Here is a 115343-nt window from a genome sequence, read left to right on the forward strand (position 1 = left end):
GTCCAGTAGTTATTATTCAAATCTGGCTGACCGGGTTGGCCCCTATCAAAAACTTCAACATTCAATGTTCGGTGGCCTGTCTTGCTGCTTTGGTTGCCGCTTGATTGTGCTGTACTCGAACAACCAGCCAAAGCCAAAACAAGTACAAGCGTAATGAAAGTAGCAAACAAAGATCTCAGTGATTTCACCTTCATAAAACCCTCTCCTTTTATAAATAAATTTCAATTTTTATATAAATTTGCGAACCAGGCGAAACTAATCCTATTTCACAAACCCATATTAGCCTTTAATTGAACCAATTGTAATACCGCTTACAAAGTATTTCTGGAGCCATGGGTATACTATAAGAATCGGAATTGTACCAAAAATAATACTTGCTGCTTTAAGTGCCTCTGAAGGAAGATTTATGACGACATTTTCTCCCGACATTTGTTGTGAAATATTGATCACATTGTACAGCTTAAGCTGAATGGTATACAGCTTTTCGTTTGTGATATAGAAAAGAGCATCTTGGAAATAATTCCATCTGAATACGGCGTATAGCAAAGCGATGGTGGCAAGTGCTGGCTTGGAAAGAGGCAAAATGATCTTGAGAAGAATTTGCAAGTCCGAGCACCCATCCAGGTATGCCGCTTCCTCAAGGCTTTCTGGCAAGTTCTGAAAAAATGATTTCAATATAATCATATTAAATACGCTCATCATACTTGGAAGAATCAATGCGAATGGTGTGTTTAATAGATGCAGGTTCTTTACAAGCATATAGTCCGGTACCAAACCGCCGCTAAAATACATGGTAAACACCATAAGTAACAATATAATATTTCTGCCCTTGAGCCTTTTTCTACTTAGCGTGTACGCTGCCAATACGGTAACCGTCAATGCTAGGAGCACATATACAAGGACAAGAATCACAGTGTAAAACATCGAGTACAACATACCGGCGTCAGTAAAAACAACTTTGTAGGCTTCTATATTAAAGCCTATAGGAAATATGGTAACCAAATGAGAGATAATTGCCCTATTGGAACTAAGTGATTCTGAAAGAATATAAAGAAAAGGAATCAGGCATATAAAAACGGCTATTAAAACAATAAATACGGCTGAATAGTCAAAAATCCTATTTTTTAATTTTTGAGACATTTCATATACCTCCTTACCATATTCCTTGCTCGCCTAATTTCTTAGTTATATAATTTGAAGTTAACAGAAAGACTAAGCAAATAATGGATTGGAATAGCCCTACTGCCGCACCAATTGAAAAATTGGCAGATTGAATACCTATACGGTAAACAAAGGTACTTATAACATCACCAAAGTCCATAACAAGATTGTTTTGCAAGTTGAATGGACGGTCAAAACCAATTGCCATAATATTACCAAGTTGCAAGATCAGAAGGATCGCAATGGTAGGTCTTATACCTGGCAGTGTAACATGCCATATTTTTCTTAGCCTTCCTGCGCCATCCACTTCAGCCGCTTCATATAACTCTTTGTTAATTCCCGTCATAGCAGCAAGATACAAAATGGTTCCCCAACCTGCACTCTGCCAGGCTCCAACTAAAGTATAAGTACCAACCCACGCAAATTTTTTCGTTAGAAACGGTAGTGCATGCCCTCCCATATTGGTAATTAATGAGTTGATCATGCCTGTTGGTGAAAGCAGCTGAGCAACAATTCCGCCGATAATAACCCAGGAAAGGAAATGCGGTAAATACAATATGGTTTGACTAATTCTCTTAAACTTTTTAAATACCAACTCGTTTATTAAGATAGCTAAAATGATTGGTGCCGGAAATCCCACTATTAAATCCAAGCCATTAAGTACCAACGTGTTTCTAACAACCTGATAGAATTGCGGTGTCGCAAATATTTGCTTGAATGTTGCGAAATTATTCCATGGACTTCTATTCATCCCCTGAAATATGTTGTAATCCTTAAAGGCTATTTCTATACCATACATGGAGCCATATTTAAATAACAATATATAGGCCACAGGGATAACTAGCATGAGATAGAGTATAATATCACGCTTTATATAAAATAATAATCCTTTACTCTTTTTCAGTGACCTATCAATGCTATTCTTTTTATTCACAGTAGTACTACCATCCATTCCTTTCATAAACTACGACCTCCTTTTTAATAATTGAATCGTTTCCTTTTATTTGCCCGATCCCAAGCCACTTATAAGAACGAAACGAGTTGACTGACAGAAGAAATCCCCAGGAATTCACGATGGTTTGATTTAGATCTCCACGAAGGAAGAAAGCATGGATTCATAAGTATGAGTCTAAGAGTTGATTTTGTTTTTGTAACCCTTTTCATTTTTGTTTTGCCTTGTAAGAAGTTTATGAGGCTATTAGTCTATTTCCATTACTAAGCGCTTTGTTTTTACTTTTTTATAACTACTGTTGTATAAGATTATGTAGTTTATTATCTGGCTGGTTTCTAAGTCTTCAAAAGGATTCTCTGAGATTCATGAGTGGCACATCAAAAAGAAACAGCCTGTTCATTAAGAGACGCACCACCGATTAGAAAATTTGTTGTTGCTCCTCTTGAACAGACGCCTTTTCTTTCAACTTATCCAAGCTATCCCAAATCCCTAAAATATACATACATCCGAGTCCCCTATCGTATAAACCATAGCCTGGGCGCGCGACTTCCTCCCATATCATTCGTCCATGGTCCGGTCGAATATAACCGTTAAAATGAGTATCATGCAAGGCTTTAAGAATTTCATAAAGATCCAATGAACCGTCACAACTGCGATGTGAGGCTTCGACAAAATCACCATTTTCATAGACTTTTACGTTTCGAATATGGGCAAAAGCTATTCTGTTAATACTTGAAAAGTACCTCATCATCTCGGGAATATTATTATTGATATTTGCTCCTAATGCTCCCGAACATAATGTGAGACAATTGGAGGGGCTATTAACCAAATTGACAATACGCTCAAGATTTTGCCGATTCGTTACAATTCGTGGCAGCCCAAAAACCGTCCATGGCGGATCATCAGGATGAATGGCCATTTTAATATCTGTTTCCTCACAAACCGGAATAATTTGTTCTAAGAAGTACTTTAAGTGATCAAACAGATCTTCTTCAGTTACATTCTCATATTTTTTGAATAGTTGTTTGAGTTCTTTTAACCGATCTTGTTCCCAGCCTGGCAATTCATATCCATTTGAATCCTCTTTCATCTTTTCAACTAATTTCATCGGGGCAATATTCTCAAATTTCGTCTTCTCATAAGCAAGAACAGTTGAACCATCGTTCATGCGCTTTGCAAGGTCTGAACGGGTCCAATCAAACACAGGCATAAAGTTATAACAAATAACTCTTACACCGACACTCGCCAAATTTCTAATGGTATCTTTATAGTTTTCAATGTACCGGTCACGCGTACTTAATCCTAATTTTATGTCTTCATGAACATTGACGCTTTCTACAACCTCAAATTTTAAGCCATGTGCTTCAATCTCTTCTTTAAGAGCGACAATCTTTTCAAGCGGCCAAACCTCTCCAACCGGAACGTCATATAAAGCTCCGACAATCCCATCCATTCCAGGAATTTGTCTAATAAATTCTAGAGGAATAGTATCGTCCTTACTCCCGAACCATCTAAAACTCAGCTTCACGCCACATCCTCCTCTACTTACCCATTCAGCTTTTTTAACAGCACCTCGGAATTAAAGAAAAGCATATTATTTAAAAAAATTGGGATGTCTTTCTTTTAAAACTTCCTTTTCAATTAAAGCTAATCTCAAGTGATCAGACATTGCTGCTTCTGCTTTCTCGGGCTGTTTTTCTTTAATAAATTTAAAAATTTCTTTATGCTTCGAAATGATATCCGTCCAATCTAGTGACGAATAGACTCTTAAAAGCCGCAAACGGTTAAGATGATTGTTGGATTGATGGAGAAATTCCCATGTTCTCTGCTTCTGGCAACCTTCAAAAAGGAGTCTGTGAAACTGTTCATCTAAGTCAAACAGTCTTGAAAAGTCTTTTTTCTCAACGCAGAGATCTTGCATGATCAAATTTGATTCCATCGCTATTTCTTCTGAAAATGCTTCACAGGCCAGCCGAACGACGGACCGTTCAATACTTTCACGAATAAATCGGTCTTCTTCAACATGATTCAGATCAATTAATGAAACAATCGTTCCGCTTTGTGGATAGATCTCCAAAAGTTCCTCTTGAGCTAGTTTTAGAAAAGACTCCCGTACAGGTGTTCGGCTTACTTCCAGAGCTGCTGCCACCTCTTTTTCCGAAATTTTAGTACCTGGCTTCAACTCTAAGCTTAATATTTGCTGTTTAATTGTTTGATAGATAATCTCTCTCGTTGTGCCTCTTCCACGTATCGTTGGTGATGTTAACAACATAGCCCCCCCTTTTTTTGCCTTATTTTAGTACAATGACTAATTATACTAGTATAACAACTTGTTAAAAAAATAATGACTGACCTATGGTTATCTTGATTCTTTTTAGCTTCTTCTCTTCATTCATTAAAGCTAATTCCACTTTCAACCATACTAGTATGAAAGCTGTGTGTTAAGCTCATTATAAAGCGCTTTCATTATACTTGCAATTGTTTTTTTTAGAAAATTTTTAAAAATATAAAAGGTGAGAAGTTATTCCCCCTCATTACTTCATTAACTTGCTTTTTTTAGTTGGATCACAAATTCCAGAAACGCGTTTTTTCCCATGGTAAGTACATTCATCGGAGGGACATTTATGACAGTTGTTGGCTTCAATAACGACAATCAGATCAATTCATAATCAAATAGCCCTTCGTCACAAAGCATCATTCCGACCAAAATATAGAAGAGCTGGGACAAAACTAGACGAACTGACTTAAATTCCGAACAAATTATTATAAGTACAGAAACAAATAGGAAACGCAGTCAAAATACGGAGACTCCTGCGGGAACAGCACGTGTCCGAAGACCCCGCAAGCAGGCGTTTTCCTTGCTGAGGAGGCTGTGGCCTTGCCCGCGGGAAGCGACGTATTTTGACGGAACACTTCATAAATGACTTAACTTATAAATGGAAAACCGAACCCATCACTTTAAAAAGTGAGAATAAGTTCGGTTTTTTCTATTCGTCAACTACTTCTGTCCCAGCCTCTTTAAAAAAATTACAATCGGTAATTTGGGTTTACGAGACGCTCGGATGAGGTACTTGCCTTAACTTGTTTCAGGTCCCGGAAAATTGAAATCCCTCTACTTTAACTAAGGGAATACAAGTTAGCTTCATAAAACACCAAAAGCGTCATCGACAGACCCACATGATATAACACCTTTGTTCAATTCAATTGTTCCTTTTTTCAATTGACTTTTGTAATTTCATCAGCCGATTCAATTTTGATCGCTTGATTTTCAGCCACAATGCAAAGCTCCGCTGCCTTAAAAGCATGCTCTTGTGTCATCGCATTTTCAGTCCCATTCAAGCAGTCTAAAATAAACTTGCCAAAGAATGGATAACCTGCTTTTCCAGTTACTTCAAAATGCTTTTCACCCTGTTGATTAACGAGATACAGTTGATTTCCTTCTTTATCACGGGCAATATCAATGTATTTCCTCACCTCTATATAACCGTCTGTTCCCAGGATAAATACTCGCCCATCTCCCCACGTACCAAGACCATCCGGTGTAAACCAATCTACACGGAAATAAAAGGTTGCTCCATTATCAGCGACGAGTGTGGCGTCCCCAAAATCCTCAAAATCAGGATATTGTTTATTGTTAAAATTGGCCACTTTACTATGTAGAACCTTCGCATCCTTTGCCCCTGCAAACGTAAGAAATTGCTCAATCTGATGGCTCCCAATGTCACATAGGATGCCTCCAAATTTCTCTTTTTCAAAAAACCATTTTGGACGCATATTCGCGCTCATACGATGTGGCCCCATGCCAATAACTTGAACGACGCGGCCAATCGCCCCTTCTTCAATTAATTGGCCCGCAAAAACGGAGCCTTCATTATGAAGACGTTCCCCGTAATAAATGCCCCACTTTAACCCGGTCTCTTTTGTTTTCTCGCGTGCTTGCTCGAGTTGCTCCAATGTTGTAAAGGCGGGTTTATCTGCAAAATAATGCTTGCCATGATTCATCGCCCGAAGTCCAATAGGACCGCGTTCTGATGGAATGGCGGCGCTTGCTATAAGGTGAATCGTTGGATCCTCTAATATTTCTTCTTCTGATGCTACAACCTTTGCTTCGGGATAAGCTTTACAAAAACCTTCCACTTTTTTTGGGTCCGGATCATAAACAGCGACAACTTCGCCACCGGCTTCAACTAAACCGTTACACATTCCATAGATATGACCATGATCTAAACCAATTGCTGCAAAACGAAACTCGCCTTTTTCAACGACAGGGCTCGCCTTTCCTTTTGGTGCATAGTTCATTCCATTACTTTTATCCATATAAAGAACATCCTTTCCTCTTTTAGGAATCCATTTTTCTGCCCAATGTAATCTCGCTATTAGAAAAATTCTCGATACTGGTCGTTTTTTCATAGAAATGAGTCGCATTTTGCAAGATGCCCTCTCGTGTATAGAATGGGCTTGACTCATCTAATGGAAGATTTACCGTTTGCTTAAGGCTTGCTGATTGGAAGATCGCAGTAATGAGTTCAAGTGTTTCTCTGCCTTCCTTTCCATCAACTAAAATCTGTTTATCACCACGAATCGCAGATAGGACATCTTGAATTTGTCCTGCATGTCCCTGAAATTCAAGATCTGGTTGACTCTCGTAAACTTTTTGAAGCTCTTCCTCTAGCTCCGGATTAGGTTTAGGGAATCCGTTTTCTTGTGAAGTTGAGGCCTTCACTTTCCATGGCACTGAGACACGCGCCTTCTTCCCTTGAAAAATAAGCTGTTGTTCTTCACCATGGTGAACAACCGAACTGGTCACTTGAGCTAAGGCACCATTTTCATATCGGCCAATAGCAATAGAAATATCTTCAACCTCTGCATTATCATGACTCGTATTACTCATAACCGCAGTAATTTCCGATGGCATTCCATTCATCCAACGGAAAATGTCCAAATGATGGACAGCATGATTAAGGGTACATCCGCCGCCTTCCTTCTCCCAAGTTCCGCGCCACCAAAGATCATAATAACTGTGGCCTCTCCACCAATAAGAATCTACTTGGGTATGAACGATGTCACCCATCAGACCCGTTTCTAACACACTTTTCAGCTTCATCATCGGATTCGTAAAACGATTTTGAGCCACGACAGAGAGGATTTTCCCGCTTTTTTCTGCCGCTTCATTCATGGCATCACATTCTTCAAGAGAGGATGCCATCGGTTTTTCAACTAGCACATGCTTCCCCGCATTTAATCCTGCAATTGCGATTTCAGCATGTGTGTAGGGAGGTGTACAAACCGAAATAAGGTCAATATCGTTTCGTTCTAAAAGCTTATTGTAGTCACTATAAACCTCTGCATTAAGCTCATGCTGAAGAACTTGCTGCTTCGATTTCTCTGGATAAATATCACTTAAAGCTACAATTTGGCAATCATTCGGAAATTGCTGATAAGCCCTTATATGTGCATTTGAAATGGAGCCAGATCCAATAATTCCAACTTTTATCATGATTAGTCCTCCTGCTCATTTTTTTTGTAACGATTCTGTTCACTTTTTGTATGCCCTTACATTTTTAAAAAAGGGATTTTAGGATTTGATGAAAAAAAGAATGTAAGAGCTTCGATTTCACAAAGGGATTTACCTTCTTGAAAATCAACTTAAAAAGGAATGATTACAATAAATTTCTTATGGGATCCAATAAAAGTTAGATAGCTATCCATAGCCCCTCCTTTCCTAGATTCCGATAATTGTATTTTAAATTTTCCCTCTTTTCTGCGGTGTATATTAGTATAGTAAAACAATTGTTGCTCAATGTCATTGGAATTATTGCTTTTTATATTGCAAATGTTGTTATTCTATCTAAACATAAAGTCCAAGATAAATTTCTAAAAGTTCATTGAAGACTCACCGCTAATTAAACAATTCGAGCGTTGGATAGGATTCATTTTGTCGAAGCCATTGATGGGAATCCGTTTACCCCAATCTCATAGATGGTTTTCAGCAGACCATTATCCATCGTGAATGAAACGCGAGAACCGTCCCCTGAATCCCATGTGAGCCCTCCCGATCCAAGTCCGTTAATTGAACAAACTTCCCCGTATCTAAATCCATGCTGTACAGATTGGTACAATTATTCCGATCGGAACCAAATATTAATTTTGATCGGTCATACCACCCAGAATTAGTAAAATACAAATGGAAATTATGGGCGTTCCCATTGGTCAGTTGTTTGATTGTGACACCTGAAATGGGATCTGTAAACGTTAAAAGTTCGCTCGCAAATTCTCTGCCTTTTGTCAATGAACTCGCTCCCTTTCTATCGGTCTCATTACCTTCTTCTTTTTCACCTATCGCTCTCTTAAGCGATATAATCCCCAAGTGAATGTTGTTGGCAATGTCATTTTATTTAATTGTATATAATATATCGCACATTGTATATCTATCGATTCAAAAAATAGACCTTGACCATAAAAAAATGTTCAAGTTGTTCGCAAACAATTACTCAGGACGATTCAAGGGCTAGAACGACCACTATTCTTGCCCCGCCTATAAATAAGAAGCCCTTTTACATTAAATTAAATCAACTTGAGTGCCGCCTTTAACCTCCACAATTTGACCATCAACGTTCAGCCAAACCGATTGAACGGAAGGATTATAGACAAAACGACTCGAAGCAGAAAAACGCAAATTTTGAAAGGCTTTGAGATAATCCACGATCTCGATATTCGTTGCATACCAAATATCGCCTCGATTCCCTATAAACTCACAAAACGTTTCGATGAGATCCCAATTTTGGTCCTGATCAAATTCATAACTATGCCCCCAGACGTACATCATGTATAAATATTGGGACTTATACAAACCAACAAATTCCTCTGCCAGTTTCATCAAATCTTTATTGTGATGGCAGGTCGGGTTCCATTCCATCCAGTCATCTGGCATCGCAAAACTTTTTGTACTGTGAACCGTTCTTGCGTAGTCTATCCCTAAAAAAGGCAGCATTTCTTTGATTTGCCTATTAAATGAGCCGTTAGGATACGAAAGTCCGCGAACAGGATAGTGTACGATATCTTCCAACTGCTTGCGATCCTCAACAAATTCTTCAACCAATTGCTCTTTCGGTGACCTGGCAATGGTAGGATGCGTGAAGGTATGGGCCGATACTTCATGCCCTTGATAAAGACTACCTGTTTCGGATTGACTCAACCGCCCCGGTGTATCAAACAATCCCCCATTAAGATGGAAAGTTCCTTTTATGCCGTATTGATTGAAAATCCCCACCAATTGACGGTCTGCTTCCCTCCCATCGTCGTAACTCATTGTCAAAACCTTAAACTTCCCCTCTGGAAATGTCACAACAACTCTCGGCATTAATGGGTTCACCTCTAATACAGATTTAGTTGACTATTCTTTTATCCTATCACAATCAAATTATTAAACTGAGTAGAATGACTTTTTCATTTGTTATGCTGATTATTGTTGTACGGGCTAATTACTAGGTTTATTCGTAGACTAGCTGCTAAGTAGATTTTTTACTAAAGAAGGTAATGGGTAACCTTTTTGAGTAATCAAAAATAAACGGAGATTTTTCCGTTAAACAGAAGAATAGATCTTGGTTCAGGAATATAAGCGGAGTTTTTCCGGTTAAGCAGAGCAAAATGACTCCTACCTGTACTTTCTGGAGTCAATAACCGGAATTTCTCCTTCTATTTAAGCTATTTTTAGTGCGATTTCCTAATTAAGAGAAATTTCTCCGCTTATTTATCAACTCCGCGGCAGCGTCAAAATAACCTTTTATAAGAGCCCCCCAAGTTTTCACGTTTTCGAAAACTTCTTAGTTATATGTACCTGTTCTTTTATGTGTACCTATATCCCTATTTCAATCTTGTTACCCGTCTTGGCACTTTCAACGGCTCCTAATACCATGGCGATGCTTTTGATGTTATCGGTGCAGTCTGTCTCGGCCAAACGATCGTGTTCAAGGGCGTCAAACATGTCGTCCAAACAGCCGGAATGGCCTTCACGTCCTTCCCAGGTGTCCGGAATCTCCATTCGATGATAACTTCGCATGAATCCATCTTGGTTGGATTCATCAACGGTTTCTACAATAGGATGATGGATCCCGTCCCATTTGGCCGTGCCTTTACTGCCCGTGACACGCCATTCCGATTCCCAGGAAGTAGGCAGGCCCTCGGCACACCAAGACCCGTTATAACTAAATACAGAGCCATCAGACATTTCAAAGATACAAATGGCAGACGCATTCCCCTTATACCAGGATCCTGGAGGATTATATTCATGACAATAAACGGACACTGGATCTGCTCTTGTTAAGAACCTCGCCTGATCAAATGTATGAATGGCCATATCTAAAATAAGGACATGATCCATGAGGTCCCGAAAACCGCCAAAATGAGGTCCAAGGAAAAAGTTTGCATGGATGGATCCGACTGTTCCAATGACATCCGTCTTTAAAGTTTGACGAAGCGCTCGGATCTTCTTTAAAAAACGGCGGTTTTGCATCACACTATAGCGCTTACCCGTCTGTTCGGTAAGTTTGATCATTTCCAAGGCATCCTCCAGCGATTCCGCCATGGGTTTCTCACCAAACACGTTGCATCCAGCCTGTAATGCGGTTGTTACAATTTGTTTGTGACTGGACGGAATGGTGACGTCGAAAACCAAATTGGCCCCTGTTTCCTCAATAGCTGCCGATAAATCAGTGAAGATCGGCACATTTAAGCCATGTTCCTTCGCCCTTTTCACTGCCTGCTTTTCATAAAGATCCACTAGCCCCACAATGTCAGCATTTTCGCGTTCTGCTGCGTACTTTAACCACTCATTGGACATTCCGCCACAGCCAGCTAAAATAATTTTATGTGTCATGATCCCATCACCCCCATGTTCTTTCAATCTAATTAACCTGAGACGATCATTCAAACCGTGAACGAATCCTCTCTTGCATTGAATCCGCTTTCTATCTTTCATCCTACCACAACCCAACCGTTTTGGCAGAAAATAACGTCTTTTAGGCGGTATCATTATTACTGCATTTGAAACGGTTTTTTAGAAATCACACGCTTTGAGAAACTCTCTCTATACGTGTTAATCTCCCTTTTAATTGAGTCTAACTTTCTACTTTGTGACAAGATACTGCAATGTTTGTCATCTGTTTTTAACTCATCCTTAAGTTTAAGAGGACCTTGAATACGTGTATATAATAATAAGCAATGAATTAAGAGGCTTTTTCATGAAGGAAATTTTATCTGCTAACATAAAATTTAATCGAGAGCTTTCCCTGTTTGACCTGTTTACCTTCCATCAATTCGCACAGTCGTACGCAGGATCGCTCTTTATCTTGAGCGGTGACAACCTGATCCATCCCAAGCACTTTACACAACTGGTCTCTTTCTTTTTGCTCAACAAACGTGAACTGACGATTGTCATTGAGGGGCATCAAGTACATCAAACGCTTCAGCACATACAAGCCTGGTTCAGGCATCTTCACAACCGACTTTTGTCGAAAAGCTCTCTCAAGTATCTATCCATTTGATATCGCCTCTATTTCCTTCGTGATCTTGATTTAAGGCTATAAACTATGAGAAGGAAGTGAACAACCTATGAGTTCCCATTTCTCATCTATTGTATTAGCTTATGACGGATCGGAGAACAGCTATAAGGCTCTAATTGAGGCCGAAAAACTTGCCAAACTAAGTCAGGCGCGTTTAATGGTCCTTTATGTCAAAGATCCAACCCCCACTTATAACCAGCCCATGTTGTCCGGTATGATCGTTTTCAATCAACCATTAACAGTCGCAAGTCCTGTTCTTGCGTCCAATGATGACACTGATGATCAGACTAAAGATCCTTCCGAGACGATCCTGTCAGAGGCCAAACTTAAGCTATCATCGGCCTTGAAAAATTTGGATTTTGAAAAACGGACGGGAAAGCCCGCTGAAGAAATTTGTGACTACGCCAAACATAATCAAGCTGATTTGATTGTCATTGGAAGCCGTGGTTTAAGCGGCTTTCAGAAGCTGATCATGGGCAGTGTAAGCTCACAAGTGACTCATAATGCTGAGTGTCCCGTTTTAGTGGTTAAGTAATCTAGAAAGCTAAACAAGTCGAGTCCTGTTCACTAGGACCCGGCTTTTTATCCGTTTGGAACGATCCAATACGTCGAATGCCCTCCCTTTACCAAGCTCCGATAAAATTTTTGAAGGAAGTATTATTCTTCCTTCAAAAGTCGTACAATGTAAAAAACTGCCTAAACCATAAGAAACGTAAATGCCACCACTACATCGTATTATTTTGTAAGCGCTTCCTAAAGATGTGCGGCGGCATTTGATGCAGGTCTATGAAGTTTGGCGGAGATTTTTTTATTAGGAAGCTTGTCCTGCTATTCTGCAACGATCAAACTGTTATTGAAGAAATGAGGCGATCACATGTTAAAAGGAATTAACCAATGGTGCTATCCTGATGGCACCCCGCTTGAAAAGGTTTTTGAATACAGCCAACGGGCGGGCTTTGACGCGGTGGAATTAAACATGAACCCGAATGGCGGCGTCGGTTTGACAATGGAAACCACCCTCAGTGAAGCTGAGTCCATTGCGGCAATGGCCAAGCGCTATGATCTTAAACTGCGAAGCCTTTCCACCGCCTTATTTTGGGAGTTCCCTCTCTCAGATCCTGATAAAGCGGTTCGTAAAAAGGGCCAGGAAGTACTCAGGAAGCAGATCGAACTCGCAGAAGCGATGGGGATGGATACCGTGCTTGTTGTCCCTGGTATCGTGAATTCAAGAACCCCTTACGAAACCTGCTACGCAAACAGTCGCGTGTCGATCGAGACTATCCTCCCACAGGCAGAACAAGCTCATGTTAGAATTGGCCTCGAAAACGTCGGGAATAAGTTTTTATTATCCCCCATGGAATTTGTGAGCTATATCGATTCCTTTCAATCCCCCGCACTTGGCGCTTATTTCGACATTGGTAATGCGCTGCACTATGGCTATCCGGAGCATTGGATTAAGAGTCTTGGCGAGCGAATTTTTAAAGTACATGCCAAGGATTTCAGTGAATCCAATCAATCAGTTCCGCTTCTTGCCGGAGATGTGAATTGGAAAGACGTGATGACAGCCCTTTATGAGATTGGCTATAACGATACGGTCACCGCTGAATTAACGCCTTATAAGACCGGTCCCGAACTGTTAGCTTATGACACCGCACGTCACTTAGAAACTCTATTTAATTGGGCGAAACCGGTTTAGGAAATTCGCTTCATCAACTCATCCTTACCGCGAACCTCTCTTAACACGTTTTTGGCTATGAATTTATAGAGGAGTCGCTTGTGATTCACGGTCCCTATTTCGGACGTGAACGAGCCTCTTCCCCACAAAACTAAATCGGTTAAGAGAGGTTTGATTCCCTTGATTTATAAGGTTTTTTGATAACCTTATAGGATCTCGGTTTAAGGGGATCCTCCTAGTTAGGCTACCACTTTTTTTTAAAAAAAAATAGCCGTTCTTCCCAACGCCTTAGCTCCTACGCTATAAAATAGCCTTCCTTTTCCAGTTCTATTAATCGATCAACCCTAATAATCGTCTAAAGTTGAAAAAAAGATTGTTTCCGAAAATAAGTTGTGATATTATTTCTTTCGTAGGTTAGTTCGTCCGATAAACAAACAAAGATGAATACGCTTCAAATTTTTTTAGCATTGCGTGTAGACGTTTTCAAACCAACTTCATCCAAAACGTAAGGACACTCGGACGAATGACATTACCACACGCGATTTCCAAAAACCTATTTCTGCTGATACACCCTGTGATGTGCGACAGGATCAAAAATGAGAACCACTTTAACTACGATGAGTTCTTCATACCTGTTGTCACTCGGCTTTCAAGCTTTTGACCGATCCCATGAGCTTGCTGGATGACTTTTTAAATCCTTGCAGTCGGAGTTACAGAAACCGTTAGTGAGAATCTGGCCGTCTCCTCTTCGGTGACGGCACTACATGTGACCTTCAGGAAAGCGTCTACATAGGTATATACCTTTATAGACTCGAATCCGGCTATTAATCTAGCTAAGTCGATCCGATACACGTCCTCATTTTTTGATGGTTTGGATCTTTTGCGGAGACTTACTAAACCGCTTTCGATATTATAAAAATTCAATAAAGGAGATTCATTCACATGAGAGAAAACACTCAAAAAATTCAAAATGAAGAATATCGTAAACTCAATCTTTCTGAGCGTCTCGGTTACGGTCTCGGGGACTTTGCCCAGAACCTCGTATTCGGTACAGTCGGAGGATTCTTGGCGCTCTATCTGACAACCGTTAATGCGATTGGTACGGCGGTTGCAGGTTTTATCTTCTTGTTTGTCCGAATCATTAATGTATTCTGGGATCCAATGGTTGGAACCTTCGTTGATAAACGTACCCTGAGGAGCGGTAAATATCGTCCATGGCTTCTGATCGCCGGTATCCCCCTTGTTATCTTGGGAGCGTTACTCTTTGTTCCAATTCCAGCGATTCGTGGTTCAGTGCCAATAGCCTTTATCACTTATTTCTTGCTCGACTTGATTTATTCCGTCGTCAACATTCCATACGGTTCACTTAATGCGTCACTTACACGTGATTCTGAATCAGTTGCCAAAATCACAACGACTCGTATGATGCTAGCGAACATTGCGAACCTCTTGGTGTATACCCTGTTCCCAATGTTTGTCCAAATGGCAGCACCAAAAGACCGCTCACTCAAAGACACTGGTTTCTTCGGTCTTAAGCTCAACATGGGGACGTATACGGATCCTTCTGCAGGTCACGCTTGGTTTGGCGTTTACATGATTTACATGATACTTGGTGCTATCGCTTTGTTCTTATGCTACCGTTTCACAAAGGAACGCGTTGTCGCAACACCAGAACAATCTGCACAAGTAAAAGCGTACGACCTCTTCACTGAATTGAAGAATAATAAACCACTCATTATTCTTGGTCTTTTCTTCATGCTTGCTTTCACCTTCATGTTCTTCATGAACACCGTGAATGGCTTCTTTAACCAATATACGGTCAATCACTCAGACTGGATGGGTGCTGTCGGCCTCATCGCCTCCATTCCTGGTATCGCTTTCCCAGTCTTTTGGCCAAAATTGAGAAAAATCTTTGGAAAAAAAGGATTCTTCTATTTCTTCCTTGGTATGTTTGTTGTTGGTGAAATCTTGACTTGGATCTGGTCATTAAAAGGCATGCACGATCTCCTCTTCCTTGCTTATATTTCAACCTTCATTAAACAATGGGGACTCACCTCCGCAACTGGTTTCATGTGGGCACTCGTTCCAGAAGTCGTTTCTTATGGGGAAATGAAGTCTGGTAAACGTAATGCTGCGATCATCAATGCGATCATGGGTCTTTTCTATAAGATCGGCTTTACTCTTGGTGGTGCCATTCCGCTTTGGGTCCTTGCTGCCTATGGCTTCAACGGAAATGCCGTGAAGCAAAGTGCAGGCGCTCTTGCCGGTATCAATCTAACAGCGATCTGGATTCCATCCGCACTTGCGATCGTTTCAATGATTATTATGGCTCTATACCCTCTGACCGATAGAGATGTCGATAACATCAATAAACAACTTGACGATTCGCGTGCCAAAGCAAAAGCCAGCTAACTCTATTCATTTTTTAACACAACAATAGGAATTCTAACTCAGAATAAAGCAGAAATACCTAGCGAGATAATAAACTTTTTATCCCTTGGCTTCTCCAATAGGAGTTGTCTAGGGATTTTTTAATAGGACTCTGGACGATAGTAAAACCTTCTCTTGAAGGGGACGTATTCCGCCTCCATTTCGATCGTTCATCCATTCCAAAAAGAAAACGGCACCCATTAGATGCTCTTTTTCATACATTTACACTTGGCCCTGTTCGTTCAGATATGTTTATTTCACTGTGTCAAAAAAATTAAACGGAGGAATTCCGTTTAATTTGGGAAATAACCCTATTTCCTTAAAAATAAGGGGAGTTTTTCCGTTTATGTGTATCCAATGTCTAAGATTTTGTCTTAGTTCAAGTCATTAAGCGGAAATTCTCCGCTTATATCTGTTTCTGAAGCTTCCTTTTTAATCATTAGCCGGAAATTCTCCGCCTATTAACTCTCTCCCTACACGAAAACCATCAATGTGAGAAACGCCACCATTTTTAAATAAACATTGGATAGAATAAGATAAAGGAACTTCCTCTTGAGATGTCCCTTTATCTTTGGGTTCCTATTTTTTCAGTGCTCTTTTAAGCTTCCGGTGTTTGTTCTACACCCCTTTTCCTTGTTCTAAAACGCCAGGTACCCAGGAAAGACATAGATCATGCCATGGTATCGTAAATGTTTTACAGCAACCACCGCTTCCACCGGACTCTCGTTCTTTTTTGAGTTAAATTTTCATGACTCATTTCAGCACTCTTTCATTTGTAAACGCATTCATTTTTATGTTTTTTATTTAACTTCTGTCCAGTTCTACTAAGATTGAATATATATCGACACATTGATCCCATCATTTATTCAAACCATTTTGATATGATTTAGACTTTCATAAACCATATAACATTTTACTTAAGTTATGAAATGCCTGCTCTCACAAACAATCACACTGGAATGTTTTTTCTTAAAACTAATCCATACATAACAGCAGAGATTAAAGCAAGAATACCTGTTACGATTAAGGCAAGGGTAAAACCACCTTGAGAAGAAATTAAGAAGCCTGTTATGATTGGTGCAAAGGCACCTCCTAAAAATCCCCCAAAGTTTTGAATACTTCCGATTGAAGCAATAAATTTAGGTGTTTCAACTACGTCCGTTGCAAGTGCCCAGATCGGGGCAGAGCAAAGGCTATACGTAAACATTCCAATTGTTAACAACGTAACAGCAAGTCCAGGACTGTGTGCAAATGCTGTAATAAGAAGAGCAATTGCCGTAAGAAAAGCACCTAGAGCGATTGTTAAACGACGTCCATCAAGACGGCTTCTACCACCTTTAATAATCAAATCTGAAATTTTCCCGCCCAAAAGAACACCTAACGCACCGGCGATAAAAGGTAGAGACGCATAAATCCCTGTCTTTGAAATCGATAATCCTTGGGCTTTGACAAGATAAGTAGGCAGCCAAGTAATATAAAACCAGAACAAATATTGTAAGGCAAAGTTACCAATCATCATTGCCCAAATTGGATAATGCCCAAATAATTTAAACCATTGTGCCCAAGTAACAGATGTTTTCTTTGCGGTTTCCTTCTCAGCTTTATCTTCATCGCTGTCTTTCTTAATGTAAGCTAATTCTACTTCGGAAACCCATTTATGTTTTTCAGGATCGTTATATAGAATAACCCAGCCAATTAAAGCAAGAAAACCAATTGAACCGATGATAAAGAACATTGGAACCCAACCGAAAGCTAGCATGAGAGCAGTACATAGAAGAGGAGAAATGGCTAAACCAATCTGCGTACCGCAAATAAAGATACTTGTTGCTGTTCCCTTTTCATTCTTTGGAAACCAAGCGTTTGTTGCTTTTATAGCAGCGGGGAACATTACGGACTCGCCCACACCTAAGACGACGCGAAAAAGAATAAAAGCGGTGATAGCCCTAGCAAAACCGGTAAGAACAGATACAATCGACCAAATAGCGACCGAAATAGTCATTAAAATTTTTGTCCCAAAGCGGTCAACTGCCCATCCCGATGGAAGATTCATAACTGCATATGGCCAAACAAAGGAAGAAAGAATAAACCCCATTTTAGCAGTACTAATATGCAAATCTTTCATGATAAGTGGTGCAGCAACAGATAAGTTGCCACGATCTAGATAGTTTACAATAGAAAGCAGTGTTAATACGGCAACAATCGTCCATCTTATGTTCTTCCCACGTGGCCTAATAATAGACTTCAAATTGTTCGTCTTTGCATTAGCTGATTGTGTATTCATAAGATTTCACCTCATATAGTTTTTTCGAACCATACAAAAAGGAAGAGCGCAACCAATTCTTCACCTGTCTTATGAAAAATTAAGTTGCGCTTGGAAATCATTCTTAATTATTCAAAATTAACAGCGCACGTTTTTACTTGTGTGTAAAATTGAAGTGCAGCAGTGCCCTGTTCTCGTGTATGGGAACTTGACATTTTGGAGCCACCGAAAGGAGCTTGATATTCCACTCCGGCAGTTTCTAGATTTACCCTTACCATTCCGGCATCGGCTTCATCTAAGAAGCGAAGACCCTTTTGTAAATTACTTGTAAATATAGATGCTGTAAGCCCATAGATAGTGTTGTTACATACTTGTATAGCTTCCTCAAAAGACTTTACACGAATTAAAACTGCAATTGGACCAAATATTTCTTCTTGAATCAAAGGATGATCAATCTCAAACCCGTCTACCACAAGAGGCGTAATAAAGTTCCCCTGATTCAGATCTGAGATACAAATTCCTTCGGCGATGATATTCCCCCGTTTCGCAATATCCGCATATTTCGTTACGATTTCGTATTGGTCTCGAGAGGCAACAGGACCTAAATAAATAGCTGGATCAGTTGCTTCTCCTACTTTTAATTTAGACACAGCTCTATTCAATTCTCGTTTGACATCTTCATAGATAGTTTCTTCTACTATAATTCTGCTAGTTGCGGTACATTTCTGTCCTGCCGAACTAAATGCTCCCGAAATAATTGCCGGAATGGTATTAGATAGATTAGCATCTGCGAGAATGACAGCTGCATTTTTCCCTCCCATTTCCGTCTGAAATTTAATATTTCGTTTCGCACAGGCACTTGCAATCCATTGACCAGTTTCGGTTGATCCCGTGAAGCTAACTGCTTCCAATTTAACTTCTTCTAATAGGGTGTTGCCGATTACACTACCCTTTCCAATTACAAGATTCAGTACACCAGCTGGTAATCCTGCCTCAACAAATAATTCCGTTACACGAGTTGCAGTTAGCGAAGCCATTTCTGCTGGCTTCCAGATAATTGTATTTCCACATATTAACGCTGGCGCAATCTTCCAAATAGGGATTGCAACTGGGAAATTCCACGGAGTAATCACCCCGACCACGCCTAGTGGTACTCGTTTGCTAAATTGAAGGACATTTTTTTGCGAGGCAGGGATCACATCACCACACTCTCTCATACCTTCTCCTGCATAAAACCTTAAAATGTTAATGGCTCGTGTTACCTCACCCAGCATTTCATTCATGGGTTTTCCCATCTCAGTGCTCGCGAGCAGCGCCAACTCCTCACGATGTTCTTCAAATTGTGAAGAAACTTTGTATAATAAGTCTGCCCGCTGAGCTCCTGTCCTCTTGCTCCAATCCTTAAAAGCTAACTGTGCAGCTTCTCCAGCATGCTTGACATGGGCAGAGTTGGAATAGTGGAGAATACCCACTTTATCACCTATATTTGAAGGATTATAGACATCCTTTGTATCTTCTTCAGGAATGACCCATTCTCCATTAATCAAGTTTTTTGAATCCATCGAAACACTCCTCATAACGTTTACTAGATTTTAGAAAAAAACTCACATTTTGCCCTACTTAGTAGAGTACATGTATCGGCGAAGCGTAAAGAAGTTGATATAGCTCCGCCTTTTTTCTCTAAAATTAAACACGCATTATTGGTTTAAACATGATAAAATAAATTGAGGTTTTTCTATAGCGTTTTTGCCTAGAGTAGACTCTTGCAAAAACGTTTTTTTGTTTTTTTTAAACAGTTAAAATGATGCCGGCTTCCACTAGACGCTGCTGAATTTTAGCTTTTTTCTCTTCAGATGGTCCGAGAATCGGGCTTCTAGCTGGGCCTACCTTACGACCCATTAGTTCAATTGCTGTTTTTGCAAGAAACGGCATATTTGGGCCTTCAATTTCTCTCCATAATGGAAGTAATCGATTATGAAGTTCTAATGCTCCTTTGTGATCACCGTTTTGAACCATGTTCCATAATTTAAGGCATAATTCAGGAACAACTGCCAACATACAAGTAATCGCACCTTCTACACCAAGAGCAAAAGCAGGATATAATAGATCATCTATTCCCGTTATGATCGTTACGTCTTTTTGAAGAACATAAAGCATATCTGCAATCTTATGCATATCCCCTCCACTTTGTTTTACACCAGCCATCCAAGGAACATTATCAATGATTTGTTTCATTGCATGAACGTTGATATCTACCCATGGAACAACATTGTAGATTAAGATTGGCAGTTTTGCTTTTTCTCCAATCGTACTGAAATGTTGTACCAAACCTTCTGTGCTTGGAGTCCATAAATAATGAGGAGGTGTGACCTGTAATGAAGATACACCGGCTTCTTTTGCAGCTAACGATTTACGTACAGCCTCCGCTGTTGAGTCGGCAATGATTCCGCCAATTACGGGAACACGGTCTTTTGCTTGGTCAACAACGGCTTTGTTAAGTGTATAAACTTCCTTCTCAGACAAGCCTGCACCTTCACCAGTGCTGCCCCCGACACAAATTCCATGAACCCCCGCTTGGATTAAATATTCTACTTCTTCATAAATTGCTTTTACATCTATTTCCTCTGTACCCGATTTAAATGGAGTAACCATTGGCGGGATAATTCCTCGAACATCTAGTTTCATTTTTGAAAACCACCTTTTTAGTAAGTTTAAATTTTTTTTGCTAGTTATAGATTGCTCATTCATTGTCTAATTTCAGTTCTTCACCTCTTGTCAGTTTTTAAAAAAATGATGAAAAATGATCACCGAAAGAAGAATGATAATTTTATATTTTAAAAAAACTCATTATAAAAATGTTCTAATTTCCCCTTAAAGGACATTAGCCTTTTTTAACATTTGAGCAATATATTCCTTTTCATCTGCAGTTGGTGCTTGGATTGGACTTCTAGTAATACCAGCTGTTCTTCCTAGTTGACGAATCGCTTCTTTGATCTTCCCTTGGAAGTTTGGCCCTTGAATAGCTAAGTAAACTGGCAGCAATTGTTGATGGACGGCTTCGGCAGTAGCAAAGTCTCCCTTTTTAAATGCTTGCCATTGTTTTACTATGAGTTCAGGTACAATGGCCGATGGAGCAACAATGGAACCTCTTGCCCCAATGGCATAGGTTGGATACAATAAATCGTCGACAGCACTGCTTACCAAAATACGATCACCGCATTCACTAATCATTTGAGCAAGAGCATGAATATCTCCGCCGCTTTGTTTTATGGCAACGACCTGCGGGATCTCAACTAGTTGTTTCAGCAAACCTGGTGAAACTGAGTTGTGAGGGACTACGTTATAGATTACAATTGGCAAATCAAGTTTTTCTCCAATTCGTTGGTAGAATTCAAAATTACCCGCATCGGAGGGGCGATTAACAAAATAAATAACGGGTGTAACCATCAACGCATCGACACCGGCAGCTTTTGCAACTTCTGCCGTCCGAATGGCTTCCCTTGTCGAGTTCCGAATAACTCCAGCTACTACTGGGATTCTACCATCTACTTCCTTAACAGCAAGTTGGCAAAGACATCCAAGTTCTTCATCTGTTAAAACAGAGCCTTCACCTGTGGAACCACCAACACTGATCCCATCGACGCCTGTACTTACAAGGTAGCGAACTTGCTCCACAAATGCTTGTTCATCAATGTTTTCGTTTGGATCGAATGGTGTTATTGTTGTTGCGATGATTCCTTCTAAATTAACAGTTTTCAATGGAATACCCCCTGATTAGCCTAGTAGGCTAGTTATGTTGAAACATATAATCACTTTTGTGCCTGTAACACATCATTAATAACCTTATAAATTTTATAGCAAAGCCAGGCGCCACCATCCACTGTTCCAACTACCCTTTCACCAACCCAGCTTGCTCTTCCTGTTTTCGGAACCATTTCTTGTGTTTTAATTGCTCCTTCCTCAGCAGCTACAACCGCTTTATGAAGCGCTTCCATCGAATGCGTGCCATCTGCTATTGCGTTGGAATAGGCTTGGAACGCCGGAATAAATGCATCCAAAATGGTACGATCCCCCAAATCTGCTTCTCCGCGCTTTTTGATCTCCTCAATCATAACTCGCTGTAACTCAATAAAAGTCTCGGAAGTCATTTCCTGATCCTCTTTCATTGACCTAGCAGCTGCAGATAGTGCAAATGCTGTTAATACACCAATAGTCGATGGTGCCTGTTTCCTTACTGTTGTTCCTGAAAGAGACAACCATTCCTTTAACGACTCGGCGTTTAAGGCAATTTCATAAATGGAGTTCCCCATCAACTCTACGGTAACACCTAGATCACCGTCCCCTTGCAACCCATCAATATGATTAAACTCTTCTTTAGAGTTAACACAGAATTCTCTAAGCTTTTCCGTAATAAGTAAGAGCTCCAATAATCGTCATTCCTTTCTAAACATGTGAAAAAGTTATCTGAAAAGGCAATCGTTTTATGACTTTCAGATTGAAATGAACGGTGAACGTGCAGGTTCATCTAAAAACGTCTTCAATTCATCATCTAATTTCAGGATAGATAGTGAAAAACCACCCATTTCCAGCGAGGTTCCATACTCCCCGATAAAAGGTCGATATATTTTAATTTGTTTTTCGTCAAGCCATCGGTAGACTTCTCGGTATCCTATGTAGAGCTCTTCCAAAGACGAACTACCCAGGCCATTTACAAGAACTGCTACTTCATCCCTTGCTGACAGTCCCAAGTCTTTTGAAATTTTTCCCATCAGCTCATTGACATACTCTTTCGCTCCGGCCGCTTTTTGGCGAAAAATCCCCGGTTCTCCATGTATTCCGATTCCAATTTCAACTTCGTCTTCGTCTATTTCAAATGATGGGTTACCAGAAGCCGGAATCGTGGCTGGGGTAAACCCAATTCCCATGCTGCGAATATTCTCCACTGTCTTTTCAGCTACACATTTGACTTCTTCAAGGGACGCCCCTGATTCAGCACACGCACCAGCTATTTTGTAGGCAAAGAAAATGCCAGCGACACCGCGGCGTTTTTGTTTTTGTTCGAAAGGTGCGGATGTAACGTCATCGGTCACCCGAACGGCTTCAACTTGTATCCCTTCCTCTTCAGCAAGCTCTTGTGCAAGCTCGAAGTTCATCTTATCCCCAAAATAATTTCCATAAAGAAAAAGCACTCCAGATCCGCTGTTAATTTCCTTTGCAACAGCCAACATGCTATCGGCACTCGGTGAGGTAAATACATTTCCTACACATACGCCATCTGCTAGTCCTTTACCAACATACCCAAGGAAAACGGGTAAATGCCCGTATCCCCCACCAGTCGCAATGGCTACCTTTCCTGCAACCGGAGCATCTGCTCTAACAACGGCTCTTGGATCATCCTGTAATCCCCGTAACTGATCTGGATGTGCCAATAAAATTCCCGCTAAAGATTCATCAACGAATTTATTTGGGTCATTTAAAATTTTCTTCAAAATAGTAATCCTCCAATCATTAAGGAGTAGGTTTTGTTGAGTCTTCTTCCTCTTTTTGAACTGCACTTATAAGACCTGTTTTTGACATTAATAGATGCTGAACCATATACTCCTTTGCCGCATCGGCATCCCGATCACAGATACAACGCAAAATATCATCATGCTGACTAACTGCTTTCATGGCTTCTTTAGGGATCAAAAAGACTTGCTTTCGATAAACAGTTAAAAACTTCTTTGTCATTTCATGAAGACTTTGCAATAAAGGATTTTGCGAGGCCTCAAATATTAAGTCATGAAACGCCTCGTCTCCTAATGTGATTTTTAATGGATCACCGTTGATAATGTATTGCACGAAATCATTGTGGCACTTCTCCAACTTTTTAAAGTGTTCCTCTGTCCCTCGTTGGGCAGCTAATGATGCTGCGACTGGTTCAAGCGCCAAGCGAACTTCGATCAGATGAAAAATTTCTGGCTGATAGAGATTAAACCAATGGAGGAATTCACTTGAATCGAAGTTCTTTCTTTCGACTACAAAGGAACCTTTCGTTGGCCGGATTTCTATGATTCCAACAGCCTCGAGAATTCGCAATGCTTCTCGGACTGAAGAACGTCCAACTTGCAAAATTTGCGACAATTCACGTTCATTGGGAAGCTTACCGTTTTCATTCGTACCTCCTTCTTTTATAAACTCTTTAATCCTGGCTACTGTGGACTCCACTACAGACTCTATTGCCAATTAAAAAACCTCTTTTCTATAAACCCTTTATAGACTACAAAATTAAAACTTTTAGTGGTCTGACCAAAAACCCAAAAATCAACAATGGTCTGACCATCAACTTTGTATTTTCATCATAATTTCATAATTACGGAATGTCAATCTAAAAATTTAAAAAATTTAAAAATATTTTTTCGGGTTATCTTAACAAGATTTATATTAATAAATTCTTTGTTTTATATTGCCAAACTTATTTTTTTATCTGAAATTTCAATTGACTTTTTTTGAAAGCGATTACATAATAAGTTTGCTGGTCAGACCAAAAATGGTAAAGGTTAACAAATAGACGTGATTTCAGAACTAAAAATCTAGCTGTTGATTTAATTCGCCTTAAATATCGAAATGTTAACATCCGAGATTCAGTTGGCAAATTCAATCTGATGAACGCGATGTTATACAATCTGCTTATCAAATACAAGTTTCAGAGGAAGATTGCCACTTCCAACAGATCCTTTGGGACACTGGCTAAATACGATCCAACCAATCGATTCATGTAACTTATGAGGGGCAGGCCAGCTTCCCCGTACATAAATAAAAGAAGGTCCTGCAAAAAATGCAGGACCTTCTAATTTTGTAGAAACTTTATTCCATAAACGTGAACACATCTTCAAATAGACATGGTATCTTCCCCTTCTTAAAAAATCGCCCCTGTTAGAGCAAGACCGGGTAAACTAATTATTGAACGGCTTGTTTGACTAAGTTGTTCAATTTCCAACGTGGTGTCAGAACAAACCCTTCAGGCAAGATACCTATACACCTATTCGATACATTGAAAAATCCTCTCCCCCCTTGAAAGGATTCCCAACAATCTTTATAGAGTTAGACAAGCTCCGTTTCTTTTTCAACAATGGTTTTCGATAAATTATGAATAATGTCACCTCGACTGATGACACCAATCACTCTTCCAGCTCGATTGATCACTGGCAACTTCTTAAAATGATGTTTAGAAAGCAACCGCATTGCTTTTTCAAAATCATCATTTGGTGAAACCGATCTAATGTTGTGTTTCACCATAATCTTCTCAATAGGTGTATTCATTTTACAACGTAACACATCTTCTATATTCTCAGCTTCTGCTACATAAGACATGTAGTAGTTCGCGATCACTTTTGATTCTTTTGGAGCTAAAAAACGCACGACATCGCCATCTGAAACCATCCCGACTAAGTTTCCTTTATCGTCCACAACCGGGACTCCGCCAATGCGATTTGTCTCAAGTAAAGAAATTAACTCCTTAACCGTTGTAGAAGGATTGGCTGTATAAACATCATAGATCATGAAATCTCGTACTTCCATTTGTATCCCCCTCCTATAATTCCATTATACATGATAACGCTTACAAATTAAAGAGTTAATAAATGATTGGTTGGATCGCTTTTACACACAGATTCTATACTAAGAGATGTCCCGTCACTCATTTGCTCATCTTATTAGTTTATGCTGGCGTGTTCACCGCCAATTATTAATCCGATTTATTAACCCTAAACCATGGCTACAAATCGATTGCTAGTACAATTAATAAAGAGGGTCATGTCTCTAAAAAAGGGGGATGCCTTTTCTTTTAATGTATATAAACCATTCTCACAAACCTGTGTATATGGGGAATGTACGTTACAACGCGCGAGTCCGAAATGTAGGACAAAACACAAGGACTATTAAAGAACAGATCTCATAAGTTAATAGAGTTCATTATGGTGGATTTCCGTTAACAGGTTTGATGATGTGTACATTTTGAACATCAAGGATGGTCATTAGTCGTACGACAAACCACAGCAAAGATGGACTAAAGCGGATTTAAGAGTATTTGCTTGTGGTGTCTCGGAAAAAAGAACAGCAGTTTCTTGATCAAATGCTTTTAGAGTGGATACGGCGGATGAATATGTTCTTAGTAAAGTGGCATAACATAAGGAAAATAGTCCTAACAGTCTGTACCTGCCCTTCATAAGTGGCAAGACGGGATTTTTCCTTTCTACTACCTTCTGAAGCTTTAACCGCATCACAAGTAACAGGCGAACAAATGCTTTATGTATAGGTTAAAACCCATAACCAAAGGGTATGGGTTTGCATGGTGAAGGGTTCGTGGCTCCTCGTACCGAATCCTCCAGGACATGATATACGTGTACTGGAGTACCCGAGGACCTACTAACCAATCGTAGGACAAAGTTGCTTTAATACTATGCCAACAAACGACATTACCCCAATGGACAACGAGGTCTCATCCACCGTGAATTTAGGATGATGATGCGGAAAGGTTATCCCCTCTTGGAGATTGCCTGCACCTACATAAAAAAACGTGCCTGGTACTTTAGCCTGGTAGGCTGAAAAATCCTCACCTCCCATATCTGGCACACCTTCCACCACTGTACCCTCGGGAAATATGTCCGTTAGAGAGTCCCATACTTTTTTCGTAACAGCTTCATCATTTATCACCGGTCGGTAACCCCCTTGGTACTCAAATTCATAAGTTGAACCATGGGCTCCCGTAATCCCTTTGATAATCCGTTCCATCAACTCCGGCACTTTCTGACGCAACTCTGTCTTGAAGGACCGAACAGTTCCACAGAGTTCAACTGTTTCCGGAATGATATTATGTGCTGTACCTGCATGAAACTGAGTCACAGACAAGACAAGTTGTTCTAACGGATCGACATTGCGTGAGACGATGTGCTGTAAATTAGTCACCACTTGCGATGCAATTAGAATCGGGTCAATATTGACGTGCGGCTCTGCCGCATGACCACCTTGTCCGTGAATTCGAATATGAAACGTGTCAGGACCTGCCATCATAGGGCCCGACATCACAGATACCTTTCCAACTTCAAGCGGTGACCAAAGATGAATTCCAATGACGGAATCGGCACCATCTATCACACCAGCATGAACTAGCTCTTGGGCACCGCCAGGAAAAAGCTCTTCTGCATGTTGAAATATAAACCGCACTTCGCCATGGATTTCATGACGCAAGCCGCACAATATTTGAGCGACGCCTAGTAACATAGCTGTATGACCATCATGTCCACATGCGTGCATTTTGCCAGGAAATCGAGAGACAAAATCAAAGTCATTCTCTTCCGTTATTGGCAAGGCATCCATATCGGCACGCAATGCTAGTACGGGACCCAGGTAAGCACCATTTAACCGCGCTAAAACACTCGTTTTCGTGGGTTTACTCACTTCTAAGCCACCGAATGATTGGAGTGTATCATACACAAACTGCGATGTGTTTACCTCTTCAAAGGAGAGCTCTGGATTCTTGTGTAAATATCGTCGCCATGCAACAACTTCATCTTTAACTTGATCAACTAAGGATTGAATCATTTCAATTCTTATAGACATATCAATCCACCCAACTATCTTAGTTTGACTATCGAGCACAACTTAAAGAGCAGTCCCTTTGCGGCGATTGGCTCTATCGGACAGCCTTGCAGCTTTTAAGACTTAGGCACTTTCGGATACATCATCAGCAGCTGCAAAATCTAGCTCTGGAGGTTTCCTTCTAAACATTTTTGTTAAAAACAGGAGATAAATGAAACCTAGTATAGCCCATGCAGTACCGAGTCGAAGTGCGTTTTTGTCGAGATGAATAAAAAGCCAGATGGTAAATCCAGCACCAATAAGTGGCATTATCACATATAGGGCGATGTCTTTGAGGGTTCTCTGACGTCCGCGTATAAAGTACCGCACTATGACAGACAAATTGACAAATGTGAATGCGGTAAAAGCTCCAAAATTAATAAACGAAGTAGATGTAGCAACATTCAACTTCAGGGCAGCAAGGCAAACAACACCAACAATCAAGATGTTCCATACAGGCGTTTTAAACTTTTTATGCAATTTCCCAAAAACAGGTTTTGGCAATACACCATCGCGCCCCATTGCATAAAGAAGTCGAGACACGCTTGCCTGGGCAGATAGTCCACAGGTTAAAGATCCAACAACGGACGCAGCTACGAATACGGATGCAAAAATGTTACCGCCAACGAATTTTACTATTTCTGGCCCTGCCGCATTGACGTTGGAAAAATCACTTGGATGAAATAATTGTCCAACATATGTCACAATGACAAATATCAACCCACATACGAGTGTCGCGAGAAGCGTCGCTTTAGGAATTGTCCGCTCAGGTGCAATTGTTTCTTCTGAGAGTGTGGATATCGCGTCAAAGCCTAAGAAGGAATAACAAGCAATGGAAGCACCGGTCATCACCGTAGAGAATGAACCATGAGGGTTAAAAAGTGGTAACCCAGATATAAGTTTTCCAGTCCCAATTCCGTGAACAACTCCATTGATGGTCAGCACTACAAAGACGGCAATCATGATCAACTGAAAGAGCATCATCCAAAGGTTTACACTTGTTGTAATCTTTATTCCTATGATATTTAAGATAGTTGTAGCGGCAACCAATGAAACCACCCAGATCCACGTGGGAATCCCTGGCACAGCTGATCCTAAATAACTCGCTGTAACTACACAAGCTGCCATAGGTAAGAAAAAGTAATCCAATAGGACTGCCCATCCGATCATAAACCCTAGATGTGCCCCAAATGATTTTCGAGCGTAAGTATAAGCCGAACCGGCCGTTGGATAGGCTTTGACCATCCTACCGTAACTATATGCTGTAAACAACATGGCAACGAGCGCCACAATGTATGCCGATGTTGCCCTACCATGAGTACTCTGAACCATGACCCCATATGTTCCAAACACAACTAATGGACTCATATAGGCAATGCCAAATAAAACAACTGGTAGTAATGTTAAAGACCGGCTCAACGTCACTCTACTTTCACTCTTTGCTGCTACTTTGTTCAAGTTCATTATTCTCCTCCTTTCATAGATATCCCGACTTCCCATAGGCCTGGGCGTACTTCGTTAATCTCTGAAGTTCTATACTGAATTCGATGTTCATTTAAGTAGTGGTAGGTTTGGCGACTCTGCTCGACCTGTGACAAATCAATTGTTGCAGATAGAATTTCTTCTTCATTCGCACGCGCTTCTGCAATGACCCTCCCGTATGGATCAATGACAGCACTTTCTCCAACAAACTGAATAGCATCGTTAAATCGATGGTCACCTACACGGTTGACATATGCCATGAATACTTGATTTTCCTGTGCACGAGCTTGTGCTGAGATGCGGTGAATAGGTCCATACGGTTCCATATTGGCACTATTACAAAATAGAAGTTTTGCACCAGCATTTGCGAGAATACGAGTTGGCTCTGGAAATTCCACATCGTAACAAATGACAACTCCAATTTTAGTATCTTTCCAAAGCGCTACTTTGAAACGGTCCCCTGGATCAATATTTGCTCCCTCGCCTACCCAAAGATGGGTTTTTCGGTATGCTAATACGAGCCCTGAAGGATCAATAACAACGGTTGTATTATATACATTGGCTCCATCTTTCTCGTTGAATCCAACGACAATAGTTGTATTCGCGTCCTTTGCTTGCTCTTCAATATGTCGAATAATCGGTCCATCCAAAGGCTCGGCTAGAGAACGAGCAATCTCTCGGTTAGGAAAACCTACCAAATAGGTTTCGGGAAACATGATGACATCGTGTGACGCCCCGTATTTCTTGACCACCTCCTCGACCCTTGCCATATTTTTCTCCACTTTCGCGTCGTAACTTTCAAGCTGGGCGAGAGCAATTTTAAGTTCGGACATCTTTTCATCTCCTATCCATAACATTTTCCTTCAAGCTTCTGTCTAACTAAGATGTCTGCGATATTATAGTTTTCCTCCGATACTGGCTAGCCCAATATTCTTCACAAAGCGCAAAGCTGTCCAATATGAATCTGTACGTCTGACAACAATTCCTATAAGCAATTGAGTGACAAGGGAGAGGATGTGTTGAATCACATCATTTAAGTTCTACGAAAGTATAAAACGTAAAGGTTCGGCTTCCACCTTCAATTTCCTAGATCGGAATGCCTACTCTAAAACTTCCTAAATGCGAATAAGTAACTTCATTAGAGTTCTGACTCCTTTTACCGTCCGAAACAACGAGTAGCCTTGTAGTCATTCATAAACCGCGTTTGGTGTTCTAAAGAGCAACGTGCCAATTAGGTATCTTATAAGTTGCTCAAATCCTGTCGCTCTTTCTCATCCATCGATTTCAGTAAAAAGATTACAGTTGTCGGCTGTATACAACACCCCCTTTATATTCCAAATAAATGGATTTGGGCATTTCAGTCAGCAGTATTCATACGTTTCCGTGTTCATGGCAGCGATATTCCGTGTGCTCAAACCAAACCTTTGATCATTTTCAAAAATTCATAGTTTTTCACATCGCAGTAGGCACATCAACTATAAAAAGTGCTATTTCCTTGTTTCACAAAGACGCCTCCTGAATTAACAAAAGGAAATCGCATACACAAAATACTTTATGCAATAGGTGAATTTGTTAAAGCACTTTCTAAAAAGCACCCTTGCCTTATTAAGAGGAGGCATCTATTATGTCAGAATCCTTCGTATCTACTACAACGAAAGATCTTTTAGAAAAAAGAAAGACATATATTACAAACGAGTCAGTAACGGGAATTTAACGAGGCTGCCGTTATAGATTTGGACCAAAATGAGTCTATCGATTTCGCTGGAAATGGAACGCTTAATGTTGGCCATAGCCATATGGAGATGACTAGAGCATTCATATCGCAAGTGGATCAACGTCATGATGTATGAGGGATATATTAATCTGTCTGTTAAATTATGTAAGATTATATCTGGGGATTTTAAAAGACCAGTGATCTTTTTTAATTCAGGAAATAAAGCTGTTGAAAACGTCATTAAATTATGTAGACGGTACAATGAACGCCGAGTTATCGTTCTTTTACCCACTGTAACCACGGAAGAACCCATATCACAATTGGCATGACAAGTAATGTTACATCCTATAAATTTAGTTTAAATGAATTTATAATACAGTGTATATTAATTTAATATAATGAAAAGTACCAAAAGAATAAATATTCAGGTACCAGTTTCTCTTTTGGGACAAAATGCTATTACATGAATAAACCGCATGAAATCTGATTTAAAAATCCTGATTTCATGCGGTTTTATATTTTCAATATTTGTATAGAATTATTAATTTTCCCCTTATGTCCCAACCCCTTTTTTAAGATACCTTCTTTTGTGGATACCATTTCCATTACAGGGTCATCGACTTCGAGAAAGTTGCTATTCTCCCTTTCCTTTATAGAAAAAAACAAAATATTATCTTCTGAAATTTCAATTATATTAACCTTCTAAATGGTTAGTTTTTCTGATTTCAATACTTTCAATCGCTTACCTTTCTGGAAAATGAGAAATGCGAGAAACCTAGTCCTTTTTATTATAAAAGATCATTTGAATGGATACTTATGATTCTATAATTTTATGCAACCTCTCGACTGCTTCTTCCATTTGGCCTTCGTGAATATTAGCAAACCCAAGTACCATACTGACACACTTCTTTTCTTTAAACTTATTATTTAACATAAATCTTCTCATAGTGTAGATTTCCAGTTTCTCCTCTGTTGCTCTCCTTTCTATTTCCTCATAGTTTTTATCTGTTTTGAAATCTGCCAAGAAATGGAGCCCAGCTGGAATGTCTGCGATCCGAATACGATTATTGAAACGTTTTTTAAGAATCTCAATGAGTTGCTTGCGTTTGCTTTCATAATAATGGTTCATTCTCTTTATATGTTTCGCGTATTCGCCGCTCTCAATAAAATAATGCAAGGTGTAAAGGGCTAATAAATTACTGCTTTGCATAAAATCATGAGCTGTTTCTCGATAGTTTCTTAGTATTTCAATTGGCAAGACCATATAACTGATTCGAAATCCCGGTAACAAGCTTTTAGAAAAGGTCCCTGTATAAATAACTCGCTGATTAAGGTCCAAGCTTTGTAAAGAAGGAATATTGTCTGTTTCATATTTAAACTCACTATCATAATCATCTTCAACAATATATCGACCATTAGATTGAGAGGCCCAATTGAGCAATTCAATCCGTCTTGAAATGGGCATAATTTTTCCAGTTGGAAATTGATGGGATGGTGTAACAAAAAGAAAATCAGCATCCACCGACTCCACTTCTTTTATATCAATCCCCTGTGCATCCAACTGAACCAACTGGACATTAAAGCCCATACCTTTTAATAGATTAAAAAACCGAGAGTACCCTGGATTTTCCATCGCAATGATGGTCTCTTCTTTTTGGCCCCCCATCATTTGTTGAACTAGAGATTGCGTACCTGCTCCTATCACAATTTGCTCTGGTTCACATACGACACCCCGGGTTATCGCAATCATTCGGCTAATAGTCTGTCTGACAAGATAAGGACCTTGCCGATGGGGAATCTCCGTAAGCTCCCTTTTGTGATGCTTGACCGCTTTTTGTTCACATCTCAACCATTCCTTAAATGGAAACATTGAGCTATCTGCTGTCATATGAGAAAGAGATAACCATCCCTCCTTGTCCAGTTCTACCTCTTTTAACTCCAACGAAAGTTTCTTTCGATCTGAAGGTTGTAGATTAATAAATGGCGTAATCACCTCAACAAAATAACCGCTACGTTCCTTCGTGTAAATATATCCCTCTGCTAATAGTTGCTCATAGGCATTTGCAACGGAGTTAACACTTACTTTCAATTGATCTGCTAATTTACGTTTAGAAGGTAATTTCTCATGAGCTGCAAGTTTTTCCTGAAAAATAGCCGCTTTAATCCCTTCATATATTTGATGATAAATATAGGTATCCCTGCTGTGATCGATCGTCAGAAATAACATAGTTCCCTCCTGCTTAAAAATTAGAACTGGTACCTAACAATATTATTTTTTGGTACTTTTTATTATATCAGATTATTATAAACTATTTTATAAGTTGTTTTATTGGTAAGATTGTTGAATTAATTCAGGACTTTTCTAAAAAACAACCAATCATTATGAGGAGGCATCTATTATGTCAGAAACCTTCGTTTCTTCTACTACGAAAGATCTGCAAGAAAAAAGAAAGAAATATGTTCCAAAAGGAGTCAGTAATGGAAATTTAAATCTTGCCCATCACGCATACGGTGCTACCGTTATAGATTTGGACCAAAATGAGTATATCGATTTCGCAGGTGCGATTGGAACGCTCAATGTTGGCCATAGTCACAAGAAGGTGACTGAGGCAGTCAAATCGCAAGTGGATCATTTTTTGCACCCAGGATTTAACGTCATGATGTATGAGGGATATATTAATCTGGCTGAGAAACTATGCCAGATTACACCTGGGGATTTTGAAAAACAAGCGATCTTTTTTAATTCAGGAGCTGAGGCGGTTGAAAACGCCATTAAGGTATCTAGACGCTACACAGGGCGCCAAGCAGTCGTTTCTTTTACCCGCGGTTACCATGGAAGAACCAATCTTACAATGGGCATGACAAGTAAAGTGAAACCCTATAAATTTGGCTTTGGACCATTCGCTCCTGAAATTTACCAAGCTCCTTTCCCTTATATGTATCGCAGGCCAAACGGAATGACAGAAGAGGCCTATATTGACCATATTATTGAAGAATTCAAAGATTTCTTCATTGCAACAGTAGCACCTGAGACAGTAGCATGTGTCGTTATGGAACCCGTTCAAGGTGAAGGCGGTTTTATTATCCCTCCAATGAAATTCGTTCAAGCGGTCAGCCAGTTTTGTAAAGACAATGGCATTGTGTTTGTAGCAGACGAAATTCAAACCGGGTTTGGCCGAACTGGAAAACTCTTTGCCATAGATCACTTTGATGTTGTGCCGGACTTAATAACCGTTTCCAAATCCTTGGCTGCTGGTCTTCCTTTAAGTGGGATTGTGGGTAAGAAGGAAATTTTAGACCTTCCTGATCCCGGGGAACTTGGAGGAACCTATGCCGGGAGTCCGGTTGCTTGCGCTGCTGCATTAGCTGTTATTGACATAATAGAAGAAGAAAGTTTAGTAAGTAAGGCGGAGATCCTTGGTGAGAAACTAGAATTAAAATTGAAGGAGCTTTATGATAAGTACGACTACGTGGGAGATATCCGTCGCCTTGGGGCAATGGTCGCGGTAGAACTTGTTGAAGACCGTGAAAGCAAGCGTCCGAACAAGGCAAAAACGGCCGAGATAATAAGACGGGCCAATCAGAACGGCCTTTTATTGCTCTCTGCCGGGATTAAAGGAAATATCATTCGTTTCCTAACACCACTTGTCATCACAGATGAGGAACTAGCAAAAGGGCTTTCTCGACTCGAACAATCCTTTGTTTAAATTTTTAACGTCTAGAGGCTGATCCAAAACAAGGGACAGACCCTTCTTGAATCAGCCTCTTAATCTTGATTACGCGAGGAGTGAAGCGGCATGACTGCTTTTATTAAAGTTCATAACCCAGCTAATGGTGAATTTATACAAGAGGTTCCGATCAGTACGCAAGATGAAATTAAAAAGGCAATAATAAAGGGACATGGAAGCTTCAAGTCTTGGTCAAAAGTGAATGCTCATGAACGATCAAGATTACTAAGAGAATGGGCACAAAAAATTCAAGAACAAAAAGAAGACATCGCAGTGCTGATGACCAAAGAAAATGGGAAACCTTTGTGCGAATCTTTGGGTGAAGTCGACTATGCAACGAGTTATATTGATTGGTACGCCGAAGAAGCCAAACGGATCTACGGTCGAACCATCCCCGCTTCCACTGAATCCAAACGAATTATTGTCAGTCGAGTACCTGTCGGTTTAGTTGCAGCGATTACTCCATGGAATTTTCCAGCAGCTATGATGACTCGAAAAGCTGCCCCTGCTCTTGCAGCCGGCTGTACCTTTATTGTCAAGCCTGCTGAAGAAACTCCACTTACTTCGATTAAATTAATTGAACTCGCCCATGAAGTCGGATTTCCGATGGACGTTATCCAATATGTAAATGGTGATGGTAAATCCGTCGGTGAGCTATTTACGAGCAGTCCTTACGTTCGAAAAATAACGTTTACTGGGTCCACTCCTGTTGGAAAATCACTTATTAAGAATAGTTCAGACACGATTAAGCATGTCACGATGGAGTTAGGTGGACACGCACCGCTCATTGTTGCAGAGGATGCAGATATTGATTTGGCTGTGCAACAAACTATCGCAACGAAATTTAGAAACGCTGGACAAACTTGTGTATGCGCCAACCGTTTGATTGTACATGAAAGCATCGTTGAGACCTATTCATCTAAGCTGATTCATGCCGTTAGTCAATTAAAGGTTGGCAACGGTCTTGAAAAGACAACCGATATTGGACCCATTATTAATGAAAAGGGGTTTAATAAAATTGTGTCTCAGATTAAAAATGCAGTGGATCAAGGTGCTGAAGTTATGATTGGAAATCACTTTGACGCAAGCTCTGAAGACGGTTATTTCTTTGTGTACCCAACAGTCTTAAAAAATGTCAATTCTTCTATGACCATCATGCAAGAAGAAACTTTCGGTCCGGTTGCACCGATTATAAGTTTTAACAAACTAGAAGAAGCCATTGAAATCGCGAACAGTACACCTTATGGTCTTGCGGCTTATTTCTTTACAAACGATTATCGAACTGGCACCTATCTTACTGAACATCTTGATTTTGGAATCATTGGTTGGAATGACGGTGCCCCATCTGGCGCACACGTTCCATTTGGCGGGATGAAAGAAAGCGGACTTGGCCGTGAAGGCGGACCAGAAGGCATTGAATCGTATCTTGAAACCAAGTATTTATCAATTGGGAACCTATAATTATTCGTAGCATGAGAAAATCGAAAAGGAGGGAGTGGTTGATCAAACTCCCGTCCTCTCAATCAAGTAGCCCTTGGGAGTTTCACCCGAGGGCTAGTAATGTTGGACCCACATGGAAGTTTTTCAATCGAGATAAAGCAGGGATAAGAACAATCGGCTTTTGGCTCATACCACGCAATATTCACTCCTAATCTAACAGTCCCTCAACCGTTTATACAATATGCTTAACATTAAAATTATATAATTTAACTACTTCTTTACCTTTACCTGACTTTCCGAAGTCGAAAATACCAATAACACACCCCTTTGTCCCAAATATTTGTACCAACCATGTGTGGCACCCATTTCTACCGTTACTCTAATTTCTACATTTTTAGGCAGTACTTTATAACGATCAGACTGTTTTTCAAAATAATCCCACGATGGAAAACTAACTACAGACACGTCAACCCCTTTTTGAGCTAAAACTTCTTTAGCATCGATTAATAAAGCTACCTCAGAACCTGATCCCATAATATTGCATCAGCGACTTCTTTAGATGAATTCGGGTAAAATATAAGCCCCTATTGCCACACCTATTTTTGCCTTTTCAACGGTTTCATTTAATACAGGTAAATTCTGTCTTGATAAAATTAGCACCGTTGGCTGTTGGGTATTTTCAATGGCGCATCTCCAAGCATATACTGTTTCGCTGGCATTAGATTGTAAGGAGGCGGTTAATATGAATGACGACAAGAAAATGCTTTGAAAATAAAAATTACTAAGGCCATTATGCATCTCGACGTTTTAAAAATACATAGGCAATGCCTAACACGAAAAAGACATAGGATGCAAGGCACACAGTAGCCCAAATGGGTGACAAAAGTGAATGGTTAATCGCTGCAAGCTGTGGCTTTCCTGATAATTCTCCGACCAAGTATTGAATCGTGATCGATAATAGGCGAGTATTCCATGGTGTTGGTAGATGAATAGCAACGATCTCAATAAGATATAAAAATCCAGCAATAAGCGTTGTAATCGCTCCAGCTGTCGATCTAAGAATAAAGCCAAGTCCCAATCCTACTAATGCAAATACTGCTCCACCGAGGCCAAGACATAGAAGAACTGGGATCTCTTGAGACAAGGGTGCCGTTAAGTTAGGAATTGGACGATTGCCTATGACCCAATGTGTACAAAAATAGGATGTGAAAATGACGACCTCCCCTACAAATAAGGAGACAATCATGACCACTAAAATCTTGGCCAACAGAAAAACATGACGACGTGGAACAGCAACCAAACTCGTTGAAATCATCCCTGTTGAATATTCCCCTGTAATTGAAAGAACACCTAGAATTCCAAGACATAAATCAACGACTAAAGCAGTGACTGATGCGGTTAAGGGTGTGACGGTTATGTGATGACGATTCATAGGCGTTGCCCCCTCCCACATATGAACAACATTCCACGCAATACATACAGATGCCACAATACCAAGAAGTGTGCAAGCGATGGTAAACCATGTCCATCGAACCGAACGCAGTTTTAACCACTCTGAAGCGAGGATGTCTTGGAATATCATATTCTCCCATCTCCTTTTTCTATTTCGGTTCGATAGTCTAATGCGTTGTGGCTTAATTTCATATACACGTCTTCTAGAGACAAACCAGTTTGATGTTGTTTCAGGAGTTGAGATATATTAGCATCCGCAATAAGCCGACCTCTTCCTAAGATAATGAGATGGTCGGCAGTCTTTTCCATTTCACTCATAAGATGACTAGAAAGAAATACGGTCCTTCCTTCAGCTGCAAGCATTCGGCATAGCGATCGAATCCATCGCACCCCTTCCGGATCGAGTCCGTTAAGTGGCTCATCTAAAATTAATACTTCAGGATCTCCGAGCAATGCTGCTGCAATACCTAAACGAGCTTTCATCCCCAAAGAAAAACGGGAAATTCGTTGACGACTCACCGATTGTAAACCTACCTGCTCCAAAACTTCCTCAACACGCCTATAGTCAATCCGATTACTTCTTGCAATCCATTTCAGATGTGAAAAAGCCGTTCGACCACCATCTATTGCAGTAGCATCTAGCATCGCACCAACTGTTCGTAATGGATAACGTAATTCATCGAAGCTTCTCTTTTGGATTAGCACTTTACCACCGTCTGGTTTATCAAGCCCTAGCACCATTCGAAGCGTTGTCGATTTCCCAGAGCCATTAGGCCCTAAAAATCCAGTAACACAGCTCGATTGTACTTTAAACGACAAACCATCAACCGCCTGCTTACGTCCATATCGTTTTGATAAATTTTGCACATCAATCACCGTTGTTACCCCCTTGATATTAGAAATACCGTTTATGTTTTCAGTTTTTACCCTTACTACCGTGTTAACATACGAGTTAAAAAGCGCAGTCCATCTAATAGGTGTAAAATTTCCTTGGGGATGGTACCGTTTGATGTCACCTCGTCAGACATATTTAGTGAGCTTTGTAATTCGTCATGAAAAGACGAAATTAACTTTGGGGTAAGTGGTCCAAAACATCGAACCCAATTCCTTAGTGCAGTTTGATAAGCCGTATCTTCTGGATTAAAAGCAGAGACCTTTTTTAAGGCTAGTGAAGCTTTTTGAAGGCGATCTTTCCATTCCTCCCACGACGCATCAGTAGTCAAGCCAGCTTCACGTGGTGAATGCGGAAGAGACATCGGATCGAAACGTTCACCATCTCGGGAACCCGTCCAAACAAATGTGCGAATGAGTTTGGCACTAGTTGATAGATTAACGTTTGATTCCGCCTTTTTGGCATATTCAACGAATGGTTCCACTTTCGTATCAGTTGATTGATCCAATAATTTATTACGCCACCATTGTTCTAACCATTCTTGACGATCTTCCGGTGTAGTCATCATCATCTCTTGTAAGTGATATAAGTGGGTCCATACAGCCTCTTCACCTTCACTTAGAGCATTCTCAGCCTCAACAATTTGGGATTCTAGTCTTTGCAAGCGATCTAGTTCTGAAACAACATAGGCATGACTAGCTGAAAGTACATCGGAAAGTGATAGTTTTCCGTCTAATAACTCTTGAATCTGATTAAGCGAAGCACCGACCCAACGTAAACCTACAATTTGATGAAGTCTCATTAAGTCGTCATCAGAATAGTAACGATAACCAGAAGTTGCAACACGTTTTGGTGCAAGCAAACCACGTTCAGAATAGAAACGAATGGTTTTCACAGAAACGCCACTTCGTTCTGACAACTTACCAATTGTGTATTCTCCCATAGTTTTCATCCCCTTGAAGTTAGTATATAAGTCTCCACTTAATGGAGAGTCAAGCCTTTTAGATAAACTACTATTCTTAATAAGATAATCAAAACCACCCGTTTAAAAGATATCCCCTTCATTGTCAGCGCTTTGATATTTGAGATCAATCTAAAATTCCAGCGTTTTCTATAACCACTTCAAAAATTGGCTATACAATTATAAAAGAATGACTCAATATCACTTCTCCCCTCTTCCCGTTTTTTCTCCAAATTCCTCTTTCATATACAAATATAAGGCATGTCCATGTCAAACTATTAGATAAACTTTTGGTTATTCAACTTCTTAAATTAAGGCTGTTTTCGTAAACTTTGTTGTTTTTTTTGGCTCCAATAAGCTCGCTTTCCGCGGGCAATCCGTGAGCCTCCTCGGCAAAATACGCCTGCGGGGTCTCACCTGGCTTGCTATTCCCGCAGGAGTCTCGCCTATTTCCACCTATTTTTTATCAAATAGCAACAATCTTTTAAAAAAGAGCCTAAATTAAACATCCATTCACTTTTTTTCGTGACCCCTCTAGGCATCAGGAGTCCCCCACTCCTTTTAGTAGTTGCTGCCCGTTCATCAAAATTTAAAATTAACAATTTTGTGAACATTGAGCATAAACTATTGTAAGGGGGGGAGATTATTATGACCGACTACAGGAAAATGCTTTTGATTCTTTTTTCATTTGCTTCACTCGCTTTTGTAAGCGGTTTTATCTTGTTTTTGTATTGCGTTTTTACCGGTCACTTCGAAACACAATATACGATTTGCGACGTGGCCATGGGGCTTGGGGTTGGGAGCGGGTTTCTCTTTATTTTTGGCTCCATGATTGGGTCCATTTATTTAGGAAACACAAAAGAATAAATAAATGTCCACCCTTATCGCCGGTTAGGGTAAATTGGTAAACGATGTACTTCAAAATCAAAAATAGATTTCACTAGTTCCGATCACGTAAAAAAAACGAAAAATAGGAATGGCGAAGCAGCCATTGAGCGATTACGGGTTTATTTTAAAGTCCAAGTTCCAGCATATTCATACCCTGAATTCGTAAAAATTCAATTAAGCCACCCTCAAAGAATTCTTGTTATCCTCTAGTCTTTTCACTTGAGATAGCACAGGTTGCATTCTAGATTCTTTTTGAGGTTTATAATAGACACCATGACACAAACAATGGCTTGTCAAACCAACATCTGTTTTGGCAAGCCATCCTTTTTTTACAAAGAATCGACCCAAATTATCCAAATAGCCCCATTTCTTTCTTCAACGATCAACTGTGTTATTCAATACACACCATAATGGAATTTTATCAAACACTATTAGTTGAATGAATTCGTACAATGAGAGAGTGCTTAGTTAAAATTTCACTTACCAATCTAAATGAATCGTTTCTCCTCTGTCAATCGGTACAATGGCACCCGTCATGAAAGAAGCTTTCTCACTGGCTAAGAAAACAACTGGGTAGCCAATCACCTTAGGAAAACCTACGACTCCAAGTGGTGTGTTATACACCGCCTTTTTCAATGCGTCTTGTCGCTCAGGTTGAGTCATCGCCTCTAAACGTATTTGAAAATCCTTTGAAATTGACATCCCCAGAAGGACCGTGTTCACACGAATACCATCGGCTGCAAATTCTAGTGCTAATCCACGGATCATCGAAACAATCCCACCCTTAGCGGCTGCGTATACGGAAAAGTTTGGGTGTGTTGCTAGTGCATGCACAGAGGCAATCTTGACGATGGCCTTTCCTCCCTGGTTGTAGTAAGAGTTTATATATGAGTTTCCTTCCAACTAACGAGTAACGAAATATACCGTCTAACAATAAAAAGACGCATTCCCTAATTGAGGAATTGCGTCGGGTTGTAGCAGAGATATAGTTAACAGAAGTCATTAATAGATTGGTATTCGGGTGGTGACTGTCACCCGCCTTATTCAAATAACTTACTGACGGATTGTTTGTTATATATTCTGGTAATGGCCTCACTTAATAAAGGCGCCACTGTTAATTGTGTGAGCTTATCCATATATTTGTCTTCATTTAGATGGATACTGTTTGTAACAACTAATTCTTTAACGGGTGATGCCAAAATTCGATCCACAGCTCCATCAGATAATACAGGATGACTCGCACTCGCATAAACTTCTTTTGCTCCAGATTTAAGAAGAGCGTTAGTGGCGCTTGTTATTCGAACGCCTGTGTCTACAATATCATCCAAAAGAATCGCTCTCTTCCCCTCAACATCCCCTAAGATATTCAAGATTTCATGTTCGTCACTTCTTGGGCCACGGCGATCAATAATAGCAATAGGGGCTTTTAGTCTTTCTGCCATCTGACGGGCATCCTTGACACCACTTGTATCAGGGGCAACCACGATCACATCATTAAAATTCCTGCTTTTGAAATAATTGGATAATAGCGGAATCCCCGTTAATGAGTCCACTGGAATATCAAAAAAGCCTTGGATTTGTGGTGCATGAAGATCTAATGTGATGACTCTAGAGGCTCCAGCACGTTCAATGAGATCAGCAAAAAGTTTAGCTGTGATAGGTTCTCTTGATCTTGCTTTTCGATCCTGTCGACCATAAGCAAAATAGGGAAGCACAACATTGATTGAATGTGTGGAGGCCCGTTTCAATGCATCAATCATAATCAATAATTCCATTATGTTATTATGTACGGGTTCATTTGTAGATTGGACGACAAAGACATCACAACCTCTAACGCTTTCTTCAATATTAATTTGGATCTCCCCGTCACTGAACGTTTTGACGGAAGTGTTACCCAATTCTATTCCTAAATTCGACACAATTTCTTCAGCAAGAGGTCGATTGGCATTGAGTGAAAAAACTTTCAACTTATTATATGAATCTGACATGAAATCCCCCATTGGAAATTAATTTTTATTAATCACAACCTGCCGATCCCCCACATAGCGAGTTGACGAAAGAAAACGGTTTAAATTTAATTATATTATACATGATCATTTAGATAGTTTTCAAAAATATTAATAAGCAAAACGAATAATAGAAACCTTTTCTTGGGATTAATTTTTAAAATAGTCAAAAAGATTAGATTCCATCCTATAATTAAACCCGAAATTTTAGATGTTTTTTATATGAGGGAACTTGAACCATCCTAAGTCAAACTCGCTTTTGTTCCGAAGTTACTCAGAAAGTAAATTCACACTATACTTAAACTAATATGTCACTGATACAATAAGCACAATGGTTAATTCATTTGTTTATAGCAGGACATATTACATCAGTCAAGACGAGATTAGTAACTGGTAGATCAGGAGTCAAACACAGTCGGAGTAGATTGGGAACATAGACTCTATCGCTTAATGTACAAAAAAACGACACCTCCGCAAGATGCCGTCCTGTTGCGTTTATTTCTTTTTACTATGTCTGAAGCCTTCTTCTAGAAGATAATCGGCAGCCTCTTCATAAGTACCGAACATACCTTCGAGATTTTCACCCGCATAGACATTCCATGTGTCTTCGCCCTCTTCAACAAGTGTCAACGTGTGCCCTTCCCGGTCCTTCCACGCTTCATTAACTAAACCTGGTTCTTTGGTGTCATCTTTTGGTTTTTCAGTACTGAAATGAATGGACTTTTCAATGATCGTACGTAGTTGTTGCTCGGTAAAATCGCGTATATTGACATAACCGTTCTCATCCGCATCGTAAAATCTCAGATGAGCCGCATAGACAAATCCATTCCCATTAGGGTGAAGGTGGTAAACAATATTCTTTTTATCTAACACACTTGCTTCATACTGAAAATTCACCCTGCCAAGTGAGACATCATTGCGCGTTAATTCAGGAAAAGACTCAATAATCTTTAATTTCTCTTGAAAAGATAACATGGTACCTCCGAAAATGTATGTGAGTTTATAACTTGTCTAGTATAGCATACCGAGATTTTTGAAGATACATACTTAAGAACACGCACTGATATTCAGAAAACGATTGAGACACCCGTGAGCTCTCCGTTTTACTCAGTAACAATCTGAAAACAGATAATGGCAGTACGTCTTCAAGCAAAAAAGACTGAAGGAAATTCGGATATAAAAAAGACCCCTCTAATAAGAAGGGCCAAAAATGAGTTGTGGATAGAGGTTAGCGCGATCAAACCACTTTTTCCTTATAGAAGCAGAGGTATCTCAAGGAGTGAAAGTTGAGGATACTCACAAAAAAATGGATCACCTTCACTAGTCATCAAATCTAAATTTTGGTAGAGTTTCTTCTTCATCCGTTTCAATTGATGACACATTATTCTTTACCTTAGATTTTTTCACGGCAAATAAAACAATAATTCCAACCACGATAAGTATTAAAAGAATCACAAGATAAACCATGATGCGCCCCCTCATAAATGATTTGTTCACTCAACTATATGAAGGGCTCAATTTGTCCTATTTATTTCGATTGTGTTAAATCATTGTAACGGAGGAATGACGGGAACTTAACTAAACCGTTCCTTCTGAATTTCTAAAGTATCACCGGTGATCAATAGTCTTTCTATTAGGCTGTTCTCGTAAACTTTGTTGTTTTTTTAGATTCCAATAAGCTCGCTTTCCGCGGGCAATTCATGAGCCTCCTTGGCAAAATACGCTTGCGGGGTCTCACCAGGCTTGCTATTCCCGCAGGAGTCTTGCCTATTTCCACCTATTTTTTATTAAATAGCAATCTTTTAGAAAAAAGCCTTCTATTAACAAAAAGTAACTTGAGTAACATACTATTAATGGCTGGAGCTAGGTCGCACCAGCTGTCGATCTCCCTATCGGTGACAGCAACTGTTCCCTCACTCTATGCTTGTTTCACCAGGTTTTCTGCCGTTCGAAAAGCGAGGGCAAGGATGGTGAGTACTGGGTTGACCCCACCATTGGTTACATGGACAGAGCCGTCGCTTACCCAGAGGTTATCATAACCATGTACTCGGCCAGAAGGATCCGTAACTGATGTCGCTGGATCGTCCCCCATACGCAGTGTCCCTGCCTGATGCTGACCGCCACTGAGACCACCTCCTGGCTCCGTTCGCCAAACCTGGCGCGCTCCAGCTGCCCATAACCAGGCTTCGGCTTTCTCAGAAAGCATTGATGAGGCACGAAGCGATTCAGGGTGGACACTTCCGGAGAGCGCAGCCACCGGAATGCCGAAGCGGTCTTTAACGGTTGACGAGAGACGCACTCTTGCTGAATCGGTCGGAATTTCTTGAATCGGTCCTTGGATTTGACCTGTGCGCAAATAGCTCTCACGCATCGTTTCCTTACCCCTACTCCCCCACCGGGCCGCATCTGGCGCAAGGGCTCGATACCAGTGGATCAACGGCAGCCGGATAAATTCATTTGCCATCATCCCGCCGCCGATAATTCCGTTTCCATTACCGTGAGCAAAACGAGTCGTCGCAATACTCACACCTGGTCCAAGACCGTCTTGAACGGGCTCATCAAAAATCCCGAAGGCCCCTGAATAGACATGCCCCTGAAGATTCCTTCCAACTAGTCCATTCCGGTTGCCAATGCCCTCGGGTTCCGCATCACTTGCAGAGTTAAGAAGAAGTCGGGCACTTTCAATAGCTCCAGCAGCAACAACCACATGTCCCGCTTGCACCTTTCGACGTTGAATCTTGCCCTCTACTTCCTGTACAAGTCGAACCCCGCTGGCATGCTTTCCTCCTTCGGTATCGATACGCTCTACCATGGTGTCGCAAATCAGGTCACAATTGCCTGTCGCGAGGGCTCTCACTAACATCGTGTTATGGCCGCCATTTTTACTATTGGTCGGACAGGCAAAGCCTACACACTCACCGCAGCGCCCGCAGGCCGGCCGTCCGTCTCGTTCGACGGAATTTATGAGGAGCGGCACCGGCCCAGCTTCCCATCCCAATTTTGTTGCAGCATGAGCCAAACGTTTGGCTTCCTGTGTCATCGGCAACGGCGGCATCGGATACGGACGTTGTCTCTTTCCATCCTCAGGATGGGCCTTCCCATCACCTGAAACACCCACCTCCCATTCCGCTCGTTCGTAATAAGGTTCAAGATCCTCATAAGTAATCGGCCAATCGCTGAGCGAACTACCATCCGGAACGCCATAGCGAGTCGCCATCCGAAAGTCATCCGGATGAAATCGCCAAGCCTGCGCCCCATAAACCCGCGTCCCGCCGCCTACCGTCATGGCGTTATTGTGGTAGTTGCCTTCATAAGGACTCGTTAGCTGTTCATCGCCATTAGCTAAAATAAACGTGCGGGAATTCCCGTCCAATCCAGGTCCTGTGTTATGTCCATACTTGCTTAAACGATGATTGCGCAAATGATCGCGTCCAACTTGGTCATAGGGAAGCCAGTTGCCTCGCTCAACAACAAGAACGCGCAGTCCTGATTCGGATAAAACGGCTGCTGCTACAGACCCGCCTGCGCCTGCTCCTATAACGACTGCATCATACCGGTCTTGAATCTCACCCAAGGATCGCGTCGCTAATTCTGTTTCTTGGACCGGAATTTGGGTCTCCGTGATGACCCCAGGACGAAATCCAATCATCTTCCACGACTTCCCATCTCGATTACCACCCGCTTCAGGATTTCCATAGTAACCTTCTATGACCCAGCTCATAAGGGTAGAAAAGAAGTTTTCAGGTGATACAGGCCAGTCTTGAACACGGCCAGCCTCAAGATCGTGTAACAAACTGTCCTGCTCATGAATAGTAAGCTCAAAAAAGGACCGTTCAAATCGTGCGTTAGCCTCTGTTTCCAAAGCGCGCAGTCCGGGCTCGATCAATCCTTCCCAAGTCGCCTCATCTCCTTTGGCGTGATGTTCCAAATAAGCAAGAATCCCAGCTTCAGAAGCGGATGGCCATTCATCCTTTGGAACGATCCTGTCAGCAAAAGCCTCCAGGAGTGGACCTGCCTCGCTTAACCTATATGTCTTATCTTTGAAATCCATTTGTGTACCCCCATTCCGTTTTCGCTTACATGGTTAACCATAAAGGCAGTCCTCTATTGAGAGTAATCTTGCTAAAAAAAGTTTCTCCTCCTAATTGTAAACCCTTCCAACATTGATTTTATCATACCACTTCGCATCTTAATATCCGTTTGAATGAGAGGAAGAAAAACTGGGTGAATACTTCTAACGGGTTCACTTCAGAGGTGCAAACCATTAACTATCAAGGTAAATCGCACGGGTTTCACATAGTCATCACCGTTCGACGTTTATTGTAAGATCAATGTTTATTGACCTTTTCAAATCACAGTGTAATTTACATGGTGTGGATATAATTATTGGCGGTGTGTGAATTAACCGGTGATTGAGCAAGTGAAAGGTAGGGGGATTACCAAGCTATTTGGATAAATAAGTAAAAAACGGACTGTCATGGTTGACAAGAAATTTTAGCGTCACCTGTGATCGTTGAAATAAGCGGAGATTTTTCCGTTATCAACCAAAGTAGCGTTCAGTTCGTCGTAAATAAGCGGAGATTTTCCGTTTAAACCAAAAGAAATGATCCATTTTCTTGTTTTTCGAGTCAATAGTCGGAATTCTTCCGTCTATTTTAGCTATTTTCAATGTTGATTTCTAAATAAGCGGAATTTTTCCGCTTATTTAGAAAGTTCAATTTAGCCATTTAATGAAAATCGATTGCATTTTAAGAAAATAATCAAACCGAATCTCAAAAGATCCGGTTGTTTTGACGTTTACTAGCCTTTTCTTTCTGTGATTTTATTGTGAATAGTGGTGTGATTTAAAGGGGACTTTTTTCAGTGGCCTCCTGCGTTTGGGCTCCCTTTTTTAATCTTGTTTTTATATATAAGTTCAGGTAAAAAGGCTCTAAATCTTAACTCACTTTCCCCAAACTTTTTCCGAGATCGCTTTGATTAGCTCAAACTTTTTCCATTGTTCTTCTTCCGTTAATTCATTTCCTTCTTCGGTTGAAGAGAATCCGCATTGCGGGCTTAAGCACAGACGGTCTAGCGGCACATACTGAGAGGCCTCTTTGATTCGGGCAATGACTTCCTCTTGATTTTCTAACTCGGCTCTTTTAGACGTAATAAGACCTAAGACAACCTTTTTCTCTCCAGAAACATATTGAAGAGGTTCAAATCCTCCGGCTCGCTCGGAATCAAATTCAAGGTAATAAGCATCGACATTTTCATTTCCAAATAATTCTTGAGAAACAGGATCATACCCGCCAGAATAATGCCATGTGGAACGATAATTTCCTCGGCAGACGTGTGTGGTCACCACTAAATCTTCAGGCTTGTCAGCAAGAATACGGTTATTTAGTTCGACGTATTCTTTGACTAATGCCTCTAAATCAATCTTGTCTTTCGCTGCGTTTTGACGGTAGTCTTGATCACAAAGCACTGCCCAAACCACTTCATCCATTTGCAGATTACGACAGCCTGCTTCATAAAAGGCTTGTAACGCTTTTTTGTAGGCCTTCACAATATCATTGTATAAGTCTTCTTTGTTTGGATACTGTTTTTTGGTGGCTTCAATATTATGCGGTTTTGTGATCTCATATAAAAATTGGACTGCTGAAGGGATGGTCTGTCTAGCCACTATGCCTTCTGGAACGATGGATTGCAAGTAGTTAAAATCCTCTATAAAAGGATGTGCTGAAAAACCGATTTTGCCCACGACACGTGCTGTTTCCTTGCGTGTTTCAACTCCGTGGAAAGAGAGCCCTGTTTCAGTAGCCGCTTTTTCAACACCCTCTAATCCCCACATAAAATCAAGATGCCACCAGCTGCGGCGAAATTCACCGTCTGTTACAGATTGCAGCCCCACCTCTATTTGTTTATCAACGATTCGTTTAATTTCTTGATCTTCAATCTGACGAAGCTCTTCGGCTGTGATTGTTCCTTCGCTATAATCCTTTCGCGCCTTATGTATACTTGCCGGACGCAATAAACTTCCGACATGATCGGCCTTAAATGGTGCTTTAACGGTAGTGGTTGTCATAAGTTAACCCTTCTTTCTTTTGAATAATTTAGAAGAGATAGTTTTACCTAGGGATAAATTAACTATAGCATTTAAAAATAGATATAGAGTAACACCTAAAATCTATTTTTTGTTATAGTTTTAAACTATAGCTGTTGTTGCTCTTCTTCAAGGTCAGTACGACAATCTGGCATCTTAGGAATATAAGAAAATGGATCGTTCACCATTTTGTTTTTTTCAAACTCGACGAACGGTGGTAGGCACTGTTCACTGAATAAACGGTTAGTGAATGATACAGTGCCTAGAAACTGAAGAACCTATGCTTCAACACAGCTTATATATTTAATAAGTCTCTAATTTCCTGTTCTGTTAATGAGGATAGGGCTTGTTCGCCAGGCTGGACGACGGATTCAATTAATTCTCTTTTGGTTTGTTGAAGCTCATAGATTTTCTCTTCAATGGTCCCTTGGGTAATTAATCGAATCACCTGAACCACGTTTTTTTGGCCAATACGATGTGCCCTTCCTGCTGCTTGCTCCTCTACTGCTGGATTCCACCATAGATCAAAAAGAATGACGGTATCTGCTCCCGTTAAGTTGAGTCCCGTATTTCCTGCTTTTAAAGAGATCAAGAAAAGGTCGGCCTCTCCTTGATTAAATTGATCCACCATTTCTACCCGATCTTTTGGGGGTGTTTGTCCATCCAAATAAAAGAAAGGAAGTCCATCCTCTCTCAATTGGTCAGAAATAATTGTCAGCATACTCGTGAATTGAGAAAAGATCAACAAACGTCTGCCGTTTTCAAGGGCATTCTGAACAAGATCTTTTAATTGCTGAAGCTTTCCTGAATCGCCTCGATAATTATCTATGAATAAAGAGGGATGGCAACACAATTGGCGGAGTCGTGTCAATCCAGCCAAGATTTTGATCCGGTTTTTCTGAAAGCCTTCCTCCTGAAGCGATTGTTTGGATTCTTTCTGGAGCTTTTCTAAATAAGCCAAATAAAGCTTCTTTTGCTGATTTGTTAGCTCCGAATAATGAACCGTTTCAATTTTGTCAGGCAGCTCCGTTAATACGTCTTTTTTCAGTCGTCGCAACAAAAACGGACGAATCATTCGCGCGACCTTGTCCCTTTCAAGCTCTCGAAAGGCCTTTTGATTCGGAAAGAAATCGGGCATGATCGTTTGAAAAATAGACCAAAGCTCATCAATCGAATTTTCAATCGGGGTCCCGCTCAGAGCAAAGCGTGTGCCGGCATGAATTTCCCTAACTGCCTTCGCTGTTTTGGTTGTATGATTTTTAATGGCCTGTGCTTCATCCAAAATGAGTGTACTGAATGGGAGCTGCTGATAAAATTCAATATCCTGTCTTAGAGTCGGATAGGAAGTAATCCAAACATCAGGTACATTCCCACTTTGCAGCTTATCCAGCCTTTCTTGCGGGTTCCCGATCATCACCTCAATAGACAAGGACGGAGCAAACTTTTGACATTCATTTCTCCAGTTATAAACGAGTGAGGCAGGGGCCACAATTAAGGCAGGAGCAATGTCCTTGTTGTTCTCCTTTTCTGATAAAAGAAAGGCAATACTTTGTAAGGTTTTTCCTAGCCCCATATCATCTGCAAGAATCCCGCCAAGGCGGTAAACTTTAAGTGTTTTGAGCCACTGAAAACCGTCATTCTGATAATCTCTTAATTCCGCCTTTAATGATTTTGGAACCTCAAACTCAAGATCTTCCGGATGCTTGAGTTGCTTTAAAAATCTACGAAAGGCCTTTCCATATTTTGCGTGCGTTCTTGATTCCTGGTGTACAAGTTCATCAAGCTCTAGACCTCTGTAAATTGGAAGTTGAAACCCATCTTCTTTGATTTGGGAGGGCTTCTTTTTGAACTCATGGAAGAGTTTTTGGATCGTCTCAAACTCTTCTGATTCTAAGGACATAAACGCCCCACTTGGAAGTCGATAATACTTTTTCTTTTCCACCACAGCCTGAAGGAGTTCCTTAAGGCTCTCTTTCTCAATACCTTCAATATTGAAGCTCACATTCAGCCAATTGATTGACGCATCGACATCAATGGTCGTGGTGGTGCGGGGATAATCTGGTAAAATTAAAGATTTTACTGTCTGCGTCAAGAAAATCTCTGCTTTGTCTTCAAGCAAAGGCAGCTTCTCATATAAAAAGTCGAAGATGTCTTCTTCTCCTTCGATACAAAGTCGTCCTCCTTCTGACTTGTAGGATGTCCGTTCTATTAGATGAAGGATGTCCCGTTCTTTTTCTGCCTCTCTCATAATGATGGAACCGTCTTGATCCAAAGAGTGGGATTCAAAGGGATTCAGGACATTTGATCCATAGTGGAATTCCAATGAAACAAGGAGTTTTTCATCTGCCAAGTCCACAAAAAGCTGACTCTCCAACGGATCGGTTACAAGTTCAGTAGATACCTGATGCGTAAGCTCTAATGACGCAATGTCTTTCACTTTTGGAACAACAAATGCTAGAAAAGCTTCAATTTGGTCATTCGCGATTGGAATGACTGGACGTTGTGAGTGATCCATGAGTTTCTTTAACTCTCTAAATAAGTGCTGCTGCTCTTCTGACAATCTATAAAATTGATTTTTTAAAATAATATAACCATAGAGATCGAGATAAGTGAAAGGCTGTAAAGAGGTGAGATCTAATTGATACCCCTCTAATGGTCCCTTATCTAATTCTAGAGTAATAGGCCATTCCTCTTGACAGAGCTCGATTTGAGTATAAGTCTCTCTCCCCATTTCAAAGTAAATCAATGTCTTTTGTAGCTTTAAAAGGAGTCGATCTGCAAAAATTGGTGGGATGGTCAACGCTCTTTGATTGGAGGGCGCTGAGCTAGACGAATATCCATTTTGGAATTGCTTATAGGTCTCTTCAAGGGACATGGCCTCTAGCAAGAGCTCAACAACCTCTTGATCCTCCTGATTAAAGGCTTGGGTCACGGGGTCATAGGTAAAAAGTTTAGTAAAAGTATAGGGCCTCTTTTCTTGAACAGCCTTGAGAAAATCCTTTAAGTCCCTGACCACATATGTTCGCTTTTCTCCTACCTTCATCTCAACGGATAAATACCATTTAGGTGAATAGTAGCTATAAGATTTTTCTAATTTTAGCACCCAATCCACAAGTAAAGGAGACCTCTTCTCTCCCATTTTCTGGTCTTTTCGATTTTGTAGCCCATGTTCCAGGCTAAGAATAAATTGATGGGTGAGCTGTTTCATTTGGCGGGCTTGTTGTTCCTCCTGGAGTCGTTTCACCTCCTTTTGTCGCCTTTCCAGTTCTTCGTGTTGGCTAAGTTGTCTCTCTTGCAGGCCTGCAAAAGAGATGGCATGAGTAGGCCTTTGTGTCCATTGCTTTTCTAATAGATCATGAATGTTGAGCAGCACCGCCGCTATATGCTTGCATGGACCCCAATATTGGTCATATGCCGGGCAGTCACACTCTGTGGACAAACCTAACTCATCATCTTCAATGGTCACCTTGTAAGACTTTGATCCTCTTACTTTTGCCTGCCATGTTTTTTTATCAGCATCATAATATAAATCCCGCACACGCCCATCTCGGTAATAACTCCTCCCACGACGATATACGGTATTGGTAAAAAGCTCTTTAATTTCATCTTTAGTTAATTGATCGATCATTTTGCGTGCCTCCACCTAGCTTCTAACCGTAACACCCAAATACGGACAACATCGGTTATCTTTACCCGAATAAATAGTTCCAAAAAGGGTAGAACATTTTGCAGTCGTTTAAATACACCTATTTTAACAAATAATAGCTTCCAGTAGAAGACGCTGAGTTATTACTAGGAGTGCTTCAAATCGATTGGCAGCCTTGCAAGTTTTGAGTCGACCGGTTGCCATCCCAAGAGTTTCTGTGTCGCTTCGCTCGATCTTGGACTGTCGAGTGCCGCAATGGTGCCTAGAATCCGAAAGGCGCATTGGCCTCTTCGCGTGAAGACTCTTTAAAGGTACATTCAAATACTGACCAATGACGCTTCTGATGCTGTGAAATGGTACGCCTTCATCCCCTACCCCATCTAACTGGGATCCAGCACGTGCCTCTTCCAATGCTAGGCGGTAAAGATGGGCAGCCATCAAGTCGGTGAACAGCCCAGCCAGCGGTTTGATCCATCGCCAATATAAGCAGAAACACCCGGTCTAACTTAATCAATTCCGGTACAAAGCTCTTTCTCCCGTACCGTGAACAGAAGGCGCGAGCGAAACGATGGCTGCCCGGACCCCGCGTTTTGCCAGTGCGATTTAAACTTTTTTAATTATTTGCGAACGGTAACAGGCATTGTTTACAATTTATGAATTCGACAAATTTCGCACAGTGACAGGCATCGCTATTAAGGACATCTGTCTTTGGGTGGTCATAGTTAGATTGCAAACATTTTTATTACATAGGAAAGTCTTAGGAACTAAAACACTTGCGTCCGAAGCTTTTTGAGAATCTTTCGGTGCTCCACTTAGTAGTTATATTGATTGACAGCATTGTCATCTCATTTTTTTATGACCGCTTATTTCAATAAAATCCCAAATCGTGATAATACCTAATAACCTTTCAGTTGACTTACCATTATGGGTGATTAATAAAGCATCTAGTTTAATCCCCTTTTTGGTAGAACCTTTGAATAACTCTTCTGCCTCGTCAAGGGTTGTATCTCTATTTATGAAAATAAAATTCTTACTTTCTTCCTCATGTGACACTATTTCCCCTAATTGTGTTTCATTTAGTGAAAAGATCTCCTGCTCAATATTCCTGGCAAGCCAATTTGTAATCCCATTCTCTGTAAGGAGCCCTATAAATGTTGTGCCTTCATAAATTGGAAATTGTGAATAAGCTTTTTCGCGGATAGTGGTTAACATAGTTGTAAGAGTATCGGTACTCGTAAACGCCTTCACATTTTTGCTAAATAAAGAAATAACTGTTGTAGGATTCGTTAATTCTTTTTCTATTAACTCTATTTTTTTCACCGTGCTCTCATGTGGTTCTGCGATGACAAAGTTAGGGTTAACATACTCATGAACAATCACGTTTCTTAAATCTGCAAATTTTAACAAATCATATTGATGACGCTTTACAGTGGCATTAACCAAAGCATACTCTCTCACCCGCCGCTGAAAAGGTTGATACCCTCTATTTGATTTCGGTGTAAGAATTTGATCAATACGATTAAAAGCTTGTATAAACCGGTCAGATAATGCCATCTTATTTTCCCCTCATTATATACAAAAAATATCATTACATGTCTGTTGGCTTACTTATCCCAACCATATATTCCTTTGAGTGAGGCTTACATGTTTCTATAAGATTAGAACACTGCTCATATAAGGCACGTGTTAAGTGTCATGTCTTAAATCGATCAATGCTTATGGTTCCATTTTACCTAATTTAATTAAGCGAGACCTTATGGAGCCTGTTGTTCTTTTAAATACGTCGGATAGTTCATTGATTGATTTTCCCTCATCGAAAGCATTAATGAGTAACTCTTCTTCTTGTGTATCCCAACTCTTGCCCGCATTTTCAGGTAAATGGTTCTTTCGATTTTGGCTGCGTTCCCATTTTTCCAATCCCTTTATCGCCATATATAATGCCCTTACTGTATCAGGATTCTGATAAGTGCTGCTTTCAGGAAACACCTCACCCGTGTGTGGATCAATCCCATCTGCTAAAAGAGAGATTATGTCTTTTGCCTTTGCAATTTCCACGCTACCAACCCTTCCCTACTCATTTTTTATTCTTAAAAAAGAGAAGTTGTGCGTTTACTCCCGCCATGAAGAGTTTCATATTTAGTGCATTTAGGAAGAAAGAAGGAGTCACTCACGATATCTTATCTTTTAATAACAGAGGTTAATTTTTTTGGTTAAGTCCCCGCCATCAACTCTTCAACACCCCAATGACTTTCCCGTTAATCACGACATCATTGGGATTCATTTGTATGGGTTCGTAGTTTGAGTTCTCTGAGATAAGGAGAACCGAATCTCCCATTAACATAAATTTTTTATGGTTGCTGCTTGGTCAATGAGCAATCTCATCTTGAGAGCTGCTCAATATCCTTCGCAACCCACTCTAATAATTCTTCAAGTGTATGAAATGCCAAGCTTTTTTCTTGATACCCACAACCCGTTGTTATATAAAATAAAACTTATACCATTAGGATTTATATCTCCTACTCTATTTTTTCTCCTATGATGCGGTTTTCTTGATAGGCACGCTGCATTATATAATTCATTTTTCTTGTGCCTGTTAATTTGCAATTCAGGAATTTTTTTTAATGCATTTAATACAATTTGATTATCCAAGGGAATCTTCCCTTCTTCCACATTATCTTATTACAAAATCCCTTTAGGCCAAAAGAATCACTTTCTTCCTTTTTCGACAATAAGGCGCCTTTTCCTTTTTAAATTCTTCTAATGTTAGAACTACATTGGACATTTTCAACATTCTTCACAAAAATGCGTTCACCGAGTTCTCTTGCCAAGACTTGTTGATAAATCTTGTAGAATTCCACATCGGATCACTTCCGATTAAATCCAAATTATTCTTCTCCCCATTTTATTGATTCCCCGCACTCCTAAAGAACTAGTTGAGCCCTGAGTTAATTCAATCAATACAATAATTACCAAATACAACTATAAGTTGATATAATTAAAGACAAAGAATCAAAGAGTCGAGGTGATTATCTAATGGGATTTACTTTCAGGAAAAGTATAAAGATTATGCCTGGAGTGCGAATGAATGTAAGTACAAGAGGGATTGGGGCAAGTTTTGGTGGAAAAGGTCTTCGTTATTCCGTTAATTCGAGAGGGCAAACCCGCACAACCGTTGGCATTCCGGGAACTGGAATGTATTACACCAAATCCCGTACTTACCACTCCAGTGCTTATCAAAGAAGAAACCAACTATTAAAGGAACAAAGGCAGGCTCAAAAGCTTGAGGAAATTAAGCAGAATCAATTAGAGGTTGAGTTATTTAAGAATAAATGCGAGATGATCAAGTCCATTCACAAAGAATGCGAGACTCCTATTAATTGGGAGGAGATTCGAAATTCGCCTCCGCCATTCCATTACGGCCAAATTGGACCAAATGAAAGGAACGCCGTTGATCTATTAGAGAATTATAAGCCAGGCTTTTTTAGTAAGCTTTTTAATCAAGTTGAAAAAAAACGTCAAGCTCTTCAAGAAAAAATTAGAAAGGCCCATGATGAAGATCTTCAAACTCACAGAGAATGGAAAGAGCTTGTTCAGACAGCAGACCTAGTCCTAAGGGGAGACCATGAAACCTATCTCAAAGTCATTGAAGAGTATGCTCCTTTTGATGACATATCCGAATTTGGAAGTGGCTTTGAGATCTTTACATGTGAAGAGGACTCAGGCATTTTAGAAGTGGAATTTGAAGTAAAGAGCGAATCCGTCATTCCAAATGAAGTAAAATCCCTTACCAAAACAGGAAAGCTTTCGGTTAAACCCATGACTAAAACCATGTATTATGACCTGCAGCAGGATTATGTGTGCAGCTGTGCTATAAGAATAGCCCGGGACCTATTTGCACTCCTCCCTCTACATACTGTTTTAGTTCACGCTGCTGATAATCAATTGAACCCAGCAACCGGTTATAACGAACAAGTCACACTCCTGTCTGTCAAATTCGATCGAACCACACTTAATAACCTGAACGTAGACTTGATCGATTGCTCCGATTCAATGACCAACTTTCCTCATAACATGAAGTTCCTAAAAACAAAAGGGCTTCAAAGAGTTGAAAGGATTCAATTATCATAAAACACCGGAGGGAAACACGGGGACGGTTCTTGTTTTAATTAAAGAAAACAGGCGCCTTTTTCTAAATTTTACCAAATCGCAAATACGTTTACAATTAAAGCTTTTCAAAGTTACTAGCTTAGACAATGCCTTGAAAACTATATTTGGAGAGGGAGGACAGTATCCACCCTGTCCCTGTGTCATTTCACCTTTTTTAAATATTTTACTTGTGGTGCATTAAAAAAAATTCCTAATTCTACAACACAATCCCCATCTAATTTAGGCGAGGATTATTTGACGCTTACATATAAATTAGCTTTCTTAAAAGGGACATTTAGAATCGAGAAGTCGGGGGTGACTAACCCCCGACTTCTCACACCACCGTACGTACGGATCCGTATACGGCGGTTCAATTAAGTATGACGAAGGGATTCATATCGGGATAATAGACTTTTCAGCCCTCGGCTGCTCCAATAGGAGTTGCCGAGTTTTTTGTGTAGGATAGGACTATGGGCGATTCTCCAATATTTCTTTCACGAGTTTCCCCATTCGAATGCTTTATCTTTTGGAACTCCTAAGCCAATGAGTTTCCTTACTCTGGTTTTAGGTAGTTTCCATTCACGCATCCGTAATCGTCGTCTAATCCATTCATCAAATTCTTAAAATTTGCTTGGCGTGTCCGCTAACGCATAATAGCCACACCATCCCACCAAATAACGATTCAGTTGTTCAATTACAAAAGATAAGAAAAGAAAAAAGCTGATTGGTATCAGTCTCAGATTGTAAGTAGAAGCACACGATTTCCTTATGATATTCTTTTTTAGTTAGCAATGGAGAGTGATTAAGAGTAAATACTCATTTAGATTGTTGACCTTCCCGTTAATCACAACATCATAGGATTCATTTATATGGGTTGTCGTAATTTATTTGAGTTCTAAGAGCTAAGAAATATGAAATCTTCAATTACCATAAAAACCTTGGCTACTCATTTTCTATTACATATGATTCAAGTAAAAAAGTTCCAAAAAATGCAAGGCATTATTATTTAACTACCTTAGGTTCAAATATCAAATGTAGTTTTTAATAATTTTACTAATTCTTTTGCACAACTTTTGTCTAATTGAATAGATTGACTAATTTTCCCTTTATTTTTTCTATCATTTGATCCGTAAGTATCGATTTGAAATAACTTTTCCCCTGACTCATTTTTAAAAACAGTGTAAGTTGCCTCAGCTTTAACATGTATTGTGTTTCTTTCCTTCTCTAACCTTTTAGACTCATTTAAACAGATTAGTGCCATAATTACCTCCAATTGATGTTAACATTTTTAATTTATATTCGACAAAAACGCCCAAAACCCTTCCTATTATTTACATTTATTTATCAATAGATCACTAGCGTTGCTTTAATTAAAACGGAAGATTCAAAATACCCAAAATGTTCGATTTTTGGTATTTTACCCACAAAAAAAATCCTTTACGATGGAAGTACAGGGTGGTTCCTGTCCAAATCCAATAGTAAAGGATATACGCATGGACAAGAATACACTAAATTCATCATTTGGTAAATGGGTTTTACCCATTAATTTTCAAACACTAACAGAACAAGTGACAGAATTGAAACAGGATCGTTATAAGAAAAAACTTTCAACTGAAGCTTATATCAAACTGTTACTTTTTGCCCAGTTGAACGGAACCGAAAGCTTAAGGGCAATAAGTGATGCGCTGCTTGATGATGATCTCCAAGATGAGGTTGGATTTGATTCAATTAGTGCTTCTCAACTTTCAAGGAAGAATAACGCGATCAATCCAGCTATACTTTCACATGTGTTTTTGGAATTAGTCACTAAAATTCAGGGCTATCATCAGAAACACAAACTAAAACTAAAATCCCCCTTTAAAATCATTGATTCTAGCACATTGCCCTTAAATTTAACGAACTGTAAATGGGCAAAGTTCCGTAAAACAAAGGCGGGAGTTAAACTTCATTTGCGTTTAGTATTTATGGAGGATCATTCTGTTTATCCTGATAAAGCGGTCATCACTACGGCTAAAGAACACGATCGAAACCAACTTGAAGTCCTTGTTGATGAGAAATACGCCATGTATGTCTACGATCGTGGGTATATCGATTATGAGCAGTTTGATCGAATGACAGATGAGGGTTACTTCTTTGTCTCTAGACTAAAGAAGAATGCCTTTCTGCGAGAGATTGAATCTTTTAAACTCCCTACAAATTCCAAGGCTTTATCGTACTCGTTCAACTTGAAAGTCAAAGCAGACGATCGTTACTTCAAATTGCACGTTGGTTAAAGGCAGATCTTTGGAAACCATCTTATATTTGGTTACGCAAAGTCGAAGGAAAAGCAGTTCCTTAAATGAAAGCAATTTGTCCGTCACTCTAGTCTAACTGTAAAATATTACCAAATGGACAGAATCACCTTTTCTTTAGGGTTTGTCTTTTTGGCTCAAATTCAAAGAAAGTACTTTACAGAAAATTACGTCAATACTTACGCAACGCTAGTGATAGTTTTATAAATATTATTTAGAAATTAGTATAAATTCTACGGTTTTTAAAGGTCAAACTGTATCTTGCATTTAAAAAATGTAGCAGATAGTTAATTAACTTTTCAAGGTTTTTTACCAATTTTCAGGATTGAAATTGAGGGCTTGCCATGGATCCCTCAGCGGATGCAATTCTCTCTCAAAAGCCATCAGCAAAGGGTTTTAATAGTTTATTATTAGGAGCCACCTCCTAATGTCGCTATTTAGTGGAATGTTCTCACTTATCTTGAGGGAGAATTCTAAAAGAAAGAGCCTTCAGCTCCACAGACCATTATGAGCATTTTGATGATGCCAAGCCAGCAGAACTCTCAAAACCAATCGTGACTCATTTTAATATTTTATATGGAAAATGGCGAAAATACGTTCGTTAATTTCATATAGGAGATACACAAGATAAAGAAATTAATATATAATAAACTGATAGGTTTTTTGAAAAAATTAAAAGGTGGATTTTAATGGGTACATATAAAGTTTTAGACTTATTCGCTGGAGCTGGAGGATTGAGTCTTGGATTTAGCCAGACTAGTAGGTTTGAAACTGTAATGGCTATTGAAATCAATAAAAATGCAGCAGAAACTTATAAACAAAATCACAATATAGAAGTAATCGCTGAAGATATTCGAACAATAGATTTTAAAGATTATAAAAAATATCCCCAACTCAATGATATATCGGTTGTGATTGGTGGTCCCCCTTGCCAAGGGTTTTCCAATGCAAATCGTCAGAAGAGCGAATTGTTCTCAAATAACAATTTATTAGTAAAGGAATTTGTAAGAGTAATAAAAGAAGTTAAGCCTGATGGATTCGTCATGGAAAATGTTAAAACAATTAGTTCAGACAAACATAAATTTTTTGTAACAACTGGTGAAAGAGCTGAATTGGAATTAATTGGTATTCAAATTAAAGATGAAGATTTATTTTTAGGTAATACAAAGACAGTGAATGAGATCCTTGTAGATTTATATAACAGGAGAAAGATAATATCGACTTTTGCAAATCCTAATTTAATAGCAAAGCTAAAATCACTTGTAAGATATTCAAAAAAACATAATGAAATAAATGGGTTTATAAATAAAAATTATAGTTTATTATCAAAGAGTATCCAAGAATGGGACAAACTATTTGAAACATACGGTAACGAAAACCTAAAAGAAATCATCATGAATTTTAAATCTAGTCTAATGTCTCTCTTAAATCAACAACACGCTGAATTAAATTTATCAACTCTGGCAAAGCAAATAATAGAAATTCATAATATTACATTAATATTTAATGAAATTTCACAGAAAAAGATAGAATGTTCCATGGCTTTCACAAAAGAGGATAAAGGCATTTTTGTAAAAGGGTATACTTTTACAGTAATCGATTATCTTTTTAACATTTTTAAGTCACTAGATTACAAATTAGATAAAGGGGTTTTAAATGCAGCTCACTATGGAGTACCTCAAGAAAGAAATCGATATTTTATAATTGGCCATAAAAAGGCACAACCTAAATTACCTAATCCAATCCTATCTAGAAAAGAATTTTTCAATATCGGTGAAGCTATTAAAGACATTGCACAACTTCATCCTAGATTTAAAACAACTGACGATATGCCAATTAAAAAGAACAACTCATTTAACCATCCGTTGAGTATATATCTGAATGCAAACATTGAAATTCTCCCTAATCACGTAGTAACTCAATCGACAGACACAGCTCTTAAAAGATTTAAAAACTTAGGTCCAGGGCAAAATTTCCATGATTTAGATGAGTCTTTAAAAACTACCTATGCTGACACAAAAAGAACCCAAAACACGATATATAAAAGATTAGACTACAATGAGGTATCAAACACAGTTGTCAATGTAAGAAAATCTATGTGGATTCACCCTGTTGAAGACCGAGCTATTAGTATTAGAGAGGCAGCTCGATTACAATCATTCCCTGATGATTACATTTTCATAGGTACAAAGGACTCCCAATATCAACAAGTTGGAAATGCGGTTCCACCATTATTAGGTAGGGCGGTTGCTGAGCAACTACTCACTTGTTTTAATGATAAGCCAACAAAATCTTTAAGTGGGATATTAAACAAAGAAAAAAGAAACAGTTCACTAAATCAGTGAACTGTTTCTTAAATTTATTTATGCTTTAAATTATATATTTCAATTGTTTCTTGCATTCATTGTGATATTTCGTCCAACATTCTTCTTTCTTAGCCCATTGAGTTACATTCTGTTCTCCAGCAGAATCTCTTAAATACTCTAATGTTCTTTGGGCAATTTCCTTAATTACATTATCCCATTTGTCCGATAAAACCTGTTTTCCCCAAACTTCTTCTAAACTTATTGAATCCCCATAAATAAGATTAAGCATAGCTGTCGTATAATATACAACATTTGCTTTATAACCTTTTAATCCTAAAGAATTCACCATTTCTTGAACTCTTCGATTAATAATAACTTTTGCAATTAGTTCTTTATATATTAAAGGTGTTAACTCTACTAATTCATCAATTTTATCATCTCCTCTTGCCTCATATTTCCAATATTTTTTGTTTAATTCCATAAACTTTTTAAAAGCTTCTTCTCCACCCTTACTAGAAATATGAGGATAACCCTCCCATGACATAAAGTTCTTTGCTAAATCGACCTTATCTAACTTAAGTTCTTTAGGAAATTCTCTCTTAAATTCTGTCTGTTCTTTACCTCTTTTTCTGCGATTCAAATCAACCATATATTGGCCTCTTGATCTTTCAAAATACCATTTAGATTCTGCCTTCCTATTATCTTGTGATGGTATCCATACTGTACGAGAAAAATGTTCAAGAGAAGACATAAAACGCGTATTGGCAAGTAAATCGGATTGATTTATTTTGTTCTGAGTGTTTGCATATTTAGAAATCTTAGAGACCATATCTTCTTCAGCTAGCTTTGCATTTTCATTATCTGAAAGTTGTAAGATAGTCAATTTAGTTTGTACATAGACATCACTTAAATCAATTCCAGCTTTATAAGCTTGATGTATAGAAGCGGTTGTTTGACCACCATTTACTATTTGCCACCCTTCCAACGAATGCACTTCAAATAAATTTATATTATTTGATGAAGCCGCTATATTACCAGAATGAGCGACACTAGAAATTCCGTTATTATAAACGACAAACATCTCTTTTTCTTTATCGTTTTTAAGTGTATCCTTTATCCCTTTATTAGTAGCACCTCTCGCTTGTAAAAATGATCTTACATTACGTTCTACTAATTTAGGACCCCATTTATCATAAACTTTTGCCAGCAATTCAGCTGAGATATATCCAATATAGCAATCAACTTTATTAGAAGTCTGTGATTGTTTTGGTTGAGGAACATAAATTAGTTCAAAAGTTTCATTAAACTCCGACTCAAAATCGATTATAATATTTGAAGAATCTTGCTCCAAAGCTGCTATTTGATTAATTCTATCTATATCCCATACCTGAACATCCACATCTATATTTTTTCCAATTGTCAATTCTATAGGTTTATTTGATCGGTAATATTTATTTGTAAATACTGATAAGGTCAATTTATCTATTTCGATACTTTTATCATTTAAAAGTCTAATCAAATCCATAATTGGGTGAGAGGGATCTATAGGAATTGTAGAGTACTGAGTATAAAATCTCTTAGCTTTATTAGCTAGTTCTTTTAATACTGTCATTGAAATTTCTTCTGGATAATCCATGTATTCATTAAAATCCATAAGGTATAAGGTTAATTCTTTTTGATCTTCGTCGTATAAATAGGCGTCCACTTGAATATTAAGATTTGGGCGGAAAAACTCTACATATATGGGTACATTTGAAGTTTCTATATATGTTAAATACTCTTCTAAAAACGCTTCAAAAGGTGATTTTCTAGTTTTACTATTTTTAATGTTTTCCATTGTTTCTAAATAGAATGTTAGTAGTTCATGTTTTATATTCAATTTTTCAGCCACCCTCATATATTAAAAAATTCTATTTTCCTCTATTTTAAATTCTTCGCAATGTGTTAAATCAATCGAATAAGAAACATGAGAAATTCCTTTCGGTAACATATTTGCTAAAATTAATGGGAATTTATCCATTACCTCATATGTTTCATCTTCAATAACGTTCATGTATAGCTCCGTGTATTCGTTGTCTTTGAATCCTGCACTTACAAGCAAATCATTAAACTTCAATAGTAATTGATGTGAAAACGAATAAAAGTGATTACGAAGTTCATCTACTAATTCTTGAAGAGTTTGGCCAAATGATCTACTTACCTCTAGATAACATACATATATAAATATTTTAGGGACAGCTTCAGTAATTTTGAGCTGATTTTCATTTGAAATTCTAATTTTTTTATTTAGTTGATCTCTAACAGTTTTAATTTCCACACCCCATCCATGTGTTTTAAAATCAATTCTGTCACTAAGAGGACCATCCCACCCTTCAAGTAATAAAGGTGGTTTATCCAGATTATTTTCAACCCATTTTTTCATAAACCAAAGTTCTCCGTATAATCCTCTTTGTTGCTCTTCATTGAGTTTTTTGTAACCACCACGTTTAAAAAAGCTTCTCCACTTTTCCAATACTTTATAAATTACAGTAAACAAAGGCTCATCAATTTCTCTTGAAATTACATAATCAAAGATATTTTGCATAACTGTTACAAACAAGTCACCAGTATCTGGTTCTACCTGGATAAATTCAACAAAGTATCTGTCTTTCAACGGTCCAAAATTCTCATGGAACTCTATTTTTATCATTAAACCATTCCACTTTGGAAGTGCCATCATTTGATCCTTATCCCAAGGTCCATCAGGTAATTCAATAAAGAAATATCTACATTGAGAAACAGTATCAATTCCACCAAAAGCAATTACATCTTCATAAAATAATGGAATCATTGGCATCATATCTGTCTGGTTTTCATCTTGCATCTTTATTAACGTTCTGTTAAATAGATTAATAACTGCTGTATTCATTTGCTCCCCCACTTTTCTTGTATTGTCTTATTCTTAAGAAAAACCTTATTATCTACGTTTTTTGTTGTTTTAGGAAAAGCAACTGCAATACCGATAGGAACAAGATTCTCGCTAAAATCTACATCTTTTGCATAGTAAAAAACAGGAGCGTTTGGATTTAATGGATATATAAATAATTTAGGGACTGAAACACCATTTCTTTTGCTTTCCTCATCAAACCTCTCTTGGCCAGCAGCAACAATTGCTTTAACATCTATTCGATCTTTTGGAATTGAATCAATATCCGCAGATTGACCACGTGTGACGGTATAATTGAGTGACAAAGGTCCAAAATTAACTTTTTGATTTTTGACAATAGGATTTGGCACACCTTCCACTATAACTACTTTCCAATCCAGTAATTCGTCATAATCCTTATTAAGTAATCTAATATATTCAATAATACTTTGTGTCGATGACTTGGTTGATCCTTCATAAGCTTGATATCCCAATAAAAATGATATAATGTCCTCTACAGGCACACCTTCAGCAACATGGTACTTTGTTTTGCCCTTCCCGTTTGAATCTTTCTTTTCTTGCGCAAGGACATTAGGATAGACCTTGTTTATTAATTCAGTAGTCACTTTCATATTATTTAAAAATGCTTCTTTTTCTTTAGTGAACAATCTAGTCTGATGCAGTTTATTAGAGTAATTTTGGTAGGTTGCTTGGGCGTTTCTCATTTTGAGATTACTTGTCAGGATCATTTTAGGGTGTGCCATCATTCGAACTGCGTAATCACTCGGAGACAATTTCTCACCTTTAAGATATTCAAACTCTTTTCGTAGTTGATGCATAGCAACAGCTAAATGTTCAAAGTTAGAAGCTATTTCACTAGATGTATATATGCGGCACAAATCAAGATATAGTTTCCTATAGCCAAACCAGCGCCCCATTTGCATAAGAGTGTCGTACATTAATGTGTTACGATAATAGTAGCTTATTGTTAATCCTTCAAGCGTTAACCCCCTAGATAATTTATCTCCCCCAACGGCAATTACATTTAACCCTTCTTCTTTATAACGGTGATATTCTAAAGCATCTTGACTTTCTCCATTAATTTCCATTACATCAATCTTTAAACACACTTCTTTCATCTTTGCATAAACCATATCCCAGTTAAAACTATCATAATTTGTCCCAGTAGCTTCGTTCCATTTATTTGTTTTCTTTACAAACTCAGTAAGATAGATCATTTTAATTTGTTTAACATAGCAACTTGAAGGATTAAAACGAACATTATTAACTATGTTATTAAACTCTTCCTTTATAACGTCTTTTAGAGAACTTTGAACTAGAGTAAATCTTGAAGTATGAATAAGCATGGAATTATGCTCATTTTCCTGACCTCGTAACGCTCTTATTGAAACTGTTATTAAAAAGGCATAAAGAGCTTCCTTTAATTTTGGTGGTACACTATCAACTTTATAATGTTCATCTTTCTTCTTGATACTGTTAAATAGTTTCTCATCTTCCTCACCAATGTCTATAATTAAAGATGGTCTATTATCATTTGCGTCTTCAGTAGTATTAAAGAATTCATCCGGTCCACAATAATTTTCAGGTTTTGGTAGGCCCACTAAAAAATCTTTTGGATAAAGATCTTGACCTTCATTTACTGTTTCATTGTCAATTCCAATGAGTAAGTTGGCAAATGGAGTTGCCGTATAACCAACATATGCCTTTTGATTAAAAAGCATAAGTGTCTCCCTAATTAATCGGTTTATAGTTTTAGGGTCTTCTCCTTTAGCTTTGTCGCTGGTATCAATAGATGCTTGGTCAGCTTCATCATCGATTATAAGAGCTGGAATGTGTATATCGCCTGCTTGATCTATTAAACTTTTGAGCAGTTCAATTAACCTGTCAAGTACATCTTTATTTTTTTTAACAACAAGTAAAGTCTTATTTCCGCTAATGTTATATGATATATTTGTTTGAATACCTGTAACGTCTACCTCAGCTGACGTTAAAGCATGAATAAAATGATCATCATCGTTAGAAATTATAGTTCCAACACCTTTATTTAATTTCCCTATAACTTCTTCTTCTAAGCGGAGTTGGGTTTGGGCTCTTAAATCATTATGAATTCCAGATAGTACTATCACAATTTTATAACCGACATCGTAAGCTTTATTAATCAGCCCAGTGAAGTTAGCTGTTTTTCCAGATTGAACGTACCCTAAAACCAAACCGCGAAAATCAAATATCTCCGAACTTTTAGGATCTCCTATTGAACGTAAAATTTCATCTGTGGTGTCATCAATTACATCAATTACACTTTGTTCCCATTTTTTCTTTTGAACTAAGTACTGCTGGTATCTTCTCCAAAAAAAACGACCAACTAATTTAGTTTTATCATACCAGCCTTGGGGCTCATTTACCCTCAACACGACTGGTGTAGGACGATAGATTATCCCTCCGTACTCAGTCTGTAACTCAAGTTTCCAATTTTCCAGCACTCTTTTCTCAACAGCTTCCTGGAAAAATAGATCCATAAAATCACAGGTGTCATTAAATATTTTTTCCCTTTGTGTATCATTAAGACTAATGGATTTGAACGTATTATATTGAACTTTAAACATATCAAAATATTTTTCCTTTAGTTCATTTTGCATTCTCTTTCTCCTCTAAAATATATTTAATTGTATAACGATTAAATCTTTCTATTGATGGAGTCATTAAAATTGTATTTACTAAATCATTAATATCGTCAGAATCCATTAACTTCCTATACATATTGGCTAGTTGAACTACAAGCTCAATTTCACTATCTGTTAGTGGTTGTAGTTGCTCCTCTTCAACTTTAGGTGTTATTACAATATTGGCTGGAGAGCCAAGTTCCACTAATTTTAAAAACATATTTAAATCCTTTAATGTTTCATTATCAATTCTTCCTATTATCTTTTGGAGTAAAGGATGTGAACGGTTCAGTTTAAATATACTTCCGGCTTCTGTGTTTTCTTGTCTCCAAGTATTAATATTACTTCTTATAGTCGTATCCGATATACTACTTTGTGTTCTGAAGTAAAATACTTGTTTTGATAAATCACGTGCTTCTTGAGCAATTAGTTTTAATTGTGTTCGAATAGATTCTGGTGGATTTACAGTAGACTTTTTTATATCAACATGCCACAGTTCATCCGACTTATTTGTTATGTCAACCCGAATTCTAGCTAATTGAGATGCCTGGTCTTTAGGATAAAGATCTAACCAATTTCCATAATGTAATAGACGATTTTCACGATAGATATAGAACCCTTGTTGTTCATACCACCCTTTAACTCCACCAGCATCTTTATATTCTTTGGAATTAAGATATGAAGCATGTGGCAGTATAAAAGAGCTTACATGCACAAGGCCTGCTTCATCTTTTAAAATCCTTGGTCTTAATGGATTAGTATAATCATGTTGAGTAAGAAAAGGATCCCATGATGGTACAGAGTTCCCATTTATATAAATAAAACAACTACTGTTAATTAGTCTGTGAAAGACAAAAGAAACATGAGTAAGAATATTTTCTACTTTTCTAAAAAAACTATTTTCCAAAATTGGATTTTGTCCTGATCTCATAAAACGATCAAGTTTATCAATATATATAATAGTACCAGAATCCCCAGAAATTTTAGCCATTTTACCCTTAATTTCTTGTGGTATTTCAGCAAAAAGCTCCCAACTATTTGTTTCTGAAACAAAATCCAAATCCCAACATCTCTCAACAAACTGACTGCCTTGCTTACTTAATACACTTAAGCGTTTACCAAGTGAAAAAGAAGCAGTTTTTAGCCCCATACCAAATCTACCTAATTCTTTGTCCCTTCTTTCATTTCTTGGATCCTTTGACCCGATTGACATGGCATTTTGAATCTCCACTTCATCCATACCACGACCATTATCAATAATTTGAATGAAACCATTGCCTTCGTTATACTCAAAAAACAATTTTATTTCATTTGCTTGAGCGTCTATAGAGTTGTCTATTAAATCGGCTATGGCAGTTCTGGCATTATAACCAATAGAGCGTAATGCGTTTATCACTGGACCAGCGAATGGCTGTGTCAAAATAGTATCCATATATTCCCCCAAAAGTCACTTTAAATATATTAATAATAAGTAATCTATCATACTAGAAACCGTTTATTATATATACCCTGAATTATTCATACCTCAGTGAGTAAATGCACACTTTCACCAAAATTTAGCTAATTTTATATTCTTCACAGAATAGGAAGAATAATTTACTCGGTAAAGAAGATATCTTCCAAAATCAGGAAGGTGGATCCGCTTTTTTGGGCAGACGTCTCCCGTGGTTCTTAGGATCTTTCTTGGATCGGTGTCCTTCACCTTTTTCCATTTATGAATGCGAAAATTGGCTCGCTTTCCGCGGGCAACGCTTCAGCCTCCTCGGAAGAAAAGCACTTCCTGCGGGGTCTTCAGCTGTTGCTTTTCCCGCAGGAGTCTCGCCATTTTCGTTGAATAGTTGGCTTTTGTTGATGAAACTCATTCAATCTGTAGCTTTTGTATTCGAGAGAGCACGTCCCAGAAGAATCTTTGATAGACAAAGCTTGAAGCGAGTTTGAAGTAGAGAGATCTCCCTGATTTGATACATTTACTGGCAACTTTAATGATTCGCGTCCGTATAGTTTCAATTTGCATCTTCTTTTGATGGTCTGGAAAACACAGGGTGCGCAGCCAATTCGTCAGGTTATAAGCTAATAGGCTCAACATCATTTTTGCCTCGTTGACTTGGAAGGAATGACTGTTCATTTGATCTAAACCAAATCCGTTCTTTGCTTCCTTAATAAAGTTCTCCATCGTCCCTCTTTTTTGATAGGAACGGACGATATCTTGAGGCGTAAAGGCTTCTAAATTGGTCACAAAAAAGGAATGTGTAAAGAATAATTCACCTGCTGGACGTACCGATTGAATGATGACTTTTCGAGGTTGATCCCATGACTTAGCTTGATAAATCGTTTCCTCAAAATAACATTCGGTTTTTGAGATGTCCAAAGGTTCGGTGGCAGGATGATACTCTTTGGCAAGCTGTTGGAGTTGAGTATTGGACTTCAAACGAATCACGTAAAAAACGGACTCTCTTTCACAAAGGGTATACAAACCTGGAACCGCAAAGCCACTGTCTCCACGTAAAAACAGTGATGTCTCTGGAAATGTTTCGTTGTAATGTTCAATCAGGGGTTGAATGAAATCGACCACACCGTTTGATGTGTACACATTTCCAGGGCGCAGTTTGGCTTTAAGAAAGTCGCCAGTTACACCATCAAAGGCAACTAAGGGATGAAATCCCACTGTTCCATAATGGGCATTATAAGCTGATTCTTCTTGTTTACCATAGGCATCTGAATGCGTTGAATCGAGATCTAAGATAAGAGCCAAAGCTTTTCTAAATTGATGTACCTTGTCTAGGATTTCTTGATTCGCTTGATTTAAGCCATCCATAGCCTCGTGATCGAATCTCTTAAAAAAGCGAGATAAACTGGGTTGAGAAGCCAAGGTATCAGTACCAAGGATCTGAGTAAACACAGGATCATTCGTTAAATAATCTGCCGCATCATCTTTGTCATAACCCGCAATGATTTGATAGATCTTTTGACGAAGTAAGTTTTCATTGGAATGAACATGATAACGTCGCTCATCTTTCAAGTTTAGATGGTTCACTAGGGTCTTAGAAAACTCTAGTTTTTCATCAAATTCTCTAAAGAGGAACTCACCCGTGTCGGAGGAAAGATCCCCTCCATCATTTGATAATTTAATTTGACGATTGAAACTCAGGGTTAATTGCGGTAAAGTAGCCATTATAAGAATCCTTTCTGATGGTTATTTCGTCGTTGTTTAACCTTATCAGAAACGGGTTCTTTTTTGCATTTATTTGATGCATTAATCTTTAACAAAAAAGCCTATTAGATGGGCATTGGTTGCCTATAACAATTTTTCTATGAATAATTCAGGTATACAATTATATTCTAGTATAAAATTTAAATTTTTGTTAACTAAACACAAAAAATCGGCAGTTTCTTAAAAGTAAATGCCGATTAATTGACATATCAAATTCAAACAAAAACAAGTAACAACAACAAAAATTCATTTTTCTTAACAACAAGTAATCAAATCATTAATCTTACAACTGAACAACAAGATCATCCAACTGCCCTCTAATTTCATAAAATTCCTTATTAAGATCAAGGCTTAGGACGCTTATTCGGTTACCATCCATTTCGTAGTGATCGTTAGGGGTGATCTCTTCGTCTGTCTTGGTATATAGGAGAACTCCGCTGACGTTTCCTGAACGTTCCGTATCAGCATTTTTAACGTAAGTATAGAGCTGATAAAGATTACTAGAGTGATGAGTTATCGTGTTGTAGTGTTGGTTAGTCTGCATAGAATGACTATAAAACTTTGTATCGATGATTAACATTTTTTCACCTTTGGTCAAGGTAATATCGGTTTTCATCGCGGGTAAAAATCAATAATGTCATTGTCAATATTCCACTTCACATAAGCCGGCTTTGGCTTCAGGTGAAGATGTTCTTTTTGGTAGTATCCCAAGACAAATTTTTCATAGAGACGGTGTTCGCTTTGTTCATCCATGTATTTGGCCATTTGAGTTTTACCCTTTTCAGTTGATAATAATAATCCTTCCAGAACCAACCGGCAGATATAGGTCAACACTTTATAAGTGGCGTAATTTCGATAAAATTTTAAGGATCCCCATTTAATAGTCATTGGCTGCAGTAGCTTTACTGAATCAAAATGATAGAGTAATTGTCGAATGGCTTTCTTATTCTTAGGCTTTAACTCCCCGTATTGAAGTAAATACCATAGTGAAGTTTTAAGAATCTGGTTAAATAAGGTGTCAGCAACGAATTCATCAAAATGACATATCATTTGCCTCTTCATCATGGTTTGTTGTTTGATGGACTCTGAAAGATCGATCTTCCCTCTTAAATGGCTCAGTGTCTCCATTTGGGTTTGATAATCTTTATGCAGACCTCGTTTCACTTGCTGCGTAACACCGTTTAATAAAATAGCAGCCATTAAATCATGGATATGATCAAACTCTTCATGGGCAAGGCTGCTGAAGCTTGATTCCCTTAACGAGTGATAGGCGTAAGCCAGCATATAATATATGTTTTTAATCTTAATCATTCAATCGCACGCCGCAATCTGTTAGTCCAGTCATCCACCTTAGACGGTTCGTCAAACCAATATTCATTAATTAAAGGTAGAAGCTCATATTCTACTAATTCCTGCAGCCACGCATCAGTTACACTCTCATTCGTGGAAAAATAACTGTGCCCTACTTGAAACCCTTTTCCAAGAGAGTCATCCATGGCGATCGCTTGATTCATTTCCTCAGTCGTTTTTATTAATACATTAAACTTGGTATTTGATTTCGAAGTTTGATAAGCTTTAAAGCCTTGACTTTGAAAGGCTGGTTCAAATTCAAAAAAGGCAAACCGGCGTCTCAACGCGTAATCCATCATGGCTAAACTGCGGTCCGCTGTATTCATCATCCCAATGATGTACACATTTTCGGGAACAGAAAACTGCTCATTTTCATACATTAGCCTTAATTCTATACCGCGCTTATCTGATTCAATAAGCATTAGCAATTCACCAAAATTTTACTCGGGTTTCCAAGATTCATTTCACTAATATGAAGAAATACGGCCTTTCATCCGGCTCAGCATCTTTACAAAACTCATAACAAGGGCCTTTTGAAAGTGAAAAGCCATTTTCATTTGGCCGATACCCCATTATGAAATCTTCGTAGCTATAGCTTTGGTGGAATTGAATGAATTTGATGCGACTTTCATCTTTCTCTCCCATGACGGAATAAGCTAAACGCTCTGCCGCAAAGGTTTTTCCAACACCAGGTGCCCCTTGTATAATAAGGTTCTTCTTTTTAAACAGAAGGTTTTTAAGAGTTTGATAGTCTTCTCTGGACATATAAACATCATAAAAGAAATCACGTTCTGTATACGGTGTAATTGGCTGAACTTGTTCGTCCTGAGGTGCCTCGTCAACAGCGATCATTTTTTCAATTTCTTTACAGTAATTCGTGTAAGGAGTTACATCCGTTAAAGTTTTTAACGGCAGCTCGTCCTCCTCCCAATCTCCTTTATGCGTCTAATTGACTTTTCTTATATTCTTGTAATTTTCCCTAATAGAATCATAAATATAATCAGAGATCACCACACCTCGACCAATAATGGCTTTTATCCCTTTTTTCGCATAGACGATATCCCCAATATTCATTTCATTAACAAATTGCCAAGTCGCGTGCCCATCATTTTTATAAGTTGATCCATCTCCATAAACCTCTTTCATTTTGTTTCTCATTTCCGTGTAAGCTGATAAATCCTCTAGTGCATCCCAACCGATACCCATTATACCTGCACTAAAAAATTCATCCCACTTACTCGATCCTTCACCAGGTACATAGACCCATTAACGTTTTTTGGATGAGCTAGTGGATTGATTTGCAAAAGACGATGGTTCTGATTCAACTGATTGTTGAGTGTGATTAGCCGTTAGACTCTCCCCTGAAATTGGTTCTCGTTGTTCTAAAAATCTCAGGTACAGTTTCATCCCATTTGAATATGCATTTTTTCCCGCAGCTTTATCAACTTCCTTGAAATTAGGCACTCTTTTAATGAGATCATAAGCTTTCGCAAAATTCGCATAAGCGGTGTAGTAGAATAGATCAGTATGTTCAATTTCATTTAAATTCAATTTACTTGTACTATTCTTCAATGCATTTGTATAAGCCATGATCGTTTCCGGTTTTTAAAGATCACCTGTTGATTTCCTTTGACGCTGCATCCACTGTTGAAACTTATTTCTTAAGTAACTTTCTGTTTCATAGAGGCTAGATAGGCATTGGCTCGCTCCTTCGCTGTCCCAAATCCCTTTTTAGATAAATAGTCTTGAATTTTATCACACGCTTCAAGCATGGTTTTATCATTTTCATAACAAGACCAAAAATCCATCCCAATGTCTTTATTATAGGCAAAAAATGCATCCGAGTAATGCTATGAAATAGTACTGCTGCTCCAGTCAGGATGGGTTCGATATAAATATTCCTTATATTCTTCATGAAGCTTCACCACTTGCTGGTCCGTTAATTCCTGGTCATTTTAATACAATCTCCTTTGTCATAGATGATTACACATAAGCTAACAATAGAATCAATTTTTTTATCCGTTCTATTTCAAGTAATTTTTTATACACATTTTTTAAAATTAAATTGAAAGTCCTAACTTCTATCCTTTAAATATTTTTCAAGCCCTTTATCACAACAGTACACATAACAACCCCTCATCCCTCTTGTCATGAGTGTCTTATAAGTGTTTTTAACGAGGTCAACAAGTGGATCTGCTTGTCCTTTTTTTGGCTTGGCGGGTCTAGCACCTTTGTCCTTAAATTCTTCTCTACGAACAACAAGTGACTGTTTTTCTAAATCATAGCCGAGGTCTTTTCCAATAATGACACCCACATAATCCATTTCTAGTCCTTGTACCGTATGGATACAGCCTACTTGGTAAGCACAATCCGGGTGAATGGCCCAGTCAATCCGGTTTGGATCATTCCAAGGAAGCTCAAAATTATAGTCTTCAATAACAACATCGTTTGGAAGTTCGCCGTTTACCAATGTTTTATTCCAATCCCATGCATAGCCTGCCAAAAGCCGGCCGCCATGCTGATCGACTATTTCTTTTTTTAACTCATTTGGATTAGAAACCACTTTAAAGTCAAAATCACCTTCTAGTAAAGGCTCGTTTCCGCTTTCATTAAATAAACTATCTAACCACGCGATGTAGTTCCCTGATCCAGAGCACCGATATTGTGACTCAAGCTCCATCTCATGGATCTCCGCACCAAAACGCTTAGCCTCTTCTTTAATGAGATCAACACTCCCAATATCCTTTTTGGAGATCTTTTGAAAGTCATCAATGAAAAAGACGCTGACCTTAGATGATCGAATGATTTGAGTGGCCTGATTTTCACCAGGGATTTTCTTTTTCATATGGCCATGTTCTTTTAATCGATGAGCCTCGTCACAAATCAGCACATCGAAATAATTTTCAGGTGCCTCAACATATGCTGCAGACCCTTTAAACAACTCTCTGACCTCAATATGTCCAGAACGACCAATTAACTTTTTGCGCAGCACTTCTCGAAACGCTTGATTTGGCGTAATATACTCAACATAATCACTAGACTTTAACAGGTAGCCCATTAAATTGATTCCAATGACAGACTTCCCAGTACCGGGACCACCTTTTATTAGAATCACATGCTTTTGATCCGTTCCGGTTTTAATATCATTGTATTTACTTATAACTTTTTCATAAGCCACTTTCTGTTCATCAAGAAGGACAAATTCCTCGTTCCCCTCAATAAGTGAGCTAACTGTTTCTACAAGCTTTTTAGACGGCTTTATTTTCCCATTTTCAATGGTTTCTGCAATCTCTTTTCCATTTCCTCTTTCAACTAATACACCTAAATTCTTCGCTAAATCACGATCATTAAATTGGAAATAGAGCGGTGAATCTTGAATATAATCGCTGTAACGCGGGTCTAGTAAGGGCTCCTCTATTCGATCTTGAATATAATTGTGTAAATACGCACATGAATGCAGACTTATAGTAGAATCGTTGTAAAGAGACTCATTAAAATTAAGCAAATAACGTTTATAAGACGAAGCCTGGTAGGATGGATGAACGGTTTCACGCTCTCTTTTCCCTAAAAATGTCCTCACGATTCCATTGCCCTCAGAGACCTTTGCCTTTTGCCATTGTTTGAGTTCAATGATCACCGCGTTTTTTCTTCCCTGTCCGTCTTGTCCGGTTATCAGAAAATCAATTCGCTTTTCCGATGATGGCAGTTTATATTCAAGTAACACATGTGTATCCTCTTTTAGAGACGCATCACGCAGCACCTTCGCCATTTGTGGCAATGAATTCTCCCACGACCTCAATTCATTTTGGGAGACCACCTTATTCATCTTGGCTAGTACATTTTCTTTTAGTACATAGCCAATCTTATTTTCATAGATATGATTCAGAAATTTTGAAGAGGTTTCATTATATATGATCATTTACGGTTCCTCCTACTCAGCAGGATATTTCACAGCATTTTTCTTGAGCTTTTGAAGCACTTCCTCTTCCAAATCAATCTCAAGTACATCTGCCATCTGGATCAAGTAGATTAAAATATCCGCCATTTCTTCCTTAATATTTTGTTTAGATTCTTTAACGGCTTCCTCACTGCTTCTCCACTGAAAGTTTTCCAGCAGTTCATTGGATTCTAAAGAGATCGAGATTGCCAAATCCTTTCCATTGTGATAAGGTTTCCAACCTCTTTCATCCCGAAATTCAATTATTTTTTCATAAATTTCTCTCATCCTGAAATCCCCAATCTATTTTGATCATCCATTATCGATATTTTCGATATTAACAATATTTTACACCTCATCTCACTACCATGTCACCAATCCATAGCGATATATTAGAAAAGCCCTAAAAAATACGAATATAGTCATCAGAATTTCTAATCAATCTTCGTCTAACTAAGAGCCTCGCTTTAATATGTTATAATCTCTGATAGCTTTAAAATTTAGCTGATATCTAGATTTCAGCGAATCCTAATTAAGGAGAGTATGACGAATGGGCAAGAAAAGAAGGAACAAAAAAAACTGAAGAAAACAGCAGAAGAAAAAGAGGATTTTGATACTTGTTCCTTTTATTGCAAGACCTGTGACCACAAATTCGAATTAGAATGGGAAATCATTTTTGAAATACAAGAATGCACTCATGGATATGTGGGCTATCATCTTAATGATGTGTTCATTAATTGCCCAAAATGTGATCGAATTGTGACTGAGGAACCCGATGAAGAAGATGACTTCCTTCTAAATGTTTAGAAAAACAGCAAAGCAAATTGCAACGAGATGAAAGTGAGTTACCATTTTTAACTTGTTAAGAGAGAATAAATAATAACCAAGCGCTGGTACGCTCGGTCGTTTACAACTAACCTACCGTGTTTAACGGTTGATCATGTTTTATATCTTTGAAAGATGTTCATTGCCGTCAAGCATCGGTGGCTGTTTCTTTTTGCTATGGCGACGACCTCAATTCGCCCTTTTCTCGATAAACCTGCACTTAGGATAGTTACTGCATCCTAAAAATTCCCCATATTTCCCTTTCCGTTTTACAAGTTGTCCCCCGCATTTTGGGCATTGTCTGGCTTGGATTTTTGCCTTAATTTCTTGTTGTTTTGTTTTAATGGTTCTTACGTGATCCTTTTTAGCTTTTCTATCATTTGAAATGGCTGCAGACTTGATCATTTCAGCTAATTGTTGGATTTCAAATGACGAATTCGTAGCCTGCTGATAAGAGAAGATGGTTTTTAAAAGCTGAGAGCTATAGATCACTTTAACATCAGAGGATTGGACCTCAATATTTTTGAGAGTGGCTCGATCGCTAAAGCAGATAATCGAGTGAAAGTCCCCTTCATAAACACCACTTAAAATCGTTTCTAGAGCTTTAATATGTCCATAATTTTGGTGGATGGGATTATAGAAGCGTTCTTTTCTTTTATAAATCACTTGGGTCCATTGACGATCTTTCTCTTTCCCAATAATCCAGCCTTTATAATTCTTTGTCTCAATCACAAAAATCCCATATTTGGATAAGACAATATGGTCGACCTGCGTCGTTTTGCCTTGATTGGGCAGCATGACATCATTAAGTACCAGATAATCCTGTTCAGGGAGTTTTTTTAAAGCACGCCTGACCCCCGCTTCGCCAAGAAAACCTTTTACAGCGGGAAGCCTTAGAACTGCAACGAACACAATTAATAGAATAAAAAATAGCAATCAGTCACTTCCTCTCAAATTTAAAAAACGGTCACAAACATAAAATCTAACAAATACAGGCTCAGTTATCAATAGATTTATTATCTCCTTAACTTCCATAAATTGTAAAGATCATTTCCGAATTTTGTCGAAAATGAACGGTTAATTCTATTAAGGCTTGTCCGAAGCAGTAACATGAATTTTGGCATTCATTTTGCTAGAAAAATAAATGAAGCGCTCCTTCGTTATTGAAGAAGCGCTAGCGATTGCCTATTGTTCAATCATCCGTATACGTCGGATGATTGTGTCTTCTACATCCGAATAAATAACAGCCAGTTTCAATTGGTGGTTCATAGTCTAGCTCTGGCCTGACCCCAGATTTGATTCTATCGACATGGGTCTTGATAAAATCGATATCCTGTTGGATTTCGTCCATATACTCGAGCCGTCTTCCTGGCTCCCAATTGTCATCATCATCCTGTAACGCTTCCTGAAACTCTTCTTTTTTATGACGGATCAAATCATCTGACACGTTTTCGAGATTCCGTGTGCCCTCGGATTTCCACAAGGCATAAAAATAGGGAGGGAACCACTCGACTGCATAATGGTTAAGATTTAACTTAGAATAAATTTCAGCAAACCGCTTATAATCATCTAACATATAAAAGATATAAGCGATCTCGTCCTCTATGTTTTCAATACTGTCATCTTTCAATTCTTGATTGTACAGAAGCAGTTGGTTCGCTGTGTCACGTGCATTTTCGTAAAACCCGAGTTTAGCCAAACACACGCCATACGACAATAAAGGCGACAGGCTATCCCCTCTATTCCTTTTCAAATGAGCCTTTTTAAAGCAATCGGCCGCTTCACTCCATCTATGCTGATTATAATAGCAAACACCTAAATTATTTAAGTTGGGCTGGATCGGCTTTAATGAAACAGCTTGTAACAAAACAGCAGTGGCTTTGTCGAACTGTTTCTCTGTGATATAAATCTGCCCTAATAACGAGTACGGAAAATGGGAGCGAGGCTTCCGTTGAATGACGCTTTCTAACAACTGGATCGCTTCTTGTTCTTTGATTTCCCATGCCCCATCACCTGTTGGCACGCCCTCATTGTAATAAAAATATGCCAAGTTTGTAAGCGACTGAGTAGACGGCTTGAGCTGAGCAGCCTTCTGAAATTGCTCCAAAGCCGCTTCGTATTGACGAGACTCCATCGAGGCAATCGCCAACTCATTGATTAAATCTGAAACGCGGGGACGGTTCTTCCGTTTCATCGTCTGTTTCACCCTCCTTCGCAATCCGATCAACTAATTCCAATAGATCTGGGACGCTTTTTCTATATTCCATATAACCATCTTCCAGCTCATTCTGCCAAGATACACCATTCGCATGCAACAGCTTCAAGTAATCTGTCAAGCTAACACCCGTTAAGAAAGCCGCGCGCTCCATGCTAATTTTTCTTGTTACAAATAGCGTCATCGCAAGGGCTGACTGAAGCATTTGCTTCGTTGATTGATTCAAAAAGATGGAGTGAAGTATTTCCTCCATGCCGTCAGGATAAATAAACCGAATCTCCTTGACTCTTCTCTCTTCTTCTTCTTCCATCTCTTCCCATTCTTCGTGGGTAATCCCAAATGGAACCCCTGAATCGGTATAACCCGCTATAAAAGAAAAAGTATCGTCGGAATCGAACAGATCTTCCTCATCTCTATATAATTTCTGACATTCTTTGCAAAGATTCTGCTTTCGACCCTTTGCATTGAATTTTTCATTGGGCCTATTCTCACCGCAACCCTTGCAATAATGTCCTCGTTTTCTCTTCTTTCTTGCCAATTCAAACACACTCCAGGTTAGGGGGACTGTCCCCCTTTTGTCTCATCCCTAGCTCACTGAATCCGCGAAACCTTGATATTTAAGGTATTTCGGCTTTTTAGCTCTGTCCCCACTCACTTTAATGCATTGAAGTGAAATCCCTGCCAGTAAAATTTGATGGCAGGGATTTTTCTTTTTACAATTCATCCAAGCTAAACAAATCATAGTCTTCTTCAAAGGTTCTGCCGCCATGCTGTAAGATTTCTGTCACCACTTCGCCTTGTCGATTGGGTTGAAGTTCAAGCTTCCAATAGACAGGGAAACGGCGGCTGACGTCTAATTTTATTAACTCTGGCGGAGCGAGAACAATCCATTGAAAGCGAAGGATTTCGGCGATAGAAAAGATCGGGTCAAGGATGTGAGCAGATACCGCTTGTCCAAATGGATTGTCCGTGATTAAGACAGACCAATTGGTGTCCTGCTGCTTTCGTTTAAAGGTCATGATCATCATCATAATCATCGTTCGAGCGGCTAATAGCTGGCCGCCGCTGCCTTTTGCCTCAATCTTTGACCCCTTGTTTAACGTTTCCCAGGTTGTATAATGGTGACGTCTTGGTTTTTCATATAAAAAGGCATTGGTGGTTTGAGGCTTATAAATCGATAAGGTTGGATACTGATTTCTTAAACCGACTAAGACGAGCTGACTGTCACTCATATATTTTTTTATCTCAGCATCCGATAAATTTTCAATGAGGGTGCCATCATGAATTAATTTTTCGATCGTCTGAACAAAATGCTCACTTAACAATCGCCTGTAAGATTCCTCTTCCTTAGAGACTAATTCATTCAGTCTGCTTATCTCCACTAACGGAAAATAATGCCCTTCCTTATTTTTCACCTTCATCCGATTGACCATTTGCTTGAGCATCTCCAAAATGGTGACCAAACGATACACCGCTCGATCGACCCATACTTCTTGTGCCTGTTCAGCGGTCTGTTTATCTTGCTTGATTTGCTGCTGCTCCATCTGAATATGACTTAAAACACTTTCAACAATGCTAAGACTTGAGAGAATCGAATCGGATTCCAACTGCGGAATGAGTTGATTCAACTGGGTGCGAAGCGGTCCATCCAATTGATCCGATTGAATGATATTACGTAAATCCTTTAATCGTTCTTTAAAAGTTCTCTCAAAGCCTTGCTTTTCTTCTTTCACTTGTTTATTTTTAGCGACCCATTCTGAGATGACTTGTCGGGCATTCGACTTAAGCTTTTGCCTTAAAGGCTCAGGCGTTTCGCCTAGTTCATAGAGATGACTGATATGTGATTGCAAAAGCTGAATTTGACTTTCGAGCTCCCGCTGTCTTTGTTCTGCTTCTTGAATAAATCCTTCTTGCGTCCTTATATCTTCTGTAAGCTTCGTTAATTTTTCTGCAATTTCATCTCTTTTTTCTTCTAGGTTAAGAGACTCCCAAGGCTCTGCTGCCCGTTGCCACATTTTCAAACTAGTTGTTTCTAAGTTCCCTAATCGTTTGAGGATCTGATTCAATTCACCTTGAATGATCGATTGTGTTTTATCCAATTCGATAATTTGGGTGGATAATTTCTGACTCTTTGATTGGGTGTCTTGGAGCTGATCCTTTAAAATGGCCATTGGTAAATTCGGAAGCTCCCTCTCCGACCCATTCACATCCAATTGCTGAAGAGCGTTTAATTTTTCTTCTCTAACCTTTAGCTGGGTGTCATATTTAGTTTTTAGGACGGCCAGGTCGGCATCCAAGCTGTTGATCTTATCTTGCAATTTATGCCAGCGATCCATTTTGGGCTTAACCGCTTGAAATAAAGACGGGTTAAAGGTCGGCTTACCGCTTGGATCGTGATGCTCAGTAACTGGAAACTGAATTGTATTCAAAATGTCTTTTAATTGATTCACATCAACGATTTGTTGCGCTTCCCACTTTAAGTACAGGTTGTTCCAATTCTCCCATTCTTTTCTCTTTGACTGAACCGCCGCTTTTAGTTCCCTCAACTTGTCCTCGATTTGGGCCTGCTGCTCTTGGGCTTTTTCTTTCTTTGTCTGTGTTTCTAAATAGACCGCATGCTTTGTGTCCCAATCCTTAAGCGTAAAACCATCTTGCTTTAATTGGTCTAAGTCACTTCGGATTTCCTTTAGTGCCTTCTCTAATTCTTCAAGACGATGAAGCGTGGTCGCCCATTCCTCTGAGAGTGTTTTTTGATCTTGAAGCAATTGGGTTTGCTCCAATTGAAGGCCGCCTTCTTCTGTCTGAAGCTGTTCCAAACTCGTACTGCGCAATTCTTTCATGATTTGAGAAAGGTGATTGGTTTGACGAATCCTTTCTTGTACCTGGTCGATCCCAGTTTGGTAAACCTCCGTCTGGCGGGATAAAGTCGCTTTCCATTCCGTCCACTTTTCTTCATTAAAAGCCATCTCAAACCCAATTTCTTGGATCATCTCAAAGGGATACGTGATCGTCTGCGTCATTCTCTCCCTTATAAATAGGGGAACAGGGGCGTGAAGGAAGAGCTCTTTTATGCTCTGGTTCTGGCACTGCTTAAGATCCTGTTCAAGAATGACAACCCCATAAGGTAATAAAGGGAAATGGACTTTCATTTCAGCCTGTTCATCCATTGATAGCTGCTGAATTAATTCCGTCCCGTAATAAGCTTGCACCCCGGATTCTTTTAGCTGTTCAACCAGCTTTCGAACATCGTTATTTGGAATCCAGTAGTCATCATTCACAAGGGCTGTATCGAGTTGATGATTCCAATAATCCTTTTTCAGGTTATCTAAAGCGCGATCAAGCGCGGCCATTTCAGTAGTTAACGCTTGGTCAGCCGCTTCCCAATCATGATCCTTATAAGGTTGATACGCTTGGTCAAGCTGAAAATAATGCCCCCACTTTTTATGAAAGGCTTCCTCTGATTCGACTTGTTCGGCAATACGTTTTTGGCACCCTTCAAGCTCCTTCACTTTCTGCTTGATCGCCTGGTCAATGCCTCCTAATCGCTTACCCAAATCTTCTTTTTTGGCCTCTAAAGCTTTCCTCTCATTCGTCAGTGCCGTTTCTTCTTCCTCCCGTTTTTTCTTAGCCCTCAAAGTCCGGTTATAGACCGCTTCCGGATTTCGGTTAATCTCCGGGCCAAATTGCTGGGCCATGTGGATCGCCTGTTCATTATGGACTTTAATGGCTTCCGTAAAGCTATTTAACTTTCCCAAATTTTGCGAGCTGTTTCTCGTTTCCTGCTCTATTTTATTGTCTAAAACGTGAATCTCTTGATCGAATGAGTCTTTTAAATAATAATACTTTTCAATGTCTTCTTTTAAGGCAGCTTCGATCTCCTTCCAATGTTCTTTCAATTGGTGTTCAATCTGCTCACGCTCTTCCTTCTCCTCTTGCCCATGCTGTGAGTTTTCCAGCTCCCGAATCTGTTCTTCTATAGGATGTAATTGACGAGTCACTTCCTCATAATCCAGCCGCGCTATATCTATTTCGAGGTGATTCCTCTGATTTTTCAATTGAGCCAAGGCCTCTGTCGCATCACTCCACTGTTTTTGCAACTCAGCCAGTTTTTCCGACTTTCCAAGCTGTTCACGGTATTCGGAGGCGTACTCCAAATTTTGCTCCTGCCATTGATAATCTCTTCTTATCTGTTCGGTCTGTTTCTTTTCTTCATTCCATTTTTCCTGATCGAGGAGATAGGTCTGATGCAGGCTCCTCATTCCGGTATAGAGATAATTGGCATACTCATGATGCTCGGTTAACGCTTTCTCGATCTCTTTCCCTTGATCTAACACCGCTTGAACAGGCAGCAAATGTTCGTTTAGAAGCCGATAGGTCGCTTCTCGTTTCAGCAGTTTAGGCAGCTTTTGAGCAATAATAGCATTGTCTTTGAAAATTTTGACAAGATTCTCTTCTTGTTCATCTTGAAGATACTGGCTGATTTCGGGAATGATGAGGTGATGAAACAATCCAAAATTGTCTAATCCCTTTTTAAAATAGTGTTCAATCCCGCCTTCATCCCGGTTGATGTCTTTCATCTGCCGCCACTCATTGTACTCAATCCCATAAGAAGCCAGAAATTGACGGTAGGCCGTTAATTTAGATTTCGTATAAATATGAAAATCAGACTTATGGTTTTTCAGCCACGTTTCCCAGTCCTCATAATCAATGGCTTGCCGCGCCTCTTCATTGTAAAAAGGTAATGCTGACAGCGGCCACTCGGTTGGCTTCCTGTAATTGCTGGTGTAGAGGAAATACTGAGGTTCTGTCTCCGATTCCTCTTCCTCTTGGCCATATTTCTTTTGCGCCGTCACACAGATCCCCGTCGTTAACCATTCGCAAGGATCGGTGTCTAACCGCCACTCCAAGGCAACATGAAAGGTGTAGGGAATAAATTGTTGTTTATCATTATAAAAGAGGGCATCAATATGGTTTTCACCGTTCTTCCCCCAGGTTGTCAGCGGCATGACTAATTGAAAAAGCATCTGCAGCAGCATGCCTTTTCCCCCGCCGTTGACTAATGTCAGTAAGGTATGCTGAGGCTCTGCTTCATTGGTAAAATCGAAGGTCAGATTGTCATACCTTTTTTTCATCTTGTCATAACGAAGACCGCTGATTCTTACTTTTTCGATTCTAGGCATGGGCGTCTCTCCTACTGGCTAAAATCAATTCTCTCATTTCTTCATAACGCGCTTGTTGATGATAGCCATTTTCTAACCGCTCATAAAGTTCTTTCTTAGGAATGGCCCGTTTCTCGTCCTCCACAATGAAGACAAGGCCTTCATCTCTCAGTAATCTCATAGCGATATGAATGACGCCAATATGGGATTTCCTCGTTCCAATAATTCGGTCATCCTGATCGTCTTGATCGGAATGCACCGCCATCGACTCCCATAATTCGGCCATTTCTTTCACGGCAAGCCCATAAGACTCACTAAATTTCCCCTCTGTTTCCTGATCTTCTTTTTTCCATTGGGAAAGGAGCTGTGACACATTCTTCTCTAATAAGAAATAGGACACGCCAGCATGTTCCCAGCGGACCGTCGCGCTTGAGGGAAGATCAATTTCTGCCAAGAACACAAATATGATCTGGTTGATTAAATAAAAGTATTTTTTGTTTTCGATGTCACCATACCTCTTTTTCATTTGAGAAAAGGAGGTAGCAAAAAGCGAGCCTTCTGGCCTGGCCACTAGATGAATGCGTTCAGCCGTTTGCAAAATTCGCGTTCCTGATTCATCGGCTAAGATTTTCAACGCTTCTCTAACGCCGTCCCCATCCTCTTCAAAATAAGGACTGATAACGGGATCGTGTATGGACAACGTTTTTTGATTTAAGAGTTGGAAAAATATCCGAGAGGCATCTTGTAATTGTTGTGAAGAGATACTCATCCGTCCACTTCCTTTCCTAAAATGGTTGCTCTAATCTTAGAATGAATGGTGAAATACTGATGCCTGTCCATTCGATCATGGGCTCGTTCGGATCAATGGCGGACACAATTTGTTTCCCATCAAGCCGCGAGAAGCGCTCTTGACGTTCATGCAATTTTTGAATGAGAAGCAGGCGTTCGTCTGTCTGTTCCTTTTCCAAATCCGCGATTGAAATCATTAGAGGTTCACTATGAAACAGCAGCCATAAGTCTATCGCTTCTTTTTGTTCCAGCCATTTCTTTTGAAGCGTTTCAGATAGATCCCTTAATTTGGATAGATGAACCTCTCCTTTTTCAAGCAGTTCAACAAAAAGCGGTTCCCACAGCAACACAATTTTCTCCCAATCCACTTCTCGTTTTCGATACGTGATCGGGTCTTCTTCAGGGGTGTCGTTCTCTGGCTTTTCTTCTCTAGTCATCTCAGTTTCTTGTTCCATCCAGCTCCAGTCAAGCGGATAAATAAAGTCAGGTCTTGGGGAAAAGAGAGGCTCTAGGATCATCGTCATATTGTCCGGCTGAGGTAATCCTTCTGCTGCGATCCAATCTTGGAAATAACTTTTTTGAAAGGAAATATGATTCTGCTTCCAGAACAGATTCGGAAATTCATAGCGCAAATCAATTTCGAGACGAATATTATTAATGACTTGCCCCGCGAGCTGGTCATGCAGTTTCCGTGTTTGTTCAAGTTTTTCCGAGACTTCATATTGTTCTTGCGAGTTTTGAAGACGGTTAATCAGAGATCTCATTTGAAAAAACCGTTGTTTTTCTTCTTGAAATTGCTGTTTCACTTCTTGTTCACGCTGGGCGTGCAGTTCCACCCCTTGCTGAAAAATGACTTTTGGATCGCGCTTCATTCTGTCTTGATAATCGATTTCTCTTGCAATCATTCGTTTTACACGAGCCATTAAATCATCAAGGCCAGACAAGGCTTGATTAAAATGGCCATTTTTTAATAAATGCTCGATATATAACTGATCGATCGTAATTTCAAGTTCCTGGAGGATTTCACGACTCATAAAAATAAGTTCTTTTGCTTCATCCGAGCATTGATAGACCGTTTTTCCGCCTCTTTCCCACTGCGAAGCTCCTCGATCTTCAACGAAATAACGAAACCGCTGCTCTTTTATCTGATCCTCTTTTTCATCAAACCATTTCGCCGTAAAAGGCTGCTGAAGCTCAGATTGACCACTCCAAAGCAAACCATTTACAAATCGTTCTATAACGTCATCATTAATATCCAGTTTATTCTCGATTGGGAGATCGTCTAGACACGATTTCGCAATATCAATGAGATCCATCTTTTTTCGGTTATGGTTATTTTCAATTTCCCGGTAAAACATCTCAAGCAAAACACTTAATCCAAGCATGTGAGCGTAATCTTTAAGACTCGACAGTTGCATTCCCGTTGCCAGATTCCAAATCGGATTCAAGCGTTTAATGCGCTCGCCAAAGCCTTGCCAGCGTGCCTTCATAGTGTAGCTCCTTTGGTTGCTGAATGAATGGTGTCCAGTGACAAGGTTTCTTGCGGGATCCGTTCTTTCTTCTTCCATAGCTCCTCAGTCAGTTTGGCCAACTGACCATAGCCTTGAGCTGCCCATTCCGTTGTCACCTGCTTCAAATACGTTCGATTTTCATTTTGCTCTTTATCTACTTTATTTGTCATTCCCTTGTCAGCCATCGCCTGATAAATGGGACCCGCCAGCTGAATCTTGTAATCTGGATAAGCCTGACATAATCGGACATAAATCCCCCAGCCCTCGGGGTCCATATCCCCTGCATAATGGATGACGACATGCGCATCCACATTTGTGATTTTTTCTAAAAAGCTTAGGCTGCTTTCGATCTTTTTGCCCTCGCCGTAGATGAGTAACTCTGGTTGAATCCCCACAATGGCTTGATGTTGATCCATTAACCGCCTGCATGTATGATAGAAGGATAGATTTTCCACGATTAAGATCGTTTTAGCCTCTTTAATGGTGGTCGTCGGGGATGGCCAAAAGACAAACGGTTCCCCGTAAACATTAGCCTTTAAATCTTTCAGTGTGAGCTGAAGCCTCTGTAACAAGAAACGGCCCTCTTTTGTGAAAAACTTTTCATCCTTAAATAATTGGAAAGCCCGCTCTTCCCTCGTGACCCAATTAAACATGTCCTTATTTTTCAGAAAAGAATAGATGGCTTCAATATGTTCCCATTCTTCCACCGTTTGCCACTCTGGATTCTGTCTGTATCGGCTGAGATCTAATAAATCAGATAACGCCAGCACCTTCGTTTCATTCCACAGATTATCAAACACTTTTGGCTGCAGCCACCATTGACTCGGCAAAGGAGGAAATCTCCCGTTTAACCCGCTTTTCTTGATTGGTAACAGATGTCCCTCTTTCTCCAACTCCGACATCACTTGGACAAATAACCGATACCCATCCGCCTCTTGATAACTCACTAGGCCAGAAAATTTTTTGGTAATTAAATAGTCTTCAAGCTCTTTATATGACAGTTTCTTTCTTCTTCCCACCAAACGCCTATCGTCCAAATAAGCCAAAAGCCATTGTTTCATTCTATCTATCACAGGCGTTTCCACCCTTCGACACATTTTTTAACGATATAGTTCTATTCTACTAAAAATTGTTTAAGTGTTTAAGGGGGGCAGTTCCTTTTTTTGGGGGACTGTCCCTCTTTTTTTGGGGGACTGTCCCTCTTTTTTTGGGGGACTGTCCCTCTTTTCATCATAATGAACAACAGAAAAGCCAGAAAACCTTGATTTAAAAGGTTTTCTGGCTTTTCCGCTCCGTCCCCACCCACTTTAAAGTAATAAAGCAAAATCAAGGTTTTTAGAGGTTTCTAAGTTTTGTGGGGGACTGACCCCTAACTATTCATTCAGTCCTTTTTCCTTTATCATAGAAAAGTACCTTATTAATTTATTTTCTATTATAAAAGGAGTATTTTTGCGATGATCGAAGCTATTTTGTCAACACTTTGGCAAGTCATTGTACCGCTCTTCATTCCTGTAGTAATGGGAGCTATTTTATTTCGATTTAAAAATCTTGATACGAAGCCATTTATCACGGTAACCTTATACTTTTTTACACCAGCTCTTATTTTCGATACGTTAACAAAGGCTCAAATTTCACACGGTGACGTTTTTAAGACCTTTGCTTTTTCTGTATTGAACCTGATTCTTTTATGGGCTGTGGCCAACGCCTTCGGAAAGCTTTTTAAATTACCGTCGGATGAGACCGCAGGATTAACCTTAGTTTCCACTTTCACCAACAGTGTTAATTACGGATTGCCACTTGTTTTATTGGCTTTTGGAAAAGCAGGATTAGATAAGGCTTCCGTCTATGTCATCATGCAAATGATTATTGTCAACACCATTGGCATTTATTTTGCTGCCCGATCGCAATTTTCGGTAAAAAATGCCCTAAAATCGATTTTCACTCTTCCAGCCATCTATGCCTCCATTGCAGCCATTCTATTCCGAATGTTTGATTTACATATGCCAGGAGGGATAGCAAAAGGCATTACTATGGTTTCCAATGCCTATTCCCCAATCGTATTGACCATATTAGGTGCTCAGATGGCAAGTGTCGTCATGGCAAAAGAGGAACATAAAGCACAACTTTCATTATGGGTCGGATTCTTGACTCGGCTCGTTTTAAGTCCTTTTATTGCCCTTCTATGCTTCTACTTGCTGCACATTCACGGTATTCTAGAATCCGTCCTACTCGTTCTCGCTTGTATGCCTGTTGCGGTCAATGCCGTCATATTAGCACAAAAATTTAACGCTTCACCCAAATTAGTTTCAAAATGTATTTTATACACAACGCTGCTGTCGTTTCTTTTCTTACCTGTTCTCATCGTCTTGATAAAAAAATGGGTCATTTGATTGGGGGTCAGTCCCCCTTTTCATCACATCGTCTTTTTTTGGGGGTCAGTCCCCCTTTTCATCACATTGAACAACAGAAAAGCCAGAAAACCTTGATGTTAAAGGTTTTCCGGCTTTTTAGGTCTGTCCCCACTTACTTTAAATCGATAAAGCGAAATCAAAGCTTACAAGCGTTTTAGCTTTTTGTGAGGGGACTGACCCCCATACTTTAGCAAATACTGCACTATTAAACGTTCTAAAAAGCTGAACGGTAATTCCAAAACCATTCCTGATACAAATCGATCTCCTTAAGATTGGTGTCTCCTTTATCTACAAAAATGACAGCTAAAGGCACAAGGACATTTTTCCTTCCTTGCCTGCATTCAAGAAGAACTCCATCATAATCGTCCACTTGTACGACTGGATCTAAGCGAAGACAATTCACTTCAAATTCTGCGACTTCTAAATAGCCCGTCTCTTCTTTATATGTTGTTGAAAATGGGAACGCTAAGTGATTCTCTAGATAGCTATAGTAGCGCCTTAAACTCTCGTCATTTACATTAAGCAATTGGTATTTAGTGCTTTCTTTGTACTTGTTCCCTCTCTTAAGGTCATTGACCCCTAATAGTTGTGCCGCTTGATATTCCCATTCCTCAACTTCTACTGCCATCTCCTCAATCAATTCCTATGGAACAATAAATCCATCTATTATTGAATGATTATTAAAAGGGTTATCTTGAGCAACTGACGGTATGGAGAAATCCTGATCAAAATAGGTCAACTTAAACATATCTTGAATCTTCTTTGACTTCTGTGATGTCGTACTCTGTTTTGTTCCAAAATATTCATTAATGCCTTATACAGAGACATAGGGTTGACTCGCTTTATCAAATAAAAAATTGATCGTTCCGAGTGCATGAATAACCGCCGCTGCCCAGATCTTAATGCGGCCTGAAACAAACGGAACCTCTCTTTTTCTAGCTAGTTTATTTATTAATTTTTCAATAACCTCATCGTAATCTTCATTTAAAAATTCACCACTAAACGCTAAGGTTAATTTCTTCAATTCCTCTTTCTTTTCCGCAATTTTTTCTTTGGTTGCCGCCACTGGAGTACCCTCCCTATTTTCCTTTATAAAAAGTATTTACTATAATAATAGGCTTTAATGAAACGTCCCAATCATAGGGAGAACAAGGCCAATGTGGGTGGGCATAATGACAAAGCCAAACCGCCATATTAGTGAAAAAACGGTTCAGCTTGCCAGACCGTATAAACATACAATTCCTTCTTACCCAAACCATCTAGAGAAGAGAAAAAGCTATATTTTTACTTTAGTCAGATATGAAACAGAGGGGTCCTCCCTCTATCAAACCTGCTCAAGAAGAGTTGGTATACCATCTTTTCTGTTCAGCCAAAAATAGGCAAGGAGTCTGTCTTTTGAATCATTACCGCTATTTATTTTTTTCATTAACTTACGACTTTTTTTCAGTAAATAATCTTTATGATCCTTCTTAAACAAGAAAGCAAGACCAGATGTCATGTAAAATTCACCTAAATCCATCAATCTGCAATACAAAAGTAAATTATTATTAGCATTTTGACTAAAACCAAAATCGATTAAATGGATGACCTTGTTAGTTAATAAATCATTTAGAACCAACATGTTCTTTTCTTTATCCACATCAATGATGCTATAAAGAGAATGAACCGATTGCGTCATGGCATTTAATAGAACTTTTTCCTCTTCGCGAGTTTCGATGCCCTTATTAATATATTCATTTAAAGCACGCTCTCCGTCATTACGATTTTCATAGATAAGAAAATCATAAATAAAATCTTCCTCATTCGGATATTTAACCACAATCTGATTATTTTTCAGTACTCCTATTTCATTACCCGCTTCCAAAAAATCATCATCATTAATACATTCATCCAATATTTTGGTATGCAATTCAACTTGCAAGTTCCTATAGTTTTTATATTGATCTAATAGACTCATCTCAATGCTCCTTTAATAGGGACAGTCCCCAAATCTGATTTAATTTCAAACAAAATTATAGCATAAAGCTAATGGGGACTGTCCCCCTTTTCACATTCCCCATTACATTAAAGGGGTCAGTCCCCCTTTTCATCACATTGAACAACACAAAAGCCGAAAAACCTTGATTTTTAAGGTTTTCCGGCTTTTTAGGTCTGTCCCCACTTACTTTAAATCGATAAAGCGAAATCAAAGCTTACGGACGTTTTAGGTTTTCGTGAGGGACTGCCCCCTCTATCGCCCCCCCTATCTAAACTCCGGCGGAATGCGGCGGGCTACACCTGTTATGATAGCGGCTTCTATGACGGCATAGCGGACTTTGGAGACGACGGTTTCGTTGAAAATACTTGGAATGATGTATTGCTCGTCTAATTCGGTATCGGTTACGACAGAGGCAATCGCGCGTGCTGCTGCGAGTTTCATAGGTTCGTTAATTGCGCTTGCACGGCAATCGAGTGCACCGCGATAGATTCCTGGAAACACCAACACATTGTTAATTTGGTTCGGGTAATCGCTGCGCCCTGTCGCAAAAACTCGGACATGTTCCAGCGCTTCTTCAGGCGCAATCTCCGGATCAGGATTAGCCATTGCGAACACAATCCGGTCTTCAGCCATTTTCTGAATATCTTCGGCAGTTAATATATTTCCGCGCGAGACACCAATAAACACGTCGGCGCCTTGGATCACTTCTTTAAGACTTCCTTTTTGACTTTCTACTTGTTCCTGCTCAGCCAGCCACTGCCACATCGGGTAGTCATACTTAGCCCCGTAAGTAATCGCACCGTCTTTATCAACTGGAACCAACTTGGTCACACCCGCATTCAAAAGCATTTTACAGATGGCGACACCTGCTGCTCCAATTCCATTAACCACAACACGGACATCCTCAATTTGTTTTCCGACCACTTTTAAGGCATTTAAAAGTCCTGCCAGCACCACGACCGCTGTCCCGTGTTGATCGTCGTGAAAAATCGGAATGTCTAACTCTTCTGATAAGCGGGCTTCAATTTCAAAACACCGCGGTGAGCTAATATCTTCTAAATTAATACCGCCAAAGATCGGGGCAATGTTTTTAATAGATCGAATAATTTCTTCCGTGTCTTGCGTATCCAAGCAAATCGGAAAGGCATCTACATCAGCTAATTGCTTAAATAGCATTGCTTTCCCTTCCATGACGGGTGCTGCCGCTAGAGGTCCTATATCTCCTAACCCAAGCACTGCACTCCCATCTGTCACGACCGCTACCGTATTTCGCTTGATCGTTAAGGAGTACGCCTTCTTTTCATCTTCATGAATGGCAGCGCAGACCCGCGCCACTCCAGGTGTGTATACTCTGGACAAATCATCTCTATTTTTAATAGGAATCTTGGTATTCGTTGATATTTTTCCTCCTAGATGGGCGAGAAACGTGCGGTCGGAAACGTTAATCACGCGAACACCTTTAGTCGCTCTTAAACAATCGAGCACCTTTTGTTCTTCAACATCTTTTACAGAAATCGTGATATCCCGAACCGAAGTGGTCCCACTGGAACTGATCATGTCAATGGAAATAATATCCCCACCGCATTCGCCAATGATCGAAGCCACTTCACCAAAAGAAACATGAGTCAATTCAACTCGGGCAATTAAATTATTATAGGCCATGAATGTGCTCCTTCTTTTAAACTTTCATAGAAAAACCTTGATTGATCAGTGTGTGCCGTCTCGCACAAATTTAAAAACTTTTAAGGGGTACCGTCAAAAGACGGTATCCCTATTCTGGTATGACATGTTTAAATTAGTTATTTACTTTTGCATAGCGGCGAACTCGTAAAAGGGCCTGTTCGGCGTGACCCGCAAAGTTCTCAAGTTGGCAGAGTCTTGCCGCGTATTCCCCAATATAAGCCGAAGCTTCAGGCGAGACTTTTTGATAAGTAACAGTTTTAATAAACTTCCCTACCCATAAACCGCCCGTATAGCGAGCAGCCCCTTTGGTTGGCAGTGTGTGATTGGTTCCAATAACTTTATCACCATATGCGACGTTTGTTTCTGGTCCTAAGAATAGACAGCCATAGTTGGTCATGTTCTCTAAGAAATAATCCGGATCTTCCGTTAAGACTTCAACGTGTTCATAGGCTAATTTATCAGCTTCCACTAAAGCCTCTTCAATACTATCAACTAGTAAAATTTGACCATAATCGGCCCAGGAGACACTTGCCACATCTGCAGTTGGCAACACTTTAAGCTGTCTTTCAATTTCTTTCAGGGTTTCATGAGCTAAATGTTCAGAAGTGGTAATTAGTGCACAAGGTGATGTCGGTCCATGTTCGCCTTGTCCTAGAAGGTCGGTGGCAATCATTTCAGCATCGGCTGTGTCGTCCGCAATAACCAATGTTTCAGTTGGTCCTGCAAATAAATCAATACCCACACGACCATATAATTGGCGCTTCGCCTCTGCAACAAAAGCATTACCCGGCCCTACGATCATATCGACCGGTTGAATCGTTTCCGTACCAATTGCCATAGACGCCATTGCCTGAATGCCGCCTAATAAGTAAATTTCATCTGCCCCTGCTAAATGCATCGCCGCAATCGTCGCATTCGGCACTTCCCCATTAATAGGTGGTGTACAAGCGATCACTCGTTTCACTCCAGCTACCTTTGCTGTTAAAACGCTCATGTGCGCCGAAGCCACCATCGGATAACGGCCACCTGGTATGTAGCAGCCAACACTGTTTACTGGAATATTTTTGTGCCCTAGAATAACACCCGGGATATTTTCAACTTCAATATTCGTTAAAGAAGCGAGTTGTGCTTCAGCAAATTGACGTATATTTTTTTGGGCAAATTTGATATCCTCAATCACATTTTGTGGAACCTTCCCCACAATTTCGGTAATTTGTTCGTCTGTTAAACGGAACGATTCCGGAGACCATTTATCGAATTTCTCAGAGAATTCACGGACCGCTGCATCTCCACGGGTTTCAATCTCATGTATGGCATCAGCTACAATTTTAGAAACCTGCTGATAATTTTTTGAAACATCTTCTTTGGATTTGCCGGCTTTAATCACTCTCATTATAAATTCCTCCTCATTTTATGAATGCGTATGCAGAAAAACCTCACAGTAATTTGTTTGCGTTTTCATTGTATCTCATTATGAATACGTATGCAATATTAAAATTACTTTTAATTTTAAATTAATGAGCAACTGAAAACCCCTGCACATTTCGAATGCAGGAGTTTTCTCTATAAAAAAGAAGTCTTTTTCTTAGGTTGTTTTTCTTTCGATTAACCTTCCTTTTACTTCTATATTCCCGGAAATACCCGAATAATCCTGAATCTCATTCATCATGTATTTTACAGTTTGATCCACCATTTCAGAGATCGGCTGCTCCCAAGTGGTTAAGTTATGGGTTGGCCAAGCTGACATTTCAATATTATCAAAGCCGATTATTTTTGTTTCACTAGGAATAGGAATGCCCTGTTCTCGAAAAGCTCCTAAAACACCAAGTGCCATAATATCATTCGCTACAAAAATCCCCGAAGGTATATCGTTCTGAGAAATAATCTCCTTTGCTATGTTGTACCCTCCCGTAAACGTATAATCAGAGGTGTATTTTTTATAGGGTAACTGGTACTTATTGACTACCTCTAAAAAACCTGATTCACGCTCTCTGCTTGTTGAAGTATTCGTGTTTCCCGAAATATACACTAGTTCAGAGCACCCTTTTTTTATTAAAAACTCGGCTATTTGACGGCTTGCCTCCAAATTGTTGGTGCAAACCGAAAAGAAGTCCTTTATATCAACCTTCCTGTTAAAGAAAACAAGCGGAATCTTATTTTCCTTAAAACTCTCAGTAACATTTAAAGAAAGGGTGGCATCTGTAATAATGACGCCAGCCACCTTATAATTAAGCAATGTTTCAATATCTTCCTCTTGAAGTTCGTCATTATTAGTATGGACGAATAAAACGCTATAGCCCAGTTTTTTGAAGACGGTTGCAAACTCTTTTAATACATGTGGATAAAATGGGTTTTTAACCCCCTTCATTACAAGCCCAATAATTTTTGTTTTATTTGTAATCAAACTTCTCGCAAATTCATTTGGACCATACCCTAACTCAGCCGCTGCTGCCAAAACCTTTTTCTTTGTTTTTTCAGAAACCGTTGCTCCTTCAAAGAAAACTCTTGAAACAGTCGATTGCGAGACACCCGCATATTTCGCTACATCCTTTGCCGTAACGCCCTTTCTCATGTTATGTCACAACCTCTTTTATATGATTTATTACGTATCCTCGCCATTAGATAGTGGATCAACCTATTTAAAACAGGTAATTTTATAGAAAATAGAATAGATATAAGTGCGTTTCTGATAATTATAATACAGGAAATGTAAAATCTTGAAACTATTAATTAGTAAATAAAAATATGACGGACCCTATTTTTTGAAAAATAACTAAAAATAAAGACAAACTCAATTTTTAAATATTATTGACAAAATTTCGAGTAATGGTTAATCTGTAGAAAAGCATCAAATGAATACGCATTCAAAACTTAAATTTTATTTAACAGCTAAATACATTTTTTGAAGTGAAAGGAGTGAAGATTTTTATTAGTTTTCTTCAATCGCAAATGAATACGTATTCAAAACTTAACCTTTAATAATTTTCCCTTCTTACCCAATCTGTTCTTGAAAGGAAGAGTAAGAAAAAATGCCCAATAGGAATGCACCTCATAACCTGACAGACCTTCTACACAATCCGATCAATGGCATCACTCATGAAGAAGCTGTTCTTTACTTCACCAGAATAAGAAAGCCCTTTCAAAATCTCAGGCAAATCATCCATCGTTTAAGTGGCTTTATGATTCTCTTCCATAATCAAAAATTCCTTAAATCAGAAGCCGTATTAGCTTTTGAATTAGGAAAAGATCTATTAGGAGAGACGATGGAAGACTTACGTACAATCAAAGTCCCACCTATAGCAGAAAGACATTTTCATCAGTTATTTCATAGTGCCAATTACTTGTATGAATTTTATCAGATTAAAAGAGACCAACCAACTGGGACTGAATCACACGATTATGGTTTATCCCTTTTAGAAAAGGCTTATTCAAGCTTAAAAAAGGCAACTGACTTTTCAAATGGATTGGAAATGGTTTCTTTAGATTCAAGCTGCGCATGCGGTCATCATTAATTATAAGGAGTTTTTGCTATGAATGATTATTCCATTTGGGTATTAGAATACGCTGCTGTACCAGATTACCATGTTGGTGGTGTCATTTATGGGGCACACAATGAAGGGCATCTTAAACTCCCCTACTGCTACGCCTTAATTAAAGGAAACGGGCATACAGCTCTCGTAGATGTTGGCTTTAACTATCGGGACTATGGAAAAGTTCTAGCCGAACGTTTTGGTGTCCTCAATTGGCATAGCCCTAAAGAAGTATTAAAAGAAGTTGGCGTATCCCCTGAAGAAATTGACACTGTTCTTGTCACTCATGCCCATTTTGACCACTTTGGAAATATTGAAGACTTTCCTAACGCCAAATTTTATGTTCAAGAACGAGAAATCTCAAAATGGATGTGGGCGATGTCATTACCTAATCAATTTAATTGGCTAACCGGTGCGCTCGATCCAGGTGATATTGTCCGGGCAGCCAAACTTGCCCAAGAGGGTCGACTCGTTTTAATTGACGGTGATTATGAAAACGTATTGCCTGGAATCGATTTGTTCTCTGCCTTTGACACCCACACGTTCGGATCTCAATTCATTCGTGTTCGACAAGATGAATCAAGTGAAAATAATTCATGGATCTTGGCAGGTGATTTAGTCTATGTCTTTGAAAATGTGGAAGGCCGGGATGGAGACGGAACCTATTTGCCTGTTGGCCTAGCGTCTGGCAGTCAGACCAATTTGCTTTTGGTTACAGAAAAAATGATGAATTTAGTCGGGCGTGAATCCAATCGAATTATCCCCGTCCACGAAGAGCGCTTAGTCGAGCGTTTCCCATCACGTATTACCGATAAGGATTTGCATATTGTTGAAGTTGCCCTTGGTAAAAACGATAGTTCAAAAGTTAATAGATAATAAGTTTTTTAAATCTACAAGGACAACTTTTAAAACGGAAAGGTGGCTGAACATGCACGAACCCAGAAATTTTAAAAATGGATCCGGCAAAGAGACCGCTTCTTGGAAGAAGAATTTCTCTCTTGGGAAAACTGGACTTATGGTTACCCTCTCCTCTTTTCTAGGCTGGACAATGGTTAATATGGATAGTTCTTTTTTTAGTAATATTTATCCACTCATTCAAAAGGATCTTCATTTATCTGATTGGATGATTAGTTCCATTATTACGATCATGGCCGTTGCTGGATGTATCGCTACTTTAATAAGCGGTCCACTCTCCGATTATTTAGGACGGAAAGTGATTTTCCAATGGACGATTGCCTTTACTGCAATTGGGAGTGCACTTAGTGCGATTTCAGGGGGGTACTTTGCCCTTCTTATCGCCCGATGCTTAACGATGGCAGGAAATGCTTCCGAATGGATGATTGGGCAAGTAATGGTTACCGAGGGGACACCGAAAGAATCCAGAGGTTGGTGGACGGGTGTTGCCCAGGTCGGTTGGCCTGTCGGATGGTTTCTAACGTCCATTGTTGTAGCTGTACTTGTCCCTGCATGGGGATGGCGTGGTGTTTTCTGGTTTGGTCTCATCCCAGTTGCTCTAATCCTTCTAACTAGAATTTGGGTTAAAGAAAGCGATCGTTTTCTTGAAGTAAAAAGAATCCGAGAGCAAGAGAAAAGTCATCCCCAAGATCACAAGATTAGTGATGCCGTGACTAAAGTGGTTGATAAAAATAAAGTCAATCAATTTACTTATCGCCAACTTTTTAATTCAGATTTACGTAGTAGAACTATTCTCTTATGGGTTTGGCAATTCTTTTATAATTATGGTCTTTACGCTGTTGCCTTCTTCTTACCAAGTATAGCGGCTGCTCATGGGTTCGATCTGAAAGATACTTGGATTATTAATGCATGGGGAACAGCCGTTGGCGCCATTGGCTACTTACTGGCAGCCTTTTTAGGAAATATATTTGGAAGAAGAGAAATCTCAAAAATTTGGCTGTTATTAGGTGGGATTGCCGGAACTTGTTTTGCTTTTCTGACTCATAATCCTGCTCAAATGGCCTTCTGGTGGTCAGCTTACTACTTCTTTACCGTCGGGCATATGGGTGTGTACATACCTTATATGATGGAAAACTTTCCTACAAGAACAAGAGGAACAGGTTCATCCTTAATGTCTTTTGCCAACTGGGGAGCCCTGTTACTTGCAGGAATCACCTCACAATTAATGGTACATTCTTTAGGTGTTAACATCGCCACGTTCCTTTGGTTAGGCGTTGCCAGCTGGATTGCCTTTCTCTGCAGCTTTGGTACGCCAAAGATTGCTCCAGGAAAAGAATTAGAAGATATTATTAAATAGGAATTTCGTACACCGTTTACTTCTTAGAAGAGACGGTGTTTTTTTCTATATATTCGGAAATTTTTGTCCTATCATAAATATTAATGCCTTTCGTGACCCGAGTAATTTATTTATCCCTTAGATAGAAGCAAACATTTGTCTAATTTTCCAACGTATTATTCGTCAACATCATGAAACATTCATCCGTAAAAAAAGGACGAGCTAGAAGTTTATCCTAGTCTCGTACTCATTGACTTTATACTTTTAAAGATACTGGATCACAATAACATACTAAATTTAAATAAAATTCTAAGCCTTTATTTGGTTTCCCTTTTCAACTAATCGCATCTCGTTGATTAATAGAAATATTGAAACAGATGGTCCTTTAAATCCTCTCCAGCCCTCCATACACTACATTCCTCAGTCGGTTATGAAAGTAGGGTTCGAGGCTTGGCAGCATTTGTTGCATGTAGACGATTGACAGCTTCTCTTTTGGATCCATCAGCACCCAGGATCCAGCCATGCCTGCCCAGCCGAACTCACCAATAGAACTGTTGCTTCCGCCTGCCGCAGGGTCCATCATGACTCTGACCCCTAAACCGTAACCATAGCCTTGATGCTGTCCGTTTGCAAAATCAGTAAGTTGCTGCGAATTTAGGTGATTTGTTCTCATCAGATTTATAGTAAAAGGACTTAAAATTCGGGCGCCATCTAAAGCCCCTCCGTTAGCAAGCATCTGGGCAAAGCGGGTATAGTCGCCTAAAGTTGACAATAGTCCCCCGCCGCCATTTTCATACTGATAATTCGTTTGAAATTGTTGATCCATATCGGTAATGGGAGTCAAATTCCCTTGGGTGTCGCGATGATACATCGTGCAGAGTCGCTCTCGCTTTTCTTCAGATAGACGAAATGAAGTATCTTTCATTTCGAGAGGTTCAAAGATTTCATGCTTCAAAAACTCTCCAAACGATTGTCCCGACACGACTTCTATAAGCGCCCCAAGCACATCATGGCTTGTTCCATATCGCCAACGCGCCCCAGGATCAAAGGCGAGCGGCACAGCAGCCAACTCTTTTGTCAACTCACGAAGGTTCTTCCCTTGATTGGCTTTGGTCATAACGGTCTCTGTTTGCCGTTCAATCTCAGAATTTTTTCCCCCGTAGGAAAGCCCTGATGACATCGAGAAGAGATGCTTGATAAGAACCGGCCCCGCTGCCCTCTTCACCTCCACGTAACCGTTTTCAGTTTGGTGATACACGTTAAGATGTTTGAATTCCGGTAAGTACTCGTCTAGCGGGTCATTCAGTTGATAAAAACCTCGTTCATACAGCATAAGTGCAGCCACACACGTCACCAGTTTTGTCATCGAATAAATACGGTAGATCGTGTCCTCCTGGATCGCTTTTTGATTGTCCAAATCCGCATATCCAAAGTACTCTTCATATAATGTTTCCCCCTGTCTTACCACTGTACAGGCGCACCCCGCCGGACCATTATCCACGAATCGTTTAAAAAGCGGAGTTAAGCGATGCAATTGAGTCACTGAACAAACCCCTTTCCTGCTACTCTATTAACCAGCTTTATAGAAGAAACGCGGGGACGAAACGCGGGGACGGTTCTCGCGTTTCACATTAGTGGTTACCCCTAAACATCCTCTTTTTCTGACCTAAGACTATGACTCACCTAGTTCCTTTTTTAGTTTTTCCAATTCATCATCGATCGCGTTCTGTTTCCTCAGATTATCCATATCTTTATCCAATTGGCTACGCGTGTCGAGGGGATCCTCTAAAATGCCTTCTTCAGCAAGGGATTCGAGGGCTTCGGCACGCGCTGCCATTTTTTCAGTTTTGTCGTTAGCGCGCTTCATTGTATCGCCGATTCCGCCAAATTCTTTGCCAATTCCACCCATGGATTCGCTCACTTTCACTTCTGCTTTTGCCGCATTGTAAGTCGCTTTTGAAATCTCTTTTTGAGTTTTAAAGTGGTTAATGCGTTCCTTGAATTTTCGTTCGGCTTCTTTCAACCGATCTGCCTGACTCGTGATCCTTTGGCTGGCTTCTTGTAAGGGTCCAATTTGGGTTAAATAATCCTGTTCTTGCTGAAGGGCTCTTTTGGCCAAATCTTCACGCCCTGATTGTAGTGCGATTTTGGCATCCGTCCTTGCTCGTTCCGCTTGATCTTGCAACTCAGCCACTTGATGCTCCAACTGTTTTTGTTCAGTGACAACATCTGCCAAATTCTTCTTAATGTCTTGAAGGGCCGTTAGCATTTTTTCATAGCTTAGATCAAGCAATGCATTAGGATCCTCTAGTGAATCCAACAATTGATTTAATTTGGATTCAACGATCGTTTTTGTCCGTTTAAAAAATCCCATTTCCCTATCCCCTTTTTTAATCATTTAAGGATAAAAATAAGTTTGGTGTTGGCATTATATGCTCACCGTCGATTGGCGCGATTGATGTTCCGATTGCAAAAAACTCAATAACGTGCGACCCCCAGCCGTGTGACCTTTCATCGAGCTGGACACCGACAATGCCTTCTGCTTGTTCAGCGTGTGCCTCTTGTTGCATGCGTTCCATAGCAAGCTCCCTTGCGTCATACAAGGCCTGAGTAAAATTTAACTGTTCTTGGTTGCGCCCAAATTGAGAGAAAGCTTGCCGTAACGATTGATGGGCAACATGATACACACAATTTCCCATCACCATGGAAAGAGGGCGATATCCTGATTTCAGCAACGTCCAAAAGTCCTGACCCGATAAATCAGAGGTAAATGGCATCCCTTTAAAGGTTTTAAAATTTTGATTCGGATCCCTTGAGGAAACAGCCGTCCCAATCGCCATAAATTCAGCCATGTTTTCTCCCCATTCATAACGATTGACGATCAGCCGAACACCCACCACTCCATCCGCACCCAGTTCTTCTGCTTCTTCTTCCATTCTTGTCATCGCCAGTTCTCTCGCATGATACATGGCTTGGGTTAACACATTCATTTCTTCATTTTTCTTCCAGCTCGATTGTTGATAACCGATATGATAGATCGACGACCCCACCACTAACCCAATCGGCTCAAATCCAGCTTCACGAATGAGCAAAAATTCATTCACGGATAAGTCGGAGGTAAAAACCCCTTCTGGATTTCCTTTAGAGCGTAAGGCATGCAGACGTTCTAAAGCATGCTCCGGCAGATCTTCGTATTTTTCAGACATCAATAATTCCCCCTTTATGATCACTTAACGAAAGGCCTAACTGAATCATTGGCAGTGGCTTCGTTGAAAATTCGATGACGGCGGTGCCAGAGGCGATGAATTCGAGAATATGATCCTCCCTCTCATCGTTTTCTGACCGCTCCACTTCAATGGGGATGACGGTTAACTCGGTCTCACGGGCTAAAATTCCCTGTGCTGATACTTTCTTGGCTTGATCCTTCATGTCTCTAACCGCCTGATGCCGGACCCTATAAACCGCTTCTGTATAAGTGGTCATTTCCGTATTGCCAACGAACCAAGATCGAGTGATGTTTCGGTCACGTACACTTGTGTATTGATAATAAACGGAAACCCCTAACACATAACCAACCGGAAACATCCCCGAACTCATCAGTTTGGCTAATTCCATAGCACTCACACTGCATAAGACGGGTTCTTTTACTGGAACTGTGCTGTCGATGCGAACGGCTGTCCCGATCGCAACAAACTCAATAGCGTGAGAGTAATAGTCCTGTTTATTTTGATAAAGCCTCACATCGACGACGGCTTGTGCGCCTAATGCCTGTGCTTCCATCACTAATCGCTGAAGCGCTAATTCCCTGTTCTCTCGGAGCGCATACTCCATATCTTGCAAATGTCCGGAACCCCACTGACCTGAATAATTGGACATGGAATAGGCCATGTGATAATAACTGCTTCCCATCACTTGCCCAACAGGTTGGATGCCGTATTGTTTCAAAAGGAGCCAGTCATTGACACTTAAGTTGCTGGTCCATGGCAGGCTGCCTTCTTTTTGTTCATGGAGCCGATTCAAGACATAACGGGGCAAATGACCTTTTTCTAGCGCTTCTTGGGTTTCAATGGAACGTCTTTCATTTTGTTCGCGCTGCTCTTTCCCTTCATCCTTCTTTTTCCGGAACCACATACGATTTCCCCTTTAATTTAATAAAAATCGTTCCAAGGAAGAGCGGATATCACGATGTTTCTCTGCGTATCCCTCAATTTCAGCTGATAAAGCAGATAACCATTCATCGAGCTCGACGCGGTCTGATTTTAACCGAACCTCCCGTACCACTTTTGCTTTTTCAGCCGTTACACCATGCTGGGGATGGAATTGGATAATAAAATGCTCGTCTTCAAAAACCACTTCAATCAGCGACACATAACCATCCTTTGAGAACAATTTTTTCTTTTTCTCCACCCTCACTTTACCAGGCAATGCCTGTGATAAACGTTCTGCTAATGCGGCAATAAACGCTTTTTCGTCCGTTAACCCCTTTCTCCAGATCGCCGCCGATAGATCAAACTCCATGCATTCACCTCCACAGAAACGAGCTATGTGAATCGAAACGACTGTCACCGCAACGCCCACATCCACCACAGAGAGAAGCTCTTACTTCATCACAACCTCCCCAAATGATGCGAAAGCTGAGCCAGCGATTTTACCCATCCATAAAATTCTATTTAAAGAACATCTGTTTAAGTAAACCTTTTTTAGAAAAAATTTAAGTGGCGCTGTCTCAGAAGGGATTCGAAAAATGATAAGATAAGGAAAGCTTTTCTATATAGGAGTGTCTGCCTAGCCAATCCTTCTTGAAGCTTCATTTCCTTTAGAATTGATCGACTTGCTGGTTTCCATATTATGGAATAAGGATAGTTACGCAATCTCCAGGGGCGAGACTTCAAGAAATAGGATTAACTACTTACTTTTTTAAAGGTTATAGGGAAATAAAAAAAAAAAACGACCTACTTATTAATAACGGGTTCACTTCAGAGGTGCAAACAATTAACTATCAAGGTAAATCGCACGTGCGATTTTTATTGTAATATCAATGTTGATTGACCATTTCAAATCACAGTTTAATTTACATGGGTGGAAATAATTATTGGAGGTGTGTGAATTAACCGGTGATTGAGCAAGTGAAAGGTAGGGGGATTACCAAGGCATTTGGATAAATATGTTAAAATAGAAGTTGGATTATCGAATTGTTCTTAAAGTAAAAAACGGACTGTAATGGTTAACAAGAAATTTTAGCCGCACCTGTGATCGTTGAAATAAGCGGAGATTTTTCCGTTATCAACCAAAGTAGCGTTCAGTTCGTCGTAAATAAGCGGAGTTTTTCCGTTTAAACAAAAAGAATTGACCCATTTTCATGTTTTTCGAGTCAATAGTCGGAATTTCTCCGTCTATTTTAGCTATTTTCAATGTTGATTTCTAAATAAGCGGAATTTTTCCGCCTATTTAGAACGTTCGCTTTAGCCATTTAATGAAATAGGTAATCGATTGCCTTTTATGAAAATAATTAAACCGAATCTCAAAAGATTCGGTTGTTTTAACGTTCACTTTACTTTCTTTCTGTGATTGTGAATAGTAGTGTGATTTAAGGTGATAATTAGAGTTTTGCACCTCACAAGTACAACCCGTTAACTTATTAACCAAAGGGTTCCGTTTTGAGGTGCATCTTGGTTAAATAACAAAGAAATTGACATTGAAAAGGTGATTTGAAAAAAAATAAAAATTGGCTAAATGACCTCTATTTGGCACAAAATTATTAGAAGACGCTCAAATTAAATCTGAGCGTCTTCTCTTTAAAGCCTTTAACTTGATATAACTTGCCTATCCCGAGTATTTATTGGGAGTTATTGAATAATGATATATCTCAATATCACCGTCTATAAACCCTCTTTTTTGTGCAGCTATTAGAGTATGGTACATATTTTCTCTTCCAACAACATTATCTGTATGAATATAGATTTTATTGGCATATAACCCATTTTCACAGATGTATTTTTACTAAATCATATCCAGTTGGTAGCAAGTTCCCATCATAATCCTCGCCTAAATCGTGGTCTAAAGAGAGTATGTGAACCTTAAATTTTTCCATATAATGTATTGCTTCTTGAATGTTTCTTGCAACTATATATCCATCAGGGCAATCCCTTAAATCATCTACATATAGATTTATAGTTTCATTAGTCATTTGGGTAACGCTCCCATTTATTTTTAGACTCATTTTACCACAAAACGACCTTATTTCAGGGCACTAAATAAAACCTATTGTGGGACATTTAACCAAGTCGTGGTTTTAACTAATTTTTACTTATTCAAAAGGTGGGCTTTAATTTAATGCATCCAATTCCGTTATGGATGGTGCGCTTAATTTTATTGTTTCGCGTTTCCCGTCATCCCAAGATAGAGTCATGTCTGGTGGAATGCGGGAGGAATGAACATCAAAGCCGATGGATACACCGCTGCCTATTTCAGGTTCTTTAATCGTTTGACCGCCAAATTTTATCATGACCTGTTTGACAGGTCGCTTTCCTAAGTAGTGAACTTGAGTGAAGACCACTGGACTTTCTTTTTTAAACCACCCTATGCCTGATGTCAATGTACCATGCGCCACAAACACTTCCCAAGTCCCTTTACTAACGTGATGGGTTTCATAATCGTCTATATCTTGATCGAATTGATCACTTTGTGATAGATACCCTTCTGAAGCGTATGGGTTTCCTATGTTTTGGATTCTTGGGTACTCGACTATCAAAATGCACACAACCCCAATGATCCCTAATAAGCTAAGAAATACTAGCATGTCTTTCGTGGTCATAAGTTACTCCCCTTTTTCAATATAACATATTCTTTGGTATCTCAATTAGCACAGAAGCATAATCCGAAAAACTTGCTCAATCCATAAAAAAAGTACCGTTATTCACGGTGCGTTTTTGTGTTCTATATAGAAATTTTTATTCAATGCAGTGTAATGTTTTGAAAATATGGATTAGTCCAAAAATGCCTCACTAGACAACAATAATAGTTGCTTAATTGAATTATCATTGTTATCGAGATACCACTTTACCAAATAGTGGCCTAAAGAATAACCAGCCCAAAGAGGGATTTCTTGTTCCTCATCTCCAAACATATATAAATCAGTCTGTTCCCCTTTAAACTTGATTTGTTGCTTGAAGGCTTCTTCCCACAATTTCTCTTCTGCCTCACTCCCTCTTTTTGGCGTTCATCCCTTCGATGAACGCCTTTCTTGCCTACTCTCAACCCTATTTTGGCGTTCATCCCCTCGATGAACACCCTTACAGCTGCCTCACTCCCTCTTTTTGGCGTTCATCCCCTCGATGAACGCCTTTCTTACCTGCTCTCAACCCTATTTTGGCGTTCATCCCCTTGATGAACACCCTTACAGCTGCCTCACTCCCTCTTTTTGGCGTTCATCCCCTCGATGAACGTCTTTCTTACCTGCTCTCAACCCTATTTTGGCGTTCATCCCCTTGATGAACACCCTTACAGCTGCCTCACTCCCTCTTTTTGGCGTTCATCCCCTCGATGAACACCCTTACAGCTGCCTCACTCCCTCTTTTTGGCGTTCATCCCCTTGATGAACGCCTTTCTTGCCTACTCTCAATCCTATTTTGGCGTTCATTCCCTCGATGAACGCCCTTACAGTTGCCTCTTCCACGCATTTTGGCGTTCATCCCCTCAATGAACGCCTTTCCGGATGCCTCACTCCCTCTTTTTGGCGTTCATCCCCTCGATGAACGCCTTTCTTGCCTGCTCTCAGCCCTATTTTGGCGTTCATCCCCTCGATGAACACCCTTACAGCTGCCTCACCCCCTCTTTTTGGCGTTCATCCCCTCGATGAACACCCTTACAGCTGCCTCACTCCCTCTTTTTGGCGTTCACCCCCTCGATGAACGCCCTTCTTGCCTGCTCTCAACCCTATTTAAAGCGTGGATGGGAGTCGTTTTGCCCTGCTTAACCGGAAAACCTCCGCTTATTCCCCCTGAAACTTATGTTTTGTTACTACTTTATGTGCAATTAATCTATCAAAAGTCCTCCTTTTTTATTTAAAACGCCTTTATATCAATAAAAGGGACATACAATTCATATACGATTAAATGTCCCTTTTCAAATGCTTTTTATGAACTTGTACTCAAAACAGGACCCGTTAAGGTAAATCACTGTTTTCAATTTTAAATGCGTGAATGCGCGTGTCCGAAGATCCACTTGAGAAAACAAGTAATCAATTCCCAAGAAAGCCCTGAGGCCATGCCCGCGGAAAGCGAGGTTATTTTCGCACTAAAAGGAAGTGTTTTAATGATGAGTTATCCACAAGTAGAGAATTTTATAATTTCCACAATAAAACAGGACACCCTTCACTTTGTGATGAGTATCCTGCATTAGACGTTGTATTCAGTTTTTCTAGTGGCTTAGCTCGAGACCCCAAACCTGCACGAACTCTGGATAGTCCGTTTCCTCTTATTTATCCAGCAGACGGAAGGTTATTCGTCAAGCAACCGGTAAAATTTCCTCTTTGCGAAATCGCATTGACTTATTAATAACTCGAATCAGGCTTCATTCAGTAAAACGAGGGATCCTTCCCCGCGTTTCAAAGGCTTCAGTGAAACGAGAGATCCTTCCCCGCGTTTCAAAGGCTTCAGTGAAACGGAAGATCCGTCCCCGCGTTTCAAAGGCTTCAGTGAAACGGAAGATCCGTCCCCCCGTTTCAAAGGCTTCAGTGAAACGGAAGATCCGTTCCCCCGTTTCAAAGGCTTCAGTGAAACGAGAGAACCGTCCCCGCGTTTCAAAGGCTTCAGTGAAACGAGAGATCCGTCCCCGCGTTTCATCCTTGCAATTGGTTGCGGACGTTTGCTTCGTTTCGTTCGTATCGGGTGTAGTTGATCATGATGATGGCGCCTACTAGGAAGAAGATGGCCGGAAGCCAGGTGAAGCAGAATTTAATCCCGGCTAATGAGGCTGCTGATTGTGCATGATTGGCGGCGTAACCTGCTCTTTCCATAATGATCGATGGTATAAAACTGCCTAATCCCGAGCCAATTTTGATACAGAACGAGCTGCCGATAGCGGTTAAGAAGCCGTTCGCGCGAATCCCTGTTTTCCATTCTCCATAGTCGACGGTATCAGACAACATGGCAAACGGAAGTGTAACAGCAATTCCGGTACCGATTGATGCGACAATCCATCCAAAGATGACCATTGAAGCACTGTTTCCAGAAAAAGCAATGATCATTTGACCTATGGCGGCAATGGCAAATCCGATGATCTGGGTATGCGTTTTCAGAAATCGCTTAACAATGAACGGAAGAAGTGTTATTGACAGCATTTGAAAAACGACAAGTCCATTTAAAACGGAAGCTAAGCCTTTATTATGAAGATTGTATTCGGAATAATAAATGACCGTTGACGTTCTAGCCGTATTCCCTAACCAATAGAAGATAAAGGCAAGAACAAGGGTGATCCAAGGCCAATTTCCTTTAACGGCTTTTAAGCTTTGGCTAATTGGGATCGATTTAATACTTTTTGTATTGAGTTCTCTCGTCCCCGAGAAAGCAAAGAGAAGTAAGAAAATCGCGATCACCGCATAAATGCCGACGGTCACTCGAAACCCTAATATATTGTTTCCTTTACCGAAAAACGAGACAAGTGGCAATGTAAATGAAGCTGTAATGAGATATCCAATCATCCCTCCATTACTTCTCCAGGAATTTAAGCGAACACGCTCGGTCGAATTCGTCGTTAAATTCGGCAAAATAGCCGTGATGGGTGATCCAATACCTGTGTAGACCACTCCAGAAAGAATGTAGGTCATTAAGGCATAGACTACTTTTGCACTTGGTGATAAATGGGGGGCGAAGAAAGCTAAAAACACCATTAGCCCAAAAGGAACGGATAGCCATAACCAATACGGACGGCTCTTTCCCCATTTTGTTTTCGTATGGTCAAGGACAAATCCCCAAACAGGGGCATCCAAAGCGTCAAAGAAACGGGCAATTAACAAAATTAATCCGGCTGAGGCGATCGATATGCCAAAAACATCTGTATAAAAATACATAATAAAACTAGTAAGTGTACAATAGAGTAAATTCCCAGCCGAATCCGTACTCGCATAAGCGAGCACACGTTTTAACGGCAATTTAGCGTTCTTCTCTTCAATAACATTATTTATCTCGGCATCCAATTTGTAAGCTGTGTTTCCTGCCATTTGATCTCACTCCTTTGTAAGTAACGGTTCTTTTTTCGGTTTAAATGCGCCATCAGCTAGTAATATCTGTGGAACGAGTTCTCCATTTTTCGAAACAAAATGCAACTCTCGATCATAGAAATGATAGTCAGTCGGAAAAGGCGCATAGCTTGTAATTAAAAGGCCTTCGTCTGTCTCTTCGATTGAACCGTTTACAATAAAGATGGTTCCCGATTCTTCGTAAAGGAATGTCTTTCTTCCAAATCCATCTAAATAGGCAACCAACTCTTCTCCCATATCCCAATCCGCCGTTTCTTCTTCTTTCGTAAATAAGCGGGAAAAGATACCACCGTCTCTAAAGAAAGTCGATTGGCCAAATCGGTTTCGGGACAAGTCCGGGCGATTAATATGCGGTCCGGCGATACTGTACGTTGAAGCGGCCTCACCACTTGCGAGCTTCGTATCCGTCGCTTTGGCGTTCGTATCATAGCAATAAAGAATGCCGACCGTAGCTCGATAAGCCGCTTTTAAATATCGGCTATCCTTTAGAGCTTCATAGGCTTTAAGACAGGCCGCCGCGGTAACGCCTCCCCATAACGAATGAATCATATAAGACAACGCTTCCCACCAGCGGTCCGGGCTTTGCGCACGGAAGTCATTTGAGAATCCAATATTCGCAAGGACTAATTCCCCATACCTTTTGGCTCCCTCTAAATGATGCGTACTTGCTAAAGCTCCAGCTGCCGGACCAAATCCAGCATTATCAAAGAAATGCTCGGTCACTGCCGCTTTGTAGGTTTTGCTGTCAGTTGCGACGTTCTCTGCGATCCTTGACCATAAGACACTAATTTCATCATATTTCTCCGTTAAACCACGACTTCGAAGCTCCTCTAACAAGTCATCGATATATAAGAAAAACACGCCTAACATTTGAGCCTCTTCTTTTCCCCGAGCGTTATCATGTAAATCAGGATTCACCCGTAAAGAAAAGACGTCAGCAGCCCAGGCCAAGTAAGTATCCGGATGATTGAGTTGTAAAACATCCTCCTGGAACTTTGAGAGGAGGTAAAAGACATGCGCCATATACTCAAAATCCATACAGCGATAAAATTCCCCATACAACTTAGTTGGTTTTGTAAAATCACCGTTTTCAAACCACTTTTGACGAATATAGTAGACACAACTTGCTTCAACTTTTTGTACTGCCTCTACATTCGTCTCCCCCAGCAAATTCGTTTTCAACACTAAACTTAATTTCCCCAACGATTCACCCTGGTTAGAAATCGGGGAATAGCTATAAGGCGTGTCGCTGTTCTCTCCATTAAATAAAACATCACTAATATAGCGGACACGATGATCAAGGGTCTTCTTAATGGGTTCCATGACATTTAGGACAACACTATCATAAAACTCATTATCTAACTCGATTGTGATCTTTGTTTCCCCAGGCAACGTGAAGTCTAGGTCAGCCTGATAGTGATTGGTTTCAAGTTTAATTTTAGTCAAGAGGTTTTCTCGTTTTCTTTTACCATCTATATCTAAATAGTCCATATAAGCATCGGTCAGCTGTCTACCTTCTGGAAGCTCGAATGCTAACACATAAGGTTGATCTAGGATCGCAAGCGGTTCGAAATCAAAACTAGGATGCCCATAGTTTGTTAGTCCAATAGAATGGAAATCTTGTTGATTCTTAAAGGGTTCAAAGGCATATCCCCACTCTTTTTCGCCTAGACCCGGAAGAACAAACCCTTTTTTCTCATAGATCCAATCCGCATTCTCAAAGTTTTCGGGGTATCCCCCTGCTAAAATTAATTGATGGAAAAGCAATCCATCTAACGAGGGGGAAACGCTTTCGAAAAAGAGATTTTTATACGCGCAATAACTTCCTACCGATAACGTTTGTCCTTTTGTTTGATACATCCCTAAGTGGGGTGCCTCATTGCTTCTGCGGACACAGGCAATCTTTGAAAAATGTTCTGAAATGCTCGGATTGACAGAAGCAGAATGATTGGTTTGCAAATCGAGATCATTAATTCGATACATTACATAAGAGAATGACGACCATATCGCAAAATCGGTAATCTCTAAATCTTCCACTGTTCGGCTTTTCAGAGTGATCGTCCATGCGACACGATCATCTGATTGCGAGAGATCATAGTTCATAATGACTTCTAATTTCTCGAACACATAACTGACAGTCGCCGTCCCCACATCTTCTACAATTGTCGGGATCACGTCTGAGCTTATTAAGACCTCCCCTTTTACTTTAAGAGAGAAGTTTCCAAACAATTTATCGCTTTCATCATAACCGCAATCATCCAAATAAGGCGTATCGATCACCCAGTTCATTTGGTGAGCATCTTCTTTTAATACTAAATTTGTTAAATTTCCACTCGGAGAAAGCTGTAATTTGAATCGTTTATTCTCCAAAAAAACGCCTCCTCATTTATGAATTTCCAAAGAAGAAAACGGTTAATAAAAAATACCATAACAAGGCCTTTTATTGATATAATTAAGAAAAAACGTTTCCATTGGACTTACTAAAATATATCAAATTCGACAAAGAATGAAAATAAAGAATTTTAATCACATTTTAAGATATTTCACACGGTTATAAGTTTGTGATGAAGCTGTAAAAAACCATGGGAGTGAAAACTCAAGAAAGTAGAGGTTAATCATATGGAAATCGTGTCAATCGCCGTCCCACCCTTCCCTATTTTTATTGAAGGAAATCTCACAACATTTGAACGAGGCACCTCTCATCCGGATCGAAGCGATTTGGAGTATTTCGATCTTATTTTTGTAAAAAAAGGAATACTTTACATGACGGAGGATGAGAAACCGTTTACGATTGATCCAAATGAAATGTTAGTTTTGCTGCCTATGAAGCACCATTATTCGACAAAACCTGTTGATGAAGAAACGGAATTCTATTGGCTCCATTTCTACACCAATAGTTATTATTCAGAAGGAGACGGACCAAGAAAATTAGCCTCAAGCATCCCGATCCCTTCTCTACATTTTCATAATCACAGTTATACCCTTCGCTTACAAAAGCATTGTAAATTAGTAGATGACGAGGAAATTTACAAAAAAATCGATCAACTCTTGTTGGCTACGACAAATGCCAATAAGGAATTATCATTCTGGGACATCCAAATCCACTTCTTCTCACTCATCAATGTCCTGGAGTATCAAGGAATGGCCAAGGATACGGGTTACATTCTGTCTGAAAAAATTGCCCGGTATATAAGAGATCATTACCATCAACCTATCACGAGCACAACATTAGCCGAACAATTCAATGTTCACGAAAATACAATTGCTAAATATATGAAAAAATTTTATAAAGTGACAGCCCTTGAGTATTTAAATACCTATCGTCTCGAGCAATCTAGAATTTTACTGCTGAAAACGGATGACCCCATCCAATCGATCGCCGAACAATGCGGATTCAGCGTCGGCCCCTATTTTTCAAGTGCCTTCAAAAAAACCTATGGCATGTCCCCCCTCAACTACCGAAAAAAACATTTGAGGGATTTGAAACGCGGGGACGGTTCTCGCGTTTCACTCCTGCGGTAATGACGATTCGTTATTTCCTGTTTTTGAGGCTTATTTTGAGGTTAGTAGTAACGTAGGTTCGCTATTTCGCGGAAAGAGTCTCATTTCGAGCTGATTTGAGCGGCATAGCGTAGTCTCGTTACGCCGACCTGTTTAATGGTAACGAGACTACGCTATTTCCTGTTTTTGTGGCTCATTGGGTTCCTATCGCGCACCCTTTACATAATTAAAGCCCTGAGTGAGAACGTCGTCTCTCTCAGGGCTTTTGAATTTAGTTATTTGATAATGACGTATTCTAAGTCAACGAGTTTGGCATAGCTTACAATTTGGTCCGTTGTTAAGTTTAATGATACAACAGTATGGTGGCCGCCGCCATTCTCAATCCAAGCTTTTACGCCATCTTGGAAGTTTGGCTTCACATTCCAAAGGACGCGGGCAACTGGAAGATTTGGAGCCGGAACAGTTGGCTCAAAGGCCGTTACCTCATTGATCAACAGCTTATAATGAGTCCCAAAGTCAGCCATCGAAACGACGACACCCTCTCCAGCTTGACCGTCGAACACTAAACGTGCTGGATCTTCTCGATTACCAATACCTAATGGAGAAACGATAATTTTCGGCTTGTTGCTTGCAAGAGTTGGATCCACTTCGAGCATATGGGATTGAAGAACAGATTCTTTGCCAGGAGCTAATTCATAAGTATAATCTTCCATAAAACCAGTGGATTGATTATGGCTCATCACTTTTAACAAGCGATCGAGTGCCGCTGTCTTCCAATCTCCTTCACCTGCAAAGCCGTATCCTTGTGCCATCAAGCGCTGGACAGCAAGACCCGGAAGCTGTTTCATACCATATAAGTCTTCGAAGTTCGTCGTAAAGGCATTATAACCACCATCATCAAGGAAACGTTTGATCGCGATTTCATAGCTTGCTTGAACTTTTACACTAGCTTCCCAATCTTCCTTGCTGTATGTGCCATAATCAAAATCATAGAGTTCAGCGTATTCACCGAATAGATCATCGATTTCTTCGTCCTTAACGGCATTCACGTATTGAACAAGGTCACCAATACCAAAATAGTCCACAGTCCAGCCAAATTGAATTTGGGCTTCAACCTTATCCCCTTCAGTTACTCCAACATTGCGCATGTTGTCACCAAAGCGGGCTACTTTGATCGCGAAGCTTTCATTATAAGCGACTGCGACGTCCATCCAATCCGCAATTTGTTGTTGCACTTCAGGTCGTTCCCAGTAACCCACTACAATTTTATTTTGTTTTTTCAAACGGGCATTAATAAACCCATATTCACGGTCGCCATGAGCGGCCTGGTTAAGGTTCATAAAGTCCATATCAATAGTCGCCCATGGAATACTTTCATTGTATTGTGTCGCTAAATGAAGCAGTGGTTTTTGCAAGAGTTTCGTTCCGCGAATCCACATTTTTGCTGGTGAGAAGGTATGCATCCAAGTGATGACTCCTGCTACCTCGTCACGATAGTTGACTTCTTTCATAATGCTTGTAATTTTATCTGCAGTAACCGCTAAATCCTGCAATACAAGAGGGTATGGTAATACGCCGCTTTCATTTAAGGCATCGGTCATAGTTTGGGCATGTGCTTTGACCTCCGCTAATGCTTCTTCCCCGTAGAGATGCTGTGAACCGACCACAAACCAAAATTCTTTCGTTCCTACTGTTGTCATATGAATCCTCTTTTCTTAAAATTAGTGAGTTCTATTACTTTTGACCATAGTAAGCATTTTTTCCGTGCTTTCTTAAGTAATGCTTGTCTAAAATCCGTTGAGGCAATTCTTGTGCAAAATGATTTAATTCCCTTGTAAATAAATTCAATTTCGCCACTTCATCTAAAACAACACTATTCATGACGGCCGATTTGACATCCTTGCCCCAAGTAAATGGACCATGTCCATGCAGCAGAACACCTGGCACAGCTAAAATATCAATTCCGCGTTCTTCAAAAGTTTCAATAATAACGTTTCCCGTCTCAACCTCATAACCGCGATCGATTTCTTCTTGCGTCAAGTGGCGAGCACAAGGCACCGAACCATAGAAAGTGTCGGCATGAGTGGTTCCCATTGCGGGTACATCCAGGCCCGCTTGAGCCCAAACCGTTGCCCATGTCGAATGGGTATGCACGATACCGCCTATTTCTGGAAAATGTTTGTAAAGGACGGCATGCGTCGGGGTATCTGAAGAAGGATTCAACTCGCCTTCCACCACATTGCCATCCAAATCAAGCACGACCATATCACTTGGTTTCATCGTTTCATAGTCAACACCACTTGGCTTGATCACGAATAAACCACTGTCGCGATCGATGGCACTCGCATTCCCCCATGTGTATTTGACAAGTCCATGTTTTGGTAAGTCGAGATTCGCTTGGAACACTTCTTCTTTCAATTTTTCTAACATGTTAGTCCCTCCCATTTTCCACTAAGTGATCAACAGCCGCCTGTTCAATCACTAGACCTCTTGTATAACGTTCGATAAACGTTTCAAATCCTTTAACATCATCTGCATCAGGATAGATTTCTTGTCCCTCAACCTCTTTAAAAACGCTTTGGTCAAGGAAATCTTCTAAACTCTCATTTTGTGCTTGGTTGATTAAGTAGGAAGCGAGAATCGCCATTCCCCAAGCGCCGCCTTCTCCAGCTGTCGCCATAACGGAAACCGGAACATTCATCGCAGCTGCGACTATCTTTTGCCCAACCAATGGAGTTTTAAATAACCCGCCATGCGCTAAAATGCGATCAATTGCCACACTTTCTTGTCTAGTTAAAATGTCCATTCCGATTTTCAGAGCCCCAAATGCTGTAAAGAGATGAGTGCGCATAAAATTGGCTAAATTAAATCGACTTTCAGGTGAGCGCACAAAGAGCGGCCGGCCTTTTTCTAACCCTGTAATCGTTTCACCAGAAAGATAGCCATAGCTTAGCAAACCGCCACCATCTGGATCCGCTTCCAATGCTTTATTTAGAAGGACTTCGAATAAGCGATCATTATCTACCATTTGTCCCATAGATTCATAGAATTCACGGAATAATCCAATCCAAGCATTCAGATCACTTGAACAGTTATTCGCATGAACCATCGCAACCGGACTGCCGTTTGGTGTCGTAACCATATCGATTTCCGAATACACCTTTGAAAGTTCTTTTTCTAAGACAATCATGGCAAAGACGGAGGTTCCAACAGAGACGTTACCCGTCCGTTTCCTAACACTATTTGTCGCTACCATTCCCGTTCCCGCATCCCCTTCTGGCGGACAAAGCGGTATTCCAGGCTGCAGATTGAATGAGCGATCTAGAATTTTCGCCCCAATTTCGGTCAATTGACCCGCTTGCTCACCTGAAAGACAAACTTTAGGGAGAATGTCTCGTAGCTTCCAAGGATAAGCTTTGCTCGTAATAAGTTCATCAAATTGCTTAACCATCGAGTCATTGTAATCATGCGTCATTTCATCAATTGGGAACATGCCAGACGCATCACCGATTCCAATCGCTTTTTCACCCGTTAGTAACCAATGAATGAATCCAGATAAAGTGGTTATAAAATCAATGCGAGGTACATGCTTCTCTTCATTTAGTATCGCTTGATAAAGGTGAGCAACGCTCCACCTCTCTGGAATATTGAATTGGAATTGATCCGTTAATTCTTTCGCTGCAACGCTCGTTGTCGTATTTCGCCACGTTCGAAACGGCACTAAAAGCTCGCCGGTATTGTCAAAAGCCATATAACCGTGCATCATGGCGGAAATTCCAATAGAACCGATTGTCCGAATGGTCATCCCATAATGCCGTTCCACTTCTTGCTTCAATTCACTATAAGCTGTCTGCAAGCCCGTGATTATATCCACTAAACTGTACGTCCAGAAACCATTTTCCAACCGATTCTCCCACTCATAGCCTCCTGATGCGATTGTGTTAAAACTCGAATCGATCAACACGGCTTTAATGCGAGTAGAACCTAATTCTATTCCTAGTGATGTTTGGCCATCTGCAATGGCTTGTTTGATGTTAACTTGATTCACTTCCATTGTGTTCCCCTCTCTGATAGCGGTTAACTATCGATAGTCGAAAGAAGGTGCTTTCTTTACTTACAACCTTATTATATGTACATACACATGTCAATAATTTTATATAAATGTACCTACAAATAAACGGACTGAAACTCACGATATCCCTCTATTATTTATATTTTAATAGATCCAAGGTATGACAAACGAACAAAAATAAACGCGATAGATAAAGGAAATGATTTATTTTAGGGTGTTCTTTCATTTTGTGTTAAAATATGACCATACAAATAATTTGAATGAACGACCTCTAACTCGAACAACTAAGAAAGAAGTGTTTAGATGAAGCCAAAATATCAGGTCATCATTGATGATATAAAAAGTAAGATCCTTTCTGGAGAATACGGTGCAGATGAGCAAAT

The 115343-nt window shown here is 39.7% G+C and carries 96 protein-coding genes and 3 pseudogenes (2 of these 99 cut by a window edge); 18 read left to right on the top strand and 81 right to left on the bottom strand.

Annotated features, from left to right (window positions below; translation table 11 throughout):
• The 10 genes from PU629_RS13065 to PU629_RS13110 form a co-directional block, all read right to left on the bottom strand.
• Window positions 1-194: the 5' portion of an extracellular solute-binding protein gene (locus PU629_RS13065; RefSeq protein ID WP_275280508.1), read on the bottom strand. The gene continues 1396 nt to the left of window position 1, outside the view; 194 of the gene's 1590 nt are visible here — the first part of the coding sequence; the start codon lies at window positions 192-194; its stop codon lies off the left edge, out of view.
• A gap of 85 nt (window positions 195-279) precedes the next feature.
• Window positions 280-1140, bottom strand: a complete 861-nt coding sequence (locus PU629_RS13070; RefSeq protein ID WP_275280509.1) for a carbohydrate ABC transporter permease — start codon at window positions 1138-1140, stop codon at window positions 280-282.
• Between the two features lie 13 nt (window positions 1141-1153).
• Window positions 1154-2122 carry an ABC transporter permease gene (locus PU629_RS13075; protein WP_275280510.1) on the bottom strand — a complete coding sequence of 323 codons (969 nt, stop codon included), beginning with the start codon at window positions 2120-2122 and terminating at the stop codon, window positions 1154-1156.
• Between the two features lie 409 nt (window positions 2123-2531).
• Window positions 2532-3641 carry a mannonate dehydratase gene (uxuA, locus tag PU629_RS13080; protein WP_275280511.1) on the bottom strand — a complete coding sequence of 370 codons (1110 nt, stop codon included), beginning with the start codon at window positions 3639-3641 and terminating at the stop codon, window positions 2532-2534.
• Window positions 3642-3707: 66 nt separating this feature from the next.
• Window positions 3708-4385 (bottom strand): GntR family transcriptional regulator, encoded by a 678-nt coding sequence (locus PU629_RS13085; protein ID WP_481900432.1) that lies wholly within the window; start codon window positions 4383-4385, stop codon window positions 3708-3710.
• Between the two features lie 944 nt (window positions 4386-5329).
• Window positions 5330-6430 carry a Gfo/Idh/MocA family protein gene (locus tag PU629_RS13090; RefSeq protein WP_275280513.1) on the bottom strand — a complete coding sequence of 367 codons (1101 nt, stop codon included), beginning with the start codon at window positions 6428-6430 and terminating at the stop codon, window positions 5330-5332.
• 22 nt (window positions 6431-6452) lie between these two features.
• A complete protein-coding gene (locus PU629_RS13095) occupies window positions 6453-7610 on the bottom strand; it encodes a Gfo/Idh/MocA family protein (protein ID WP_275280515.1) in 1158 nt (385 codons plus the stop codon).
• A gap of 489 nt (window positions 7611-8099) precedes the next feature.
• Window positions 8100-8402, bottom strand: coding sequence for a TolB family protein (locus PU629_RS13100; RefSeq protein ID WP_275280516.1), 303 nt, complete (start codon window positions 8400-8402; stop codon window positions 8100-8102).
• Between the two features lie 270 nt (window positions 8403-8672).
• Window positions 8673-9473, bottom strand: a complete 801-nt coding sequence (locus tag PU629_RS13105; protein WP_275280517.1) for a polysaccharide deacetylase family protein — start codon at window positions 9471-9473, stop codon at window positions 8673-8675.
• Window positions 9474-9968: 495 nt separating this feature from the next.
• Complete coding sequence (locus tag PU629_RS13110) at window positions 9969-10988, bottom strand: Gfo/Idh/MocA family protein (RefSeq protein WP_481900433.1); 1020 nt, start codon at window positions 10986-10988, stop codon at window positions 9969-9971.
• A gap of 364 nt (window positions 10989-11352) precedes the next feature.
• Here PU629_RS13110 and PU629_RS13115 point away from each other — a divergent pair, with 364 nt between their 5' ends.
• From PU629_RS13115 to PU629_RS13130, 4 genes are all read left to right on the top strand, one after another.
• A complete protein-coding gene (locus PU629_RS13115; RefSeq protein ID WP_275280518.1) occupies window positions 11353-11655 on the top strand; it encodes a hypothetical protein in 303 nt (100 codons plus the stop codon).
• 67 nt (window positions 11656-11722) lie between these two features.
• On the top strand, window positions 11723-12208 hold the full coding sequence (locus PU629_RS13120) for a universal stress protein (RefSeq protein WP_275280519.1): 486 nt from the start codon (window positions 11723-11725) through the stop codon (window positions 12206-12208).
• A gap of 339 nt (window positions 12209-12547) precedes the next feature.
• Entirely contained in the window at window positions 12548-13369 is an 822-nt protein-coding gene (locus tag PU629_RS13125; protein ID WP_275280520.1) for a sugar phosphate isomerase/epimerase family protein, read from the top strand.
• A 921-nt stretch (window positions 13370-14290) separates the two neighbouring features.
• Window positions 14291-15760: an MFS transporter gene (locus tag PU629_RS13130; protein ID WP_275280521.1), complete on the top strand. Its 1470-nt coding sequence runs from the start codon at window positions 14291-14293 to the stop codon at window positions 15758-15760.
• A 967-nt stretch (window positions 15761-16727) separates the two neighbouring features.
• Here PU629_RS13130 and PU629_RS13135 read toward each other — a convergent pair.
• The 7 genes from PU629_RS13135 to PU629_RS13165 form a co-directional block, all read right to left on the bottom strand.
• Complete coding sequence (locus PU629_RS13135) at window positions 16728-18059, bottom strand: MFS transporter (protein ID WP_275280522.1); 1332 nt, start codon at window positions 18057-18059, stop codon at window positions 16728-16730.
• Window positions 18060-18166: 107 nt separating this feature from the next.
• Window positions 18167-19600, bottom strand: a complete 1434-nt coding sequence (locus PU629_RS13140) for an aldehyde dehydrogenase family protein (protein ID WP_275280523.1) — start codon at window positions 19598-19600, stop codon at window positions 18167-18169.
• 226 nt (window positions 19601-19826) lie between these two features.
• Window positions 19827-20723: a dihydrodipicolinate synthase family protein gene (locus PU629_RS13145; RefSeq protein WP_275280524.1), complete on the bottom strand. Its 897-nt coding sequence runs from the start codon at window positions 20721-20723 to the stop codon at window positions 19827-19829.
• 186 nt (window positions 20724-20909) lie between these two features.
• Complete coding sequence (locus PU629_RS13150; RefSeq protein ID WP_275280525.1) at window positions 20910-21797, bottom strand: dihydrodipicolinate synthase family protein; 888 nt, start codon at window positions 21795-21797, stop codon at window positions 20910-20912.
• Between the two features lie 50 nt (window positions 21798-21847).
• Window positions 21848-22465 carry a dihydroxyacetone kinase subunit L gene (locus tag PU629_RS13155; protein WP_275280526.1) on the bottom strand — a complete coding sequence of 206 codons (618 nt, stop codon included), beginning with the start codon at window positions 22463-22465 and terminating at the stop codon, window positions 21848-21850.
• Between the two features lie 63 nt (window positions 22466-22528).
• The gene (locus PU629_RS13160) at window positions 22529-23527 is read right to left on the bottom strand and encodes a dihydroxyacetone kinase subunit DhaK (protein ID WP_275280527.1); all 999 of its coding nucleotides are present in this window, start codon (window positions 23525-23527) and stop codon (window positions 22529-22531) included.
• A gap of 19 nt (window positions 23528-23546) precedes the next feature.
• Window positions 23547-24263, bottom strand: a complete 717-nt coding sequence (locus PU629_RS13165) for a FadR/GntR family transcriptional regulator (RefSeq protein ID WP_275280528.1) — start codon at window positions 24261-24263, stop codon at window positions 23547-23549.
• 433 nt (window positions 24264-24696) lie between these two features.
• Here PU629_RS13165 and PU629_RS22615 point away from each other — a divergent pair, with 433 nt between their 5' ends.
• Complete coding sequence (locus PU629_RS22615) at window positions 24697-24771, top strand: hypothetical protein (RefSeq protein ID WP_481900514.1); 75 nt, start codon at window positions 24697-24699, stop codon at window positions 24769-24771.
• 350 nt (window positions 24772-25121) lie between these two features.
• On the opposite strand, the gene PU629_RS13170 is transcribed toward PU629_RS22615, so the two are convergent.
• The 5 genes from PU629_RS13170 to gabR all read right to left on the bottom strand — a co-directional run bounded on the left by PU629_RS13170 (window position 25122) and on the right by gabR (window position 33079).
• On the bottom strand, window positions 25122-25598 hold the full coding sequence (locus PU629_RS13170) for a CBS domain-containing protein (RefSeq protein WP_275280529.1): 477 nt from the start codon (window positions 25596-25598) through the stop codon (window positions 25122-25124).
• Between the two features lie 846 nt (window positions 25599-26444).
• Entirely contained in the window at window positions 26445-27638 is a 1194-nt protein-coding gene (locus PU629_RS13175; RefSeq protein ID WP_481900434.1) for a M20 family metallopeptidase, read from the bottom strand.
• Window positions 27639-27740: 102 nt separating this feature from the next.
• Window positions 27741-29024, bottom strand: coding sequence for an APC family permease (locus PU629_RS13180; RefSeq protein ID WP_481900515.1), 1284 nt, complete (start codon window positions 29022-29024; stop codon window positions 27741-27743).
• A 95-nt stretch (window positions 29025-29119) separates the two neighbouring features.
• Window positions 29120-29971, bottom strand: coding sequence for a carbon-nitrogen hydrolase family protein (locus PU629_RS13185; protein WP_275280531.1), 852 nt, complete (start codon window positions 29969-29971; stop codon window positions 29120-29122).
• A 1695-nt stretch (window positions 29972-31666) separates the two neighbouring features.
• Entirely contained in the window at window positions 31667-33079 is a 1413-nt protein-coding gene (gabR, locus tag PU629_RS13190) for a MocR-like transcriptional regulator GabR (protein ID WP_275280532.1), read from the bottom strand.
• Window positions 33080-33251: 172 nt separating this feature from the next.
• On the opposite strand from gabR, the gene gabT reads away from it, so the two are divergent.
• Window positions 33252-34559 carry a 4-aminobutyrate--2-oxoglutarate transaminase gene (gene gabT, locus PU629_RS13195; RefSeq protein ID WP_275280533.1) on the top strand — a complete coding sequence of 436 codons (1308 nt, stop codon included), beginning with the start codon at window positions 33252-33254 and terminating at the stop codon, window positions 34557-34559.
• 90 nt (window positions 34560-34649) lie between these two features.
• On the top strand, window positions 34650-36041 hold the full coding sequence (locus tag PU629_RS13200) for an NAD-dependent succinate-semialdehyde dehydrogenase (protein ID WP_275280534.1): 1392 nt from the start codon (window positions 34650-34652) through the stop codon (window positions 36039-36041).
• Window positions 36042-36290: 249 nt separating this feature from the next.
• Here PU629_RS13200 and PU629_RS13205 read toward each other — a convergent pair whose 3' ends face one another.
• From PU629_RS13205 to PU629_RS13220, 4 genes are all read right to left on the bottom strand, one after another.
• Window positions 36291-36554, bottom strand: coding sequence for a transketolase-like TK C-terminal-containing protein (locus PU629_RS13205; protein WP_275280536.1), 264 nt, complete (start codon window positions 36552-36554; stop codon window positions 36291-36293).
• A 256-nt stretch (window positions 36555-36810) separates the two neighbouring features.
• Window positions 36811-37602, bottom strand: a complete 792-nt coding sequence (locus PU629_RS13210; RefSeq protein ID WP_275280537.1) for an ABC transporter permease — start codon at window positions 37600-37602, stop codon at window positions 36811-36813.
• Window positions 37599-38348: an ABC transporter ATP-binding protein gene (locus PU629_RS13215; protein WP_275280538.1), complete on the bottom strand. Its 750-nt coding sequence runs from the start codon at window positions 38346-38348 to the stop codon at window positions 37599-37601. The genes PU629_RS13210 and PU629_RS13215 overlap by 4 nt, the downstream gene beginning before the upstream one ends.
• Window positions 38349-38404: 56 nt before the next feature.
• The gene (locus tag PU629_RS13220; RefSeq protein ID WP_275280539.1) at window positions 38405-39307 is read right to left on the bottom strand and encodes a MerR family transcriptional regulator; all 903 of its coding nucleotides are present in this window, start codon (window positions 39305-39307) and stop codon (window positions 38405-38407) included.
• Between the two features lie 666 nt (window positions 39308-39973).
• Here PU629_RS13220 and PU629_RS13225 point away from each other — a divergent pair.
• A complete protein-coding gene (locus tag PU629_RS13225) occupies window positions 39974-40192 on the top strand; it encodes a hypothetical protein (protein WP_275280540.1) in 219 nt (72 codons plus the stop codon).
• 501 nt (window positions 40193-40693) lie between these two features.
• On the opposite strand, the gene PU629_RS13230 is transcribed toward PU629_RS13225, so the two are convergent.
• The 12 genes from PU629_RS13230 to PU629_RS13280 form a co-directional block, all read right to left on the bottom strand.
• Complete coding sequence (locus PU629_RS13230) at window positions 40694-41047, bottom strand: SDR family NAD(P)-dependent oxidoreductase (protein WP_275280541.1); 354 nt, start codon at window positions 41045-41047, stop codon at window positions 40694-40696.
• A 206-nt stretch (window positions 41048-41253) separates the two neighbouring features.
• Window positions 41254-42201, bottom strand: a complete 948-nt coding sequence (locus tag PU629_RS13235; RefSeq protein ID WP_275280542.1) for a ribose-phosphate diphosphokinase — start codon at window positions 42199-42201, stop codon at window positions 41254-41256.
• A gap of 513 nt (window positions 42202-42714) precedes the next feature.
• On the bottom strand, window positions 42715-43194 hold the full coding sequence (locus PU629_RS13240; RefSeq protein WP_275280543.1) for a hypothetical protein: 480 nt from the start codon (window positions 43192-43194) through the stop codon (window positions 42715-42717).
• A 345-nt stretch (window positions 43195-43539) separates the two neighbouring features.
• Complete coding sequence (locus PU629_RS13245; RefSeq protein WP_275280544.1) at window positions 43540-43686, bottom strand: hypothetical protein; 147 nt, start codon at window positions 43684-43686, stop codon at window positions 43540-43542.
• A 451-nt stretch (window positions 43687-44137) separates the two neighbouring features.
• The gene (locus tag PU629_RS13250) at window positions 44138-46270 is read right to left on the bottom strand and encodes a GMC family oxidoreductase (protein ID WP_275280545.1); all 2133 of its coding nucleotides are present in this window, start codon (window positions 46268-46270) and stop codon (window positions 44138-44140) included.
• A gap of 891 nt (window positions 46271-47161) precedes the next feature.
• Window positions 47162-48286, bottom strand: coding sequence for a 5-methyltetrahydropteroyltriglutamate--homocysteine S-methyltransferase (locus PU629_RS13255; RefSeq protein WP_275280546.1), 1125 nt, complete (start codon window positions 48284-48286; stop codon window positions 47162-47164).
• Between the two features lie 313 nt (window positions 48287-48599).
• The gene (locus PU629_RS13260) at window positions 48600-51932 is read right to left on the bottom strand and encodes a DEAD/DEAH box helicase (protein WP_275280547.1); all 3333 of its coding nucleotides are present in this window, start codon (window positions 51930-51932) and stop codon (window positions 48600-48602) included.
• Between the two features lie 123 nt (window positions 51933-52055).
• Window positions 52056-52391, bottom strand: coding sequence for a hypothetical protein (locus PU629_RS13265; RefSeq protein WP_275280548.1), 336 nt, complete (start codon window positions 52389-52391; stop codon window positions 52056-52058).
• Window positions 52392-52790: 399 nt separating this feature from the next.
• Window positions 52791-53504, bottom strand: a complete 714-nt coding sequence (locus PU629_RS13270; protein ID WP_275280549.1) for a CBS domain-containing protein — start codon at window positions 53502-53504, stop codon at window positions 52791-52793.
• A 162-nt stretch (window positions 53505-53666) separates the two neighbouring features.
• On the bottom strand, window positions 53667-54005 hold the full coding sequence (locus tag PU629_RS13275) for a hypothetical protein (protein ID WP_275280550.1): 339 nt from the start codon (window positions 54003-54005) through the stop codon (window positions 53667-53669).
• A gap of 169 nt (window positions 54006-54174) precedes the next feature.
• Window positions 54175-54291 carry a hypothetical protein gene (locus tag PU629_RS22480; RefSeq protein ID WP_343076285.1) on the bottom strand — a complete coding sequence of 39 codons (117 nt, stop codon included), beginning with the start codon at window positions 54289-54291 and terminating at the stop codon, window positions 54175-54177.
• Between the two features lie 86 nt (window positions 54292-54377).
• Window positions 54378-54599, bottom strand: coding sequence for a hypothetical protein (locus PU629_RS13280; protein ID WP_275280551.1), 222 nt, complete (start codon window positions 54597-54599; stop codon window positions 54378-54380).
• Between the two features lie 432 nt (window positions 54600-55031).
• Here PU629_RS13280 and PU629_RS13285 point away from each other — a divergent pair, with 432 nt between their 5' ends.
• Window positions 55032-56078 carry a DUF4236 domain-containing protein gene (locus tag PU629_RS13285; protein ID WP_275280552.1) on the top strand — a complete coding sequence of 349 codons (1047 nt, stop codon included), beginning with the start codon at window positions 55032-55034 and terminating at the stop codon, window positions 56076-56078.
• Window positions 56079-56470: 392 nt separating this feature from the next.
• On the opposite strand, the pseudogene PU629_RS13290 reads toward PU629_RS13285, so the two are convergent.
• Both PU629_RS13290 and PU629_RS13295 read right to left on the bottom strand, forming a co-directional pair.
• Window positions 56471-56791 (bottom strand): annotated as a pseudogene (locus PU629_RS13290) (group II intron maturase-specific domain-containing protein); the annotation flags it as partial.
• Window positions 56792-57117: 326 nt separating this feature from the next.
• Window positions 57118-57357 (bottom strand): hypothetical protein, encoded by a 240-nt coding sequence (locus tag PU629_RS13295; protein WP_275280553.1) that lies wholly within the window; start codon window positions 57355-57357, stop codon window positions 57118-57120.
• A 232-nt stretch (window positions 57358-57589) separates the two neighbouring features.
• Between PU629_RS13295 and PU629_RS13300 the strand changes: the two are divergent.
• Window positions 57590-58434, top strand: a pseudogene (locus PU629_RS13300) (IS4 family transposase).
• Between the two features lie 642 nt (window positions 58435-59076).
• Window positions 59077-60732: a DNA cytosine methyltransferase gene (locus PU629_RS13305; protein WP_275280554.1), complete on the top strand. Its 1656-nt coding sequence runs from the start codon at window positions 59077-59079 to the stop codon at window positions 60730-60732.
• Window positions 60733-60757: 25 nt separating this feature from the next.
• On the opposite strand, the gene PU629_RS13310 is transcribed toward PU629_RS13305, so the two are convergent.
• The 14 genes from PU629_RS13310 to PU629_RS13375 all read right to left on the bottom strand — a co-directional run bounded on the left by PU629_RS13310 (window position 60758) and on the right by PU629_RS13375 (window position 75065).
• Window positions 60758-62572, bottom strand: a complete 1815-nt coding sequence (locus PU629_RS13310) for an AIPR family protein (RefSeq protein WP_275280555.1) — start codon at window positions 62570-62572, stop codon at window positions 60758-60760.
• 21 nt (window positions 62573-62593) lie between these two features.
• The gene (locus PU629_RS13315) at window positions 62594-63601 is read right to left on the bottom strand and encodes a PD-(D/E)XK motif protein (protein WP_275280556.1); all 1008 of its coding nucleotides are present in this window, start codon (window positions 63599-63601) and stop codon (window positions 62594-62596) included.
• Entirely contained in the window at window positions 63598-66255 is a 2658-nt protein-coding gene (locus tag PU629_RS13320) for a Z1 domain-containing protein (RefSeq protein WP_275280557.1), read from the bottom strand. Before PU629_RS13320 ends, PU629_RS13315 begins: the two co-directional genes overlap by 4 nt.
• Window positions 66245-67711, bottom strand: coding sequence for an ATP-binding protein (locus PU629_RS13325; protein ID WP_275280558.1), 1467 nt, complete (start codon window positions 67709-67711; stop codon window positions 66245-66247). Before PU629_RS13325 ends, PU629_RS13320 begins: the two co-directional genes overlap by 11 nt.
• Window positions 67712-68137: 426 nt before the next feature.
• Complete coding sequence (locus PU629_RS13330) at window positions 68138-69451, bottom strand: IS1380 family transposase (RefSeq protein ID WP_275280559.1); 1314 nt, start codon at window positions 69449-69451, stop codon at window positions 68138-68140.
• A 322-nt stretch (window positions 69452-69773) separates the two neighbouring features.
• Window positions 69774-70070: an McrC family protein gene (locus PU629_RS13335; RefSeq protein WP_275280560.1), complete on the bottom strand. Its 297-nt coding sequence runs from the start codon at window positions 70068-70070 to the stop codon at window positions 69774-69776.
• 32 nt (window positions 70071-70102) lie between these two features.
• Window positions 70103-70801 (bottom strand): 5-methylcytosine restriction system specificity protein McrC, encoded by a 699-nt coding sequence (locus PU629_RS13340; RefSeq protein ID WP_275280561.1) that lies wholly within the window; start codon window positions 70799-70801, stop codon window positions 70103-70105.
• A complete protein-coding gene (locus tag PU629_RS13345) occupies window positions 70798-71262 on the bottom strand; it encodes a 5-methylcytosine-specific restriction endonuclease subunit McrB (protein ID WP_275280562.1) in 465 nt (154 codons plus the stop codon). Before PU629_RS13345 ends, PU629_RS13340 begins: the two co-directional genes overlap by 4 nt.
• Window positions 71263-71299: 37 nt before the next feature.
• Window positions 71300-71692: an AAA family ATPase gene (locus PU629_RS13350; protein WP_275280563.1), complete on the bottom strand. Its 393-nt coding sequence runs from the start codon at window positions 71690-71692 to the stop codon at window positions 71300-71302.
• Between the two features lie 93 nt (window positions 71693-71785).
• A complete protein-coding gene (locus PU629_RS13355; protein WP_275280564.1) occupies window positions 71786-72046 on the bottom strand; it encodes a hypothetical protein in 261 nt (86 codons plus the stop codon).
• 60 nt (window positions 72047-72106) lie between these two features.
• The gene (locus tag PU629_RS13360) at window positions 72107-72430 is read right to left on the bottom strand and encodes a hypothetical protein (protein ID WP_275280565.1); all 324 of its coding nucleotides are present in this window, start codon (window positions 72428-72430) and stop codon (window positions 72107-72109) included.
• Window positions 72431-72501: 71 nt separating this feature from the next.
• Window positions 72502-72648 (bottom strand): hypothetical protein, encoded by a 147-nt coding sequence (locus PU629_RS13365; RefSeq protein WP_275280566.1) that lies wholly within the window; start codon window positions 72646-72648, stop codon window positions 72502-72504.
• Window positions 72649-72914: 266 nt separating this feature from the next.
• Window positions 72915-74759 carry a DUF2075 domain-containing protein gene (locus PU629_RS13370; RefSeq protein ID WP_275280567.1) on the bottom strand — a complete coding sequence of 615 codons (1845 nt, stop codon included), beginning with the start codon at window positions 74757-74759 and terminating at the stop codon, window positions 72915-72917.
• A gap of 12 nt (window positions 74760-74771) precedes the next feature.
• A complete protein-coding gene (locus tag PU629_RS13375; RefSeq protein ID WP_275280568.1) occupies window positions 74772-75065 on the bottom strand; it encodes a nucleotide pyrophosphohydrolase in 294 nt (97 codons plus the stop codon).
• A gap of 255 nt (window positions 75066-75320) precedes the next feature.
• Between PU629_RS13375 and PU629_RS13380 the strand changes: the two genes are divergently transcribed.
• Window positions 75321-75584 (top strand): hypothetical protein, encoded by a 264-nt coding sequence (locus PU629_RS13380; protein ID WP_275280569.1) that lies wholly within the window; start codon window positions 75321-75323, stop codon window positions 75582-75584.
• A 207-nt stretch (window positions 75585-75791) separates the two neighbouring features.
• On the opposite strand, the gene PU629_RS13385 is transcribed toward PU629_RS13380, so the two are convergent.
• The 7 genes from PU629_RS13385 to PU629_RS13415 all read right to left on the bottom strand — a co-directional run bounded on the left by PU629_RS13385 (window position 75792) and on the right by PU629_RS13415 (window position 86349).
• Window positions 75792-76538 (bottom strand): NERD domain-containing protein, encoded by a 747-nt coding sequence (locus PU629_RS13385; RefSeq protein WP_275280570.1) that lies wholly within the window; start codon window positions 76536-76538, stop codon window positions 75792-75794.
• 256 nt (window positions 76539-76794) lie between these two features.
• The gene (locus PU629_RS13390) at window positions 76795-77796 is read right to left on the bottom strand and encodes a tetratricopeptide repeat protein (RefSeq protein WP_275280571.1); all 1002 of its coding nucleotides are present in this window, start codon (window positions 77794-77796) and stop codon (window positions 76795-76797) included.
• A complete protein-coding gene (locus PU629_RS13395; protein ID WP_275280572.1) occupies window positions 77753-78355 on the bottom strand; it encodes a UPF0175 family protein in 603 nt (200 codons plus the stop codon). The genes PU629_RS13390 and PU629_RS13395 overlap by 44 nt, the downstream gene beginning before the upstream one ends.
• Window positions 78356-78530: 175 nt before the next feature.
• Window positions 78531-82997: a hypothetical protein gene (locus tag PU629_RS13400; protein ID WP_275280573.1), complete on the bottom strand. Its 4467-nt coding sequence runs from the start codon at window positions 82995-82997 to the stop codon at window positions 78531-78533.
• Window positions 82990-83745: a DUF6063 family protein gene (locus PU629_RS13405; RefSeq protein WP_275280574.1), complete on the bottom strand. Its 756-nt coding sequence runs from the start codon at window positions 83743-83745 to the stop codon at window positions 82990-82992. The genes PU629_RS13400 and PU629_RS13405 overlap by 8 nt, the downstream gene beginning before the upstream one ends.
• Window positions 83746-83761: 16 nt before the next feature.
• On the bottom strand, window positions 83762-85255 hold the full coding sequence (locus tag PU629_RS13410) for a hypothetical protein (RefSeq protein WP_275280575.1): 1494 nt from the start codon (window positions 85253-85255) through the stop codon (window positions 83762-83764).
• Window positions 85252-86349, bottom strand: a complete 1098-nt coding sequence (locus PU629_RS13415; protein ID WP_275280576.1) for a Wadjet anti-phage system protein JetD domain-containing protein — start codon at window positions 86347-86349, stop codon at window positions 85252-85254. The genes PU629_RS13410 and PU629_RS13415 overlap by 4 nt, the downstream gene beginning before the upstream one ends.
• A 381-nt stretch (window positions 86350-86730) precedes the next feature.
• Here PU629_RS13415 and PU629_RS13420 point away from each other — a divergent pair, with 381 nt between their 5' ends.
• A complete protein-coding gene (locus tag PU629_RS13420) occupies window positions 86731-87666 on the top strand; it encodes an AEC family transporter (RefSeq protein WP_275280577.1) in 936 nt (311 codons plus the stop codon).
• A 235-nt stretch (window positions 87667-87901) separates the two neighbouring features.
• Here PU629_RS13420 and PU629_RS13425 read toward each other — a convergent pair whose 3' ends face one another.
• The 6 genes and pseudogenes from PU629_RS13425 to PU629_RS13450 form a co-directional block, all read right to left on the bottom strand.
• Entirely contained in the window at window positions 87902-88315 is a 414-nt protein-coding gene (locus tag PU629_RS13425; RefSeq protein WP_275280578.1) for a calcium-binding protein, read from the bottom strand.
• Window positions 88316-88330: 15 nt separating this feature from the next.
• A pseudogene (locus PU629_RS13430) lies at window positions 88331-88753 on the bottom strand (DUF6398 domain-containing protein).
• Between the two features lie 258 nt (window positions 88754-89011).
• Entirely contained in the window at window positions 89012-89644 is a 633-nt protein-coding gene (locus tag PU629_RS13435; RefSeq protein WP_275280579.1) for a DUF7986 domain-containing protein, read from the bottom strand.
• A 285-nt stretch (window positions 89645-89929) separates the two neighbouring features.
• On the bottom strand, window positions 89930-91327 hold the full coding sequence (locus tag PU629_RS13440; protein WP_275280580.1) for an NAD-dependent malic enzyme: 1398 nt from the start codon (window positions 91325-91327) through the stop codon (window positions 89930-89932).
• Between the two features lie 133 nt (window positions 91328-91460).
• On the bottom strand, window positions 91461-92741 hold the full coding sequence (hisD, locus tag PU629_RS13445; protein ID WP_481900435.1) for a histidinol dehydrogenase: 1281 nt from the start codon (window positions 92739-92741) through the stop codon (window positions 91461-91463).
• A 192-nt stretch (window positions 92742-92933) separates the two neighbouring features.
• Entirely contained in the window at window positions 92934-93920 is a 987-nt protein-coding gene (locus PU629_RS13450; protein ID WP_275280581.1) for a LacI family DNA-binding transcriptional regulator, read from the bottom strand.
• Window positions 93921-94377: 457 nt separating this feature from the next.
• Between PU629_RS13450 and PU629_RS13455 the strand changes: the two genes are divergently transcribed.
• The 3 genes from PU629_RS13455 to PU629_RS13465 are packed head-to-tail and all read left to right on the top strand — an operon-like array spanning window position 94378 to window position 97150.
• Complete coding sequence (locus tag PU629_RS13455) at window positions 94378-94860, top strand: hypothetical protein (RefSeq protein WP_275280582.1); 483 nt, start codon at window positions 94378-94380, stop codon at window positions 94858-94860.
• Window positions 94861-94878: 18 nt separating this feature from the next.
• A complete protein-coding gene (locus PU629_RS13460) occupies window positions 94879-95754 on the top strand; it encodes an N-acyl homoserine lactonase family protein (protein ID WP_275280583.1) in 876 nt (291 codons plus the stop codon).
• A gap of 52 nt (window positions 95755-95806) precedes the next feature.
• Window positions 95807-97150, top strand: a complete 1344-nt coding sequence (locus PU629_RS13465; RefSeq protein WP_275280584.1) for an MFS transporter — start codon at window positions 95807-95809, stop codon at window positions 97148-97150.
• Window positions 97151-97514: 364 nt separating this feature from the next.
• On the opposite strand, the gene PU629_RS13470 is transcribed toward PU629_RS13465, so the two are convergent.
• The 11 genes from PU629_RS13470 to PU629_RS13515 all read right to left on the bottom strand — a co-directional run bounded on the left by PU629_RS13470 (window position 97515) and on the right by PU629_RS13515 (window position 109757).
• On the bottom strand, window positions 97515-98672 hold the full coding sequence (locus PU629_RS13470; RefSeq protein WP_275280585.1) for a serine hydrolase domain-containing protein: 1158 nt from the start codon (window positions 98670-98672) through the stop codon (window positions 97515-97517).
• A gap of 129 nt (window positions 98673-98801) precedes the next feature.
• Window positions 98802-99503, bottom strand: a complete 702-nt coding sequence (locus PU629_RS13475) for a PspA/IM30 family protein (RefSeq protein ID WP_275280586.1) — start codon at window positions 99501-99503, stop codon at window positions 98802-98804.
• Between the two features lie 16 nt (window positions 99504-99519).
• Window positions 99520-100335 (bottom strand): heavy metal-binding domain-containing protein, encoded by an 816-nt coding sequence (locus PU629_RS13480; protein ID WP_275280587.1) that lies wholly within the window; start codon window positions 100333-100335, stop codon window positions 99520-99522.
• Window positions 100328-101260 (bottom strand): heavy metal-binding domain-containing protein, encoded by a 933-nt coding sequence (locus tag PU629_RS13485; protein WP_275280588.1) that lies wholly within the window; start codon window positions 101258-101260, stop codon window positions 100328-100330. Before PU629_RS13485 ends, PU629_RS13480 begins: the two co-directional genes overlap by 8 nt.
• A gap of 12 nt (window positions 101261-101272) precedes the next feature.
• Window positions 101273-101647 carry a hypothetical protein gene (locus PU629_RS13490; RefSeq protein ID WP_275280589.1) on the bottom strand — a complete coding sequence of 125 codons (375 nt, stop codon included), beginning with the start codon at window positions 101645-101647 and terminating at the stop codon, window positions 101273-101275.
• 1305 nt (window positions 101648-102952) lie between these two features.
• Window positions 102953-103120: a hypothetical protein gene (locus PU629_RS22485; RefSeq protein WP_343076318.1), complete on the bottom strand. Its 168-nt coding sequence runs from the start codon at window positions 103118-103120 to the stop codon at window positions 102953-102955.
• Window positions 103113-103316 (bottom strand): cyclic-phosphate processing receiver domain-containing protein, encoded by a 204-nt coding sequence (locus PU629_RS22490; protein ID WP_343076286.1) that lies wholly within the window; start codon window positions 103314-103316, stop codon window positions 103113-103115. Before PU629_RS22490 ends, PU629_RS22485 begins: the two co-directional genes overlap by 8 nt.
• A 138-nt stretch (window positions 103317-103454) precedes the next feature.
• Window positions 103455-103943 (bottom strand): hypothetical protein, encoded by a 489-nt coding sequence (locus tag PU629_RS13500; protein WP_275280590.1) that lies wholly within the window; start codon window positions 103941-103943, stop codon window positions 103455-103457.
• Between the two features lie 171 nt (window positions 103944-104114).
• On the bottom strand, window positions 104115-104315 hold the full coding sequence (locus PU629_RS13505) for a DUF2268 domain-containing putative Zn-dependent protease (protein ID WP_275280591.1): 201 nt from the start codon (window positions 104313-104315) through the stop codon (window positions 104115-104117).
• Between the two features lie 1653 nt (window positions 104316-105968).
• On the bottom strand, window positions 105969-107348 hold the full coding sequence (locus PU629_RS13510; RefSeq protein ID WP_275280592.1) for a glycoside-pentoside-hexuronide (GPH):cation symporter: 1380 nt from the start codon (window positions 107346-107348) through the stop codon (window positions 105969-105971).
• Between the two features lie 6 nt (window positions 107349-107354).
• Complete coding sequence (locus PU629_RS13515; protein WP_275280593.1) at window positions 107355-109757, bottom strand: hypothetical protein; 2403 nt, start codon at window positions 109755-109757, stop codon at window positions 107355-107357.
• A gap of 249 nt (window positions 109758-110006) precedes the next feature.
• On the opposite strand from PU629_RS13515, the gene PU629_RS13520 reads away from it, so the two are divergent.
• Window positions 110007-110909 (top strand): helix-turn-helix transcriptional regulator, encoded by a 903-nt coding sequence (locus tag PU629_RS13520; protein ID WP_275280594.1) that lies wholly within the window; start codon window positions 110007-110009, stop codon window positions 110907-110909.
• A gap of 254 nt (window positions 110910-111163) precedes the next feature.
• Here the strand turns inward: PU629_RS13520 and araA are convergent, their stop codons facing one another.
• The 3 genes from araA to PU629_RS13535 are packed head-to-tail and all read right to left on the bottom strand — an operon-like array spanning window position 111164 to window position 114942.
• Window positions 111164-112588 carry an L-arabinose isomerase gene (gene araA, locus PU629_RS13525; protein ID WP_275280595.1) on the bottom strand — a complete coding sequence of 475 codons (1425 nt, stop codon included), beginning with the start codon at window positions 112586-112588 and terminating at the stop codon, window positions 111164-111166.
• A 34-nt stretch (window positions 112589-112622) separates the two neighbouring features.
• Complete coding sequence (locus PU629_RS13530; protein WP_275280596.1) at window positions 112623-113318, bottom strand: L-ribulose-5-phosphate 4-epimerase; 696 nt, start codon at window positions 113316-113318, stop codon at window positions 112623-112625.
• Between the two features lies 1 nt (window position 113319).
• A complete protein-coding gene (locus PU629_RS13535) occupies window positions 113320-114942 on the bottom strand; it encodes a xylulokinase (RefSeq protein ID WP_275280597.1) in 1623 nt (540 codons plus the stop codon).
• A 321-nt stretch (window positions 114943-115263) separates the two neighbouring features.
• On the opposite strand from PU629_RS13535, the gene PU629_RS13540 reads away from it, so the two are divergent.
• A protein-coding gene (locus tag PU629_RS13540; protein WP_275280598.1) for a GntR family transcriptional regulator crosses the window boundary here: on the top strand, window positions 115264-115343 show its start. Its footprint extends 1009 nt past the window's final position; the window shows 80 of its 1089 coding nt (coding positions 1-80); it begins with the start codon at window positions 115264-115266; its stop codon lies off the right edge, out of view.

The sequence above is a fragment of the Pullulanibacillus sp. KACC 23026 genome (assembly GCF_029094525.1).
Taxonomy (GTDB): domain Bacteria; phylum Bacillota; class Bacilli; order Bacillales; family Sporolactobacillaceae; genus KACC-23026.

What these genes read in the sequence shown, in the direction of transcription:
- PU629_RS22490 (WP_343076286.1), bottom strand. Translation starts at nt 103,316, where the DNA reads ATGACTAATGAAACTATAAATCTATATGTAGATGATTTAAGGGATTGC.
- PU629_RS13245 (WP_275280544.1), bottom strand. Translation starts at nt 43,686, where the DNA reads ATGGTTTATCTTGTGATTCTTTTAATACTTATCGTGGTTGGAATTATT.
- PU629_RS13225 (WP_275280540.1), top strand. Translation starts at nt 39,974, where the DNA reads ATGACCGACTACAGGAAAATGCTTTTGATTCTTTTTTCATTTGCTTCA.
- PU629_RS13185 (WP_275280531.1), bottom strand. Translation starts at nt 29,971, where the DNA reads ATGTCCGAACTTAAAATTGCTCTCGCCCAGCTTGAAAGTTACGACGCG.
- PU629_RS13175 (WP_481900434.1), bottom strand. Translation starts at nt 27,638, where the DNA reads ATGTCTATAAGAATTGAAATGATTCAATCCTTAGTTGATCAAGTTAAA.
- PU629_RS13335 (WP_275280560.1), bottom strand. Translation starts at nt 70,070, where the DNA reads ATGTTAATCATCGATACAAAGTTTTATAGTCATTCTATGCAGACTAAC.
- PU629_RS13085 (WP_481900432.1), bottom strand. Translation starts at nt 4,385, where the DNA reads ATGTTGTTAACATCACCAACGATACGTGGAAGAGGCACAACGAGAGAG.
- PU629_RS13125 (WP_275280520.1), top strand. Translation starts at nt 12,548, where the DNA reads ATGTTAAAAGGAATTAACCAATGGTGCTATCCTGATGGCACCCCGCTT.
- PU629_RS13465 (WP_275280584.1), top strand. Translation starts at nt 95,807, where the DNA reads ATGCACGAACCCAGAAATTTTAAAAATGGATCCGGCAAAGAGACCGCT.
- PU629_RS13315 (WP_275280556.1), bottom strand. Translation starts at nt 63,601, where the DNA reads ATGAATACAGCAGTTATTAATCTATTTAACAGAACGTTAATAAAGATG.
- PU629_RS13325 (WP_275280558.1), bottom strand. Translation starts at nt 67,711, where the DNA reads ATGGATACTATTTTGACACAGCCATTCGCTGGTCCAGTGATAAACGCA.
- PU629_RS13500 (WP_275280590.1), bottom strand. Translation starts at nt 103,943, where the DNA reads ATGACCACGAAAGACATGCTAGTATTTCTTAGCTTATTAGGGATCATT.
- PU629_RS13095 (WP_275280515.1), bottom strand. Translation starts at nt 7,610, where the DNA reads ATGATAAAAGTTGGAATTATTGGATCTGGCTCCATTTCAAATGCACAT.
- PU629_RS13120 (WP_275280519.1), top strand. Translation starts at nt 11,723, where the DNA reads ATGAGTTCCCATTTCTCATCTATTGTATTAGCTTATGACGGATCGGAG.
- PU629_RS13420 (WP_275280577.1), top strand. Translation starts at nt 86,731, where the DNA reads ATGATCGAAGCTATTTTGTCAACACTTTGGCAAGTCATTGTACCGCTC.
- PU629_RS13320 (WP_275280557.1), bottom strand. Translation starts at nt 66,255, where the DNA reads ATGCAAAATGAACTAAAGGAAAAATATTTTGATATGTTTAAAGTTCAA.
- PU629_RS13520 (WP_275280594.1), top strand. Translation starts at nt 110,007, where the DNA reads ATGGAAATCGTGTCAATCGCCGTCCCACCCTTCCCTATTTTTATTGAA.
- PU629_RS13370 (WP_275280567.1), bottom strand. Translation starts at nt 74,759, where the DNA reads ATGATCATATATAATGAAACCTCTTCAAAATTTCTGAATCATATCTAT.
- PU629_RS13345 (WP_275280562.1), bottom strand. Translation starts at nt 71,262, where the DNA reads ATGCTTATTGAATCAGATAAGCGCGGTATAGAATTAAGGCTAATGTAT.
- PU629_RS13480 (WP_275280587.1), bottom strand. Translation starts at nt 100,335, where the DNA reads ATGTCTGAAAAATACGAAGATCTGCCGGAGCATGCTTTAGAACGTCTG.
- PU629_RS22480 (WP_343076285.1), bottom strand. Translation starts at nt 54,291, where the DNA reads ATGTTAATGGGAGATTCGGTTCTCCTTATCTCAGAGAACTCAAACTAC.
- PU629_RS13210 (WP_275280537.1), bottom strand. Translation starts at nt 37,602, where the DNA reads ATGATATTCCAAGACATCCTCGCTTCAGAGTGGTTAAAACTGCGTTCG.
- PU629_RS13360 (WP_275280565.1), bottom strand. Translation starts at nt 72,430, where the DNA reads ATGGCTTATACAAATGCATTGAAGAATAGTACAAGTAAATTGAATTTA.
- PU629_RS13460 (WP_275280583.1), top strand. Translation starts at nt 94,879, where the DNA reads ATGAATGATTATTCCATTTGGGTATTAGAATACGCTGCTGTACCAGAT.
- PU629_RS13390 (WP_275280571.1), bottom strand. Translation starts at nt 77,796, where the DNA reads ATGAAACGGAAGAACCGTCCCCGCGTTTCAGATTTAATCAATGAGTTG.
- PU629_RS13485 (WP_275280588.1), bottom strand. Translation starts at nt 101,260, where the DNA reads ATGTGGTTCCGGAAAAAGAAGGATGAAGGGAAAGAGCAGCGCGAACAA.
- PU629_RS13455 (WP_275280582.1), top strand. Translation starts at nt 94,378, where the DNA reads ATGCCCAATAGGAATGCACCTCATAACCTGACAGACCTTCTACACAAT.
- PU629_RS13110 (WP_481900433.1), bottom strand. Translation starts at nt 10,988, where the DNA reads ATGACACATAAAATTATTTTAGCTGGCTGTGGCGGAATGTCCAATGAG.
- PU629_RS13240 (WP_275280543.1), bottom strand. Translation starts at nt 43,194, where the DNA reads ATGTTATCTTTTCAAGAGAAATTAAAGATTATTGAGTCTTTTCCTGAA.
- PU629_RS13115 (WP_275280518.1), top strand. Translation starts at nt 11,353, where the DNA reads ATGAAGGAAATTTTATCTGCTAACATAAAATTTAATCGAGAGCTTTCC.
- PU629_RS13070 (WP_275280509.1), bottom strand. Translation starts at nt 1,140, where the DNA reads ATGTCTCAAAAATTAAAAAATAGGATTTTTGACTATTCAGCCGTATTT.
- PU629_RS13285 (WP_275280552.1), top strand. Translation starts at nt 55,032, where the DNA reads ATGAATGTAAGTACAAGAGGGATTGGGGCAAGTTTTGGTGGAAAAGGT.
- PU629_RS13205 (WP_275280536.1), bottom strand. Translation starts at nt 36,554, where the DNA reads ATGGGATCAGGTTCTGAGGTAGCTTTATTAATCGATGCTAAAGAAGTT.
- PU629_RS13200 (WP_275280534.1), top strand. Translation starts at nt 34,650, where the DNA reads ATGACTGCTTTTATTAAAGTTCATAACCCAGCTAATGGTGAATTTATA.
- PU629_RS13490 (WP_275280589.1), bottom strand. Translation starts at nt 101,647, where the DNA reads ATGGAGTTTGATCTATCGGCGGCGATCTGGAGAAAGGGGTTAACGGAC.
- PU629_RS13255 (WP_275280546.1), bottom strand. Translation starts at nt 48,286, where the DNA reads ATGACAACCACTACCGTTAAAGCACCATTTAAGGCCGATCATGTCGGA.
- PU629_RS13180 (WP_481900515.1), bottom strand. Translation starts at nt 29,024, where the DNA reads ATGAGTCCATTAGTTGTGTTTGGAACATATGGGGTCATGGTTCAGAGT.
- PU629_RS13405 (WP_275280574.1), bottom strand. Translation starts at nt 83,745, where the DNA reads ATGAGTATCTCTTCACAACAATTACAAGATGCCTCTCGGATATTTTTC.
- PU629_RS13220 (WP_275280539.1), bottom strand. Translation starts at nt 39,307, where the DNA reads ATGGGAGAATACACAATTGGTAAGTTGTCAGAACGAAGTGGCGTTTCT.
- PU629_RS13105 (WP_275280517.1), bottom strand. Translation starts at nt 9,473, where the DNA reads ATGCCGAGAGTTGTTGTGACATTTCCAGAGGGGAAGTTTAAGGTTTTG.
- PU629_RS13270 (WP_275280549.1), bottom strand. Translation starts at nt 53,504, where the DNA reads ATGGCATTATCTGACCGGTTTATACAAGCTTTTAATCGTATTGATCAA.
- PU629_RS13375 (WP_275280568.1), bottom strand. Translation starts at nt 75,065, where the DNA reads ATGAGAGAAATTTATGAAAAAATAATTGAATTTCGGGATGAAAGAGGT.
- PU629_RS13235 (WP_275280542.1), bottom strand. Translation starts at nt 42,201, where the DNA reads ATGTCAGATTCATATAATAAGTTGAAAGTTTTTTCACTCAATGCCAAT.
- PU629_RS13130 (WP_275280521.1), top strand. Translation starts at nt 14,291, where the DNA reads ATGAGAGAAAACACTCAAAAAATTCAAAATGAAGAATATCGTAAACTC.
- PU629_RS13330 (WP_275280559.1), bottom strand. Translation starts at nt 69,451, where the DNA reads ATGGCTACTTTACCGCAATTAACCCTGAGTTTCAATCGTCAAATTAAA.
- gabR (WP_275280532.1), bottom strand. Translation starts at nt 33,079, where the DNA reads ATGTTATTTCTGACGATCGATCACAGCAGGGATACCTATATTTATCAT.
- PU629_RS13350 (WP_275280563.1), bottom strand. Translation starts at nt 71,692, where the DNA reads ATGATCGCTGTTGACGAGGCACCTCAGGACGAACAAGTTCAGCCAATT.
- PU629_RS13365 (WP_275280566.1), bottom strand. Translation starts at nt 72,648, where the DNA reads ATGGATTTTTGGTCTTGTTATGAAAATGATAAAACCATGCTTGAAGCG.
- PU629_RS13410 (WP_275280575.1), bottom strand. Translation starts at nt 85,255, where the DNA reads ATGAAGGCACGCTGGCAAGGCTTTGGCGAGCGCATTAAACGCTTGAAT.
- PU629_RS13510 (WP_275280592.1), bottom strand. Translation starts at nt 107,348, where the DNA reads ATGGCAGGAAACACAGCTTACAAATTGGATGCCGAGATAAATAATGTT.
- PU629_RS13295 (WP_275280553.1), bottom strand. Translation starts at nt 57,357, where the DNA reads ATGGCACTAATCTGTTTAAATGAGTCTAAAAGGTTAGAGAAGGAAAGA.
- PU629_RS13475 (WP_275280586.1), bottom strand. Translation starts at nt 99,503, where the DNA reads ATGGGATTTTTTAAACGGACAAAAACGATCGTTGAATCCAAATTAAAT.
- PU629_RS13400 (WP_275280573.1), bottom strand. Translation starts at nt 82,997, where the DNA reads ATGCCTAGAATCGAAAAAGTAAGAATCAGCGGTCTTCGTTATGACAAG.
- PU629_RS13530 (WP_275280596.1), bottom strand. Translation starts at nt 113,318, where the DNA reads ATGTTAGAAAAATTGAAAGAAGAAGTGTTCCAAGCGAATCTCGACTTA.
- PU629_RS13535 (WP_275280597.1), bottom strand. Translation starts at nt 114,942, where the DNA reads ATGGAAGTGAATCAAGTTAACATCAAACAAGCCATTGCAGATGGCCAA.
- PU629_RS13135 (WP_275280522.1), bottom strand. Translation starts at nt 18,059, where the DNA reads ATGAATACACAATCAGCTAATGCAAAGACGAACAATTTGAAGTCTATT.
- PU629_RS13380 (WP_275280569.1), top strand. Translation starts at nt 75,321, where the DNA reads ATGACGAATGGGCAAGAAAAGAAGGAACAAAAAAAACTGAAGAAAACA.
- hisD (WP_481900435.1), bottom strand. Translation starts at nt 92,741, where the DNA reads ATGAGAGTGATTAAAGCCGGCAAATCCAAAGAAGATGTTTCAAAAAAT.
- PU629_RS13090 (WP_275280513.1), bottom strand. Translation starts at nt 6,430, where the DNA reads ATGGATAAAAGTAATGGAATGAACTATGCACCAAAAGGAAAGGCGAGC.
- PU629_RS13435 (WP_275280579.1), bottom strand. Translation starts at nt 89,644, where the DNA reads ATGAGTCTATTAGATCAATATAAAAACTATAGGAACTTGCAAGTTGAA.
- PU629_RS13440 (WP_275280580.1), bottom strand. Translation starts at nt 91,327, where the DNA reads ATGGCCTATAATAATTTAATTGCCCGAGTTGAATTGACTCATGTTTCT.
- PU629_RS13450 (WP_275280581.1), bottom strand. Translation starts at nt 93,920, where the DNA reads ATGAGAAAGGGCGTTACGGCAAAGGATGTAGCGAAATATGCGGGTGTC.
- PU629_RS13140 (WP_275280523.1), bottom strand. Translation starts at nt 19,600, where the DNA reads ATGGATTCAAAAAACTTGATTAATGGAGAATGGGTCATTCCTGAAGAA.
- PU629_RS13305 (WP_275280554.1), top strand. Translation starts at nt 59,077, where the DNA reads ATGGGTACATATAAAGTTTTAGACTTATTCGCTGGAGCTGGAGGATTG.
- PU629_RS13355 (WP_275280564.1), bottom strand. Translation starts at nt 72,046, where the DNA reads ATGGGTATCGGTTGGGATGCACTAGAGGATTTATCAGCTTACACGGAA.
- PU629_RS13425 (WP_275280578.1), bottom strand. Translation starts at nt 88,315, where the DNA reads ATGGCAGTAGAAGTTGAGGAATGGGAATATCAAGCGGCACAACTATTA.
- PU629_RS13075 (WP_275280510.1), bottom strand. Translation starts at nt 2,122, where the DNA reads ATGAAAGGAATGGATGGTAGTACTACTGTGAATAAAAAGAATAGCATT.
- PU629_RS13340 (WP_275280561.1), bottom strand. Translation starts at nt 70,801, where the DNA reads ATGATTAAGATTAAAAACATATATTATATGCTGGCTTACGCCTATCAC.
- gabT (WP_275280533.1), top strand. Translation starts at nt 33,252, where the DNA reads ATGTCAGAAACCTTCGTTTCTTCTACTACGAAAGATCTGCAAGAAAAA.
- PU629_RS13260 (WP_275280547.1), bottom strand. Translation starts at nt 51,932, where the DNA reads ATGATCGATCAATTAACTAAAGATGAAATTAAAGAGCTTTTTACCAAT.
- PU629_RS13170 (WP_275280529.1), bottom strand. Translation starts at nt 25,598, where the DNA reads ATGGAAGTACGAGATTTCATGATCTATGATGTTTATACAGCCAATCCT.
- PU629_RS13145 (WP_275280524.1), bottom strand. Translation starts at nt 20,723, where the DNA reads ATGAAACTAGATGTTCGAGGAATTATCCCGCCAATGGTTACTCCATTT.
- PU629_RS13250 (WP_275280545.1), bottom strand. Translation starts at nt 46,270, where the DNA reads ATGGATTTCAAAGATAAGACATATAGGTTAAGCGAGGCAGGTCCACTC.
- araA (WP_275280595.1), bottom strand. Translation starts at nt 112,588, where the DNA reads ATGACAACAGTAGGAACGAAAGAATTTTGGTTTGTGGTCGGTTCACAG.